Origin of the sequence: Butyrivibrio sp. AE2005, assembly GCF_000686965.1 — a bacterium.
Taxonomy (GTDB): domain Bacteria; phylum Bacillota; class Clostridia; order Lachnospirales; family Lachnospiraceae; genus Butyrivibrio; species Butyrivibrio hungatei_A.
This window is the reverse complement of the sequence record NZ_KK366042.1, coordinates 91,458-181,764: the sequence shown is the minus strand read 5'-3', so window position 1 is coordinate 181,764 and position 90,307 is coordinate 91,458. Positions and strand designations below refer to the sequence as shown.

General features: G+C 41.3%; 95 protein-coding genes (1 of these 95 running past the window's edge). 9 read left to right on the top strand and 86 right to left on the bottom strand.

All coding sequences use genetic code 11. The features are described from left to right. From tsaA to DL92_RS19705, 35 genes are all read right to left on the bottom strand, one after another. Positions 1–386, bottom strand: a 386-nt coding sequence (gene tsaA / locus DL92_RS0115780; protein WP_026668264.1) for a tRNA (N6-threonylcarbamoyladenosine(37)-N6)-methyltransferase TrmO, incomplete at its 3' end; no start/stop codon positions are given. A gap of 83 nt (positions 387–469) precedes the next feature. Further along, positions 470–661, bottom strand: coding sequence for a GNAT family N-acetyltransferase (locus DL92_RS19725; RefSeq protein ID WP_051594034.1), 192 nt, complete (start codon positions 659–661; stop codon positions 470–472). Positions 662–799: 138 nt separating this feature from the next. Next, positions 800–1,279, bottom strand: coding sequence for an AAA family ATPase (locus tag DL92_RS0115770; RefSeq protein ID WP_026668263.1), 480 nt, complete (start codon positions 1,277–1,279; stop codon positions 800–802). Positions 1,280–1,533: 254 nt separating this feature from the next. Beyond that, positions 1,534–1,911, bottom strand: a complete 378-nt coding sequence (locus tag DL92_RS0115765; RefSeq protein ID WP_026654252.1) for an SdpI family protein — start codon at positions 1,909–1,911, stop codon at positions 1,534–1,536. A 46-nt stretch (positions 1,912–1,957) separates the two neighbouring features. Further along, positions 1,958–2,401 (bottom strand): GNAT family N-acetyltransferase, encoded by a 444-nt coding sequence (locus DL92_RS0115760; protein ID WP_026668262.1) that lies wholly within the window; start codon positions 2,399–2,401, stop codon positions 1,958–1,960. Positions 2,402–2,455: 54 nt separating this feature from the next. Continuing rightward, complete coding sequence (locus DL92_RS0115755; RefSeq protein ID WP_026668261.1) at positions 2,456–3,277, bottom strand: alpha/beta fold hydrolase; 822 nt, start codon at positions 3,275–3,277, stop codon at positions 2,456–2,458. Between the two features lie 39 nt (positions 3,278–3,316). Continuing rightward, positions 3,317–3,433 (bottom strand): hypothetical protein, encoded by a 117-nt coding sequence (locus tag DL92_RS21885; protein WP_242845876.1) that lies wholly within the window; start codon positions 3,431–3,433, stop codon positions 3,317–3,319. Then, entirely contained in the window at positions 3,433–3,588 is a 156-nt protein-coding gene (locus DL92_RS21325; protein ID WP_196803725.1) for a hypothetical protein, read from the bottom strand. Before DL92_RS21325 ends, DL92_RS21885 begins: the two co-directional genes overlap by 1 nt. A 36-nt stretch (positions 3,589–3,624) precedes the next feature. Then, on the bottom strand, positions 3,625–4,449 hold the full coding sequence (locus DL92_RS0115745; protein WP_026668260.1) for a Cof-type HAD-IIB family hydrolase: 825 nt from the start codon (positions 4,447–4,449) through the stop codon (positions 3,625–3,627). Positions 4,450–4,452: 3 nt separating this feature from the next. Then, positions 4,453–5,052 carry a 5' nucleotidase, NT5C type gene (locus tag DL92_RS0115740; RefSeq protein WP_026668259.1) on the bottom strand — a complete coding sequence of 200 codons (600 nt, stop codon included), beginning with the start codon at positions 5,050–5,052 and terminating at the stop codon, positions 4,453–4,455. 137 nt (positions 5,053–5,189) lie between these two features. Next, the gene (locus DL92_RS0115735; RefSeq protein ID WP_026668258.1) at positions 5,190–5,855 is read right to left on the bottom strand and encodes a zinc dependent phospholipase C family protein; all 666 of its coding nucleotides are present in this window, start codon (positions 5,853–5,855) and stop codon (positions 5,190–5,192) included. Between the two features lie 130 nt (positions 5,856–5,985). After that, complete coding sequence (locus DL92_RS0115730) at positions 5,986–6,624, bottom strand: methyltransferase type 11 (RefSeq protein ID WP_026668257.1); 639 nt, start codon at positions 6,622–6,624, stop codon at positions 5,986–5,988. A gap of 90 nt (positions 6,625–6,714) precedes the next feature. Then, complete coding sequence (locus DL92_RS0115725) at positions 6,715–7,191, bottom strand: pyridoxamine 5'-phosphate oxidase family protein (RefSeq protein ID WP_026668256.1); 477 nt, start codon at positions 7,189–7,191, stop codon at positions 6,715–6,717. Between the two features lie 17 nt (positions 7,192–7,208). Next, complete coding sequence (locus DL92_RS0115720) at positions 7,209–7,781, bottom strand: rhomboid family intramembrane serine protease (protein WP_197027272.1); 573 nt, start codon at positions 7,779–7,781, stop codon at positions 7,209–7,211. Positions 7,782–7,834: 53 nt separating this feature from the next. Further along, on the bottom strand, positions 7,835–8,218 hold the full coding sequence (locus tag DL92_RS0115715; protein ID WP_026668254.1) for a VOC family protein: 384 nt from the start codon (positions 8,216–8,218) through the stop codon (positions 7,835–7,837). Positions 8,219–8,562: 344 nt separating this feature from the next. After that, positions 8,563–9,003: a DUF5680 domain-containing protein gene (locus tag DL92_RS0115710; RefSeq protein ID WP_026668253.1), complete on the bottom strand. Its 441-nt coding sequence runs from the start codon at positions 9,001–9,003 to the stop codon at positions 8,563–8,565. A 70-nt stretch (positions 9,004–9,073) separates the two neighbouring features. Beyond that, on the bottom strand, positions 9,074–9,844 hold the full coding sequence (locus tag DL92_RS0115705; protein WP_026668252.1) for a class I SAM-dependent DNA methyltransferase: 771 nt from the start codon (positions 9,842–9,844) through the stop codon (positions 9,074–9,076). A 28-nt stretch (positions 9,845–9,872) separates the two neighbouring features. Next, positions 9,873–10,445 (bottom strand): HD domain-containing protein, encoded by a 573-nt coding sequence (locus DL92_RS0115700; protein WP_026668251.1) that lies wholly within the window; start codon positions 10,443–10,445, stop codon positions 9,873–9,875. Positions 10,446–10,986: 541 nt separating this feature from the next. Beyond that, complete coding sequence (locus DL92_RS0115695) at positions 10,987–11,340, bottom strand: VOC family protein (protein WP_026668250.1); 354 nt, start codon at positions 11,338–11,340, stop codon at positions 10,987–10,989. Between the two features lie 68 nt (positions 11,341–11,408). Then, on the bottom strand, positions 11,409–12,104 hold the full coding sequence (locus tag DL92_RS20865; protein ID WP_081816932.1) for an NUDIX hydrolase: 696 nt from the start codon (positions 12,102–12,104) through the stop codon (positions 11,409–11,411). A gap of 52 nt (positions 12,105–12,156) precedes the next feature. After that, entirely contained in the window at positions 12,157–12,777 is a 621-nt protein-coding gene (locus DL92_RS0115685) for a class I SAM-dependent methyltransferase (RefSeq protein WP_026668248.1), read from the bottom strand. A gap of 44 nt (positions 12,778–12,821) precedes the next feature. Next, entirely contained in the window at positions 12,822–13,517 is a 696-nt protein-coding gene (locus DL92_RS0115680) for a hypothetical protein (protein ID WP_034469471.1), read from the bottom strand. A gap of 112 nt (positions 13,518–13,629) precedes the next feature. Then, a complete protein-coding gene (locus tag DL92_RS19720; protein ID WP_242845875.1) occupies positions 13,630–14,715 on the bottom strand; it encodes a carbon-nitrogen hydrolase family protein in 1,086 nt (361 codons plus the stop codon). A gap of 70 nt (positions 14,716–14,785) precedes the next feature. Beyond that, entirely contained in the window at positions 14,786–15,061 is a 276-nt protein-coding gene (locus tag DL92_RS21615) for a Rossmann-fold NAD(P)-binding domain-containing protein (protein WP_026668246.1), read from the bottom strand. A gap of 34 nt (positions 15,062–15,095) precedes the next feature. Further along, complete coding sequence (locus tag DL92_RS21610) at positions 15,096–15,299, bottom strand: hypothetical protein (protein WP_026668245.1); 204 nt, start codon at positions 15,297–15,299, stop codon at positions 15,096–15,098. Between the two features lie 48 nt (positions 15,300–15,347). Then, positions 15,348–15,746 carry a GNAT family N-acetyltransferase gene (locus DL92_RS0115660; RefSeq protein WP_026668244.1) on the bottom strand — a complete coding sequence of 133 codons (399 nt, stop codon included), beginning with the start codon at positions 15,744–15,746 and terminating at the stop codon, positions 15,348–15,350. Positions 15,747–15,767: 21 nt separating this feature from the next. Continuing rightward, positions 15,768–16,250 (bottom strand): MazG nucleotide pyrophosphohydrolase domain-containing protein, encoded by a 483-nt coding sequence (locus DL92_RS0115655; protein WP_026668243.1) that lies wholly within the window; start codon positions 16,248–16,250, stop codon positions 15,768–15,770. Positions 16,251–17,311: 1,061 nt separating this feature from the next. Continuing rightward, complete coding sequence (locus tag DL92_RS0115640) at positions 17,312–18,238, bottom strand: aldo/keto reductase (protein ID WP_026668242.1); 927 nt, start codon at positions 18,236–18,238, stop codon at positions 17,312–17,314. A 116-nt stretch (positions 18,239–18,354) separates the two neighbouring features. After that, a complete protein-coding gene (locus DL92_RS0115635; RefSeq protein WP_026668241.1) occupies positions 18,355–19,218 on the bottom strand; it encodes an aldo/keto reductase in 864 nt (287 codons plus the stop codon). Between the two features lie 180 nt (positions 19,219–19,398). Then, positions 19,399–20,211, bottom strand: a complete 813-nt coding sequence (locus DL92_RS0115630; RefSeq protein WP_026668240.1) for a hypothetical protein — start codon at positions 20,209–20,211, stop codon at positions 19,399–19,401. Then, the gene (locus tag DL92_RS19710; protein ID WP_034469466.1) at positions 20,204–20,707 is read right to left on the bottom strand and encodes an RNA polymerase sigma factor; all 504 of its coding nucleotides are present in this window, start codon (positions 20,705–20,707) and stop codon (positions 20,204–20,206) included. Before DL92_RS19710 ends, DL92_RS0115630 begins: the two co-directional genes overlap by 8 nt. Positions 20,708–20,963: 256 nt before the next feature. Beyond that, entirely contained in the window at positions 20,964–21,653 is a 690-nt protein-coding gene (locus DL92_RS0115620) for an HAD family hydrolase (protein WP_026668239.1), read from the bottom strand. A gap of 173 nt (positions 21,654–21,826) precedes the next feature. Beyond that, positions 21,827–22,276 (bottom strand): GNAT family N-acetyltransferase, encoded by a 450-nt coding sequence (locus DL92_RS0115615; RefSeq protein ID WP_026654228.1) that lies wholly within the window; start codon positions 22,274–22,276, stop codon positions 21,827–21,829. After that, on the bottom strand, positions 22,273–22,794 hold the full coding sequence (locus DL92_RS0115610) for a GNAT family N-acetyltransferase (protein WP_026668238.1): 522 nt from the start codon (positions 22,792–22,794) through the stop codon (positions 22,273–22,275). The genes DL92_RS0115615 and DL92_RS0115610 overlap by 4 nt, the downstream gene beginning before the upstream one ends. 86 nt (positions 22,795–22,880) lie before the next feature. Next, positions 22,881–23,555: a helix-turn-helix domain-containing protein gene (locus DL92_RS19705; RefSeq protein WP_081670579.1), complete on the bottom strand. Its 675-nt coding sequence runs from the start codon at positions 23,553–23,555 to the stop codon at positions 22,881–22,883. A gap of 515 nt (positions 23,556–24,070) precedes the next feature. Between DL92_RS19705 and DL92_RS0115600 the strand changes: the two genes are divergently transcribed. Then, the gene (locus DL92_RS0115600; protein WP_026654226.1) at positions 24,071–25,129 is read left to right on the top strand and encodes a transglutaminase domain-containing protein; all 1,059 of its coding nucleotides are present in this window, start codon (positions 24,071–24,073) and stop codon (positions 25,127–25,129) included. A gap of 66 nt (positions 25,130–25,195) precedes the next feature. Here DL92_RS0115600 and rsgA read toward each other — a convergent pair whose 3' ends face one another. From rsgA to DL92_RS19695, 12 genes are all read right to left on the bottom strand, one after another. Then, positions 25,196–26,176, bottom strand: a complete 981-nt coding sequence (gene rsgA / locus DL92_RS0115595) for a ribosome small subunit-dependent GTPase A (protein WP_051625390.1) — start codon at positions 26,174–26,176, stop codon at positions 25,196–25,198. A gap of 442 nt (positions 26,177–26,618) precedes the next feature. Then, the gene (locus DL92_RS0115590) at positions 26,619–27,593 is read right to left on the bottom strand and encodes a Gfo/Idh/MocA family protein (protein ID WP_026668236.1); all 975 of its coding nucleotides are present in this window, start codon (positions 27,591–27,593) and stop codon (positions 26,619–26,621) included. A gap of 209 nt (positions 27,594–27,802) precedes the next feature. Further along, positions 27,803–28,288, bottom strand: a complete 486-nt coding sequence (locus DL92_RS0115585) for a GNAT family N-acetyltransferase (protein ID WP_026668235.1) — start codon at positions 28,286–28,288, stop codon at positions 27,803–27,805. A 70-nt stretch (positions 28,289–28,358) separates the two neighbouring features. Further along, a complete protein-coding gene (locus DL92_RS0115580) occupies positions 28,359–29,342 on the bottom strand; it encodes a PLP-dependent cysteine synthase family protein (RefSeq protein ID WP_026668234.1) in 984 nt (327 codons plus the stop codon). Between the two features lie 417 nt (positions 29,343–29,759). After that, complete coding sequence (locus tag DL92_RS0115575; RefSeq protein WP_026668233.1) at positions 29,760–30,470, bottom strand: hypothetical protein; 711 nt, start codon at positions 30,468–30,470, stop codon at positions 29,760–29,762. After that, on the bottom strand, positions 30,460–30,942 hold the full coding sequence (locus tag DL92_RS0115570; RefSeq protein ID WP_026668232.1) for an RNA polymerase sigma factor: 483 nt from the start codon (positions 30,940–30,942) through the stop codon (positions 30,460–30,462). The genes DL92_RS0115575 and DL92_RS0115570 overlap by 11 nt, the downstream gene beginning before the upstream one ends. A gap of 246 nt (positions 30,943–31,188) precedes the next feature. Beyond that, positions 31,189–31,926, bottom strand: a complete 738-nt coding sequence (locus DL92_RS0115565) for an AlkZ-related protein (RefSeq protein ID WP_026668231.1) — start codon at positions 31,924–31,926, stop codon at positions 31,189–31,191. A gap of 403 nt (positions 31,927–32,329) precedes the next feature. Further along, positions 32,330–32,749, bottom strand: coding sequence for a GNAT family N-acetyltransferase (locus DL92_RS0115560; RefSeq protein ID WP_420314843.1), 420 nt, complete (start codon positions 32,747–32,749; stop codon positions 32,330–32,332). A 92-nt stretch (positions 32,750–32,841) separates the two neighbouring features. After that, positions 32,842–33,531, bottom strand: a complete 690-nt coding sequence (locus DL92_RS0115555) for an aspartate/glutamate racemase family protein (protein ID WP_026654217.1) — start codon at positions 33,529–33,531, stop codon at positions 32,842–32,844. A gap of 23 nt (positions 33,532–33,554) precedes the next feature. After that, positions 33,555–34,406 carry a damage-control phosphatase ARMT1 family protein gene (locus DL92_RS0115550; protein ID WP_026668229.1) on the bottom strand — a complete coding sequence of 284 codons (852 nt, stop codon included), beginning with the start codon at positions 34,404–34,406 and terminating at the stop codon, positions 33,555–33,557. Between the two features lie 72 nt (positions 34,407–34,478). Beyond that, positions 34,479–35,039, bottom strand: coding sequence for a GNAT family N-acetyltransferase (locus DL92_RS20510; protein WP_051199054.1), 561 nt, complete (start codon positions 35,037–35,039; stop codon positions 34,479–34,481). Positions 35,040–35,077: 38 nt separating this feature from the next. After that, positions 35,078–36,244: an SLC13 family permease gene (locus DL92_RS19695; RefSeq protein WP_081670578.1), complete on the bottom strand. Its 1,167-nt coding sequence runs from the start codon at positions 36,242–36,244 to the stop codon at positions 35,078–35,080. A 182-nt stretch (positions 36,245–36,426) separates the two neighbouring features. On the opposite strand from DL92_RS19695, the gene DL92_RS0115535 reads away from it, so the two are divergent. Both DL92_RS0115535 and DL92_RS0115530 read left to right on the top strand, forming a co-directional pair. After that, a complete protein-coding gene (locus DL92_RS0115535; protein WP_026654215.1) occupies positions 36,427–37,062 on the top strand; it encodes a hypothetical protein in 636 nt (211 codons plus the stop codon). A gap of 155 nt (positions 37,063–37,217) precedes the next feature. Beyond that, a complete protein-coding gene (locus tag DL92_RS0115530; RefSeq protein ID WP_026668228.1) occupies positions 37,218–37,823 on the top strand; it encodes a hypothetical protein in 606 nt (201 codons plus the stop codon). Between the two features lie 241 nt (positions 37,824–38,064). Here the strand turns inward: DL92_RS0115530 and DL92_RS0115525 are convergent, their stop codons facing one another. The 21 genes from DL92_RS0115525 to DL92_RS19680 all read right to left on the bottom strand — a co-directional run bounded on the left by DL92_RS0115525 (position 38,065) and on the right by DL92_RS19680 (position 63,043). After that, a complete protein-coding gene (locus DL92_RS0115525) occupies positions 38,065–39,144 on the bottom strand; it encodes a hypothetical protein (protein WP_155841200.1) in 1,080 nt (359 codons plus the stop codon). A 5-nt stretch (positions 39,145–39,149) separates the two neighbouring features. Beyond that, positions 39,150–39,659 (bottom strand): hypothetical protein, encoded by a 510-nt coding sequence (locus DL92_RS0115520; RefSeq protein WP_026654212.1) that lies wholly within the window; start codon positions 39,657–39,659, stop codon positions 39,150–39,152. 218 nt (positions 39,660–39,877) lie between these two features. Next, positions 39,878–41,368, bottom strand: coding sequence for a glutamate synthase subunit beta (locus DL92_RS0115515; RefSeq protein WP_026668226.1), 1,491 nt, complete (start codon positions 41,366–41,368; stop codon positions 39,878–39,880). Positions 41,369–41,453: 85 nt separating this feature from the next. Next, positions 41,454–46,004 carry a glutamate synthase large subunit gene (gene gltB, locus DL92_RS0115510; RefSeq protein WP_034469461.1) on the bottom strand — a complete coding sequence of 1,517 codons (4,551 nt, stop codon included), beginning with the start codon at positions 46,002–46,004 and terminating at the stop codon, positions 41,454–41,456. Between the two features lie 22 nt (positions 46,005–46,026). After that, positions 46,027–48,135: a glutamine synthetase III family protein gene (locus DL92_RS0115505; RefSeq protein ID WP_034469457.1), complete on the bottom strand. Its 2,109-nt coding sequence runs from the start codon at positions 48,133–48,135 to the stop codon at positions 46,027–46,029. A 24-nt stretch (positions 48,136–48,159) separates the two neighbouring features. Further along, a complete protein-coding gene (gene asnB, locus DL92_RS0115500) occupies positions 48,160–49,743 on the bottom strand; it encodes an asparagine synthase B (RefSeq protein WP_026668223.1) in 1,584 nt (527 codons plus the stop codon). A 357-nt stretch (positions 49,744–50,100) separates the two neighbouring features. Then, positions 50,101–51,870 carry an ammonium transporter gene (locus DL92_RS0115495; protein ID WP_026668222.1) on the bottom strand — a complete coding sequence of 590 codons (1,770 nt, stop codon included), beginning with the start codon at positions 51,868–51,870 and terminating at the stop codon, positions 50,101–50,103. 438 nt (positions 51,871–52,308) lie between these two features. Beyond that, positions 52,309–52,626 (bottom strand): nucleoside triphosphate pyrophosphohydrolase, encoded by a 318-nt coding sequence (locus tag DL92_RS0115490; protein WP_026668221.1) that lies wholly within the window; start codon positions 52,624–52,626, stop codon positions 52,309–52,311. Further along, complete coding sequence (locus DL92_RS20505) at positions 52,604–53,740, bottom strand: HNH endonuclease domain-containing protein (protein WP_026668220.1); 1,137 nt, start codon at positions 53,738–53,740, stop codon at positions 52,604–52,606. Before DL92_RS20505 ends, DL92_RS0115490 begins: the two co-directional genes overlap by 23 nt. A gap of 86 nt (positions 53,741–53,826) precedes the next feature. Next, positions 53,827–53,970, bottom strand: coding sequence for a hypothetical protein (locus DL92_RS21155; RefSeq protein ID WP_155841198.1), 144 nt, complete (start codon positions 53,968–53,970; stop codon positions 53,827–53,829). Between the two features lie 17 nt (positions 53,971–53,987). Further along, the gene (locus tag DL92_RS0115480; RefSeq protein ID WP_026668219.1) at positions 53,988–54,575 is read right to left on the bottom strand and encodes a DUF2971 domain-containing protein; all 588 of its coding nucleotides are present in this window, start codon (positions 54,573–54,575) and stop codon (positions 53,988–53,990) included. A gap of 56 nt (positions 54,576–54,631) precedes the next feature. Continuing rightward, complete coding sequence (locus DL92_RS0115475; protein ID WP_026668218.1) at positions 54,632–55,777, bottom strand: YcjF family protein; 1,146 nt, start codon at positions 55,775–55,777, stop codon at positions 54,632–54,634. 118 nt (positions 55,778–55,895) lie between these two features. Next, positions 55,896–56,546, bottom strand: a complete 651-nt coding sequence (locus tag DL92_RS0115470) for a hypothetical protein (protein ID WP_026668217.1) — start codon at positions 56,544–56,546, stop codon at positions 55,896–55,898. Then, positions 56,539–57,714 (bottom strand): AAA family ATPase, encoded by a 1,176-nt coding sequence (locus DL92_RS0115465; protein ID WP_026668216.1) that lies wholly within the window; start codon positions 57,712–57,714, stop codon positions 56,539–56,541. The genes DL92_RS0115470 and DL92_RS0115465 overlap by 8 nt, the downstream gene beginning before the upstream one ends. Positions 57,715–57,858: 144 nt before the next feature. Next, on the bottom strand, positions 57,859–58,692 hold the full coding sequence (locus DL92_RS0115460) for an AIM24 family protein (protein ID WP_026668215.1): 834 nt from the start codon (positions 58,690–58,692) through the stop codon (positions 57,859–57,861). A 15-nt stretch (positions 58,693–58,707) separates the two neighbouring features. Continuing rightward, positions 58,708–59,001, bottom strand: coding sequence for a hypothetical protein (locus DL92_RS0115455; RefSeq protein ID WP_026654204.1), 294 nt, complete (start codon positions 58,999–59,001; stop codon positions 58,708–58,710). Positions 59,002–59,019: 18 nt separating this feature from the next. Further along, positions 59,020–59,691 (bottom strand): HAD family hydrolase, encoded by a 672-nt coding sequence (locus tag DL92_RS0115450; protein WP_026668214.1) that lies wholly within the window; start codon positions 59,689–59,691, stop codon positions 59,020–59,022. A gap of 23 nt (positions 59,692–59,714) precedes the next feature. After that, positions 59,715–60,392, bottom strand: a complete 678-nt coding sequence (locus DL92_RS0115445) for a hypothetical protein (protein ID WP_051625389.1) — start codon at positions 60,390–60,392, stop codon at positions 59,715–59,717. Positions 60,393–60,714: 322 nt separating this feature from the next. Continuing rightward, positions 60,715–61,485: a hypothetical protein gene (locus tag DL92_RS19685; RefSeq protein WP_051625388.1), complete on the bottom strand. Its 771-nt coding sequence runs from the start codon at positions 61,483–61,485 to the stop codon at positions 60,715–60,717. Between the two features lie 156 nt (positions 61,486–61,641). Continuing rightward, positions 61,642–62,139: a GIY-YIG nuclease family protein gene (locus DL92_RS0115435; RefSeq protein WP_026654201.1), complete on the bottom strand. Its 498-nt coding sequence runs from the start codon at positions 62,137–62,139 to the stop codon at positions 61,642–61,644. A 73-nt stretch (positions 62,140–62,212) separates the two neighbouring features. After that, the gene (locus DL92_RS19680) at positions 62,213–63,043 is read right to left on the bottom strand and encodes an Rpn family recombination-promoting nuclease/putative transposase (protein WP_051594027.1); all 831 of its coding nucleotides are present in this window, start codon (positions 63,041–63,043) and stop codon (positions 62,213–62,215) included. Positions 63,044–63,279: 236 nt separating this feature from the next. Between DL92_RS19680 and DL92_RS0115425 the strand changes: the two genes are divergently transcribed. Beyond that, complete coding sequence (locus DL92_RS0115425; protein ID WP_026654200.1) at positions 63,280–64,191, top strand: hypothetical protein; 912 nt, start codon at positions 63,280–63,282, stop codon at positions 64,189–64,191. Positions 64,192–64,358: 167 nt separating this feature from the next. Here DL92_RS0115425 and DL92_RS19675 read toward each other — a convergent pair whose 3' ends face one another. The 6 genes from DL92_RS19675 to DL92_RS0115390 all read right to left on the bottom strand — a co-directional run bounded on the left by DL92_RS19675 (position 64,359) and on the right by DL92_RS0115390 (position 69,323). Further along, complete coding sequence (locus DL92_RS19675; protein ID WP_242845873.1) at positions 64,359–65,417, bottom strand: YcjF family protein; 1,059 nt, start codon at positions 65,415–65,417, stop codon at positions 64,359–64,361. Positions 65,418–65,494: 77 nt separating this feature from the next. Then, positions 65,495–65,725, bottom strand: a complete 231-nt coding sequence (locus DL92_RS0115415) for a hypothetical protein (protein ID WP_026654198.1) — start codon at positions 65,723–65,725, stop codon at positions 65,495–65,497. 93 nt (positions 65,726–65,818) lie between these two features. Beyond that, complete coding sequence (prfH, locus tag DL92_RS0115410) at positions 65,819–66,415, bottom strand: peptide chain release factor H (RefSeq protein WP_026654197.1); 597 nt, start codon at positions 66,413–66,415, stop codon at positions 65,819–65,821. Continuing rightward, entirely contained in the window at positions 66,416–67,510 is a 1,095-nt protein-coding gene (locus DL92_RS0115405; protein WP_034462217.1) for an RtcB family protein, read from the bottom strand. 258 nt (positions 67,511–67,768) lie between these two features. After that, positions 67,769–68,089, bottom strand: coding sequence for a GIY-YIG nuclease family protein (locus DL92_RS0115395; protein WP_026654195.1), 321 nt, complete (start codon positions 68,087–68,089; stop codon positions 67,769–67,771). A 181-nt stretch (positions 68,090–68,270) separates the two neighbouring features. Then, the gene (locus DL92_RS0115390; RefSeq protein WP_026654194.1) at positions 68,271–69,323 is read right to left on the bottom strand and encodes a leucine-rich repeat domain-containing protein; all 1,053 of its coding nucleotides are present in this window, start codon (positions 69,321–69,323) and stop codon (positions 68,271–68,273) included. Positions 69,324–70,203: 880 nt separating this feature from the next. On the opposite strand from DL92_RS0115390, the gene DL92_RS0115380 reads away from it, so the two are divergent. From DL92_RS0115380 to DL92_RS0115370, 3 genes are read left to right on the top strand one after another with little or no spacing between them, the layout of a single operon-like run. Next, positions 70,204–71,352, top strand: coding sequence for a GGDEF domain-containing protein (locus DL92_RS0115380; RefSeq protein ID WP_026668212.1), 1,149 nt, complete (start codon positions 70,204–70,206; stop codon positions 71,350–71,352). Positions 71,353–71,384: 32 nt separating this feature from the next. Further along, the gene (locus DL92_RS20500) at positions 71,385–72,317 is read left to right on the top strand and encodes an HD-GYP domain-containing protein (protein ID WP_051625386.1); all 933 of its coding nucleotides are present in this window, start codon (positions 71,385–71,387) and stop codon (positions 72,315–72,317) included. A 12-nt stretch (positions 72,318–72,329) separates the two neighbouring features. Then, positions 72,330–73,592: a substrate-binding domain-containing protein gene (locus tag DL92_RS0115370; protein WP_026668211.1), complete on the top strand. Its 1,263-nt coding sequence runs from the start codon at positions 72,330–72,332 to the stop codon at positions 73,590–73,592. Here the strand turns inward: DL92_RS0115370 and DL92_RS0115365 are convergent. Together DL92_RS0115365 and DL92_RS19665 are read right to left on the bottom strand one after the other, a co-directional pair. Beyond that, positions 73,568–74,428 (bottom strand): patatin-like phospholipase family protein, encoded by an 861-nt coding sequence (locus tag DL92_RS0115365; RefSeq protein ID WP_242845872.1) that lies wholly within the window; start codon positions 74,426–74,428, stop codon positions 73,568–73,570. The genes DL92_RS0115370 and DL92_RS0115365 overlap by 25 nt on opposite strands. Then, complete coding sequence (locus tag DL92_RS19665) at positions 74,401–75,243, bottom strand: DUF3737 family protein (protein WP_034461891.1); 843 nt, start codon at positions 75,241–75,243, stop codon at positions 74,401–74,403. The genes DL92_RS0115365 and DL92_RS19665 overlap by 28 nt, the downstream gene beginning before the upstream one ends. Positions 75,244–75,589: 346 nt before the next feature. Between DL92_RS19665 and DL92_RS0115355 the strand changes: the two genes are divergently transcribed. Beyond that, positions 75,590–75,835, top strand: a complete 246-nt coding sequence (locus tag DL92_RS0115355; protein WP_026654189.1) for a hypothetical protein — start codon at positions 75,590–75,592, stop codon at positions 75,833–75,835. Positions 75,836–75,895: 60 nt separating this feature from the next. Here DL92_RS0115355 and DL92_RS0115350 read toward each other — a convergent pair whose 3' ends face one another. The 9 genes from DL92_RS0115350 to DL92_RS0115310 form a co-directional block, all read right to left on the bottom strand. Further along, positions 75,896–76,633, bottom strand: a complete 738-nt coding sequence (locus tag DL92_RS0115350) for a hypothetical protein (protein WP_026668209.1) — start codon at positions 76,631–76,633, stop codon at positions 75,896–75,898. A gap of 44 nt (positions 76,634–76,677) precedes the next feature. Further along, on the bottom strand, positions 76,678–78,321 hold the full coding sequence (locus tag DL92_RS0115345) for a sensor domain-containing phosphodiesterase (protein ID WP_026654187.1): 1,644 nt from the start codon (positions 78,319–78,321) through the stop codon (positions 76,678–76,680). 220 nt (positions 78,322–78,541) lie between these two features. Beyond that, the gene (gene leuS / locus DL92_RS0115340; RefSeq protein WP_026668208.1) at positions 78,542–80,962 is read right to left on the bottom strand and encodes a leucine--tRNA ligase; all 2,421 of its coding nucleotides are present in this window, start codon (positions 80,960–80,962) and stop codon (positions 78,542–78,544) included. Positions 80,963–81,334: 372 nt separating this feature from the next. Beyond that, positions 81,335–82,495 carry a hypothetical protein gene (locus tag DL92_RS0115335; protein ID WP_026668207.1) on the bottom strand — a complete coding sequence of 387 codons (1,161 nt, stop codon included), beginning with the start codon at positions 82,493–82,495 and terminating at the stop codon, positions 81,335–81,337. A 146-nt stretch (positions 82,496–82,641) separates the two neighbouring features. Beyond that, positions 82,642–83,124, bottom strand: a complete 483-nt coding sequence (locus DL92_RS0115330; RefSeq protein ID WP_026654183.1) for a flavodoxin — start codon at positions 83,122–83,124, stop codon at positions 82,642–82,644. Between the two features lie 17 nt (positions 83,125–83,141). Further along, on the bottom strand, positions 83,142–83,441 hold the full coding sequence (locus tag DL92_RS0115325; protein WP_026654182.1) for a hypothetical protein: 300 nt from the start codon (positions 83,439–83,441) through the stop codon (positions 83,142–83,144). A gap of 209 nt (positions 83,442–83,650) precedes the next feature. Next, positions 83,651–83,848 carry a hypothetical protein gene (locus tag DL92_RS0115320; protein ID WP_185750358.1) on the bottom strand — a complete coding sequence of 66 codons (198 nt, stop codon included), beginning with the start codon at positions 83,846–83,848 and terminating at the stop codon, positions 83,651–83,653. Between the two features lie 135 nt (positions 83,849–83,983). Continuing rightward, positions 83,984–85,939 (bottom strand): fructose-bisphosphatase class III, encoded by a 1,956-nt coding sequence (locus DL92_RS0115315; RefSeq protein WP_026668206.1) that lies wholly within the window; start codon positions 85,937–85,939, stop codon positions 83,984–83,986. Between the two features lie 157 nt (positions 85,940–86,096). Beyond that, positions 86,097–86,735, bottom strand: coding sequence for an endonuclease III domain-containing protein (locus DL92_RS0115310; protein ID WP_026654179.1), 639 nt, complete (start codon positions 86,733–86,735; stop codon positions 86,097–86,099). 276 nt (positions 86,736–87,011) lie between these two features. Between DL92_RS0115310 and DL92_RS0115305 the strand changes: the two genes are divergently transcribed. Beyond that, positions 87,012–88,526, top strand: a complete 1,515-nt coding sequence (locus DL92_RS0115305) for a DHH family phosphoesterase (RefSeq protein WP_197027271.1) — start codon at positions 87,012–87,014, stop codon at positions 88,524–88,526. A 697-nt stretch (positions 88,527–89,223) separates the two neighbouring features. Here the strand turns inward: DL92_RS0115305 and DL92_RS19660 are convergent. Further along, positions 89,224–90,307 carry the end of a DEAD/DEAH box helicase gene (locus tag DL92_RS19660; protein ID WP_051625385.1) on the bottom strand. It continues 1,994 nt past the right edge of the window, so the window shows 1,084 of its 3,078 coding nt (coding positions 1,995–3,078); its start codon lies beyond the right edge, outside the window; it ends in the stop codon at positions 89,224–89,226.

The following is a 90,307-nucleotide window of genomic DNA, read 5'->3' as shown; positions in this document are numbered from 1 at the left end:
GGATAGTATGGCTTGATATCCAGGATCGGTGTGCCATCAATCGCATCAAGCCCCTTGACAACGAGTCTGTCTTCCGAAACAGATACAATTTCAACCGAAGTCATGCCAATCCTGTTAGGTCTGTCTTTTCCACGCTGGGAAAAAATACCCACCAGAGGCATATCTTCTCTATTCTGAGGCCTTCTTTGAAGATGTTTTTCTTTTTCATACTTTGCCTTATCAAGATGATATAAAATGATCACATGCGAAAAATCTTCAAGCCCCTTCAAGCCTGAAATATACTCTGCATTCAACACTATAGAAGAAGTATCTTCTCCCCAGGAAACATCTTTTCTGTCCTTAACTTCATTTCTAACATAGCCAATTGGTTCCATTTCAATTTGCATAATTTTCTCCTTAGCAACCTTTTTACATCCCAATCATTCTCATTGATGCAACTCTGCAAGCATGAATTTACTGCAACACAAACCTATATCTCTATCATTTTTCTTATGCCATTAGGGATTACTTCAAATCCAAGTTTCTGATAAAAGCCTTCTTTCCCTTTGGCAGAAACACCACCAATAGTTGTAAATTTCCCTGTAGAAGAATTCTTCACGGCATAGTCTACAAGATGATTAACTATCATGGTTCCTATGCCCATGCCTTGATATGCCGGCAAAACAACTATTTCCTGCCGGCTACTTCAATGACACTCCACGTGTTCTTAATAACGCTCTCGTAGTTATAAAACCTGTTATCTGTAATACCTTTTTAAATATCAATTACTTAAAAGAAGCATCTTAAAAAGACTTTCTACCTAAATCATGTCAGCAACCTGCTCAACAGACAACTCGCCTGTATCTATAACATCTTTCATTGAAGCAAAGTACGGTAATGACGCCAAACTAACCTCAAGCCACTTATCCGTTCTCCATTCGCAATTGTGATCATTCTTCCAGCGCTTGATCAGCGTATCTTTGTCACAGATCAATGTAATGCTCTTTACTTCTGCCTTTAGGGCAGTAAGTCCATCAACAATGCTTTGAAATACTTCTCTGTCATCCATCAGCCATACTAGAACGACCATTTTGCACTCACTACATTTCTGATAATTCCCAATCATATGAAGAATGTTATCAACTGCCATTGCTCTTGTTTCACGATTCCCGACAAAAGGATGTATATCCATACACCAATCGCCATCAATGAAAGCTGTTCCGGGATTTTTTTCAGCAATGCGCTTTCCTGTAACCGTCTTCCCAACACCCATTGGGCCGTTGATGATGTATACTTTCATATTCTATAACTCCTATCATGTCCGCTCCACTAAGCGCTTACTTCCCTGCTTTCACAAATAAAAAATCCGGCCTGTGAAAAAAGATCTCTGGACTCCTTCAACAAACCACGTCGATTCATTTCTTTTTTCCACGCAATAATTTGCTAAATTCGCATAGATCTTGTTCCCGTTCTCATCGCGGGTCCACCTGTCACCGGTGCCTGAATGCTTTTTAAATATGAGTCACTTCCCCATTTGAATGCATCCGAATCTCTTTATCGAACTCTTCCAAGCTCATCAAATCTTTTCGAAAGTGCGTGCTCTGTCGGAATCATCGCGCCAACAAGCGGAAGTATTTGTGCAATAATAATTCCTGTACCAACAGTTCCGATCTGATCGTAATCTTTTCCCAACACGAATAACATGGGAATTATCGATAGAGGAATTGAAACCAGCCCGCAAATATACCATATCTTTCCAAAATAGTTGTGAGCAAAATTCCAAGTATCTTTATTCTGCATGGAACGTTTCGTTCGATAACCAAACACGCCGTTTATATTCTTTGGCGCTTTTCTCATAAACATTTTTCCAAAAAAGATCATAATACCGGGGCAAAGCAAATCAGTTATTGCCATAAAAAACCAGAATCCCATTTTTCTCCTCCGCATATTTGTTTTTTTCACAATAGTAGTGATTTTACTATACCGACATAGCAAGTTCTATTTCGTCTTCGTCCTCATTTCCCGTTGCCACAAATCCTTTATCTTCATACATTTTTCTCGCAACAGGATTGTTTTTATTACAGGTTAAAACAACTCTTTCCGAATCGCCGAACGGCTTTGTCTTAATAAATTCAAGCACGCGGGCAAGCGCCTCTTTTCCGTAACCATGCCCCTGACAATCTTTATCGATCATCATGTGCCAGATATCATACTCCGGAATATCATAATCATAAATCACCATGACATATCCGACCATCTTCCCTTCCGCATAGATTCCAAACGGCCGGCATTGGTTCCTGTACACATATGCCTGAGCAAGGCTCCGTATCGGATGCGACACAAACTCCTCCTGCCCCGGTGCAAGCTTAAGATTAAATGCATCAATAAAATTTTCTTCTGTTATTTCTTTTAGTTCTACCATAAAATCACTCCCCTATGGGTATCTCAGTTATCTCCCCGCACACCTTGTAAAATTCTAATCCTCATGCTCAACCTTCCGTCCCAAGGAGTCCAAAAACTCTGCAATCTCCTTATTTACTTGCTCCGCGTTGTCTCCGTTTGAAAAATGCGACGCATTCTCAATGATATGAAGCGGATAACCTGTATTCTCAGCCCAGGCTTTGCAATACTGCATAACTTTCCCTGTTCTGTCCTTATCTCCAAGCAAAATAAGTACAGGACACTTAAGCTCAATATCTCTGTTTTCCTGCGCAAACTTCCCATACGCAACGTCCATCTGCGCGATAATCTGCGCTTTTGTCATAGGCGCAAGAATTTCCAACATTTTATTATATGAATAATCCGTCAGCGATATCGATCTCGCCATGCTCTTTCGAAGCGCTTTATCAGTGAACAGCCCGGCCATCGGCTTAACCTTCGAAAGGCACCACATATCAAACTTAGAATAATATCTTTTTCCAAAAGGTGTAGTATCAAGTGCTACGAAACATTGCACTTTTTCAGGATACATATGAGCAAACATCTGCGACGGATATCCACCAAGCGACATGCCTACCAGAGCCGCGGATTCCACGGCCTCCTGCTCCAATATGTCATTAAGATCCTTTGCTGTATTTGTAAAAGAGAAATCTCTGTAATCTACGGACAGCCCATGAAGCGGCACATCCCACGTAATCACAGTATATTCCTTATCAAAAAACTCAACCTGCTTCTCAAACATTGTGTGATCCGCAGTAACTCCGTGAGTAAAAACTATAGCTCCCTTAGATGTCTCTTTGGGCCGCGAAATCCAGTAATGTACTACTCCGCCGGCTCCGTTAATTGTCTTATGCTCCATCAGTTCTCCTCAATCGTCCCAATATGGCATTTCAGCCCCTCATCTCACTCCACTCTCCAAAACAGAAAATGTCTTCTTTTCGCAATCAATCTCCGCCCGCGCCCCGTAAGGTAAAATGAACATCGGTGAAGAATGACCAAAGTTAAGTCCATACATTATAGGAATTTGGCAAAAATACTTTCCGGAAACGATCTGCCGTATGACTCGGATTTCCATTTTATGCCTTCATCTCCGGCCCAACCGTTGCAAGGGCTGATCGTTGCTATCGTATCCCCCGGCTTCAATCGGCGCGGCTTTACCAGTTGTCTCATAGTCTCTCCCAAATATAGATTCTCTAAAATGGACCACTAACCCCGTCCCCAAGAGTCCACTTCATTCTCAAGCCACTTCGCCACTCCGTCCTCATTGTTGGAAAGAATGACGCCCGTAGCAACTTTCTTCAAATCCTCATGCGCATTGCTGACCGCATAGCCTTCGTCGGCGGCTTGAAAAAGGCTTATGTCATTTTTGCCGTCGCCAAAAGCCACAACTTTATCGCAGCCGATCATCTCACGCAGCTGCCTGACGGCATTTGCCTTTGACGCAGCCTTGGGCAAAATCTCAAGCCACTGATCGCCCGTATAAATATCTTTTTGAAAAACGCAGTGATAATCCCGCTTGTACGCCTCATACATCGGCGCAAGCTTCTCCGTCTCATCGATGCATGAAATGTAAAAGATATTTCCTTTTTTCAAGTCTCTATAATCATCGATCGGATTAGTCCTAATGTCACCTTTGCGGGAATTTATGAATGTGTTCATGCCCTTCGTACATAACCTGGGGACAAAAGAAAACTTCTCTTTTCCATCAACAATCCCATACACGATCGGATATATATCATGTGAAAAAAGATTCTCCAAAACATCATTCACACTCTCATCAAAGTAATTTGCCCGAAGCACTTCCTCTGTGACGTTATCAATGATAAAAGCACCGTTATAAACAATCAGCGGTATCTTTGCGTTAAGCCCTTTAGTGACTTTTTTGGCCGTTATCAGGGAACGTGCCGTTGCATAGGAAAAGAGCATTCCCTTGCTCACAAGCGTATTTATCGTATTGTTCGTATATTCTGACATCTGCTCATTGCTCTGCAGCAAAGTTCCGTCAAGATCTGAAACGTATAATGTTCTCAATAATTATCCTCCAATCTCACGCCTTATCTGCTCCCAGTCAAAACATCTTGTGTAGTTCTCGCCCAGTAGCTCACACTCGTGATTCCACGGCCTGTCGATGACAAGAACCTTAAGCTCAGGCATATGGTCAAAAAACCTGAATGCCATCGGCGAGTCCTCAATCGCATAGTCAAAGCTCATCTTATAGTAATCCTCAAGCTCCAGATTGAAATTGCTGTTCTTGATAAAAGAGTCCCTGCCGTATTTGTTCAGGCAATAAAGCGTCGCACGCTCCAGACCATGCTCATCAAGCCATCTCCTTGACGCCTCATAGGAACTCGACGGACGCCCCGTTATAACAAAGACCTCATGCCCCTTGTCGATAAGTTCATTAAGCACTTTAGAAGCCCCCGGAGTTTCATCATAGGAAAGAAGCTCCTCCGTGCGATGCCCCTCAAGCATCAGCTTTTCGTACTCATCATCGGTAAGTTCAAAAGACTGTTGCAGGTTAAAAAAACGTACCTTCTCATACGGAACATCTTTTCCGAAAAACCTTTTTGCGATCACTGTAAACGCCTTTGCCGTCTCGCACAGACAGTCATCAAAATCTACATAAAATTTCATTTTGCAAACCCCATTATCAATTATGCTTTATCACAACATCTATGAAAACAATGATCTAATCGGCGTTTTCCAATCTTTAAACGCATTCAATATATTCACTGTTTCAAATTATCACATGAAAAATATCGCAGTTCGCTTTAATAATTTCGTATCTGCTCACATATCTTCTCTGTCGCTTCATCAATGAAGCTGCTCAACATACTAACCGCAAACATTTCATTCGAAGACACATCGACAATTTCTTCAATATTGAACTGCTTCTCAATAAGATGCCTCTTCATCGCAACCTGATTATCAGCCGTAACGAAGTCTTCAAAGTCTGTTTCCTTCGACTCCCGAAGCAGCTTCAAAATCTCTTTTGACCCGTAAAAATTCTTAAAGAGCCATTTATCCAAACACTGCGCCTCAGGATAATACTTTTCCTTAAACTCATCTAATGTCATCGGCGGAATCATCTTTCTTTTAAGCGCACTCCAGACCATAAGGTCGTACCAATAGTCAGTCAGATTGTGCACGCACATTCCGGTCAAAAAAGCTCTCGTCTGCGCGTTCTTCTCACTTACAACGTACTTTTTCCAAAAGGCTTCTATGTTCAGGAGCCAGTTATCATAATCCTGCGTATCGCCCCATGGTCCGCAGTTTTCAAAACTGTGGGAATGAATTTTTTTCTCAAGATATGCATCCGAAAACCAGACAGAATCAGGCGCAACGGATCCAAGAATATATTCCGCCCTGTTATCCTCTATTTCCAAAATCTCTGCAACCTTGAAGGCAACCGCTAAGTGAGTCATTTGTAAAGCCATTGAATTTTACCTTTTTATTTACTAAACATTTTGATTACAACTTATACTGCATGAAATTGCGCTCGTTCCTACGGTCTTTTTCCGTTAATCCTCTGTAGGTAATACTGTTCATGTACACCTCCTTGGCATGTCAGTTAAGCACTTCATTCTCAAAGTCTATTCGTACAAGTGCCTTTCCGTTCGGAAGGCGTTCCTTCATCTTCGCTTTCTCAGAATATCCAACCGCATTCATTGTAGCAACAAGCTCATTCTCCTCCATCTGATGATGAACCTCTTCAAGCTTGTCAAAAGAATGAATGTAAGGCGAATCGGAAACCCAGTTGCAGACATCATCATTGATCTGGATAACGCAAGATACAAAGCAAGGATTCACCGAGGAAACCACCTTTGCAAAAGCATCATAGCCGATGTACTCAATCAGCAGATTTGCTATCAAGAGCTCTGCCTGCGGCAACTTCTCAGGTTCAGAAATAAGATCAGCCTTAAGTAGCTTAAGCACTCCCGAATCCGTCATTCCTGCAAATCTTGCCGCCACAGCATCAAGATATTTCTCATTTATATCAACGCCGTAAACAGTGCTGTACTTGCCACCATACACATGCTCCAGACCGTTTCCGCCCGCAACGCCAAGAACCATCGCTGTAGTCACGGGATACTCGTCAAACTGCGCCTTCATCATCGAATTAAGCGTCTGAAGCTGCTTTACGGAATCAAGCTTCATATGATTCTCGTAGTCGTCCAGCCCAATCTCTTCCCATGGATTTTTCATCTTCACTCCTTTTGGACCATGGGGACGGGGTTTGTGGACCATTTTCTTTTAGCTTTTCCAAAATGGTCCACTACCCCCGTTCCCTGTGGATCATTCTTCTTTGACCTTCTTTCCCGTCATGTGCTCAGGTGTAAATTCAAAGCACTGCACTCGCGGGAAAAAGAACTTGAGCTCTTTTGCAAGAAACTCCTCGTCGTCCGTGAATTTTTTTACCATGGCAATGCAGATTTTCTTCGCCTTCTCTTCATCTTCCACAAAAGATATTCTTCCGAATGTGATCACGCTCTTAAAATTCAGCGCCCACTCGCCCTCTTCGCGGTATCCCTCATCATAAACGGTATAGCAGGCTTTATCGCAAGACTTAATCGCATCGTTCTTGTGTCCGTCTTTTGCCCCGTGAAAATAAATCTTACCGTCCTCTTCGCAATACCAGTGCACAAGCGGCACTCCGTAAGGATATCCGTCGTCGCCTATAAGCGAAAGCACACCTCTCTTGGTATTCTTGAGAACTTCTATGCACTCTTCATCAGTTATCTGCTGATTAAATCTTCTCATTTTTCTAAACATATGCGTCCCTCCTCTTTTTATGCAATCACATGAAGTGCGTAATAGATCAAACTCATAACAATTCCCATTGCAAAAGAAATACTGTGTATCTTGATATTTGAAAAATCAAAGCACCTCATCTGACCATTGATGATATTACCTATGACTACTGCACCAATCGTCCAATCCGCATAAATCGTGCCAAGCTTAAACGGCTCATAGCTCTTGCAGATAATCTGCATCATCAGCATCAAACCAATAATCGCAAAAATAATAACCGAGCCACCAACAGACTTTTCAGCATTTTTCGAAGAAAAAGAAAAAATCACATTTGTAGCAGTTCCTGCAATAATCCCCAGCAAAGCTATGGCAACACCGTTCAACTTTCCATCAAGATAGATAGTGATAAAATACAAAATCGCGCTGTTTGCCACCACATGAAACAAGCTTGCATGCAGGAAAGAAGCTGTAAAATAGCGATAGTACTGACCTCTTATATTGTTAATGCCCTTTCCGCACAAGTACTTATCAATATCCGTAAACCTTCCTATTAAGTATAAAAGAATCCACAAACCGATAATAATTTTGACTGACAAAATGTTGTTTTTCACTTTCGTATCATCCTCGCTATTTGTATATTTACTGATATTTTTCGCAAGTAAAATCAAACTGTAATTTCAATCTGATTTCCTTCAATCCCCACGATGCAACTCTCATAGTAGCCATCACCAGTAGTGCGAGGGCCACTGACAACATCGTAGCCGGCAGCTTTAAGCATTTCAGTCAGCTCATCGACCTTTTCTTTACTACCCACAGAAAAGGCAATGTGAATGAAGCCCGTACGATTAAGCGGTTTTTCCATATCGTACATATCAGGCTTATTCATCAGCTCAATCCTCGCCCCATCATCAAAAGAAATAAAATATGATCTAAAATCTGTTTTCTCATTATGATAACCGTCGTTGGATGTTCCGCCAAGATATTTCACAAAGAAATCTCTTGCCACCTCCAGCTCATTAACGTACATCGCTACATGCTCTATCTTCATCCGCTGCCTCCTTAACTATGGTCAGCCCATCACATAATCCAAATAGACTCTCTTGTCCTCACCTACGTCACTTATGTTCAATTACAAACTTTATGTCCGTAAAATCTTTCTCACATTCACTTATTCCTACGTGTAAAAATCGATTTTCAAGATTCTATGTCCGTAAAGCCATTCCCTCATTCGCTTACTTCTACGTGTAAAAATCGATTTTCAAGATTCTATGTCCGTAAAACCATTCCTTCATTCGCTTACTTCTACGTGTAAAAATCGATTTTAAGGATTCTATGTCCGTAAAACCATTCTCTCACCTCATACTTCTACGTGTAGAAGTCGATATCATCCCTTCACTCAATCGCTCCGCCATGAAATACGCATTCGTAAACACTCTTACCTTTATAGCTTATGATTTCTTTTCCGCTGAACCACTCAAAATCGCCGTCTACGCTGCACTTGTAATTATAGTCACCGTTGCTGTAATCAGCAGGGCCTCTGAAAGGCTTATCCTCGGGAACGTGCAAAAGAGCTTCCTTCAGAAAATCTCCACTAAAACCATCTCCGATAACTCTTCCTACATAGTTCATGCTCCAGAACGGCTCGCCATCACTCCAAAGCGCCTCCTCGCCTGCAAACTTATTGCCGCCAAGGTACGTATCGTAGTACATATAATTTCCATCTTTATAGATCAGATCATGCGATTTTTCCCTGGACGGTGTAGTCTCCGCACCTTTTCCCGCATAAGTTGCCTGCTTCGCTTTTATCAAAAAATCAATTATTTTCTTGTCCATTTTTCTTATGTCTCCTAATATAAGCTGATGTCAGCTCCGCCTTTCATCAGCTATTCCGGCCCCTTATGTTTTACGCCTTCTTCATCTTGATGATCATATACACCGGATTTTCAACAAAGCTCTCGTATCTGTAAGCCTGCGTTTCCTTCCATTCTTCGGGCGCCATCGGCTCACACACCTTCTCAATCTTTAGTCCCGAACCAACTATGGCATTTACATAGTCCGAAAAAGTATGATGATAACTTTTGCTGAGATGATTCTCGTAGTCATCGTTGTACTCAAGCCACGGCTGGATGTAAGCTCTCATCGCTTTGTCCATGTATCTGACATTCCACTCTTCGTCCTCAGGAAAAGAACCATCTTCATGCTCAACAGGATACATCGCCGAATATACAGGATTGATCGCGGAAAAGATACATTCCCCGCCTTCTTTAAGGCTTTTTGCCACATTCTCAAACAGCTGCTTCAAATTCTCAATGTAATGACTTGTTGTCGATGAAAAAATAAAGTCGACAGGCTCATCTATCACCTCTTTGCAAGTAGCTGCATCATGCTGCACAAATTCAGCCTTTGAACCGCTTGCGCCGGCTTTTTCTCCCGCAATCTTAAGCATTTCTTCCGAAAGGTCGATTCCTACAATCTTCGCCGGCTCACTCTTTTCCAAAAGAAAAGTAAATATCCCCGTACCACAGCCTAAATCCACTACTGTCTTTCCCTTCAAATCAGGAAGCATTTCCTTAATGCACGGCCACTCAATGCAGTAGCTATAAGAATCCTCTGCATTATTAAACTCCTCATATGCCTTTGCCATGCTGTTCCAATCTATTTTTATCTCGTTCATTTCTAATTTCTCCGTTTCAATTATGTATTTATTTAGTTTCTGTATTAAACTCCTCAATAAACCCTTCGATGTACTCATGACGATGAAGAGCCATTTTCTTTGCTTCTTCGGTATTCATCTCATCCTTTAACAGCAAGAGCTTGTCATAAAAGTGCTGAATTGAATCATCCAAAGATCTTCCGACTTTTCCGCCGTACGCAAATGTTCTTGCAATTCCCACTGCTCCAATCGCATCAAGCCTATCCGCATCTTGCACTATCTGCCCTTCAATGCTCTCCGGCCTTTGGCCCCTGTTCATGCTAAAAGAAACTCCGTTGATAATCGCACAGATCTGCTCAATCTCTTTTTCTTCAAGATCATTACTTGTCAAAAAAGCTCTCGCATTAGCATTGTCCTTCGTATCAAACAACTTATGATCATCAACATCATGTAATAAAGCCGCAAGCGCCACGACCTCGCTATCACACCCGGGATAACGCTCCGCCAGTCTCATAGCATTTGCATAAACCCGCATCGAATGCGCCGCGTCATGTCCATCCGCGTTATTACTGAAAATTTCCTCTATGTAACTTTTTGCATTTTCAATTATTGAAGCATTCATCTTAGTTTCTCTGCTATTTCCTTTAGTTTGCCATAAATAGGCAGTCGCTATCAGGCTATAAAAAGCCACTTTACCTGCACCGGTTCTGCCTAGAACATCATTTAAGATATTTTAGGCAGAGAATTTTGAGCTATTTTTCCACGTGAGCCTTCACTCGGACTGCTCATATCTCATCCTTTAATAATATAGGCAGGCACTCCATTCTGCTTATTTTATCATTTCGCTACATATAAGCAGTGATTTTCCTGCATTTTTAAACTATTTCACCTCAAAATGCACTGCCTATTTTCTTACTTCATGAGAAATGAGCAGGCCATCTCACCCATTTCACAATTTTATTCTTGTTTTTTGCACTGCCTCTATCTTCGCTCTTCGAAATATAGGCAGATAAATTGATATACCATTTTTCAACTTTTTCGATTATGAGCAGATAATTGTAGTAAAAAGTGCAAAAATCTCACCGCCAGCTTCATCGATACGACAATATATCTGTGATTTTCACCATTTCTTAACCGATGCAATAACATCTCTGCACTTTTCCTCAATCCTTCACCGGCGCAGTCACTTCCACATGATTTCCTTCGGAATCAACGAACTCCGCAACCCAATTATTCTTTATCCTAGTCAAAGGAAAACAAATTTCTTTCCCAACAAGCTTAGCTTTAAGCTCATCCACACTTTCAAAACTTACACTTGGCAAGCAATTGCTACCGAATTCATGCTCTTCGTGCATCTTCTGATATGCAAACAAGCCATACCTGAATCCGCCGATGTCGAAAACGCTGTATATCTCGTCGCGTTCAGTGACAGGGCAGGCAAAAAAAACTTCGTAGAACTTTACGGCCCGCTCCATGTCTTTTACGCAAATATATAATGAAGTAATCTTGCAATTCATGTCATTCTCCGTGAAAAAAATCATATATAGGCACTTGTCTCTTCCAAAATATCTTTTTCAATTATGTCTCAAGCCCTGCTCGCCCATTCCAATATGGCTGCCTTATCGAACCCATTCAAGTTCTCAGGAATCTCCGATTTTTTGAAGAATCTGTGCTCAATAACCTCTTTGGGGTCTCCAGCTATTTCGCCATTGTATTCTTTGGTCAAAAAAATAATTCCCGGGCCAAAAGTCACATCTCCGTTCGGGTACTCAATAATGCAATCTCGTCCTGAGCAAAGCTTAAAGATTTCGAGTTTTCCGAGCGAAAGCCCCGACTCCTCCTTAACTTCTCTTTTTGCAGCTTCTTCAAAAGTCTCGCCCATCTCCATCGCACCGCCGATCAGTGCCCAGCAGCCGTTGTCACGTCTTTTCTGTAAAAGAATCTCTCCTGCAGCATTTTCAATTATCACTCCGCACGAGCATGACATAATCGGTGCATGTCCGACGTACTTGCGCATCTCCATGATATAGCCGCGCTCTTTGTACAGCTTGATATAGTCAGCGATTGAAAGTTTTCTTTCTGTTTTGGAAAAATTAGCTGTATTTTTTTCATCAATGTATTTCTCAGCTTTATCAATGAATTTGATGATTTTCTTGATATAACGTATCCCTTTGATTACACCCATAACAATCACTGCTAAAAGGAGTATCCTGAGTATCAAATTGACTATTGTCATAAATGTAAAAAACCACTCTGTTGTAACCAACTCTGTTGTGGCCATACCTTTCCTCCCTCCGAACGACAAAACTCATTCCTTACAGCCCACACCATCTTCAGTTCTTACTTATACTTATAATCCCCGAGCAATACGACTTTTGCTCGAACTCAAGCTCAGGAAACGCCTTGCGAAGTTCATCTATCACAAAATAGATTTCATCCTCATCCCAGGCACTGCCGGCCTCTTCTTTGCACTTCTCAAGTTTACTTCTCGTCTCAAACACCACATCTCCGATTAGGAGCTTTCCGCCCTCATCAAGAAGATCCAGTAATTCTTTGAAGAAAAAGACCTTCTTCTCATCCGTCAAATGGTGCAACGAATATGTTCCCAAGATAAAATCATACTTGCGCGCACTAAGCTCCGTAACAAGCCCCTTTGAAAAATCGCCTTGATACAAATTCGCATCGGGCATTTTTTCTTTTGCAAGCTCGATCATCCTCTGAGAAAAGTCCTGTCCGTACACATCACACCCATTCTCATAAAGCTTGGTCGTAAGCGTTCCCGTCCCAAATCCAATGTCCAGAACAGCAGCCTTTTCTTTGTGCATAATCTCATCAAAAATGCCACCAAGAACGCTCTTATATCCCGCAAACGGATAGGTATTTGCCTCCTCTGAAATACCTACCGCCTTGTCATAGCCGTCAGCCCATAAGTTAAATCCCTTGTTGTCTAGCATTTGTTTCCTCCTGTCATTCTCTATAATGTCTTTTTAATTAAGTTTCAGTCCAACTCCGCACAGTCTCTGATCGCCTGCACCACCTCTCGCGGCAGGCACGTAGTCTCCTCTTCCACGTTTTCTTTTACATGCAACCATTCATCATCGGGGAGACTAAAGTCGAACGCGGTCAAAAAATCTTCTTTCGGAAGTTTACCTGTAATCACTTTGGTAAGAACTGTAGCAACCAGATAATCACCGACGGCAGATGCATGAGCACCGTCACGGTAATAAAGGTCTGCCTCGGGTATATCAGAAAGCATATTCAGCACACGCTCCCATACTTCTCCGATTGGCGCCAATGTCACTCCCTGCTGCTCTGCAATTGCCCTATATCTTTTATTCATCTTTGCCTGATTTTCAGGCTTCGCCTTCTCCGCCCAGGTTTCAAAAATAATCGGCTCGGTACCTACTTTTTTACACAACTTGATTATCCTGTCCGCGCACTCTACCGTATCCTTCTCGGGAGGCATAGGATGCGCCTGCTCCTGAATAACACAGTAGTCATACCCGCCATGCAGGATATTGAATCGCACCGCAAAATACTCCTCTTCCAAGTGCCACTTAAGCGGTCTTGCGGAATAAGTCAACGCGAATACCTCGCACGCTTCTCCCGTCGCATCCTCAATCATGCGCCTTGCAAGCTCCGGCATATCATTCATATATGTGTGGCTGTTTCCGATAAATAAAATCTTCTTCATTGTTCTTTGCTCCATTATTTCAAGCATAATCTTTTACGTAACTTCTTTTCCGATTAAAAAATATACTTTAAAAAACACATTAAATACTGATACTGCACTCTCAACAAATTCTCTACTGTAAATCCTCTTTCGAAGCCTCGATAGACGGGTAATGTTCAAGTTCAGTCAGATTAGCATCAAACGGCGTTGTGTATTCCATATAGAACTTATCCGGATTAGACTTTTGCAATTCATCGAGTTTCTCCTTTATCTTAAGCTCATCAGAAGAAACATAGACAACCGAGACAACACCGACCTTCTCTGCATCTGCGTCATCTTTTTCCACAACTTCGCCGCAGAGAATCATATTAACTTTCTCATTCTTTGAACCGACATCTGCCAGAATCCCATACTTATCGGGCCTTCTGTACTTATCGCCCATGATGTCATTTCTTCTGTGCGCACGCAGACTATCAAGGTCAAGCTCAGCGACATACACGCCTGATTCGCCCGAAGCCTCGAATACGCACATATCCCTGACTCCGTCTTCATTCCACGGAACTCCGTCAAAGAGCGTCGAGTGTCCGTTACAGTCAGGATGCCCCTCAGGATAGTTGCAGGTCGCCACAGCAACCATGTTCTCGTAAGCTCTTGTCCTAATCGCCGACAATCTGTTGATTTCCATCGGACAGGCGTTCGGCGCCAAAATAAGCTCTGCGCCCTTAATCATCAGAATCCTGGCACTCTCGGGAAACTCCCTGTCAAAGCAGATCATCGAGCCGATCTTCACGGTTCCTCTCCCAAAATCAAGCTCGGCCGTGTAATAGTCATCTCCGCCCGAAAGCACTTTTTCAAGATCAAACGCACAGGTGTGAACCTTGGAATAATGCAGGATTTCTTTTCCATCTTTATCAAAAATAATCACGGAATTAAGAGGCTTTGGATCATTTGCCTCAAGAAAAGTAATTCCTATTGCCATCTGCAGTTCTGCCGCAAGCGCACGGAATTCTTCTAAAAAAAAGCTATTCTTCGAGATTGCAAGCTTCTTGAGCTCCGCCTTGTCCTGAGGCAAGCGATACCCATCACTCCACATCTCGGGGAAAAGAGCTATATCCGCGCCTTTTTCTTTTGCCTCGGCGCACGCCTTTTTCCCAAGCGCAAGGTTTTCTTCGATGTCTGTCCCTGGATGTATTTGCAAAAAACCTATTCTGATATTCATTTCCCCCTCCATCATTTCTAACCAAAGAAACGCTTTTAATCTGTTAAAACCATATATTAATTCAAAAACATTATCGGACACTTCTTTCCATGCAAAAGAAAATAATCGCCTGCTGCACTCTGAGCAGGTTCTTTTTGAATTCATACCCCACAAAATACTCAGAATCAATCACATCATACGAAACCTCTTCGCCTCTGTAAAACGGCGGGCAAGGATTCAGCACTGCTCCGGCATTTGCAAGATTCATTATTTCTTTCGTAACCTGATATTTATTATCGCCGTTAAGCATCTCCGAAGGAAAAGAATCCGTACACACAATATCTTTTCCCACGATTGCATCTCTCAAATTCTCAATGCAGTCTGTCTCCGGAATCCGGAACTCATCGGGGCAACTCTGCGTCAAAGAAAATCCAAAAGCTTTCGACGCTTCTTTCCACGCGCGTCCTGATGCTGTTTGCAGGAAAAAACATGACAACCGTCTTTCCGGTCAAAAAGCCCTCGTAACGATTGATGTTATCGGCTATGTTAAAGATTTCCCGCAATTCTTCTTTTTTATAATCAGTAAGTCTTAAAAAAGATCTCATTTATTCTCCTGCTGCCGATGCTATCGGTTATGCTTAAATCGCCGCCTCTTACGGATTTCTCAGCATCACTCTGCCATCCACAACTTCAAATCCATACTGCGAATAAAGCTTCTGCGCATCCTTTGTGACCAATATCCCTCGAAGCCCCTGAAGTTCCGGCGATGAAACTATGTGTGACACAAGCACCTTTCCAAGCCCTTTGTTCCTATATTTTTCATCGATTATAACATCGCTCAGATAATAGTTTGTCGCATAATCGGTGATAATCCTCGCAAATCCTACGAGATTCTCTGCCTCCTCAAGGTACAAGCCATAGCACTTGGAATTCTGCACAGACTTCTCAATCTTTTCCACAGGGCGCTTATCTGCCCAATACGTCGTCCGAAGAAGTCGCACGATATCATCAAGTTTCATTTCGTTTATATCTTCAACTATTCTGTACTCCATGCGCTGCCCTCCTTGCGAAGATTACTTGAAACCTTTTCTCTCCTGCGCTTTATCTATAAGATCATGCGCTTCTTCAAATGCGCCGAAAAGATAATCTGCATGCCATTCTTTTCCCACTTTTTCCTGCTTCTTTATCTCTGCCCAGGCGGCGTGAAGTTCTTCCTCAGTCTCAAACTTTACATCGGTGAAAACATGCGGATGCCTGCGTTCCATCTTATCTGCAACCGTTTTTGCCACATCTTCGAATGTAAAAAACCCCTCTTCCTCAGCAATCACCGAATGAAACATTACCTGAAGCAAAAGATCTCCAAGCTCTTCCTTGAGGTTCTCCGCATCACCGGTCTCATCAAGTATATTGATTCCACCGATAACCTCTGCAGCCTCTTCTATACAACCTGCTTTAAGACTTGTATGCGTCTGTACCTTGTCCCACGGGCAACCGTTCTCGCTTCGAAGTGTTTCTACTATTTTCTTTAGTCTTTCTATTTGTGATGTATTCTTCATATCCTTAGGATGTTCTCGCTTTCTCTGTTGCCGCCATTATCATGTCTGCTATGATTCCATAATGCTACTATACTGTCATTGCCAGTGCTGTCATGCAATCCTAGTGCTGCTGTCATCAAATAACTCGACTTTTTACGCAGAATAAATTGTTATTTTGTGAGACGAAGGAATGAGTCGTACCGGGCGGTACGACGATTGACGACAACGAAACAAATAACAATTTAGGCAAGTAATAAAGTCGACTTATTTGGTGACAGTAGCACTAGCCGATACTACAATGGCATCATATTCAATGATATTATGCCACTATCATAGCGTGCTATATACATACTCACCATTATAACAGCAATGTGCTGTAGCGCACCTTCATTTTCACAAATTTTCCTCATCACAGATAAGATTTTCATTGTCACCGTACACTTCCATCGCGAACCACCCGTACGGTGCGTTTTTCGTCTTTCGCACCGTACATTTCTTCCACAGCTTTTCTGTGCGGTGCCTATTTGCTTTCCCGCACCGCACACATTCTCCGCAGCTTTTCTGTGCGGTGCCTGTTTGCTTTTCCGCACCGCACACATTCTCCACATCTTTTCTGTGCGGTGCCTGTTCGCATTTTCGCACCACACATATCATCCACAGCTTTTATGTACGGTGCATTTCTCAACTTCCGCACCGTACACTTCCTTCATATATCATCCATACGGTACCTCTTTTCTTTTCCGCACCGTACACTTCCGGAGAAATCTCCTCATATTCAATTGAAAAAGCATTTCGCTCGCGAAATGCTAGCGCGCGAGCGGTATTGCAAAGCAATTATCTACCATTCCGCGAGCTGCGCATCCCTGCGGAGCTTTTTTATATCATAGGAAAACACTTTCCTATGATATAAAAAAAGCTCCTCGCAAAAGATTTCTCTTTCCGAGGAGCCATACACATCCATATTTCATTAACAAAACAAATGGCATAAGCACTCAACATAGCCGCATAACAGCAAGAACTCTCCTGCTGCCAAATGCAGCCGCACCACAGAAGAACCTTCCCCTTCTACCAGATGCGCTACATCACGGCAGGAACTTCCCTGCTGCCAGATACAGCGCATACCAGTCATGATGAGAAAGCTCAACTTTTATGGCATCGCACGCATCATTGATGTGATTGACATTCATTGTCCCGATGATTGCCTGCATCTTGGCGGGATGGCGAAGAATCCATGCAATCGCAATTGCTGTTTTGGATACATGCTCGCGATCCGCAAGTTCTGCAAGTACCTTATTAAGCTCGGGATAATCGGGATTGTCGATAAATGTTCCGCCAAACATACCGATCTGAAGCGGCGACCATGCCTGAATCGTAATGTCATTAAGCCTGCAATAATCAAGCGCACTTCCGTCTCTGTTTATAGACATATCCGTTGTCTTGTTATTCATGTAAAGCGACTGGTCGATCAGTTGCGACTGCTCAAGTGAAAGCTGCACCTGATTGATGACAAGCGGCTGCTTTACATATTTTTTCAAAAGTTCAATCTGCATAGGCATCAGATTACTTACACCGAAACGGCACACTTTACCTGCTTCCTCAAGTTCATCAAAAGCCTCCGCAACTTCTTCAGGGTCAAACAAAAGGTCCGGCCTGTGCAAAAGAAGTGTATCGATATATTCGCATTTAAGTCTGCCAAGAATGCCGTCAACGCTCGCTATAATATTCTCTTTTGTCCAGTCAAACACAGATCTCTCGGGGCAGATGCCGCACTTACTCTGAATGAATATCTTTTCCCTCTTAATTCCTGTGAGCGGAAAAGCCTCTGCAAAGCGCGTTTCAGCCTCTCCCATTCCATAGCATGTCGCATGATCAAAATAATTGATTCCGCGCTCGTGGGCAGTTTTTATAACCTTTGCGGCTTCCTCTTTCGAAAGAGAAGGCATTCTCATGCAACCCTGAATAATAGCAGATGCGTTCTGTGGTCCGTTCATTATGTCAATGTATTTCATCGGTGATCCTTTCTGTCTCTGTGCAGATTTCCTCTATGAATCTTCAAATATCATCACAAAAATCCGCCAAAGCGTTTCACATACAAAAAGCTTTTCCGGATTTTTTTCAAATTTTCTTAGAATGGCGCTGTATCAGGGTCTGTCTCATATCCTACGCAGCCCTTAAGGTCGGCGATGCGCTTAACATCAGCTTCCTCTAGTTCAAAATCAAACACCTTGAAGTTCTCTTCGATTCTTTCGGGTGTAACCGATTTCGGAAGAGGAAGATATCCCATCTGTATGCTAAAGCGAATGCAGATCTGCGCAATGCTCTTTCCGTATTTTTCCGCAAGCTCTTTCATCTCGGGAACATCAAAAATCTTGCCTGTTCCAAGCGGGCTGTATGCTTCAAGGATCATTCCCTTTTCCCTGCAGTATGCGACAAGCTCATCCTGCGTAGCTCCCGGACAAAGCCTGATCTGATTCACCATCGGCTTGATCCTTGCAGTCTTCATGAGCGCATCGATGTGGTGTTGCTTGAAATTACTGATACCGATCGCACGCACTTTTCCCGCTTCATAAAATTTCTCCATCGCTCTCCAGGTCTCGGCATTTGCCTCCTCCCAGCGGTCTCTGAACATAGCCGGATTGGGCCAGTGGATCAAAAGCAGATCGACATAATCAAGCCCCAGCTTTTTTAATGATTCGTCAAAAGAGCTGACGGTAAGCTCATAGCTATGCTTATCATTCCAGATCTTGGTCGTAACAAAGATATCCTCTCTCTGTAATTTATTGTCGATGATTCCTCTTCTGATGCCCTTGCCGACACCTTCTTCATTTCCATATACCTGCGCCGTATCAATATGACGATACCCCGCATCTATAGCACATTTCACGCTTTCAACAGCTACATCACCCTCAGGTGTCTGCCAGGTTCCGAATCCTATGCAAGGAATTCCCACGCCGTTTAAAAGCTTGTATACTTCGTTTTGCTTCTTCATATCTCGCCCTCCGTAAAAAGAATAGCCTTCATTTTCCACATAACTTTTATATTGTAGCATTTCTACGATACCGCCACTTATCATATTCTGCGATATTATCTGTCATTTTTTGATGTAAAAAAAGCAGATATCCAACAGATACCTGCTTCCTTCGCCATCATTTATATTTTTTTCTGACACTCACCTTGCTTTTATTATTTCCTCTGCCATTCCAAACAGCTCATCGGACGTAATATTTTCATCAAATGTCATTATACAATAATGCACATCACCCATTTCAAAAACTACGCTTGATACATAATATGTCTCACGCTGATCACTGCCGATGCTGATAAAAAAGTGATCGTCAGTTTCTTCACGCTTAAGCTCTTCTTCGGTTGGTGAGATATCTTTTGACGCGGGAAGTCCCAAATACTCATCATAGTTGTAGTAGACATTTATGCCGTCAACAGTCCGCATCTCATTGGCTCTTAAAGCAACGCCCGGATCATCATCAATGTGACCGTTTACCAAAGCAGATTCCATATTTACACTGATCTGAGGTTTATTATCGCACACATACTCAATTCTTAACTCTTTAAATCGCCCGACTGTTCTGTCTTCATCATCCACCGTACGGAAATCCTCAACATCCATCGAATCAAACTTATACCCGTTACTGAATGTTTCCACAGCAGTGACGCCTATTCCTACTTTTTTCTCAAGTTTGTCCAGACGACTAAAATCAGATGTTTTGGAGAAAAAAGTGTCAGGGCTAAATGAAGTGACAACTCCTGTAGCCTTCCCCACTGCAACTCCGCAGCCTCCAAGAACAGCCAGACATGCCGCAGTTAAAGCAACAATCTTCTTTACACTCAGCTTTTTCTTTTTTTGCACAACATTCTTGAAACTCCCTACCTCAGTGAGTCTACCGATCATATCCTCCTTTTGATCTTTTGAAAAACAAAGTTCATTCATAGATTTTTTATAAGATACAATAATATTTTCATTCATAGATTTCACCTGCCTTTGCACCATAGTCACCACCTGTCTCCAGCTTTTTTCTAAGCTCACGCCGTCCTCGCGAAAGATATTGTGAAACAGCAAACTGCGACTTTCCCATGATTTTCGCAATTTCTTTTACCGAGTATCCTTCGTAGTAATGAAGATAAATGCTCATGCGATAGCCTAGGGGCAACTTTTTTATCTCCTCCAAAAGATCTGAATCAGGCGCCTTCGGAGCTTCTTTTTCCGTGATAGCATCAAGCCCTACCATTTTCCTTGAATAAGCGCTCTTTCGAAGGTCGTGGCATGCATTTATCGTAGTGCGTATCAGCCATGCTTTTTCATGTTCATTTGTGTCAAAAGATAAATCGCAGGAAATCAACTTAAGCAGCACAGTCTGACAAATATCTTCCGCATCAAACGTATGCTGCAAGTAATTGTAGCTGATTCGGAGAATCATATCGGAGTACGTCTCCACCACCCGCCTTACTTCTTTTTCATCCATGTAAAATGCTCCTTTTTTCAATATTTTGCCTTTCACTTATAAAACGATTTAAAAAGGCAAAAGCTGACAGCTATATTATATCTTTTTCAAACGTCTCATTTCTTTATCCATCTTAGAACAAAGAGTTGCTCTGCAACTCTTTGCGCGCCGATGCGCGCAAGCTTTAGCTTGCATAATTCATCTGCGCATCGGTCGCATCCATAGCGGAGCGCTTTTTATTTGATAGGAATTCCCTATCAAATAAAATAGCACAGCCTCAATCCTGAAGCTGTGCTCTTACTTTTTTAGAGCTTAACTGAGTAAGAATTTCCAATATATTATCGGGCTCTTCCGCAAAAATACTTGCTCCTATCTCTTCCAGATAAGCCTTATCTCTAAAGCCCCACAACACCGATATGCACGGAAGATTCGAATTCTTTGCCGTAGCAAAATCAACCTCGGAATCACCGATGTATACCGCTTCTTCAGCAGAGCTTCCAAGTTCATCCATTGCTTTTACGACCATATCCGGCGCAGGCTTTCTCTTTATCCCGTCCTGCTCTCCGATTGCAACTTCAACCACTTCGGAAAAGAACTTCTGATTCAGCTCTTTTACCGCAGAATCAATCTTGTTGGAAACAATGGCCATCTTGTAACCGCGCTTTTTAAGTTCTCTCATAAGCTCGATTATGCCGGCGTAAGGTCCCGTCTTATCTAGACAGTGCACATCATAATACTCCTTAAATACCGGCACCATCTCGTCTATCACATCCTGCGAAGTTCCTTCCGGTACCGTAAGCTCAATTGTCTTCCTAATGCCGCTTCCGAATGCTCTTCTGTACTCATCGAGCGTCCTCTGTGGAAATCCGAATTTCTCCATTGTATAATTCACGGACGTCGTCAGATCATCAAGTGTGTTCAACACCGTTCCGTCCATATCAAAAATTACTGTGTTAATCTTGCTCATAAAACTTGTTCCTTTTTCAGTTGTAAACATTCATCATTCTGTATCTTATGATGTGATTCTGTTTCTTAAATTGCAACCTAGCATTCTTTTTTGTATTGTTGGTTGACTCAATTTGACACTTTCTGCTTTTGCAGTCAATTCATCTTAAAATGTCAGCTTCCGCTTACCTTAAATCAGCACTTTTCCATATATACAAAAGTCAGCTCATCCGTTACTTCTTTTTGCCCGAATATCTTATAACCGCATTTCTCGTATAACCTGATATTATCGACACTTCTGGTAGATGTAAAAAGCTCAAATCTTTTATTCGGATGTAATTCTTCAATTGCCTTCAAAAGAGCTGTTCCATTCCCAAGGCATCTGTACTTAGGATGAACCATGAGCTTGCCAATATATACTGTGCCATTTTCTACATAGGCACGGACTGAACCGATGATGGTACCATCTTCCGCCACCATCTTCAAAATTCCCCCCGTGTTGTATTCATGCTCAACCTCCTCAAGCGTCTGCTTAAGAGGAGGAATATCCTGTGTTTTAAAAAGTTTTGCCTCACTCTGATACGCGAGATACTGAAGTTTTAATATCTCATCCAAGTCTTCTTTAAAAGCTTTACATATTTTCATCCTACCACCTTTTTCCATTCATCACGTGTTATCGCATATGCATATGAGATTTCATTGTGCGGATCGGGGTATTCTTTTATCTTCTTCATACCGTTCGCAAGCGCTGTAGAATATGAGCCGACGTTGGTATACTTCATATAAGAATACAAAATATCATAGTCAGTATTATTAAACGCCCAGTCCCTGCAGGCGCGGGCGGCCTCTTTGGCATACCCTTTGCGCCAGTATTTCTTGTTTATGTGATATCCGATCTCGGGAAGCTGCTCTCCATCTATATTCTGAATAGTTATCCCGCAGTCACCGATAAATTCTCCTGTCTCTTTCAGCTCAATAGCCCATAGGCCAAAACCGTATTTTTCATAGTTATCCAGATTCCATGTGATCCACTTCTTTGTCCACTCTTCATTATACGGCGCAGGATAATGCTGCATAGTCTCAGGATCTGACAAAATCTCATAAAGAGCATCGAAATCCTCCATGGTGTAGTTTCTAAGTCGTAGTCTGTCTGTTTCAATCATCTTGTCAGTCCTTTCCTTTTGGTCCCAAGGGACGGGGTTTGTGGCTCATTATTTCAAAAATGAACCACTACCCCCGTCCCCCAGGTTCATTTCCCAAATAGCATATCTGCTGCCTTCTCAAGTGCTCTTCGCTCCTCAACGTCGTCGTAACCGCTTTCCTTATCATCAATGCCTTTTACAATATCAACGGAATACAGCCCGTCGCGGTTACAGTAGAAAAAAAGCTTCTTAACTCCGCGAATCTTGAATCTCGCTTCAGCCCTGCCTTCCGGATAGAGCTTTAATAGCTGCATGTCATCTGACGATACCGCTGCCGCAAAAGAAATATAATGCTCCTTCGTCATTTCATGGTCAAACCGCACGTAATACTCATCCTCAACTCGTTCGATAAAGACCATATGCTGCTCATCCGAAGTCTCTGCTTCAAGCGGCGTAAGCTGAATCCCATGGCACTGAATCACCGACTCTCCCATACTATGGATCACATTCCCGCAAACGGGGCACACATAAAACTTGGACCTCATCATATTTGCAGAAACATTCTCATTATGAATGGTGTTTCCGGAAATAAGTTCCGTGATTGACACTCCAAATGCATCCGCAATCGGCTCAAGTAACGTGATATCAGGATATCCCTTTCCTGTCTCCCACTTAGAGATTGTCTTGTCGCTAACTCCCAGCTTATCAGAAAGCTGAAGCTGTGTCATTTTATTTTTTTCGCGCAGTTCCTTGATGACTGCACCTGTAACATATTGATTCATTTTCTTTTACCTCCATGTACCGATTGTAAATCTGCACATAAAGCTACCACCACCTACGTATCGTAGAGTTCCGGAAATGCGCCACGAAAACTTATCAATAAATCGTTTAGCCGGCATATATCGTAATTTCGTATACAACAGAAGCTTTTTCGCTCCTTTTTCAAACTATTATAGCGAAAAGACATCTATCTTCGGAAATAATTTCACCTTCACGAAATAATATTCCCACTGAAATATTATTAATTTTTGCATGGATTATTACCCAAAATTCCTTTGGCGAAATTGTACACATTCTACAAAGTTACATAGTATCGGTACATCTATCTAACCATTTTTCACATGTTTTAGATACTATTTTTGTGCAATATGCAATACAGCATTGCATACATTGCAAAAATTGCTGTAACATTTTTTCATAATTCGAGTCATAATTAACGATAAAATCGGCAATTTCCACCTATACTATTTCCCCAAAACATGGTATCTTTATATCAATTTGTATGAGGAAAATGAAAATGAGAAAAAGCTATTTATCTATTGTGCTGATTGCTACACTTGCACTCACCGCATGCGGTACAAATGCAAGTAATGCCACGAATGTCACTTCCATATCAGTCGAAGATATGCCGCTTAGTGCAGAGCCAGCAGACGATACAACTTCACAGAATAACACAATAGCTGCAAACACATTTAAATTTAACGAAAATGTTTTCTCAAAAAAAGCCGCTACAATTTATGGCGAAAAAACAAAGGCTTCATTTTTCAATTTATGTAAAGCATTGAAATCCGGGGAAGATACCTTCGAATGCCCTGATGAAGCTACATACATAGAATGTATTGAAGGAGATCTTTTAAGCCACTTCTTCCCGGCTGCGGTATCATGTATTTCAGCCGATCAGACAACCGGATTCGAAGACGGAGTTGGAAAGATTAAATACAATATCACAAAGGATGAATTTCATTCCCGAGAGAAAGCATTTGAAGATAAAGTTATTGATACGTTAAATGCAAACGTTGATCCAAGCTATTCCGAATTTGAAAAAGCTTTGAACTTATATGTGTACATCTCACAGAACTTCGTATATGACTACGAGATGTATGAAGACTACTTAGCCGGAAAAGCTGACAACATTGGAGCTTACAGAGCTTTAATGGATAACAAAGGCATAAGCCAGGAGTTAAGCGACCTTTACTCCTATCTTCTTTTACAGTGTGGCGTCGAAGCCGACGTCATCAGTGGATATAATATTAACGGTGACCATCAGTGGAGTTTTGTTTCCATAGGTGGAAAAGATTATCATGTCGATCCTACACAGGGACTCAGTAGTCCTGATTTATTTGATGATAACACACCTTTGGACTATTTCTTAATGACAGACAATACCCGTGCTGAGAGAGACGGTTTTTCAGATTATTATCTTTGTGGTAGCAATTCTCTCAATGTTCAGGCAACAGACGATAAGTACTCTACCCTTACAGGCGGATACTTCCTTAAGCTTGATTGTAACCGCAACGTTTTAACTTACGGCGGATACGACGGCGGCGGAGTTCAGGAATTCCGTTATGATGACTGACAAAATAACAATGTACTTTAAAAGCTGACAGGTTTTAATTCCTGCCAGCTTTTTTGTTACTTAGAATCAGCCCCAATTATTCTTATCTTTGAAGTTCTTCATCTTCTTTGCCCACTTTGATATTTCTTTTTTCTTGGCGTAATTTCGCACATTCTCTCGTCCCAGATTCCTATACAGTTCCAATCTTTCTTCAGACAGCTCTCCTCTTTCAATCGCTGCCCTCACCGCACATCCCGGCTCAGATTCATGTTTGCAATCGCTGAACTTGCACATGCATGAAAGCTCAAGAATATCTGAAAAAGTATTATCAATACCCTCCTCAGTCTTAGCCATTCCAATCTCTCGCATACCCGGAGTGTCGATTATCGAAACTCCGCTCGCAAGCTGAATAAGCTGTCTGTGCGTCGTTGTATGTCTTCCCTTTGAATCGGACTCTCTGATTTTTCCGGTCTTCATCACGTCATCACCAACTAAAGCATTTAGAAGCGTTGATTTTCCCGCTCCCGAGGAACCCAGAAGACATATTGTCTTTCCGGGGATGAGATATTCATTAAGCTCATCCAGCCCTATGTCATAAATCGCAGAAATAGCATGTACTCTGACTTTGTCGGATATGGATTTCACCTCTCGCACATACCTTCCAACATTACCGCACAGATCTGACTTGGTAAGCACTACAACAGGCACCGAGCCACCCTGCAGCACAACGCTGACATATCTCGCTATTCTGTTGTAGCTATAATCGTCATTTAACGATGTCACAATAAACGCATAATCTGCATTTGCAACCATATACTGCATAACACCTGTCTTTGCCTGATCGGGTCTTTGCAAAAAACTCGTTCTCTCACAGACAGATGTGATCACGGAATCACCTATCGGGTTGTAATTAAATGTGACATAATCTCCGACTACAGGGAGCTTTTCAGGATCCTCCCCGCGCAAATTACCTTTAAGCCTTGCAGTAACATCTTTTCCTTCAAAAATTATCGTATAATTGCTTCTTTCAACTTCCGAAATTCTTCCAGTAAATATATTATTATTCAATGTTTTGGTCTCCTTAATTCTTCTTAACTTATATTTTTTAAAAAGCCTGCACCTCCGTCCTAAAACGGCAAGCTCCTAACTTTCACACCTCCGTTCCCAGAGACTGCGTTCGTTACAGATATGAAGACCTTGTGCAAATTGAATATGCGCCTTGAATCAGGCAAAGATAGTATTTAGGAATAAAAAAGCCGCGACTCAAACAAGCCACGGTCGTAAACTCAAATATAAAAGATTCAATAAAAATCAAAAAGCACATACCGAGGTCATCATACTGTATTTAATTACAATCTCTGTTTTCATAACACGCATCAAATGTACCTCGCTTTCTTTAAGATTTTTTATTTCAATACAAAGTGTAGCAAAATACCTCTTTAAATGCAACGATATTTTTGCAAACCACCATTCTCATACAAAACGGATTGTAAAGCATTTTATTTTATCTTCAATATCCAATCTCTTTAAGCACCATATCCATCAGCTTTGCGTTAGACATCGAGAACTCCGGCGTTATAAATGGTACCGCCTCTCCGGCAACGCATTTGCTCATCTGCTGGATTTCCAGGAAATAGTTCTGCGGAATGCTGACTTTCCGCTCAATCTCTTTTCCCTGCGTAAATATCTTGTAGCTCACATCACCCTGCTGATTGTATTCAACATCAGAGATTATATGACCGTTGCTTCCGTGAATATACAATCTGTCGAGTCTTGCAGGCTTTTCTTTTCCCAGGATCATTCCCACGTTAAAAGAAGCTCTTGCTCCGTTGGCAAATCGAACTATCGCCGATGTCGAGATGTCCGCGCCATGCTCGTTATATTCCGCAACCGCTTTGACATATTCCGGATTTGAATCAATAAGCGAAAGGATCATAGTCGTACAGTAACATCCAAGGTCATACATCGCACCGCCGCCCATCTCCTTGTAGATTCTTATGTCATCTTCATAACCTTGTGTCAAAAAAGCTGTCTCGATATAATCAACATCGCCTATGACGCCGCTGAAGACATCTTTTTTAAGACTCTGAATATAAGGGCTGTGAAGATATGCATACGCTTCCATGAGATGCACGCCGTTTTCATTGGCGGTTTCAAACATCTCTTTTTCCTGCTCCTCATCGAGAGCAAGCGGTTTCTCGCAAAGAACATGCTTCCCGGCCTTCAGCGCCTTGATAACCCATTCACGATGTAGATGGTTTGGCAAAGGAACGTATACCGCCTGCACATCCTTATCGGCAAGCAGCTCCTCATAGCTTCCGTAAGCCTTCCGGAAACCAAATTTTTCCATGAATGACTCAGCCTTTTCTTTATCCCTTCCCGCAATCGCGTAAAGCTCACAGCTGTCTGCAAGCTGCATTCCGGGAATCGTGCATCCCCTTGCTATATTCGCAGTTCCAAGTACACCCCATTTGATATTTGCCATATAAATACCTCATCTTACTGTGCGTTTCGGATTCTTTTTCCACAAAATCCTCAGTAAATGCGGGATTCTGCGTTTTTTCCAAAAGAATGTTTTCCTGTTTACATGTGACGATCACACATATTATTTTAGCATATAAGAAGCACGTTTCCACGAAATATCATTGCATCGCTATAGAGTTATCGAGATCGGCGGTCATTCTTTTTCACTTATCAAAATGTCAGCCTCATCTGATTCCAGACTGCACCGCCGTGCGTAGACTTTTCACTTACACCCTCGTCTTTAAAACCAAATTTTGCATAGTAATGCACAAGTCTGTCTTTGCATGTAAGAACAAGTCCCTTCCTGCCCTGCTTTTTTGCATCTTCGATAGCTCTTTTTATAAGTTCTCCGGCGTATCCGTTTTTCCTATACTCAGGAATGGTATTAACTCCGAATATCATCTGCCAATCACCGTTTTCATCATGCAACGCGGCATTTTCATACATATCATCCGTAAGATCTTTTTGATTTGTGACAAATCCGTCCACAAAAGCTATAAGCAAATCCCCGTTAAACATAAGCCAGAAATGATCCGCGTAATGTTCAAGCCTTTCTTTAAACTCTGCCGCAGTCGCGGCTTCTGCCGGTGGAAAACACTCCGCTTCCACCTGAGCGATTGCATCAAGATCTTCTATTGTTGCTGTTCTTATGTACATGTTATGTTTTTTCTCCTTAGTATTTTTTGAACCATATGGTCTCTTGGGGATGAGGTTTGTGGTCCATTTTTTACCCAAAAAGATTAGTTGACAGATATCGCAATCCCGTGTCAGGAAAAATAGCAACTATTGTCTTATCTTTATTCTCTTCTCTTTTCGCAACCTGAGTAGCCGCATACAGAATTGCTCCGCTCGAAGCTCCGATCAATATACCGTCAGTCCTTGCTACTTCTCTTGCAGCTTCATAGGCCTGGCTTGTTTCAACAGGAAAACACTCATCATAATATCTATCATCAAGATTTGACGGCACAAATTCAGCAGGAATTCCTACAAAAGGATGTACTCCCGCAATTTCTTCCGGATTGGGATTATCTTTCGAAGGAATAGAATTTTCTCCGGGTTGAACAGCTATTACTTTTATATCAGGTCGCTTTTCTTTAAGATATTTACCAACTCCGGTAACTGTTCCCCCTGTTCCGACAGCAGCAACCACAATATCAACTGTTCCTTCACTGTCTTCCCATATCTCCGGCCCTGTTGTCTTATAGTGTATCTCAGGATTAGCCGGATTTGCATCTTGATTTACAAGAAAAACACTATCATCTTTTCCCAAAAATTTCTCATAAAAAGCTGCATATCCGGCAACATAATCATTATTATTTTCTTTAAGAGCCTTATCAACTTCCGAAACGTCACTCATGTTAGACACCTCGGTTCCGAACGCCCTCATTACCTTAAAACGTTCTTCACTCACTGTATCTTGCACGTAGATGTGCGTTTTATAACCTTTCACTGCCGCAATTGCCGAAAGTCCTATACCGGTATTCCCACTGGTTGCTTCCAATATAGTTCCGCCTTTTTTCAAACTGCCGTTTTTCTCAGCTTCCTCTATCATGCTGAGCGCAATCCTGTCTTTTATGCTCTGATTAGGGTTAAAAAACTCTATTTTTCCCAAAATATCCGCATCCAAACCATTCTTTTTTATATATCCGTTTAATCTAAGCAGTGGTGTATGCCCGATAAGTTCTGTTATAGATTCATAAATTTTTCCCATGATGTCCTCCTAAAACTGCACTTGGGATATATACTATACTCGACATAACCTCGTTAAGTATATCCCCATGGCTCGCACTAAGCTCGAAAATACCTCGCTAAGTGCTCTACACAAAAAGACCGAAGGTTATCCTATACAAATAACCTCCGGTCTTCCGGTCGCGCTAAGGAAATATTGATCAAAGCGTTCGTTCCCCGATGGCACACGGGATACGATATAGGCAAAAGCTTTCTGTAAGAGGATTTCTTTTATGATTTTATACACACAAACCGCCTTGATCAACGTTTCAACATATAACAATTGTTTTGTATGTAAATATGCTATCACAGTATTTCCGGGATGCATAATCAGTATAATTTATCGGTTGGTATAAGCTTTTCTTGTCACAGCTTAAACATAATCTATATTGGGAGTTTTTTACTCTTCAGCTTCAATAAATTTATGAAAACATCTTTTATAAGCTTCTTTAGTAGATTCACTAAGATTGCCGTTTTCATCAAGCTTAACATCTTCATAATGATGAACACCTTTTTTATCCACATAATCTACAAAAGGCTTAGGACCGTCAATCATTTCTCTATAATCATCACCATTTTCAGTAAGTTTAATTCCTATATATTTTTCACCTTTTTCACCCACAACATGTATATAACACGTTCCGTCTGTGAATTTATCGGTGATATCAACTGCCTTGTTCTGGTAATAAATCATAAACCTTCCGTCATCCGTTTTCTCATAAGAAACATTATCACTTTCATACTCTATCAATTCATCTTCTTCCAACGGCGTATTATCCCCATGCCTTACAGAGACATCTTCCTGCACTTCTTCGCCATTCTCATTAACATATGTTTTTACATAATTATTCTTTTCTTCATCGAACTCATATGAAACATCAGTCTTATTACCGTGAACCCACATTTGAACCGTCTTCTTGATTCCGCCTAAATCAGCTGCATACGCAGTACCCGAACCTACCAAAACCACAAGCATAGCTACTGCCGCCACCAAAAGATTTCTATGTGTATTTTCTCTCTTAATTCTGTTCATTCTTTTTTCCTCCAAAGTAAAGTCGCAGGAGGACTTAAGTACCGAAAAAGCCTTTTTATAATTTTCTTTATTGCTCATCTTCCCATCCCTCCTTAAGTGAATCTTTTAATTTGGCACGTCCGCGCGATAGCCTTACTTTAACGCTGCTCTCTGTCAGCTTAAGTATCTTTGCTATCTCTTTTATGCTGTAATCCTCATAGTAGAAAAGATGGATCACAACACGATATTTCTCAGGCAATTTCATAACTTCCGCAAAAAGATCTCTACTTTCAGGTGTTTCAAATGTAAGCGTTTCTATATATTCTTCCAACGTGGTTTCATTTTTTCTTCTGAATGAAAGCTGAATATTTTTTGCTTTATTGATTGCCACCCTTAGTATCCAGTATCGGATGTGCTTTTCGTCATCAAATTCTTTTTTTGTCATGTAATATTGTAAAAATGTATCCTGAACCACATCTTCTGCATCTGCTGCACTCTTGCATATGTTAAACGCCGCGGCGTATATGTTGTCCTTGTACATTTCTACCAATTCCTGTACAGGTATTCTCATTAACTACTCCTTTATAAAGCCTTATATAAATAATACAATCGGGTGGCATAAAAGGTTACAAAAAAACTGCAGAAATTTTTTTAATCATAAATTTCCGCAGTATATCCGCCAAAACAAGTCCCCGTGGTCTCTTGGGGACGGGGATTGAGGACCATTTTTTGTCTTTTGAGTTTTTCTGTCGTAGTCGGCATATGCATTTCAATCCAATAATCCTCTTGTTTTTCTATTCAGTTGCAATTGGCATATTCATTTTAATCCTATTATCTTCTTAATCTGTTTTTCTGTCGCAATAGGATAGGTTTCGTTCATATATTTCATGATTCTATCTGCAGATTCCTGCGGCGTTTCGCCGTACGCCTTAGTCACATGCTTATATCCCCACAAATGCTCAGGCGTGCAGTATATCGCGATTGGCCAACCATACTCTTCGCCAAGTTTGTTCTTGCGCTGCCTGAAGTCACGAACGCAAAGATAAGTCTGCATCTGAAGTCCTGTTATCGTGCCGTCGAAATTCTTTTCTCCGCCCTTGCCAAAGCCGGCTTGCGCCTTAAGTTCATTGGAATAATATTCTGCATCTTCATTTTCTTCAGCAAAAAGATTCATAATCTTGCGCTGCTTCGCCGATGCCTTGCCATCTTCCCAGAGCGCATCAAAGTCATAGCCGTCCCTGCGGACATTCACAAAATACGGAAGCCATTTCTCAGAGATAAATCCCGCCTTTTTATCAAAGAACTTCCCATAGGCAACCTTACCGCTCCGCGCTATAAGCTCTCTCCATTCCCACGGATCGACCTTCAGATCGCCGCACCACCAATACTTCGGCACAGTCCTTTCTTCAATCGAAAAGCCCGGAATCTCATTTTTAAACAAAGGCAAAAAACCTACCTCATTTATGTAATCAATCGCCTCTTCCACGCTGTGAAGGCACTCAGGATCATTCCATGATACGCCGTACATTATCCATGTTCCGTTTTCGTTTGGCATAGATTGTCCTCCTTTTGCTCCACTATGCTTCGCATATTAGCTAACTTTTCACATAAATTTACAGCTACTTTTGTGTCCACATGTCGAATTCGTTGTTTGAAATCCTGCCAAAATGCTTTTTGGCAATGTCCACTTCTTGGGGGCCATTTTATTTTTTCACCGCACATCTCCTTCACGGGTTATCCATACGGTGCACTTCTTCATTTTTGCACCACACAGTCCCTTCTCAGGTTATCCGTACGGTGCACTTCTTCATTTTTGCACCGCACAGTTCCTTCACAAACTATCTATACTTACTCTGCGCATATATCATGTTACTCTCAGCCCCGTCTCTCATGCAATTCTTACCTGTGATTCCCTCAATCATCCATCGGTCAGCTACTTCATATACGCGCCTCGTCTATCACAATTCCTTAGTATAGTAATATCTCGCTCCCGTTATCGGGTACTCCTTTAACGCAAAGACTTCCTTATATCCATGCTTCACATAAAACGCAGGCGCCTGAAAAGAAAATGTATCAACGAAAGAATACTTGCAGCCGCGCTTCTTAGCCTCTTCCTCAGCAGCCTTAAGCAGCTTGCTCCCGATGCCTTGCCCTCTTAAGCTCTCATCCACAACCAGGTACTTGATACATAGCCAGTTTCCAAAAGTCTCGCCTGTAAGTCCCGCAAGTTTCCTACCGCTCTCATCATCATAGTAAACGCCGACCGGATCTACATCCGAGGTTTCAAGCTTACTTAAATTATACGCCTTAAGCATCTCAAAGACATCCGCAATATCCTGCTCGTTTCCATCATTTGTTATTCTTATCTTCATCTTTATCCCTTCTATTCTATTATAATAGGTCAAAAAAGACGAAGTCATGATCTATTTTTATCAAAATAGGCCACTAACCCCGTCCCCAAGAGACCACTTCACGCAAGTGCCAACCTTGCAGCCTCGGTTGCATGAATGATTGTCGTATCATATGTCGGAAGAACACTGTCCTCCTCTTTGATCAGCATACCGATCTCGGTGCAGCCAAGGATAACGCCCTCTGCGCCGCGATCCTTCATATATGAAATAATCCTCTGATATTCCTTACGCGAAGAATCAAGCACTTTTCCAAGACAAAGTTCATCAAAAATAACACTGTTTACAAGCTCGATATCTTCTTCATCGGGAATCATTATCTCAAGTCCCGCTTTAACAAGTCTGTCCTTAATAAAATCCTGCGTCATTGTAAACTTAGTTCCAAGAAGCGCAATCTTCTTGTGCCCGTCGCGCTTTATCGCATCGGCGGTGGCATCGGAAATATGAAGAATCGGAACATTTATCTTTTCCTCAATCTGCGGAACAAGCTTGTGCATTGTATTGGTAGCGATCACGATAAAATCAGCCCCCGCCTTCTCAAGCCTCACTGCCGCATCGGTAAGAATCTGCGCATTGCCGTCCCAGTTGCCCTTACTCATATTTTCCTCAAGCTCGGCAAAATCAACGTTGTACATCATGATCTTGGAACTGTGGAATCCGCCAAGTTTCGCCACCGTTTCCTTATTAAGAATCTCATAATAAGTAATCGTGCTCTCCCAGCTCATTCCTCCGATAAGTCCGATAGTCTTCATAATTTCTTCCTCCTCCATAACCTTTAATCCGCTATTCTCTCCTCAACAAACACCCCTGTTAGTCTCGGCACATTGAATCTGCTTGTGAAAAGCTCGCATTTGCACAGGAATGAGAAAAAGATATGTCTCCCCTGTTTACACATTGATTCATAGTTTCCAAGCCCTTTTGCAAGAATGATCTCCGCGCTGTCTATAGCCTTTTTCGCCTCATCAGACAGCATATGATAAATTGTTCCCGCCGCAGAATTGCCGTTTGGGATAATCCTGTATTTTTTGCTGAGTCCGACATATTCGGCATCTTCAAGTGTTACGTCGTTAAGCACATCAGCGCCTCTTACCATAACTGCCACTTCAAGCTGCGGATACTTTTTTACAAGCTGCTCAAGAAACAGCTTATCCAGCACGATCTCTCCACAATTATCAGCAACCAAAAGGAACTTCTTTGCAGTCTCACACTGTGCAAAAAGTGACTTGATATCAGCCTCATCCTCGCTTCTCATCTTCGGATCATCGAACAAAGCAAAAAATGTATTCTCATCAACATTGTTCATCGCACCAAAGTCTATATAATTTCCGATTCTCGCAAAAACGAGCGCCTTAAAAAGCGGATCTTCCGAGCTCTCTATCTTCTTTCTAAGGTCATCTTCCATGGACATCACAAGGTCGTTGTACTTTCTCTTCACATCCTTATAGGAAGCCTTTTTACCAAAGCGTCCCTCATAAACACTGTTAATTCTATATACAAGATACGGCGCCGTATCATCTTCATCTCTTCCGTCTATTATCGCCTTTATCTCAGCAAGATAATCCTTATCATCCGTAAGATTCTTTTGCTGGTTAAAAAGACATTCCGCACAACTTTCACTTACTCGCATTCAACTCTCCTTTATCGCATGTAAAATAGACCACTAACCCCGTCCCCAAAGGGCCATCGGTAGCCATACCTCTTAGAGCTTCTTATACATTGTTATCTCGTCAACACTCTTGCCGCAATCAAGCCTGAACGCATCGGGAAGGCATCCCCACTCGGTAAAGCCCATCTTCTTATATAAAGAGTGCGCCGGTTCATTGTCAGAAAACACTCCGAGCTCCATGAGCTCATAGCCCGATTCCTTGGCGAATTCGATCGCACGGTTCACAAGTATATTTCCAAGTCCCATTCCGCGGTACTCTTTTCTGATAGCGATTCCCATGCTGCAACGGTGAGCCACTTTCCTGTGAATCGCTCCGCTACTGTAAACCGCAACATTTCCTATTATCTTCTCCCCGTCAAAAACAGAGATCATAGCCTGACGATCGTCATCCGCAAGTTTTTTAAGTCTGGCTTTCTCAGCCTCCACTCCCGCTTCATCCCGCTTAACTTCATCGCCGTACCTGGTCATATAATGTGTATCACTTGAAACCTGATACATTAAATCCAAGTATTCCACTACGTTGTCAGGTCCTATTGATGTCATCTTGTATTCTTTGCCATTCTTGCAAGTAATTTTCTCAGGTTCCATGTACATATTTATACCTCTTTTCTATATGAATCTATTTACGCCCTTTATTTTATAAACGAAAGGCTGTTCATTACCGTCCTGCCGGCTCCGGAAGAAAGTCCCATTCTGGCAAAAGAAAGAGCCGCCAGAAACAGCAGATTATATCCCGTAAACACAAGAATGTACTTATTCTTGTTCGCATCTTTGGTATTGCAATAGAGCTTAAAAGAGATAAGGCTCGCCATTGACGCGATAAGTGTTCCAAGTCCGCCGAAATTCGTTCCTACTATCAGCTTTTCATAGTTTCCCGTAAATCCGGATAAAAGAATCGCCGCAGGGACATTACTTATAACCTGACTGAGCGCAACGGAAAGCACTACTTCATTTCCGTTAACGGCGGATAAAAGAGCATTTGAAAAAGCCGGAATCCTCTTCATATTTCCGATAAAGACAAAAAGAAAAACAAACGTAAATAGCAAGGAATAATCAGGCTTTGAAAGCGTCTTTGCATCAAATATAAGTACAAGTGCAAGTACTGAGGCAAGTGCTATTTCATAAGGAACAACTCTTACGACAACCAGAATCGCAAATACGAAAGTAAGCGCGTACAATGCGATCAATCTCTTTTCCTTACCGGTTCTCATATAACTGTTTTTCCCGCTCTTCTCTATACCCGACCTGTCAGCCTTAAAATAGATGACCGCAGCAAGGAGTGCAAACGCGAACACCGAATAAGGAAGCATACATCCCAAAAACTCTTTAAGAGACATTCCCGCCTTTGAATAAAGATAGAGATTCTGCGGATTTCCTATCGGCAAAAGCATGCTTCCAAGGTTAGCCGCAATTGTCTCAAGAACTACCGTAATAATAAGCATATCGGTACGTCCCGCGATCTCAAGGGATATTATCGTAAACGGCACGAAAGTTATAAGCGCCACATCATTTGTAATTACCATTGCGGAGAAAAAAGAAAGTGCAACAAGAATCGCTATCATCTCTCTTGTATCCTTCGCCTTGCAGACAAGATACTCTCCCGCCTGCTTGAAAACTCCGAACTTCCGGAGCCCTGCCATCGTAAGCATTAGCATAAGAAGAATACTCAGCGTCCTAAAATCTATATACCCTATATATTCCGCATCGGGACGGATAAAACAACTTGAAACAACCGCCAGTACAAAAGAAATTGTGAGTACAGCTTCTTTTTTTATAAACTTACAAATCTTACTAAACATCTCAGATCTCCAAAAACAAAAAATTTAAAGTACATTATAGGTCAGTGTCCTCTTATATGCAAGATAAAACCTGATTTAGCAGGTCATGTATTATTATTTATTTTTCAACGATAAATGCTTGATAAAATAAAATGTTGTGGTAAAATTAAGAAAGAATTAATGTTTTGAGGAGAGAGTTTTTTATGAAGAAAAGAATAATTGGCGTGCTACTTAGCATGTGCATTGGAGTTATGGCAATGGGTTGTTCGCTTGACGATCTTAAAGAGCTCCAGAATTTGGAAGATGTTAACGATCTTGAGATAGAAACAGTTGATGATTCTGAGGTAAAAGCACCAAGTGATATTCAGACAGAGGACGGCGAGTCTGTATCTGTTGCACAGGAAAGCAACGGAGAAGATCCTTTCAAGAACAGCGATCTTGTAAAGAACGGAAGTGCAACTCCCGTAACCGAGGACGGTTTCTATACCGCTACTCTTCAATCATCGGGTCAGAACCGTGCCGGAAATCCTAACGAAGACGGAAATGTTTCATGTATAGCCTATGATACAGCACTTACAAACAGTGAGTTACTTATTAAAGGTGTATATGGCTACAGCAGTGTTGAGGGCGGCGAGATGGAATCAAACTCAGATGATGATTCATTCTCATTCAAGGTTGATGCTAACACAAAGTTCACTATGCTCGGCGGAGTGGACGGTCCCGAAGAGGTTCCTTTGGATAGTTTCAAACAGGTCCTTTCAAGCTGTGCCGATTCAGAGCTCATACTTATGGTAACTGTTGAAGGTGGCGTTGCTAAGTCAGTTTCAATCAGCTCATAATAATATCGTTTTTCAGAATCCTTATGGACATTTAGTTGTCCATGAGGATTTTTTTTACATATTATTCCTTAAAAATGTCCTCCCCTTCATCTGTTGATTTTTAAAAAACTAGTGATAAAATTAAGAAAGATTTAATATTTGAGGAGAAATAAGTTATGAAGAGAAAAGTACTGATTATGCTCTTTTGCATGTGCATTGGAGCATTTTCAATGGGCTGTTCGTCAGACGTTTTCGATCAGGTTAGCGAGGAAGTTACAGGACTTATAGATGGATCAAATTCTGATGACGAGGATGTTGAAGACCTTGATGTAGAGGAAGAAGCTGCGGACACTTCCAAGGAATCTTCTCCAAAAGCCGAAGGAAAACTTAAGAAGGATGCAGTTGAGACAATTACCGACGGAATTTATTCCTCATATCTCATCGCATCAAAGAAAGATGAGGCCGGTGTTCCTGATGAGACAGGCGCTCAGCAAAAAATAGTTTACGCATCAGAACTTTCAGATGATGTATTCTGTATCGCAGGTAGCTACGGTTACCGCCAAAATGCATCACAGGATGTTATTTCCGTTTCAGAAGACGGTATATTTTCTTTCGCTGTCGATAAAAATACAAACTACGAGCTCCAAGGCGGAGATGGCGGACCGAAAGTACAGACGGCCGATGAATTCAAGAAGCAACTCGCCGATCTTGCAGATTCAGAACTTTACTTAGAGATCACGGTTGAGAACGGCGTTGCAACAAATATAGCAATTAGCACTTAACCCTAAAATAAAAATGTACAATTAAAACCCTACAAGTGATCAGCTTGTAGGGTTTAATCTTTATTCAATAGGAAATCCGGAGAAATTTCCTATTAAATAAATTTGTTTTAAATTAGGGTAAGTAAGATAAATATTTGTCTTCGCTGTATTCGCAAAGACAAATATATACAATTTAGGATTTAACGTACAAATTGTACATATCTGTCCTCACGATTACAGTGCTATCTATGTAATTATGTCATTATTTTTTTATTCTATAAACCGTTATGTCGCTTGTAAGATCTGACGGATCGTAAGGAACAGTTCCGTTTTCATCAAGAAACAGATTTTCCTTCGATGTCTCAAAAATTACATTAGTTCCCTTCTTGACTTTATAGTCGCATTCCTTCTTTACAGGATTTCCGTTTCCATATACAAAATGTATATTTCTGGAATCCTCATCCGAAGCTGCGAGATCTTCATCAAGAACATTCTTCAAAGCTGTAAACATTTCCGGCATACCGGTTCCAAGTTTCACTTCATAATAACGAGTATCAATAACTCCTCCCAAAACATTTGCGGAAGTGATCGCAGCTCTTTTTAATACCTTAGTCTCCTCGTCAAAGACCATTCCCCATTTTGTGGTCTTCTCCTTAAGTTCCTTATTATCGAGCGCCTCCTCATTTGAATAATCTATTATTCTCTCTATCTCAAAATACACTTCTCCATTTCCCTTAAGGCAACGCCCGATCGGCATTTCATCATTCTTCGCATAAACATTTTCTGCAACGTTCGCCATTCTGCAATCCGGCGAAGAATAAAGCTCGATCATTATTCCGGTCTCTTCCTTATTATCTGAGTTCATATAGCTCGGACGACTTACCGCCCTGACATTATCTTTGACAATAAAGGAATCTCCCGGCTCATTTTTGTTCGCACTGTACTCCTTTGAATACCAATAATTGTTGGTGTAAAGAGGTTGTGAAGCTCCATCCTCATAGCTGGAGCTCACTATCTCAATACTTTCATACTCCTCAATAAGCTTTGCGACATCATTAGCGCTCCAAAACTCTTCAGCATTATAATCCGCAGGAGTCATCCCCTCGACTCCCAGGAAGCTTTCGAAATCTACTGCGCTTAAAGCATTATCATATGTGCTACTATCATTCCCCTCCTTTGAATAATCGCCTGCACTGCTTACATCAACAATTTTGTTATCTATAGCCTCATCTGTCCCCCCGGGCATATTACCATCTAATGAGCAACCTACAAAAAGTACGGCAGGTATCATTAGTAAAAAAAATAAATTACCGGCTATGGCTTCCGTATTACTAAATTTCATAGAAGTCATCCCTCACTTTTCTCGTTGCAGATAAGTACCGAATCTGCTGCGTTCTGTGTGTCACCACACGCCATCTCGATGCTCTTAACGTCATCCCCAAAAGACAATTTATAATAGTAATCCCCATCAGAATTCTTTTTACAAAAAGAAATAGTACTTTGGGTATAATCAACAACATCTTTATCTGTCATTATGTCGCCACCTGAAATAGCTACCACCCATGATGCTCCCGGTAAAACATAATCTGTTTCATTTGCTCTTTCGATCATGACCGCTGCCCCCCGTCTTGAATCAAATATCCATGAGCCCTCAAATTTCTCAAAAACTGTTTCAAGATCGTCAGCAATCTTATCGCTCTTAATAGCCTTACCGTTTTCATCTACTACTACAGGTTTATCTTCAACTATAGGATTAATTTCAACATCGTTAACGCTTAACTCTTTTTCTGATCCGCATCCCATACACCCTGATGCAACGACCAGACACATTACCATAACTATTAGGCTTTTTCTCATAATTAACTCCTCTTTTTATAAAAACTAGCTTAACATTTTCTTACAAGTATTCAGCCTTGGTAGTTATTATTATAGAGCACTCGCCCTACTTTTGCAACATAAAAGTTAAATTTGTTGTAATTATTTGTTATAAATGAGTTTACATAGCAAAAACTCCTCTACCCATCACCCCCGTCAGAGAGTTGATGGATAAAGGAGTTTTCCCTAATATTCTTTCTTTATAAATTTGTATAGCCCATCAAATATTCGTCCACTTCTTTAGCACAGCTTCGTCCTTCATAGACCGCCCAAACAACGAGCGACTGTCCACGGTGCATATCACCTGCGCAAAAGAGCTTTGTATTCGGTACATGATAGCTGTCAGCCTCTGTAACAACCGTTCCGCGCTGACTCTTCTTAAGCCCGAATTCATCTGCCGAATAGTCTTCACAACCGATGAATCCTGCAGCTATAAGAAGGATATCACACTTAAGGGTTTTCTCGGATCCCGGAACTTCTGTTAACTTACCGTCCTTGAAAGTAACCTTAACAGTTTCGATCTTCTTGATATTTCCCTTGCTGTCGGTTGTAACATTCTTTACCGTTGTCTCATAGACTCTCGGATCCTCACCGAAAACATGGATTGCTTCCTCGTGACCGTAATCAGTCTTAAGAACCTTGGGCCATTCGGGCCATGGATTGGAAGCAGCTCTGTTAACAGGAGGCTTAGGCATCATCTCAAGAGCGGTAACACTCTTTGCTCCGTGTCTTATAACCGTTCCGATACAGTCGTTACCTGTATCGCCACCACCTACGATAACAACATTCTTGCCCTTTGCATCTATAAATCCGCCGTGCTTTGAAAGAGTCTGTGCACTCTTATCAGAGCACTGCATAAGTGCCTTTGTTGTCTGTGTAAGGAAATCAACGGCATTGTAAACACCCTTGATCTTCTCGGGGTCTGCTACATTAAGAGGTCTTGGTTTCTTTGAACCGCAGCAAAGAACCACCGCATCGAATTTCTCATTAAGGCTTGCCGCACTCACATTTTTCCCAACGTCTGAATTTGTATGGAATACAACGCCCTCTTCCTCCATGAGCTTTCTACGTCTCTTTATAATGCTCTTATCAAGTTTCATGTTAGGGATACCATACATGAGAAGTCCGCCGATCTCATCTTCTCTCTCGAAGACCTCAACATTATGTCCTCTGTGGTTAAGCTCATCGGCAACGGCAAGTCCCGAAGGGCCGCTTCCGATTACAGCAACTTTCTTGCCGCTCCTTATTTCAGGAACAACGGGCTTGATATAGCCCTTTTCAAAAGCTGTTTCTATTAAGTACAGCTCATTGTCGTGAACCGTTACGGCATCACCGTTCTGGCCGCACATACATGCCTTCTCGCAAAGTGCGGGACAAACTCTTCCCGTAAACTCAGGGAAGTTACTTGTCTTATGAAGTCTTGCAAAAGCATGTCCGTCGTGTCCTCTGTAAATCTCATCATTCCACTCCGGGATGAGGTTGTGGAGGGGACATCCCGTTACCATTCCTCCAAGATTCATTGCCGACTGACAGAAAGGAACTCCGCAGTTCATGCATCTTGCTGCCTGCTCTCTTCTCTCCTTAACATCCAGAGGAGCATGAAACTCCTCGAAGTTAAGAATTCTGTCTTCAGGCAGGATATCTTTATTATTTGTTCTTGTATATTCAAGAAAGCCTGTTTCTTTTCCCATTTTACATCTCCTATATCATATTATGAAGTGAAGTAACCCATTAGCTCAAGAGTCACTTGTGACTCTTGTCGCGCCGATGCGCTGTTCATGCCAGTTCTTTAAACGCCTCTAACACAGCGTGGTCGTGGTCTATTCCCTGTTCCTCAAACTTGCTTATAGCCGTAAGCATCTTCTGATAATCGTTCGGAACTATCTTCTTAAAGTCGGGAATATAGCTCTTAAAGTTTTTAAGGATTTCTTTTCCGTATTCAGAGCCCGTCTCTTTTACATAATCTTCAAGGATAAGCTTAAGCTCTGCAATATCGTACTTCTCGGTCACTTCATAAAGAGATGCCATATCTTTGTTCATTCTAAGATAAAGAGTATGCTCCTTATCAAGAACGTATGCGATTCCGCCGCTCATGCCGGCTGCGAAGTTCTTACCTGTCATTCCAAGGATAACTGCTTTTCCGCCTGTCATGTATTCAAGACCGTGATCGCCGCAGCCCTCAGAAACAGCTATTGCTCCTGAGTTTCTTACACAGAATCTCTCGCCTGCAACACCGCATACATAGGCTTTTCCTGCTGTTGCACCGTAGAGAGCAACGTTACCTATTATGATATTCTCATGTGCCTTATATGTAGCTTTATCGGAAGGCCTTACGATAACCTTTCCGCCTGAAAGTCCCTTACCAAATCCGTCGTTGGCATCACCGTAAAGCTTCAAAGTAACGCCCTTAGGAAGGAACGCACCAAATGACTGTCCGCCACCGCCGTATGCTTCAACGAATACGGAATCCTCGGGAAGAGTATTCTTAAAGTCATCGGTAACCCTGCTTCCAAGAAGTGTACCAAAGCTTCTGTCGGTACTTGAGATATCGACTTTCATCTTTACTCTCTCAGATTCGGATGCTCTTCTTTCCTCATCTTCATTTGCCTTTACAGCATAAGCCTTAAGTGCATTCTTTCCTTTTTCATACTCAGGAATAAGAACCTTTGAATCCAAAGTATTAACAAGTCCGAAATCATATACATCCTTAGGATCGAAGTGATTCTTTTCAATTCCGGCATACTTGCTGTCAAGAATTCTGCTAAGATCTGCAGCGTCCTTGCATCTGGCCCCACGAACACTTCTCATCTTAAGGCAATCTGTTCTTCCTACCATATCGGTAAGCTTTCTGAATCCGAGTTCACTCATGATCTCACGAAGCTGTCTTGCGACAAAGAGCATGAAATTCATGACATACTCAGGCTTACCTGTAAATCTCTTTCTGAGCTCTTCGTTCTGAGTTGCGATTCCGACAGGGCATGTATCTTTTGAACATACACGCATCATCATGCAGCCCATACATACAAGGGGAGCTGTTGCAAAACCAAACTCCTCTGCGCCGAGAAGTGCTGCGATGGCAACATCTCTACCTGTCATGAGCTTACCGTCTGCCTCAAGAACTACTCTGCTTCTAAGTCCGTTATCTACAAGTGACTGGTGTGCTTCACTTACTCCCAGCTCCCACGGAAGTCCCGCATGGTGAACCGAAGATGAAGGTGCGGCACCTGTTCCTCCGTCATATCCGGATACAAGGATTACCTGTGCTCCTGCTTTTGCAACACCTGAAGCTATTGTTCCAACGCCTGCTTCAGAAACAAGCTTAACAGAGATTCTTGCTCTGTCGTTTGCATTCTTAAGGTCATAAATAAGCTGCGCAAGATCTTCTATTGAATAGATGTCATGGTGCGGCGGAGGTGAAATGAGTGCAACACCGGGTGTTGAGAAACGTGTGCTTGCAACCCAAGGGTATACCTTCTTTCCGGGAAGGTGTCCGCCCTCTCCGGGCTTTGCTCCCTGCGCCATCTTGATCTGAATTTCCTGTGCACTCTGAAGATATCTGCTTGTAACGCCGAATCTTCCCGATGCAACCTGCTTAACGGCACTGTTTCTCTCAGTTCCGAAACGTGCAACGTCTTCACCGCCCTCACCGGTATTAGACTTTCCGCCGAGTCTGTTCATTGCTACGGCAAGTGTCTCGTGTGCCTCTTTTGAAAGAGAACCGTATGACATAGCACCTGTCTGGAAGCGCTTAACAATCTCTTCTTCGCTCTCAACCTCTTCGATCGGAACAGGCTTTTTAGCAGGTACGAAGGACAAAAGAGCTCTCAATGTATGAGGTCTGTCCTCGTCATCAACCATCTGTGTGTATTCCTTGAATCTCTCATAGTCCCCCTCTCTTACCGCTCTCTGCAAAGTAACGATAGTCTTAGGGTTATACATATGGTCTTCCTTGTCATCACCGCTTCTGAGCGCATGGAAGCCGATAGAATCAAGTGTTGAATCGGTTGAAAGTCCGAGAGGATCGAATGCCTTATCGTGACGAAGCTCAATATCCTCACCAATCTCCTCTATGCCGATTCCGCCAACTCTGCTGGTTGTTCCTGTAAAGTATTTATCAACAAGCTCTTTTGACAGACCAATAGCCTCGAAAATTCTCGCAGACTGATAGGACTGCAAAGTAGAGATACCCATCTTTGCAGCGATCTTTACTACGCCGCCCAGAAGTGCCTTGTTGTAGTCCGCAATAGCGGTATGATAATCTTTGTCCAAAATTCCTATATCTATGAGCTCGGCAATGCACTCCTGAGCAAGATAAGGATGAATCGCTCTTGCACCAAAACCAAGAAGTGTAGCGATCTGGTGAACATCTCTTGGCTCACCGCTCTCAAGGATGAGTGATACGGCTGTGCGTCTCTTTGTCCTTACAAGATGCTGCTCAACAGATGAAACCGCAAGCAATGAAGGAATCGGCATGTGGTTCTCGTCAACTCCTCTGTCTGAAAGGATAATGATGTTTACTCCGTCTGCAACGGCTCTGTCTACAGATATGTTAAGCTGCTCCAAAGCTCTCTCGACGGGGGTATTCTTGTAATACAAAAGTGAGATCTTTCTCACCGAAAAGCCCTGCTGATCGAGAGCTTCTATCTTCATCAGGTCAACGCCTGTAAGTATCGGATTATTAACTTCCAAAACTCTGCAGTTGTCGCTCTTTTCTTTTAACAGATTTCCGTCGGAACCGATATAAACGGTTGTATCTGTAACAACTTTCTCACGAAGAGAGTCGATCGGCGGGTTTGTAACCTGCGCAAAGAGCTGCTTGAAATAGCAAAAAAGCGGCTGGTGATGAGTTGAAAGCATAGCAAGAGGTACATCTGTACCCATGGAAACTGTAGGTTCTATTCCGTTCATCGCCATTGGAAGAATCTGCTGTTTAACATCTTCATATGAATATCCGAACACCTTGTAGAGCTTATCCCTCATCTCCTGTGTATGTGTAGGAATCTTCTTGTTGGGAATGCTGAGCTTATTAAGGTGTAAAAGATATCTGTCAAGCCACTCACCGTAAGGCTTAGCCTGTGAGTACTTGTTCTTACACTCTTCATCAGAGATTATGCGTCCCTCTTTTGTATCAACAAGGAGCATATGTCCCGGTGAAAGACGTGATTTCTTTACGATATTCTCTTCAGGAATATCAAGGACACCGACTTCCGATGAAAGGATAAGTCTTCCGTCCTTTGTAACATAATATCTGGACGGTCTGAGACCGTTTCTGTCAAGTGTTGCGCCAAATACTTCGCCGTCTGTGAAAAGAACTGCCGCAGGGCCGTCCCATGGCTCCATCATTGTCGCATAGTAGTGATAGAAATCTTTTCTGTCCTTATCCATGAAGTCGTTATGCTTCCAAGGCTCGGGAATTGCGAGCATCATTGCAAGCGGAAGATCCATTCCGTTCATGTAAAGGAACTCAAGTGTATTGTCGAGCATTGCGGAATCAGATCCCGAAGATGAGATAACGGGATAAACCTTTGAAAGATCGTCACCGAAAACGTCCGAAGACATAGTCTCTTCTCTGGCAAGCATTCTGTCGCTGTTTCCGCGAATAGTATTGATCTCTCCGTTGTGGGCGATCATCCTGTACGGATGAGCTCGCTGCCACGAAGGAGTTGTGTTAGTTGAAAAGCGGCTGTGCACAAGCGCAATCGCTGTTCTGTAATCAGGAGAAAGGAGGTCCTCGTAGAACTTACGCAGCTGTCCTACAAGGAACATTCCCTTATAAACAATGGTTCTGGATGAAAATGAACAGATGTAAGTATCTTCAGAAGATTTCTCATACTCTCTTCTAAGGCAGTAAAGACGTCTGTCAAATTCAATTCCTCTTGCCGCATCCGAAGGTCTCTCAATAAAGCACTGAGAAATATGAGGCATACAGTTTCTTGCAACCTCTCCCAGAATTTCGGGATGAGTCTCAACATCTCTCCAACCGAGTACCTTAAGGTTTTCTTTTTCTGCAATGACTTCAAGCATGCGCTTTGCAAACATACGCTTCATAGGGTCCTGAGGAAAAAAGAACATCCCTATTCCGTAATCGCCTGCTTCTTTAAGAGAAATACCGATTTTTCTTGCTTCAAGAGAAAAGAATCTGTGAGAAATCTGTACAAGTATTCCTACACCGTCACCGACTTTTCCTGTTGCATCTTTTCCTGCTCTGTGCTCAAGTTTTTCTACTACCTTGAGCGCATCATCAAGAACTTTGTTGTCTGCACTTCCGTCTATATTGATGACTGCACCTATACCGCAGGCATCATGTTCATTCATCCAAGTTTCCATTTTTATCCTTCCTTTTTCCTTTTTATCTTAATGAGAAAAGCATCTGTCCGTATGTCGGATATCCGAGATAGCTGTCAGGAACAAGCGCTTCTGCAGCATCTGCATACTTTCTCACTTCATCCATGTCTGCAAGAATTGTCTTCTGGTAGTAAGAAGCCTGTTCGAGAACTTCAGTCTTACCCTCAGCAACTGTTGTATCAGCTGCAAGTTTCTTAAGAGCTTCGCTCATCTTACCCTGAGCTTCGTCAATTGCTTTGAGTGTCTCAATCTCGAATGTTGCACTCTTTTCTCCAAGAAGGCTCTTCTTCCCTGCTGCCTCTTCAAGAAGATCGCTCTGATATGCGATAAGTCCTTCCATGAGATCTTTCTTTGCCATCTCCTGCAAAGTCAAAGACTCGATGTGGATTGACTTTGAGTAGTTCTCAAGAAGAATCTCATATCTTGAATCAATCTCTTCCTTTGTGAAGATGCCGTGCTTTGTAAAGAGATCAACAGACTCTTTTTCCTTGAAGTAAGGAAGTGCATCGGGAAGTGACTTAAGGTTGGGAAGTCCTCTCTTTGCAGCCTCTTCTACCCACTCGTCTGTATATCCGTTTCCGTTAAAGAGAACTCTCTTATGAGCTACAAGTGTCTCTTTAAGTACTTCTGCGATCTTTTCATTAAGCTTATCTTTCTCAACGCCCTCAAGCTTTGCATAGATCTTTGCGATCTCTTCTGCAACCGCTGTGTTAAGAACGATATTTGCATTTGCTACAGAAACTGCAGAACCGGGCATACGGAACTCGAACTTGTTACCTGTAAATGCGAAAGGTGATGTTCTGTTTCTGTCTGTGTTGTCCTTTGTGAAGTGAGGAAGAACTTCTGCTCCCATTCCCATCTGAACTTTGCCCTTGCTGTGGTATGCGTTTCCTTCTTCAACACCTTTAAGTACTTCGCTAAGCTCGTCACCAACGAAAATTGAAATGATTGCCGGAGGTGCCTCGTTTCCGCCAAGTCTGTGATCGTTTCCTGCAGATGCAACGGAAAGTCTAAGAAGTGGTGCATACTCATCAACAGCTGCGATAACTGCCATAAGGACTACAAGGAAAGGAGTGTTCTCACCGGGGTTCTTACCGGGATCTAAGAGGTTCATTCCCGTATCTGTGCAAACAGACCAGTTGTTGTGCTTACCTGAACCGTTGATTCCCTCGAATGGCTTCTCATGTAAGAGGCATGCGAAGTTGTGCTTGTCAGCAACTTTCTTCATAACTTCCATTGTGAGCTGGTTGTGATCTACAGCGATGTTTGCTGTCTCAAATACAGGTGCAAGCTCGTGCTGTGAAGGAGCAACCTCGTTGTGCTTTGTCTTTGCGGGAATTCCGAGTTTCCAGAGTTCCTCGTCAAGATCGTGCATATATGCTGAAACCTTAGGCTTAATTACACCGAAGTAGTGATCTTCCATCTCCTGACCTTTTGTTGCAGGCGCACCAAGAAGTGTTCTACCTGTGAAAAGAAGGTCTTTTCTGAGTTTGTAATCTTCTTTATCGATAAGGAAATATTCCTGCTCTGAACCGATTGTTGTGCTTACTCTGTTAACGTCCTCATATCCAAGGAGCTTGAGCATCTTAACAGCTTCTCTTGAAAGAGCCTCCATTGATCTTAAGAGAGGTGTCTTTTTATCAAGAGCTTCTCCGCCGTATGAGCAGAATGCTGTAGGAATGTAAAGAGATCCGTCTTTAATAAATGCCGGTGATGAAGGATCCCAAGCTGTATATCCTCTTGCTTCGAATGTTGCACGAAGTCCTCCTGAAGGGAAACTTGAAGCATCAGGCTCACCCTTTACGAGCTCTTTTCCTGAGAACTCCATGATAACCTTGCCGTCTTCTGTAGGTGAAATGAAGCTGTCATGCTTCTCGGCTGTAAGACCTGTCATAGGCTGGAACCAGTGTGTAAAGTGTGTTGCACCGTGCTCTACTGCCCACTCTTTCATTACTGCAGCAACGCAATTTGCTACATCAAGCTCAAGATGTGTTCCTTTCTCAATTGTCTTGTGAACTGCCTTGTATATGTCCTTAGGAAGCCTGTCTTTCATAACCTTGTCATTAAAAACAAGACATCCAAATTCTTCTGTTAATTTCTCTGCATCGATCATTTTAATTTCCTCCGTTTTTAATATTTATTTTCCTGATGCTCCGTAGTTTGAAAGAACTCTTGCGGAAGGATCGTCAACATTACAGCCTTCCCAGCTCTTATTGGGCATCCAAAAATCTACTACCATATCTGACTGACCGGGATAGTACTTCTCAAACAGTTCTCTGTACAGGAGAGACTCCCTTGTAAATGGAGTTGCATGAGTGTACTTCTTTTTCATTGTTTCAAGATCTGCAAAAGAGTATTTCCCTTCAGCATATTCAATAAGGTCGTCCCTGAGCGAATGTCCTACGGCATCTGAGAAAGCTGCCTTTTCTCTCATAAGGATCGATCTTGGAATAACTTCATCTTTTTCAAAAGCCTTTCTTAATAAGAACTTTCCGATTCCGTATGTGTTGAGCTTCTTTTCGGGATCTATGCTCATTACATAACTTACAAAATCAAGATCTCCGAAAGGAACTCTTGCTTCGAGTGAGTTTACGCTGATACATCTGTCTGCCCTGAGGACATCGTACATGTGAAGCTCTCTCACTCTCTTTTTTGCCTCTTCCTGGAAGGCTTCGGCGCTCGGAGCAAAGTCCGTATATTTATAACCAAAGAGCTCATCTGAGATCTCACCTGTAAGAACTACTTTGATATCGGTGTTTTCATGTATCCATTTGCACAAAAGATACATTCCGATGGAAGCTCTTATTGTTGTGATGTCGTAAGTTCCAAGTGCCTCAACAACAGGCTCGAGTGCGTTAAGCACATCTTCTTTGGTGATTATGACTTCGTGGTGATTGCTGTGAATGTACTCCGCAACTTCCCTTGCATATTTAAGGTCGATCGCATCGATATCCATTCCAATCGCAAATGTCTCAATCGGCTTGTCCGAAAGTCTTGCGGCAACACCGCAAACAAGTGATGAATCAAGTCCTCCGGAAAGAAGGAATCCTACGGGCGCATCAGCGTCGAGTCTTTTTTCTATTCCGTTTACGAGCTTGTCGTGTATCTTTGTTGTTATGACTTCAAGGCTGTCTGTCGAAATTTCTTTTACGTCAGTCATATCCTTATAACATACAAATTCCCCGTCCTCGTAGTAATGTCCGGGCGGGAAAGGCATAACTTTCCGACATGTACCTGTGATATTCTTTGGTTCCGATGAAAAAAGGATGTGTCCTTCATCGTCGTATCCGTAATAAAGAGGTCTGATACCGATTGGATCTCTTGCGGCTATGAACTTTCTCTTTGCCGCGTCATAGATCACACATGCAAATTCGGCATCCAAAAATCCAAACATCTTGGTTCCGAGCCTCTCATAAAGAGGAAGCAGTATCTCGCAATCACTTTCGCTCTTAAAGCTGTAGCCCAGGGAAATGAGATAATTTTTGATATTCTCAAATCCGTATAATTCTCCGTTACATATAACTACGTTTCCATTTAATGAAAAGGGCTGCATACCCGCTTCATTTAATCCCATGATGGAGAGTCTGTTAAATCCCATCCATCCTTCGTCGACCTTCAGAGTTCTCGACATGTCGGGGCCTCTGGAATGAGTCTTATATAACATTTCTTCAAAAAATTCCTGAGCAACATCTGCTCTAGCGTATGTAAGAATTGCGCACATACTTTATCCTTCCTCCCGGTGTTTCATTTATTCAAACGGTCTGTGTAATAGCCTGGGCGGCAATATATACAATATTTTGCTCCGATTGTGCCAAACACTACGATGAGCCTGTCAGTCTCATCGTAGTGGCACAAAATCGCAAACTATTGTATATATTGCCTTAATGGCTATTGCGCAAACGCCTTTGTTGCTTGAATTTATTTACCTTTATATCGGGGACTAAACTCAGTTGAACTTACATCTCACTTCGATCGATGTAAGACGTTCGAACTAGCTTCGTAAATACCTCAGCAAGTTCTCACAGCAAGTACATCCCCATGGTTCGCACTAGGCTCGTATGAAACCTCGCCAAGTGCTCTACTCAACGTCAGCCAACGCTGCTGCTCCTTCTTCGCCGGTACGAATCTTTACGACGTTTTCAAGGCTGTAAACGAAGATCTTTCCATCTCCGATGTGGCCGGTATAAAGAGTCTTTTTAGCAGCTTCAATTACATCTTCAACAGGAATCTTGCTGATAACCACTTCCAACTTGATCTTAGGAAGGAGGGTTGCGTCCATCTCAACTCCGCGATACATATCGCCTGAGCCTTTCTGGATGCCGCAACCCATGACTTGAGTAACAGTCATCCCGGTTACGCCGAGTTCGTTCATCGCACGTCTCAGTTTGTCATAGCGGGACAACTTAGCGATAATAACAACTTTATGAATTCCTGATTCTGTATGTACAGGTGCTGTAACAACAGGCACCGAAGCTTTCTTCTGTATTTCTGAAGCCTCTTCGTAAGAACTTACTCCGAGGTCTGTATTTTCGTTAACTGACATATTCAAGGTGTTTGAAACATCCATGATGGCAAATCCTGAATATGCTGATGCAAGTCCATGCTCTGTAGAGTCAAGTCCGAGGATTTCTTCTTCCTCTGTAACTCTGAGTCCCATAATCTTCTTAATAGCAAGGAAAGTAATTGTAATAGTTACTGCTGTCCAAGCTGCTGTGCAGATCATACCGATGAACTGTAATCCAAGGAGCTTGAATCCGCCGCCGTAGAAAAGACCTACAAGCTCATTTCCTGCTGAGTCGGCGATTGAATAACCGGGTGCTGTATTTGTTGCAAAAAGACCTACAGCAAGTGTTCCCCAGATACCGTTTAAGCAATGTACTGCAACTGCTCCGACGGGATCGTCTACGTGAAGCTTATAATCAAGGAACCAAACACCGAAGCAAACAAGAAGTCCGGCAACGATTCCGATGATGATCGAACCAAAAGCATCTGTTACATCACAAGGAGCTGTGATAGCTACAAGACCTGCAAGTGATGCGTTGAGACACATTGAAACATCAGGCTTGCCATACTTTACCCATGTGAAGATCATGCATGTTACTGTTGCAAGTGCAGGTGCGATTGTTGTTGTTACAAATACCGATCCGAGCTGATCGATTGAAGTACAAGCTGCTCCGTTGAATCCGTACCATCCAAGCCAAAGGATGAATACACCAAGTGATGCAGCTACAAGGTTGTGACCGGGGAAAGCATTTACTTTTGTAACTTTTCCGTTCTTGTCTTTTTCAAACTTACCGATTCGGGGTCCAAGGATTGCTGCACCGATAAGTGCTGAAATACCACCTACCATGTGAATGCAGTTGGAACCTGCGAAATCGTGGAAGCCCATCTGCGAAAGGAAGCCGCCGCCCCATGTCCAGTGTGCTTCAATAGGATAGATAACTGCTGAAATGACTGCCGAGTACACACAATATGATAAGAACTTAGTTCTCTCAGCCATCGATCCTGAAACGATTGTTGCTGTAGTAGCACAGAAAACAAGGTTAAATACAAAGTTGGACCAATCAAAGTTTGCATAGTTTGTAAAAATGTCAAATCCGGGTTTTCCGATGATTCCGACCATATCCTCACCGAGGAAAAGTCCAAATCCGATTAAGATGAAAACTACGGTTCCTATACAAAAGTCCATAAGGTTCTTCATTATGATGTTTCCGGTATTCTTGGCTCTTGTAAAACCGGCCTCGCACATTGCAAATCCGGCCTGCATCCAGAATACTAATGCTGCTCCAATGAGGAACCAGACACCGAAGACACTACTGTCTATTGCACTTAAGATTTCTTCACTCATACAATTTCTCCTCTCCCTTTTTGTTCAATATCTATTTCGTTTTTGAACAAAAAACAACAGGACATCAGCCATCTACTAATACCGTAGAAGGTTGATGCCCCATTGCATCAGAATTGATATTATTTTTTATTTATAAATCGCTTCTGTGAAAAACCGCCTCATTCCTCGATTTTTCAACGATTTCACAAATATTCTTTAATCCACGAATACTTGTATACAACCGAGATTATAATACTCCGGAAATATTATACCGATTGCATCAGGGCATAAACACACAGTTACAGCCCGAAAAACAGAAAAAGCGCCTTAGAGTTATTCTCTAAGACGCCCTTGTCTTTATGTTTTATGATTCTACTCTCACATATATGAGTTGTCAAGCATAAAATTTTCTAAATTCGAATGGTCTCTTGGGGACGGAGTTTGTGGACCATTTTGCCACTACTCATAAACGGTTTTAAGAAAAATCTTTTCCTTAAACGCTCCTCTTTTTTCCGCCTTCTCTTTTCGCACAGATTCCAATTGCTCAAGCGTGTAGCCCCTGGCTTCGGCAACGGCGTAGATTACTTCCATTAAGTCCGCAAGTTCTTCTATGTTCTGATCTTTGTGATATTCATTTAGCTCTTCGTCCAATTTCGCATCAAGCATCGCCAAATAATCATCATCCGGCAAAATCTCCGTCTTGCATATTCTGCCGTCATTCTTTATAATCTCGGGAATCTTATCCCTGACAAGTTTATTGTGTGTTACTACAGCCATTGTAAATCCACTCCTTAAATCCCAGTGTCTGCGCCGACTCGTATACAGGCTTTATGATATGTTCAAGGCGCTCGATAAAAGCATTCCTGTTAAGTCCATCCGAATATAACTGATTCCGTATCTCCTGATTATTAAGATGATACAGCGCTATCTTATTAAACTCACGCGCCACGATATCATTCTTTGCTTTCAGCTCATAAGCACGATACTCAATGTCGCCAAGTGATCTAAAATACATATCCCAAGAAGGCAAAGAATTACTCTTACTACTATTGATTGACTTTGTTGTCGGATGAAGATTCCAAAGCTCATCATGTGCAACATACTGCCACGGCACAAAATGATCTACAGATATAATCTCGTCTGCCAAAAAAACATCACCATAAATATCTCTGAGCGAAGAATCTATCTGCACAATAATCTTCCAATACTTCCTTACTCGCTCTATATCTCTTGAAGCAGGCGCCTCAATCTTATCCGCAATTCCCGGAACACTCGGATTCTTATTCTGCAAATACTGTATCAGCTTAAGCTGCGCCCAGCCGCGCAATATCTCTTTATGTTTAAAAAGATATTCCGACCACAAGCTGTTTATTTCAATTCGGGTATCAAGTCCGCCTATCAGATCAAAATAGTATATCAATCTGCGCTGACGATTGATTTCATCCGTCAGGTTCTTCTTTGAACCGTTCCACATAGTTCTTTCTATTTTTATCTCATCATAGAAAGGAACCTGCAAACGGTAAGGAACATTCAAAGTCAGATCCGCTTTGTATTTTGCAATGCTCTTATCATCCGTAGTCTGCAAAAATGCTATTATCTTCTCTCTTTTCTCCGAAGACATAAAACCATATCCATTATGAATATACTTAACTACTTCCTCAAGATTATCCGTTATGCCAAGCGGCCCGAGACGCAGATGATATTCAGTCACCATATACCATGCATCCGCGATCATCTCATTAATAAGCTCATCAAAAGAAAACCTGTTATTCTTTCCATCCAATTTCCGCAGTATCGCCTGAAACCAAAAGAATTTGTAACAGTTCGTAGTATTGTCAAAAAGCCTGCTCAAATGCCCAATATTCAATTCATCAGAATGTGGTAACTGCATAGATCGCCCCTATGAAATCACTGCCGGAATAAATTGTGATTGCAAGTGATGGAATATATGTATCAAACACTAACTTATCAGATTTATCATTTTTCTAAAAATATATATCTACCTTTTCGTAGGGATTTTTCAACATCTAAAATCTTTATTGGCACTCCATTGTAATCATATTCATAATTCAAAGGAAGAGCATTTATATTATAAGACCTGTAACCTACTTTTGTTTTCATTAAAAGCAATTTACTATTTATATTTTTTTTATAAAATCAGAAACTTCGTTTGTTAAGCCATGTCCCAAAATAACTCCACACAAATCACCATCTTTAAATTGTAAATACTTCTTTGATGATTTCGTGATCATTCTCCACTCCTTTTCGTAGCTCCATCCTATCTCTTTCTTATAAAAACTATTTCTAATAAGTTTTGTTAACGCCCTATCTGATTTAACATATTCCTCTTCTCGTTCTTGACAATACTCAACTTCCCCAATTTCTCCAAATACCCCTTTTGTAGAAAAGCACAGGCATACACCTTTATATCCATTTGCATAATGTGCCCAAAGTTGAGGATTATTCCACTGTTCTGATAATGATAAAACTTTAAATTTCTCTTTTTTATCCTTGATAAACATATCTTCCTCATCTGCAGCCAAGGACATCGAATATCCTGCATATGCATCAGTAGAAATACTAATTATCTGCCCTTCTAACGGATCATTAAGCTGATTATATGTTGGAAGAAAAATTCTATTATTATTTATTATATCCAATAGTCTTATAAGGTCAGTAATTGAGCTTACTCCCTTATATTTGTATATAAAACTGGGTTTCTCCATTTCATTATCCTCTATAAGCATTGCGCATGTTATTTTGCAAATGCAATATCAATTATTTATTGTTTTCTGAACGCATTCTTTATTGCCTCTACAATCTGCTTCTTATCAGCTCCATCAGAGATTTCTTCCAAAACTTTTGTAAGTTTTGTAATAAAACTTTTGGCAAATTTAGATTCAATAAACTTTGTAATCCAATCAATATCATCAAGCGTTTTGTTTCCTAAATATACTTGTTCAAAAGCATAAATTGTCCCTTCTCCTATTGCCGCAACAAAACCTCCTGCTATAACTGCATTAACAACGCTTGCCGCAAGATTTAAGCCCGGAATTGCTTTCAAAGCAATTATTGCGTTTCTTGCAACTGCACTCACCGTGCCAACTTCAATGATAATACTGATAAACTTCTTACTTCTCTCATCCTTCTTTATTCCATAAATCGAAGCTATTGCATTTACTTCTGCAATTTCAGTTGGTGATAAAATCATTGCGTCTGGGAACGGAATAGGAACTGCTCCGACAACTACTCCCGCAGTAGTCGCTACTCCAACAACAGACTGCGCCATCAATCTCCTGCGCTGTAATTTATATGAATTGACATCATTAATTGCTGCCTTTTTTCCATCAGGTAACAATGCAACTGTCTTCTCTATAAGTTCCGGTATTCCATACGGTGCAGCAAAAGCGTCATCATTAAGCACATATGTTGCTGCAACAACCGGAATGATCTCACGAAGATTTGCTCCTGCTTTTTTCTGCCTGTAAAATACCTTTTTAACCAATTCAATATTCTGATCACGTTCTGGAACAGAATATGATTTTGTAATAACAACAATAATCGGAACAGATTTCCAAATACTCGTTGCTCTCATAAGATTTTTAATAGTATCATCAAATAGTTTACTGGAAGTTCCATCTATACAGAACCAGATTACATTAATGCTATGATCTTCATCAGTCACACTCTGCTTAGACCATTTTTGCACTTCCTGAATAACCTTCATTTTCTTAATAAAAGCCGGTTCGAATCCGGCAGTATCTACAAGCCGCAAACCAATCTCTTCGTTCAAATATATATTTATATTCTTCGTAGTCCCCTCATATCCTATTCCGGTTTCTGCATCTTCGGTTCCGATAACCGCATTTATCAGTGTCGACTTGCCAACACCTGAATTGCCTATAACCAGAACATTTCCCATCTCCATAAGTGAACCTCCAAATATGACAATGTAAAGACTGTTTTATACTAATGTAAAAAACCAAGACTTAATACTCCTAGTGAACAGGGTTTGTTGACCATTTTGCCGCTACTCACAAACGCTTTTACCAATCAATAACCTCAAAAAACTCTTCAATATTGCTATTCCTTTTATTCACCGCTTCCTTATCATAATCTGTCTTCTTAATTTTTATATCAAAAATCTTTTTCTTGATCTCATATTTATTGGAAATCATTTTTTCCTGCTTCTTAATTGACTCAAGCAAGTTCATGTAAGACTTCTTCCCTGTATTAAGAAACTCATATACATCTTCATTTCGTTTAAAAGCAGAAATATCTTTAAACTTCCAAGCATTGACAATATAATTCTTAGTATCCTGCCCCTTATATTCCGCATCATGTAAACAAGCTACATACTCAAAATCAGGGTTATCTGCGATCAAAAAATGCGGTGTATTTCCCTTCTTATTTTGTATCACGCAATACTCCAGCAGCTTCAAGAAGTTTTCCTGCTCACCGGGTATAGTTTTAATCCTGTCAGCATCAACAATAATAAACTTAGCAAGATAATTGGTCTGCGCCTCTTTTCTAATCTGCTTCAAAAAATTAGAATATCCACCACCGTGCATATTAATAGGCTTTAGAACAAGTTCGACACCCTGCTTCTTACGCATCTTGTCAATGTAATTATACTCCGTATCACCTTCGCAAAAAATGGCATACCTTTTCTTTAGTATCCTCTCTTTTCTACTCAAAAGCCGTACCTCCCAATATTCCTTTCATATAAAACTCATATACCTTAGCAGTCTCATACCGCACTTCAGGAAAATCCGAAAGTGAATACAGCTCAGAAGTAAGACTATCCTTACTCTTGGTAACAAAATAAATCTGTTCCTTCATATAAGTCTTGAGATTCAAATGCAGTACATTATGCGTAGAAAAGATAAATTGCCCCTTGTGTTCCTCTCCATTAACAAAAGCAATCACTCTGTCTGAGAGTATAGGATTCAGTACCCTGTCCATCTCATCGGCAAATACAACCCTGTTCTCATAAACCACTCTGAAAATCTGAACAGCCCATGCAAAAAACTCCCTGACACCTGTAGAATCCTGCTGCAGTTCCCTACGAATTTCATTACCATCAGAATCTTTTCTGATAATCAGCGATTTACCGTAAGGTTTATCATTATCAACTTCAACCCCTGAAATACTGTAATCAACCATGCGGAAAATATCTATAAAACGCGGATCGCGCATGACTTTGATATCTTCATCTTTATTAAAAGGATTTCCGTCATGATCTTCAGGAACAGCTCCCGGAAGCAAAACATTCTTGAACCAGCTTGTTGTCTCGCTCGCGTCTTCATTGCCAAGTAGCGCAAGCTTGCTTATGAAAAGTCCGTAACTGTTATTGCTGTTTTTCAAAGCAACATCCAGTTCCGAAACCTTCCCCTCTTTCTTCTCATATTTTCCGTCCTTATCTCTGCACACAGAAAAAAGACAAGAAAAAGCTCCTTTACGCTTGCTCTGCTTATATAGTGCTTCACTTGTAATTCCAATCGAATCAATTCCAAGGGAATACTTGTAGCATTTTCCCTGTTCTGATATAAAGCATATTTCAAATCTCTGCTCAGGATTCTTATCAGTAAGATAACTGGAGACATTAACAAATGCACCAACCGACTGAACCTGCAAATTGTAATCTATCAGCGATTTCAAAAATTTAAGACTACCAATAAAATTAGACTTACCACCCGCATTTTCACCTACTATCACTGCAGTTTTCAAAAGATCGTAGCCCACATCCGAAGAAGTGTAATTGTCCGGATATCTAGTCTTCACCTTACTGTTAGGCGCTTCCATACTGAATTCACTCTCAACATTAAAAGAACAAAAATTATTGAACTTAAAACTTATCAGCATCCTTTAATCTCCTTTTCGATGCCTCTATTATAGCACAAAAGTTTTTACCTAAACCAGATTTTTGATTTAGGTAAAAACTTTTTAAGTTTTTTCATTATGAAGGCACCTACCAAAACCAAAATATCGTTTAGCAAAAACCATCTTTTATTTTCCTAATGTATTGCTTGTTATAGCTGCTGCCTTTGCTGCGATAGAATTTGTGGCCGCATATAATGAGCTTGTAGGTGCAACAGGACTCATCAAAACCTTTCCGGTACCTCTATATACATTCACAAGTCCTTCTCCACTGGCTGCAGAGCCAATCAATGTCTTTGTCGTTCTCTCTACAGTAAATTCAAGATTTGAAGACCAGCACACAGCAAGATTTCCATCAATCTTCAATGTGTCATTGTTGAGATCAACTTCGATAAGCTCGTTATATGGAACATTACTTTCAAGCGCAGCAACACCTGAACCAGACAAGCTTAGATTAAAAAGACCTTCTCCTCCAAGCGCAGCCGAAGAAAGATTCTTTCTTGCAACAACACTTGTCTTTACGGTTCCCGAGCATGCGTAGAACATTCCGTCTTCAATAGTCATTCCTGCGCCCCACTGCGCAACATCAACAAGAATAATGTATTTATATGTGGGTTCCAAAACAAGCCAGCCGTTTCCTACATATTCAGGCTTTATTGCTGACTCACCCGTAACAGCACCTTTCACGATTTTACCAAGCAGATCTCCCACTCCCTTAACTCCTGTGGTCGCATTTACATTTCCAGCCATCCACTGCATAGCACCAGCCTGAATAATCGCTGAATGATTATCATCAAGCTCAATCGCAACCTGCCTTCTGTGCACTCCCATCTTACTCATAAAGTACTCAGTCGAAGCATTTGCCGGAGATACGCTACTGTCCAGCATATACTCAAGCACATGAAAATTTCCGTTGTTCTCAACAAACTTCCTTGTTTCGTTTTCAAAATTCTTAATGTTCATATTGTGTCCTCCGGTTTATGATTCTGAAATTACTTTATCCCTTAGTTTTTGCTGTTCTTTTGTATTTTCTTCACTCTTATCAGAGAAAAGAAAACGAGGCGAGCCACTACCTTGATTGCACAGCTTATTAGCAAGCTCATCTAAACTCTCTGTTCCAAATAAATTGTACTCCTCTTCGGTTATTTCAAAATACTCGTCATACCATGCAACCCACGTAACAACGCATGCCATAACATATTTGTCGATACTTGGTATATATCCGACACGATATAGCTTTTCATTGCGAATCTTCTCGTTTTCCAGCTTCATAGTGTCCTCATTTTATTATCAATCATTTATAATCCCACACAGCTCTGTAAGCGATTTAATCCTCTTAGCTCCTTCCGGCACAGAAGCATATTGTTTTTTTCTGTCAATTAGTACTACTGCCATCCCTTCTTTCATAGGTCCGATTACATCATCATCCAAGGAATCTCCGACAAAAAGACATTCTTCCGCTTTCCATTTTGTTCTGTGCAAAATCTCCGAATAGAATTTGACATTCGGTTTATAGCACCTTAGTATCTCAGACGTAAATATCGGATTTATGCGTTCCAGTGATGTACCTTCTATATTATGTAGCAAAGGAGCTGTGTCTGTTGTTGAACCTATAGCAATAATGTAATTTTCGCTCAATTTATCAATAACACTCTCAGTTTCCTCAAAGAGCTTTCTATCAACAAGTGAATCAAGCATAGGTTTTATCGCAGTTTTCGGATCACCTGTTATGCCGTACAGTTCAAACATCTTTTCAAGATCTTTAACGAATATCTCTTCCTCCGTTATAAATTCTTCAAGTGAAAAGATATTTTCCCTATGTATCTTTTTCCATTTCTTATAGATTTCATCCGCATCTTCTGCAAGATCGTATTTACTGAAGATTGCTTTGGTCGCATCAACAGAACCGGTGCCTGTTGAAATTAGTGTGCCGTATGCGTCAAATATTATGTTTTTAATCATTGGGAGCCTCTTACCTTAAATATTCACCTACTCAATTCGATAACCAGGTCTTTATATCGCTCAGTCTTATTCTGAATGTCCTCTTCTGACACGCCATAGTATTTATATATATCCTTGTAAACACTATTAAACATCTTCATAAATTTCTTGCTTCCCTGTGCTCCTGCAGCAAGATAATCATTATTCTTCTCAATTATAATATGCATAGAATCATCATTATCTTTCCCTTTTTTTACATACTTATGGAAATCTATATCAAAAACTTCCTGCGGAATTGAATCAGCAATCTCTTTTTCCTTTTTTATCTTCTCATTCAATCGAATAAGCATTTCTTCTGCATCATCCGTTATATCAAAATCCAGATCGATATCCCGCCCTTGAGCCAGATCGGATCTATACTTAAAAAGAAATGCCGTACGTGTTTCCTCATATTCAAACTCGAACTCAGTTCGATCTACTTCCACAAAACCATACCTGCTTTTAATATATTCCTCAACTTCATCTAAGCTATGCACACCGGGTCTAATACTTTTTTCAATAAACCACCTTTTTATCCTATATGAAAAAGACATTATTCTCTGCGGTAGTGTCTGTTTCTTTGACTTATCACAAATAAATATAGATGTAGGGCCATCAGCACCGCCTATAATTTCAAAATGCTCATCTTCCATAATTCCTTTCATCTCCTCTTTACCCTGCATGCTTTCAGTGCTTCTTTCCAAATAGTCCTAGGGGACGGGGTTTGTGGACTATTTTATCACTACTCATGAACGTTTCTACCAATCAATTGGAAGCTTGTCCTATTACAATCGCCAAGGCTGTTGACGGAGCATTGAACTTATAGTCGTGCTACCCCATATCAACTATCGTTCCATCACTTTCCAGTTGCTGTCGCAATCTAAAATAAGATTTACCTCTTGTCTCAAATGATGGTACTGTTCCGCCAGATACTCTGGCTCCTTTAAAGACTGTAACTCCACTAGGGCTTATAATTGATTTACCACACATAACAATACTACCTTCCTAATCCCTAAACGCCGAACGCAACTTATCGGCTGAAATATCATAATTCTTCATATAATACTTATATTGTTCTGATTCCAAGAATTCTCTTTTTACCCCCACGCGCGCTATAGGCTCTAAACAGCATCCGTAATTCTTAACGAGTGGCATATAATCGCTAGTGTCCGCGCAAACAATCGTTTGCGAATTCTTGGCACTTCTATTTCCAAGACGTAGTCTTAGTTGTCTCACCGCTAATTTCTTGAAACCTTTTTCAAGAAAAATATAGTTTTCTCCACCCTTGTACGCTCTTGAATCATAAACCAAACAATCTGGTTTCTGCTCCAAAATACATTTCATCATATTCTCTTCACTTAATGTAAGTGATATACCATTATCTATCTTGTCTATCAATTCCTGAACTCCACATTTTCTGCCATCAATAATAATCAACTGCTCATCATTATCAGTAATAGGAATCGTACTGGTTGCATCATCATAAGCCCAAAAAGTTATGATATTGTTACTCGCCCCATGTTTTTTTATTTCTGCCCGCGAAGTATCTGGTGAATCAGCCCAATATGAAATACGCTGGTTAGGAAAAAGCTTTGAATAGCGTCCTGTACATTCTCTTAAATTTCCTGCGTGAAGATCATAAACAGATTTACCATAAAAACTTTCATTGAATTCCACACATCTATAAAAATCAAACTCATCAGTTACATATACCGGTAAGTTCTTATGCTTATATATAGTTCTCAAATAATTGTTGCTTTTAAAAAATTCACCCATCTTGTGTTACTCAAATCCCCTCTACTTCTCCGTTTTCCATTTTATTAAGTATATCATTTAAGAAAAATCCCTCAAAGTCAAACTGTTGCTTTAGCAAAGAAACAGTCATTAATGTACGTAATATCTGAATCACTAATCGTTCGCTGATGAAGGGATCTATGGTTGATCTTTATTCAATTCTTTAAATGGAGAATATTTGTAGAACTCGCTGTTCTTGATCCACTCAAGGGAGTGGTCAGCGAGGCGATGACATATCAGCTCATTCCATAGCTGTTCAAAGGTATCGTCGTAATCAGCTTTTCTGAAATAATTCTTGTTGGCGATACCATCGTTCTTGTTGGTTATGATAAACTTGCCATCTGCGGAAACAAACTGGATCAGCTTAGATTCATAGTCAAATGTCGCCGACTGATTGAATCTTTCTGAATAGATAAAATGAACTTGTTTAAATTCTCTTTTCTCGTGATTGTTATAATGCTGCTTCATCCTCTCGGAAACATTAGTGGATTCACCAATATAGATCTTTTTCCCATTCTCAAGAATATAGAGCATAGGCCAGTTATTGAGAAAATCATCATTTCCATAATTGTCGCTCGGAAATTTATGATTTGAAATCACATAAAGAATTTCCTGTGTCTGATCTGATGTAGTCATGTAGCCGCTCCGCTTTTTTTGATTATTGTAAAGCTGTGGTGCACACTAAAACAATTTATTCACTGTATAAAAATCAGGTAATATCTTCTTTCTTCAAAAGTTCGACAGCTTTGTGATACTCCTCTACAGTTGCATCGCAACCGTCGCATGCATCTTCAAATGAAAAATGATACTTATCCATCATCTTCTGAACTGCACTTACAAGTCTTTTCGCATCACCATATCGACTTCCTTCTTTTATACCTTCTCTTCTTCCTTCTTCAATTTTCTCTCTATCTCGCATTAGAAGTGTCATATACTCCACCTCCCATCTTTCATTACGCTTAACTGAATTTACTTCGTCAAGTAACTCATCTGTGAACTTATCTGTTGGTTCTCCGGTACGAACAAATCTCAAGAAATTACCGAGTTCAGTATCCTGAAGTTCCGTACAGGATGCATTAAGTATAACTTTATATGTCTCATCTCCCAGTGAAATGCCATAATCCTTACAGTAATTTTCAAATCTGTACGTCGGCTTGTCTATCCCGTATATATCCTCCATGCAAATGAAAATCACATAGCTTTTGGCAAGCTTCGCATAGTCTTCGCCTTTTTCTATCAAGTTAAGGTCTATCATTCCCTGATAATACCTTGCCCGTTTCGGAATGTTGCCGGGATTGGTTGTCTGCATCTCAATGTTATAAACGGTCCCTTTTTCATCATCCACATACACATCAAGTCTTACACTCTTGCTATCGTATGACGGATCAATAACCTTTTGTTCTTCCGGATAAGACAAACTCTTGATTTTTACTTCAAGAATTATTTCAAGCAACTGCTTACAAAGCTTTTCATTAAGCATCACTTTTGCAAACATAAAATCATCCGCAAAAGTCAAATCTTTAAATTCTTTTTGATTCATGGATCATCTTCCTTTCAATGCATATTTTTTTGTTCTTTTAAATCACAGAAGATAACCCATTAGGAAATATTTAAATGATAAAAAAACAAATCATATTCATATACATTATATCAAATCTAGTGCTGCTGTCATCAAATACCTCGACCTTTTTGCGAATCGCATAAATTGTACTATTTTTGCAAGGGATGTATAATCAATCACACGGAAAGAAAGATGAATCAAGATAGGAGCATTTAATGAAAAAAAGAATTACTAACCCAATTTTAATATGCACATTATGTCTTATCGTAGCTACTTCAACAGGCTGCGTAAGCCAAACAGACGAAAACAACGAAAATGCAACGGCAGATTTATCGCACACGGGTTCTGAATTGTTAAATAAAGAAAATCAAGAACAGGTAAATAATTCTGAAAGCACTCAGGCCAATTCTCTTATTAGCAGAAAATATGTAAGAGAAGACAACGATGTAATCTTCGGTGAGGAAGTCAGCTTTGAAACGTCTTACACTTTCTTTGAAGAAAATAATGGCGTTTTTTGCGAAAACTACGATATCGGAGGGGTACGAAGTTTTACCTATGACGAAAAAAAGATCTATTATTGCGATGGAACTTCATATGATTACACTATCGAAGGTGATGTTCTAAATATTGAAGGTGAGGATGGTCTCGTATCCTTTGAAAAAAAGGTTGAAACAGGTCCGATATATGAAGGTGACTTCTCTGAGTTTGAAGGAACATACAAAACGACTTCCAATACCAATGATTCATTTGGCGGTGGAGACATCATACCGGATGTGATTCTCGACTCAGATGGCATTATTACAGGTGGTTATGATACTGATATTCTTGAAATGCACAAAGAAAATAATGTGAATACTTTTGAAAATCAAAAACCTATATACGTGACAAAATGGAATGACGGCAGCTATTACTGTGTAGTCAACTTTTTATCGGATTCCTTCTTAGATGCAGATGGAGAAAACTGCGGAGGCTTTGTTGAATTGGCATATCGCATATATCCAAAAAATTCCAATTCCGAATTTGCTTCCTATTCTGATTATTCTAATGATTACGTCTATATCCAACTATATGAATTTGATGGCGGTGTTTACAATCCTGTATTTTACAAATCCGATACCCCTCAGTAAGCAAGTGCGGATTTCGTGAGAAAGTGATACAAGAGTCAACCAAGCCTCATCGACGAAGTCGATTCTAATTGGCTTGGTTGATGCATTCTTGAACCACAGATTCAAGATGTCATTGTTTTCTGAACGCATTCTTTATTGCCTCTACAATCTGCTTCTTATCAGCTCCATCAGAGATTTCTTCTGTTTTTTGTTGCAAATTTAGATTCAATAAACTTTGTAATCCAATCAATATCATCAAGCGTTTTGTTTCCTAAATATATTTGTTCAAAAGCATAGATTGCCCCTTCTCCTATTGCCGCAACAAATCCTCCTGCTATAACTGCATTAACAACGCTTGCAGCAAGGTTTAATCCAGGAATAGCTTTCAAAGCAACTATTGCATTTCTTGCAACTGCACTTACCGTCCCCACTTCAATGATAATTTTAATAAACTTCTTGCTTCTATCATCCTTTTTTATTCCATAAATTGAGGCTATTGCATTTACTTCTGCTATCTCAGTTGGCGATAAAATCATTGCATCAGGAAATGGAATAGGTACTGCTCCGACAACTACTCCCGCAGTAGTCGCTACTCCAACAACAGACTGCGCCATCAATCTCCTGCGCTGTAATTTATATGAATTGACATCATTAATTGCTGCCTTTTTTCCATCAGGTAACAATGCAACTGTCTTCTCTATAAGTTCCGGTATTCCATACGGTGCAGCAAAAGCGTCATCATTAAGCACATATGTTGCTGCAACAACCGGAATAATCTCACGAAGATTTGCTCCTGCTTTTTTCTGTCTATAGAATACTTTTTTTACTAATTCAATATTCTGATCACGTTCCGGCACAGAATACGATTTTGTAATAACAACAATAATCGGAACTGATTTCCAAATACTTGTTGCTCTCATAAGATTTTTGATAGTATCATCAAATAGTTTACTGGAAGTTCCATCAATGCAGAACCAAATCACATTAATATTATGATCCTCATCCGTAACACTCTGCTTAGACCATTTCTGTACTTCCTGAATAACCTTCATTTTCTTGATAAAAGATGGTTCAAATCCCGCTGTATCTACAAGCCTCAAACCAATCTCTTCGTTCAAATATATATGTATATTCTTTGTAGTTCCCTCATACCCAATTCCGGTTTCTGCATCTTCTGTTCCAATAACCGCATTTATCAGTGTCGACTTGCCAACACCTGAATTGCCGATAACAAGAACATTTCCCATCTCCATAAGCGAACCTCCAAATATTACAATCTAAAGATCACAAACTCTCTTATCTAAATATGTAAGTGATAACAAAACTATATCTCCATCTGTACTATATGCCCATATTTCAGCTCATCCTGTAAGAGATCATAAACATATGCTGGACTTTCTCCATATAATCCTGTCTCTATATCCAAAAGTTTCTCGTATACTTCTGAATCATATATTATATGCATTGCTTTATCGTATTCTAGATTCTTGTCCTCGGTCAGCATTTCAACAAGATCTTGAAACATATACTCAATCATCTGTTGTTCTTTTGTCATATAACAAATTCCCGCCTAGTAACACTATTTAGTAATAGTTTGCTCCACATTATATATATTCAATGGCTTTTTCAAAATAGTCCACTAACCCCGTCACCGTAGCTCAAACTTCTCTCCTTCGTATACACGGATTGGGTTTCCGCGCACAATCTGCGCATGTTTGCTCCAGGCGTCGTTTTTCTGCAAATCCTTGCTTGTTTCATTAAGCTCTCTGAGAACTGCGGACAATTTCTTGAGAGCATCCTGCTTGTTGGCGAACTGTGAGCGTTCTCTTGTTGACGATACTGTAATACCGGTGGGAATATGGATGACTCTGACTCCCGTCTCGACTTTGTTGACGTTCTGACCGCCCGGACCACCGCTGTGAAACTTCTCGATTCTTACGGTATCAGCGGTAAGCTTTTCGCTTATCACTTCAGGCTCGGGAATAACACTTACATCAACAAACCAGTTTTTTCTCTTATGCCCCGGTCTGTACTTGCTCTTGCAGATCCACTGCATTGTTCCTTCAAGCCCTGAAAGATTCTGTACAGATGAAAAGACAATTGATGAAAATGCTCCTTCAATCTCCCCTTTCACTGATGTTATCATCTCAATATCCGAAAATTCTTTTTTCAAAGCTCTATATATTCCTCCGACAGCGACCCTGCATTCAACAGGGCCCTTTCCGGAACTTATCTGTAATATCATTTATGAATTGCCTCCCTTGTAGTTGTAGATTGGTTTTAGTATCTTATCGATCGACACCGTTTCCTCTATAGCTTCTTTAATATAGTCCACTCCTCTGTAAGCAAATGGAGCCTCATCCAGAGTATCTTTTCCGATGCATGTGGAATAAATCCCCTTCATTGATGCCTTAAACTCAGACACAGTGTGCGAACAGGTCACTTCTCCTCTTGATAAGATTCTTCCCGAACCATGTGGTGCAGAATTGTTCCACATGACATTTCCTTTTCCTTTTCCAAGTATCACGCCGTCTTTCATATTGATGGGTATGATAACATTCTCATTTTCCGCAGCGGAGATTGCACCTTTTCTAAGAACAGGTGCATCTCCGGCAAAGTCAACATAGTTATGAATGCATGAAACCTCTTCTATCCCCTTCCATTTCATACCTTTCATGATATCCATAGCAATAATTCTGCGGTTCAAGGCTGCATACTCCTGCACGACCGCAAGGTCATTCAGATAATCTTCCATAAGATTTCCCGAAAGATAGGTCATCTCGTAAGGAACATCTTCTTTTCCCTGTTCCTTTAGAAGCTTCTGTCCTGCTGCCATGTAATACTCAGCCACTTCTCTGCCCAGATTCCTGCTACCGCTATGAATGATCAGATATACTTCCTTTTTTTCATCAATATCCAGCTCAATAAAATGATTTCCACCACCAAGTGTGCCAATACTCAAAAGAGCCTTATCATTTCTGATGTGCTTATAGCAGCGAAGGCTCTCCAAATGAAATACCGCGCCATTATGAACTTTTTTTCTTATGTTTAATCCAACAGGTATGTTATCTCTGATTACCGCATCAAGCTTTTGAAAATCATTTCGAAACTTGCTCAGCTTTACGGCGAGCATTCCACATCCGATGTCAACACCCACAAGTGAAGGAAGAATCCTGTCAGTGACCGTCATGGTAAGCCCGATGGGTCCGACTTTCCCAGGATGAACATCCGGCATAACTCTTATTACCGAGCCTTCCGCCGCTCTGTTATCACAGATCATCTGAATCTGCGAAAGGGCATACTCATATACATTTGAACCATCAAACTCCTGTTTGCACATAATCTGTGCTTCTGCATATTTTCCATTTACAAGTATCAAAATAAAACCTCCGATACATCAGAGGCTACACTTGTCCTGCTCTGTTATTTATCCGTGAATAGTCTGATTGAATAATCAGGAAAAAGACGGCGGACAAACATGCCTCTGTCAATTACGTTATTAGTTCCAAAAATTGTCATGTATCTCATGATTGTCCTCCTTTCTGCTCATTGCGAGCAATTGAAAATTCTTAGTTACAACAAAAAGAAGTATAGCACATCATTTTGAAAAGTAAAACTTTTCAAAATGATCCACTAACCCCGTCCCCAAAAGGACCACATGAAATGTCGCAGACTGATTGAATCTTTCTGAATAGATAAAATGAACTTGTTTGAATTCTCTTTTCTCATGATTGTTATAATGCTGCTTCATCCTTTCGGAAACATTGGTAGATTCACCAATATAGATCTTTTTCCCATTCTCAAGAATATAGAGCATAGGCCAGTTATTGAGAAAATCATCATTTCCGTAATTTTCGCTTGGAAATTTGTGATTCGTGATTACATAAAGAATTTCTTGCGTCTGATCTGCAGTAGTCATGTAGTTGCTCCGCTTTTTTTGATGTTTTTAAAGCTGTGGTGCACTGAAATCTAAAATATAAAATTACTAAATCACTGAAAAAACAAGCTATAACTGCCTTCTATTATATCATATAAAAAGCTTTCCTCTACATATCAATGTAGCAGGAAAGCTTTTTGGTTTTCGCATAAAATTGTTACTCCTAAGATTCCTCTATAGTATATTCAATTCCATGATTCTTCGCGAACTGAACTGCGGCGCTATCTTCAGGTCCTACAATAATGCAATCCTCAATAAGAAAGTTTATATACTCATCATTTTCATTTGCATTAGGTTGAAAGAAAAGCTCATCGGTGTTGTCTTTATAATCTTCAAAAAAAGCCTCAGTATTTGCAAAATAAAGCTTTACCTTTCCATTCTTTTTTATCATATCCTTATTGAATTCAAGCAAAAAACGCTTTGTTGTAAAACCTTTTGGAAAATGAATACCGGATACGTCATAATAATCCAGATATCCAAAACATCTATAACTTATAAATCTGATACCTTCCGGTATATATATATCCTTTTCATTTCCTGTGTAACCCAGCAGAAAATTTGAAAAATATGTAAATCCATTCTCCCGCTTCACCGTAAATTCCAGTCCTGAATGAAAGAAAGAACCAATATCCGCACGCATATTATCCGCACCAACTATCTCTAAAAGCCTTAAGCAACTAGCGAAAGCATACCACTCTAAAGTAATCGGAGCGTTATTTACATTAACCGTTTTAAGATTGGAACAACTTTCAAATGCCCAAGGAAAAACCTGGGTTTTTGAATTGGGGAAGAACTCTAATTCAGTTAATTTTTCGCAGCCTCCGAATGCTCTGTATCTTATTTCATCCAAACAACCGTTAAACTTTATTTTTTCAAGATTGGAACACTGATCAAAGGCATGGTTATCTATAATTCGCATAGTTGATGGAAATTCAACTTCTCTGATATTGAGGTTTCTGCTAAATGCATTATAGAAAATCTCTGTAACAGGTTTTTCTGCTATCTTCTTTGGTATCTTTACTATCTCAGAAGTACCGGTGTACTCTTTTAGCACTGCATGATCTTTTTCAATCTTAAACAGATAATCACCGTTCAAATACATCTTTCCTACAAGTGAAAGACAAAATAACTTATATCCTAATATGGCTATCAGAACTACAATGATAGAGAATATGATTTTTTTCCTGTTTAATATCGTATTCTTAATCTTTTCCATCAGTTCTTTTCACTTTCGCGTTCCATTAAAATAATCAGTATCCGGTAATTCTTTAATACTATTCTGCTCCTCATTTCTAATATATTCAACGACTACGGTGCATTTATCTACACTCACTTAATGAGAATGGTCCACTACCCCCGTCCCCAAGGGACCACATATAAAAAGCTTTCCTCTACAAACTAATGTAGTAAGAAAGCTTTCCCATTCGCCGGCATCTCGGCGGTATATTAAATAGTAGGAACCTCACATAGTAAAATAACACATGTAATAATATCACATAACCGCCTTGAAAAAGGGCACTGAATGTGATTTTTATGTGATGTATGGTCCTATTAATAAAAAACACTCTCTGGGGTCATGCTTTTTCGGGCGCAAACCGCTTACAGAGCCCGTGATTTTGCATGATACATGGTCCTATCGCCAAATACTTCTCTCTAGGGTCATGCTCTCGGCTCCAAAATTCTCTCATAATCCCTGTGAAATCATGAAACGCATGGTCCTATCGCCCCAATACATTCTCTAGGACCATACCCTCAGCCACAAAACTCTCTCATACCCACTTCAAATTCATGAAACGCATGGTCCTACAGCCCCAATACACTCTCTAAGACCATACAACGTGTTCAAATTCTCCTTCTCCGCAACATCTTAACCACAAAATCTTAAGCTTAAATATTTTGATAGCAACATCTTGGCCGTAAAACATCCATTCCTCCCAAAAGCAATTCATCTCCTACAGCTAAAGCTAAAGCTATAACCGATATGCTCCACCTTCCCGCCCCCTCATTCTTTTCCCTGTTTCGCATTTTCTGTAAATAGCGTATAATTATACTGTAAATAGTTAATTTGATGGCAATACCGGCTATGAGGTCTGACTATGTATTGGCAAAAGATAAACTACTACGGATTCGAAAAGCATCGCTATGATGATTGTAAAAAACTCATACATGACACAAATTACACGCACCTGTTAATTATTAACAGCTGGCTTCTTTTGATGACCCTCACCTTTATGATCCTGTGTCTTTTGAACGAGTTTGGGCTGACAAGAAGAAATTTCAACATGTATTACTCGTTTATGATCCTGTCTCTGGTTTTTGAGGTCGTTTTTATTGTGCTCAAAAAATTCTGTGCTAGGTACTCAACATTCTTTGTTCATGCAAGCTCAATTATCCTGATTGTTTTCGGAATATTCTCATCGGTCTCGCAGCCCTATCTTGCTGCAACTATGTATCTTGTCATAGTTGTCCTTCTTTCCGTTACATATATCGATACCATGATAAGATTTACTGTACTTCTTATCTTCTATTGCAGTGTCTTTTTGTACACTTCATTCAAGTTCAAACCTCATTCACTCGCAGAACTTGATATGTACAATATAATTGTTTTCCTTGCTCTTTCGCTTATTCTGCATTACTTCTTCCAGCACAATAAAATGACACAGTTCTATACGCTTCAAAAAAATATTCAGATTCAGCGCGACCTCGAGATACGCTCAAGTTTTGATACTTTGACGGATCTTCTTAACAGAGCTCGTTTTTTTGCGATAGCCGATCAGATCATAAAAGATCCGATAAGGCGCGATGAATTCCTCGCCGTATGTCTGCTGGATCTTGATAAGTTCAAAGAGATAAACGACAAACTCGGACATCAGATGGGCGACAAGGCAATCCAGACGACATCACACACCATAGTGGAAGCCTTGAATATTGATATGTTTGAGAAATGGTCTTTTACAGAAAGAGCCGTGCGCGACAAATTCAGCATCGCAGGAAGACTCGGCGGCGATGAGTATATAATGCTCATACGCGGTCAGAAAAACATGGAAAATGTAATATCTCTTTTGCAATATATTCTTACAAATCTAAATGCAGTGCAGATTGGCGAACTAAGCGGCATTAACGCTTCTTTGGGTGTTACCGCCGTCACGGGCAATGACAAAGACATGGATGCAATCTATAAGCGTGCCGACGAAGCTCTCTACCAATCCAAAAAACAGGGAAGAAACCGCATCACGGTAGGCTGAAGTTTTTCCTCTTTTCCATAAGGAGTGCAGATATGATCATTGTTGTAAAAGCCCTTATTTTATGTGGAATCATAATAGCGGTCTACACCACTCTGGAGTGTATCTCTTTTTTCACCATTCACAGAGATGTCATTACTACATTTGACGGGAAGAAAAAAGTGATCCTCTATGCTTCCTATTGTCTCTACATAGCCACATGCTTCTTCTTTGTAGCTGCAATGTTCATTAGCCGCGACCATATCCTAAGCGGGATCGTAGTGGTCATTCTGTCCCTGATAATGTTTCTTTTCACCAATTGGATATTCATAGTCATAACAAATGTGAAGTCCAAGACAAAGGAGATCGCAGAGAGCCTGATCGGAATGATCGAAGCGCGCGACACCAACCTCGACGGCCACTCCATCCACGTTATGGAGATTGCCATGCTCATATATGACTACCTTCCGTACAAATATAAAAAGACAATTCAATGTGAGAATCTGCGCTATGCGGCTCTTTTCCTCGATGTCGGAAAACTCGGAATCCCGAGCAAGATCCTGAACAAACCGGGAAAACTTGAAAGCGGCGAATGGGATCTTATAAAAAAGCACACAAACATCGGTGTGCAGGTACTTAAGCAGATTCACTCTTTTGACAATATATCCGACTGGATCTTGTACCATCACGAGCGAATTGACGGAAACGGCTACTACGGACTTAAAGGCAACGAAATTCCTCTCGCATCGAGGATAATAGCAGTTGCCGACACGTATTCCGCGATAGTCATGGTAAGGTCCTACAAGCCCTCGAGATCCTACGACGACGCTATCGGTTCTTTGAAGATTGCTGCAGGTTCGCAGCTTGATAAGGAAATCGTCAAGATATTCTGCTCGATCCCGCGCGAAAAAGTCGAGGGTTGCACCAGAAGTGTAAAAGATAAGATGGCTCTTTTCCTCGCAAACGATTTCAGGGAAGACAATCTGTAAGGAGATGATCGTATGAATTTTGGAAAAAAAATTATTATCCCGCTTCTCTTAGCCGGCATGGTAACTTCTTCCGCTTGCGCCGAAACGGCAAGCAATTCGATGACCGGTGCGAATATCTCAAATAAGGACAAGCCTGTTGTCTGGTTTAACAGACAGCCTTCAAACAGCGAGACCGGCGAAATTGATTACGACGCCATAACTTTTAACAATAATACATACTACGTCGGTGTTGATATGGAGCAGGGTGCAACGCTGCAAGGCGAGATGATCATCAAATACATAATGGGCCGCGATGCTTCGCTTGACAGAAACGGTGACGGAATCATCGGCTATGTCCTTGCCATAGGCGATACGGGGCACAATATATCCGCCGCAAGAACGCGCGGAGCAAGAAAAGCTTGCGGAACTGCCGTAAAAAAAGATGATGTGATAATTCCCGATGCCGTCGGACTAAACCTCGATGGAAGTTCTAAGATCGTAACAGACGGAAGCATCACAATAGCGGGAAAAGACTATATCATAAGAGAGCTTGCGTCAAAAGAGATGGCATCTCCTGATGGCGCAACCTGGAATGCGGAAGCTGCGGGCGTTGCCATTGATGAATGGGTAAGCCTGTTTGGCGACAGCATAGATGTTATTATTTCCAACAACGACGGAATGGGACTTAAGATGTTTGATAAATGGGCTCACAGTAACGGTGTTCCCGTATTTGGATATGATGCAAACGGAGACTGCGTAGCTGCCATAAAGGACGGCTTTTGCGGAAGTATCAGCCAAAGAGCCGAAATTCAGGCATACCTTACGCTGCGCATTCTAAGAAATTGTCTTGACGGAGTTGATGTAAACACCGGAATCGGTGTGATAGACGATGCCGGAAACGTTCTTCGCGATGCTGACTATTACTATGCCGACAGGGAGCGCGCCTTCCTGGCACTAAACCTTGCCGTTACAAGTGAAAACTATATATCGCACCTCGATCCGAGAGCGCCGTATGAAGAAGTAACGCACCAGCTTAATGAAGATGAGCATCCAAGAAAAAAGGTGTGGCTAAACATCTACAGTACCGAAGATGATTTCCTTAGCCAGACGTACCAGCCGCTGCTGCAGCTGTACGCCTACTCCCTCAATCTTGATCTTACCATCGTGATCGGCAACGGATATGACGAATCAAGCATTACTTCGCAGCTGGGCAATCCGTCAGAATATGACGCGTTTGCGATCAATATGATAAAGACAGATAATGCACATATTTACATGGATCTGCTTTCCAAGTAAGCTATAGCTTTGGCTCTGCCCAGGTCATAGACACGCTGGAGCTGTGCAGGGTCTTTTTCGACAGGACTGATATTTAAGGGCGCGTCGGGACGGATGACTTTAATCTCGCCGGCGAGCTCTTTTTCTCTGATATACTTCTTCTCCTCGTTATACATGATGTAGCGCTCTTCCATCGCTTTGATCATGTTGGGGTATTTGCGGAGCATAAAGCGGACAAGCGGCATATATGATTGCGGCTTCTTGATGTAGTCAACGGGCTGGGTTTCAATGACGAGGTTGTTATCGTAGCCTTGCTCTTCCATAAATTTAAGCGGGATGGAATCTGATATTCCGCCGTCTAAGTATTTGCCACCGGCTATGTCTACAGGTCTTGATACAAGCGGCATTGAAGCGGATGCCTGTATCCAGATTATATCGTCTTTTTCCCCGGTAAGGCACTTATGATATACGGGCTTGCCGGTTGTTATGTCCGTTGCAACGCAGTAGAACTCCATCGGTGAATTCTTAAATGTCCCAATGTCCCATTTATCAAGCTTGTAAGGAAGTTCGTCGTAGCAAAACTTTACGTTATAGATGTCGCCTGTTGTCAAAAGAGATGAGATGCTGTGATATCTTTTGTCCGCGCAGTATTTCTTATTATATCTGAGCGCTCTTCCGTGCTGCTTTGACTTGATATTACAGCCAAACGTAGCTCCCGCGGAAACTCCCACGGCTCCGTCAAATTCAATCCCCTCTTCCAGAAAAACATCAAGCACGCCGCAAGTGAACATGCCTCTCATTGCTCCGCCTTCCAAAACAAGCCCTTTTTTCATCTTATGATAACCTCTCCGCTGCATTCTATTACAGGTGCCTCCGTGATGATCTCACCGACGGCATCTGCTGTTATTTTGCCCGATCTCGGGTTCTTGACTGAATCTATGCTACCTATTATACTCGCTTCTACATCCGAATATTCAAAAGAAAGATCGCAGCCTTCCATCGTACAATCGATAAGCTTAAGGTCCTTGCAGTAGCAAAGCGGCTGCGTTCCTATTATCTTGCAGTTAATAAGTGTAAGCCCTTCCGAATACCATGCAAGGTACTCACCCTTAACGATGCTGTCTCTTACCGTAACGTTCTTAGTGTGCCAAAAAGCATCCTTGGTATCAAAGTTGCAATTTGATATTTCCATGTTTTCAACATATTGAAAAGAGTATTTGCCCTTCATCTCGACATTATCAAGTTTCAGGTTCTTACTGTCAAGGAACAGATACATTGATTCAACTTTCGTATCTTTAAGCGTGATGTTGTCACACTTCCATCCAAACTCCTCAGACACAATATCGCTGTTCTCGATGATTATATCCTTGCACTCTCTAAGAGCCTTAATACCGCCAAGCTTGGAATCCTTTATCTTTCCGTTTTTATCGTACCAGAGAGCTGCCCTCGTAAATTCATTCATAGAAGACTTATCAATCTCAAAGTTCGTCACGTGCCAAAGTGGATACCTTAGGGAAAAACTGCACTCTTCCACCTTTATATCCCTTGCCTCTTTAAGCGCAGACTCGCCGTCTGCAGGTCCTTCGAATCTACAATTCCTAACCTCTGCATCAGTGAGATTATAAAGAGCTCTCTCCTCATCAAACTGCTTGTTCTCTACAATATTCTTCATATAAACCTCATAATCAACCAAAAAATAAAACAACTTCGAATCATATTATATTGTACACAATTTAAAATTAAATGCAAGCAGGTGCAAAAACACTCTAATTTGTGTAAGCGTCGTTTTCCTTATGTGAAAAAGAAAGATAATTTCATAAAATTTTTATATTTTAACGGGTTAAAGTGGCTAAATATCACTATTATTTCTATGATAAATAGTATATAATGTATTCATTGAATGAAATCTTGTATCAAAACCACAATAGGTTGAGGGGCCTATTAATTTACAAGCAAATCATTTAGTAATTTTATTTCTTATGAATTGAATATTTCTTATGAGACGAGGAGGAAAAAAAATGAGACGTTCAGCTAAGGCCAAGAATAACATCAGCCAAAGTTGCATCGAGATCATGGCAGATGCAATTAAGGCAAAAGAGCAGAACCTTTCCTACGGCAAATTCAAAGCACTCGATATGATGGGAGCCGGAAATGTATCGGATGAAGAATACACTTCAGAGTACACCGTACATACAACGGAGCTTATCCACAGGAAGGAGAACAATACAGAGAAAAAAGCATTAGCGTTCGTTAAAATCAGGTGATTAGTTCAGTTCCAAATAAAGAAAGCATCAATCTTTTTTTCATTATGAAAGGTTGGTGCTTTATTTTTGTACTTTTATTCTCTCATCTCCCGCAAGATAAAATAACAGCGCCTGTCTTGCGTGTTCTTTGTCCGTGGCTTCGACACTTACCGTAAACTGATAAGTGTGCTTTTTGACTTCTTCTGATTGAACCCTGTTTTCAGCCTCCGCGATCGACTTATCCTTAGTATCTTCGCTCGTCATCTCCATAATGTCTTCAATTGCGAATTTCCTGAACATATCGCGATGTCCGGCGTCCGGCATATACTTTTCTATAAGCATCAGCGTATTTCCGAGGTTCAGATAATCACCGTGGAGAAAAGCCTCGATATCAAGCACGTCGTTCTTGGTCTTATCGACATAATCCTCCCAGGTAATCTCCGCTTTCAGTATCTCGCCATCCTTATCGATATTCTCTTCCTGCCAGTCAAGGACATACCATTTCCAGATCTGGAGTCTTTTTCTGTCCACTTCTTCATCGCTAAGCTCAGCCATCTTCTGGCAAGCATGCCTCGTCCCTCTGGAAACAAGCGCATCTGTAGTTTTATCTACATCGTAAGTCCTGCTGAAAACTTTCTTTTTCTTTTCCGTATTAACAATAGTAAGCTTAAGTGAATTGTCGGAAACTCTCGTCATAGTAAGGCTGTAGTCTCCGTGACGCGCAATAACCACCGGTCTTTCAATCAGAATGGTATCCCTAAACTTTATGAAAGACTTAAGAACATCATCATTTTGAATATAACGAAAGGTTCTGCTCATCGTAATCCTTTCTCAATTCCGTAATTCACTATACTTCGCCTGTGTCAAAGGTACTCTCTCTTAAACTCCTCTATCCTGCACGGATGCCCGAAATAATATCCCATCATATCAGAAATGGGATATTGCTTGGCAATCTTAAGCGTCTCCTCATCCTCTATGCCTGTGAAACACGTCCTTATATTAAGTCTGTGGGCAAAAGAAGTAACGGCTTCCACCATGTACTTAGTAGTAATGTTATTCTCCATTCCCCCCGTCATTGAAGGAACGAGATTGATAAGATCTATCGGCAGATGCCTTACAAGGTCCATTGCCGCAAAGTCTGATGCATCAAGCCCTATCTTAAGTCCGCATGACTTAAGGAATTCAATCTGGCTCTTTAGATGTTCCATTCCAAGCTGACTGCTGCTGTTTGTAAGTTCAAGGCACAGGCCTGTTGCCGGATATCCCGTTCTTCGCAGGATTTCCAAAAGAACTGTTCTGAACTCGGATCTTTCAAGCTGCATAAATGCAAGGTTTACGCTGAGGTAAAAATCTTTTTGACTTCTCTTTATCTCAAGCGCCTCTCCGAGCGCCGTCTCAAGGATCCAGTTTCCAAGCGCATAGAAAACAGGGTCCTGTTCAAGCCACGGGATGAACTCCGATGGAGAAACCGAGCCGAAAGGTTCTTTTTCCCATCTTACGAACACTTCCATTCCCACAAGCTGATTGTCGGTAACCGAAAAGATCGGCTGATACTCAAGATAGAAGCCGTGATATCCGTTTATGACGCTGTTTCTTACTTCATTTACAAGAGCCATGTTACTCTTATTGCTTTCCGCCGTATCGTTCTGGAAAACCATAAGATTTCCGTGCTTCTGCGTCTTGGAATAATTAAGCGCATACTTCGCGCTCGTATAAATCGAATGCTCGTCTATATCAAAATCGGTCGCGATTATTATGCCGCCGCCAAGTTCATTGACAACACGCTTTCCTTCGACCATTATACCTTCTCTTGAATAAGTCTTAAGCCTCATAAAGAGTCTTTTAAGCGGCTCAAGATCTATGTTCTCGCTGATGAGCGCAAGGATCGTTCCCTCGCCTCTGTATGCCTTTCCTATCGGTGCACCGTCCGTCGCAAGCTTAGTCGCAAGCGCCCTGAGCACACTGTTACCGGTCATATATCCGTAACGCCTGTTTACATCACCAAAGTCGATGAAATTGATCATAAGAACGGCATAGGTCTTTTTATTATTCTTAAGACTTCTCATGTCATTCAGCATTTCATACTGGTTGGGCAAAAGAGTTATCGGATCGTTGTTGTTTATTATTCCTTTGTTTGTTATTGAACATGCGTAAAAAGAGGGCTTTCCGACATAGTCTTTTATTACGACACCCCTGCATGAGCACGCAACATACTCGCCGTTTTTGTTTCTTGCCCTGTATTCAAAATTGGGATCAAGCTTAACACCGACAAAAACCTGCTTGAGATACTCGTTATACTTTTCTCTGTCATCAGGGTGGATCTTGCTTTCCCATACAGCCGATGCATTATAAATATACTCGCTTGTAAGTCCGAAGTAATCAACTGCGTTAAGTGACCACCTCGAGATATTTTTTGCCATGTCATAGACATATACATATCGGCTTCTCGACGTTACCGCAAAGGTATCGAAAATCCTATTGATTGTATCGTACACTCCTCCTGACATCCCGCATTCTACCTCTTTCCAATAATCTTATGCCAATTGGTGTAATGTTTTTTGGCACATCTATTAACATTATATCATCTAAGAGATTTTTTCGCTTGCATAAAAAAAGAAGCAACAGTTCATTTTGTACCGACCCCCAAAAGTTAGACCAAAAATCTAACTTTTGGGGGTCACCTCAATTACTGCTTCTTCTTTATTCTTAATTATTCAGTTACGGAAGTTACTTCACAACGATATTTACAATTCTTCCCGGAACATAAATCTCTTTTACTATTGTCTTGCCCTCAAGCTTGTCAGCAATGAGCTCTTTACCCTTTGCGATAACTTCGTCCTTAGGGTCATCTTTGCTGATATTGAGAGTTGCCTTTACTTTGCCGTTGATCTGAACTGCGATCTCAACAGTGTTAGTAACTGTCTTAGCCTCGTCAAATTCAGGCCAGCTCTGCTGATACAGACGGCCCTCACATCCGATTGCCTGCCAGATTTCCTCAGTGATGTGAGGAGCAACAGGGTTAAGGAGTGTGATAAGAGTCTTATACTCACCCTTTGTTACGGCATTCTTCTTGTAGAAGTCATTTATAAGTGCCATCATTGCTGCGATAGCTGTATTGTACTTAAGGTTCTCAAAGTCAAATGAAACCTTTTGGATTGTCTGGTGCATCTTTGTCTCAAGATCTTTTGAATAACCCTCTTCCTCAGTCATGATATCCTGAAGCTTCCATACTCTGTCAAGGAATCTGCGGCATCCCTTAACTCCGTCCTCTGACCAACTTGCTGCAAGGTCGAATGCTCCGATGAACATCTCATATGTACGAAGTGTATCTGCACCGTAATCTCTTACGATATCGTCAGGGTTAACAACGTTTCCTCTTGACTTACTCATCTTCTCGCCGTTCTCACCAAGGATCATTCCGTGAGAAGTTCTCTTCTGATAAGGCTCGGGAGTGTTAACAACGCCCTGATCGTAGAGGAATTTGTGCCAGAATCTTGAATAAAGAAGGTGAAGTGTTGTATGCTCCATTCCTCCGTTATACCAGTCTACAGGCATCCAGTATTTAAGAGCTTCTTTGCTTGCAAGCTCGTTGTCGTTTGTAGGATCGCAGTATCTTAAGAAGTACCATGAAGATCCTGCCCACTGAGGCATTGTATCTGTCTCTCTCTTAGCGGGGCCGCCGCAGCAAGGACATGTTGTATTTACCCAGTCTGTCATAGCTGCAAGAGGTGACTCACCGTTATCTGTAGGCTCGTAGCTCTCTACTTCGGGAAGAAGAAGAGGAAGCTCAGATTCAGGTATAGATACATATCCGCACTTCTCACAGTGAACTACAGGGATAGGCTCACCCCAATATCTCTGACGTGAAAATACCCAGTCACGAAGCTTATAATTAACCTTGGCATGACCGATCTTCTTTTCCTCAAGGAACTCGATCATCTTAGCCTTGGCATCTGCTACAGAAAGGCCGTTGAGGAATCCTGAATTAACAAGTACTCCTGTTGCAACGTCTGTAAATGCAGCAGCGTTAACATCAACTTCCTCGCCATCCTTTGCAACAACCTGAATGATAGGAAGATCATATTTCTTTGCAAATTCCCAGTCTCTGTCATCATGTGCAGGAACCGCCATGATAGCACCTGTTCCGTAGCTCATGAGTACGTAATCTGAAACCCAGATAGGAATCTCTTTTCCATTAACGGGATTAACGGCAACGATACCTTCAACCTGCACACCTGTCTTATCCTTGGCAAGCTCAGAACGCTCGAAGTCAGACTTCTTTGCAGCTTCCTCACGGTAAGCAAGGATTGCGTCGAAGTTTGCGATCTTGTCCTTGTACTTATCAAGATAAGGATGCTCGGGTGAAACTACCATATAAGTAGCTCCGAAGAGTGTATCGCATCTTGTTGTATATACTGTAAGCTTGTCCTCGGTATCTTTTATCGCAAAATCAACCTCGGCACCTGTTGAACGTCCGATCCAGTTCTTCTGTGAAACCTTAACTCTCTCGATATAATCAACAGTATCAAGTCCGTCGATGAGCTTATCTGCATATTCAGTGATTTTGAGCATCCACTCGCTCTTTACCTTACGAACAACGGGTGATCCGCAACGCTCGCAGACACCGTTAACAACTTCTTCGTTTGCAAGACCAACCTTACATGAAGTACACCAGTTGATAGGCATCTCCTTCTTGTAAGCAAGTCCTTCTTCGAAAAGCTTTCTGAAGATCCACTGTGTCCAATGATAGTACTTAGGATCTGTTGTATTTATCTCTCTGTCCCAGTCAAAAGAGTATCCGAGTGAATGAAGCTGCTCTTTGAATCTCTTTACGTTATTCTCTGTAACGATCTTGGGATGAATATGATTCTTAATGGCATAATTCTCTGTAGGAAGTCCGAACGCATCCCAGCCCATAGGATATAGTACGTTATATCCCTGCATTCTGCGCTTTCTCGCTACAATGTCAAGCGCTGTATAAGGACGCGGATGTCCTACGTGAAGTCCCTGTCCCGAAGGATAAGGAAATTCTACAAGCGCATAGTACTTAGGCTTTGTGAAGTCATTTGTTGCAGCGAAAGCCTTCTCGTCGTCCCAGACCTGCTGCCACTTCTTTTCAACTACATGATGATTGTATACTTCTGACATGAGATATTACTCCTCCAATATAACTATTCAAACTATGCAATTAATATGAATAAAAAGCATAGACTATCTACAAAATTTTACCACAAGCAAAACGGATGTCAAATAAACGGGGAAAAAATCATGTACCGATTGCTACGGCGTATATATGCAATTTTTGCTCATGTTGTGCCTGACACTCCAATGAGCCCAAAGCAGTAATCGATCGTGCAAAGGCACTCACGATTACTTGGTCTCATTTCCGTGGCACAAAAAGTCGCAAAATATTGCATATATACGCCTCCGCAACCGGTACATGATTTTTCCTTTCTTAACGGAGAAATATTTTTTCACAGGTGATTGGCGTTCGTAAATAGCAACGTTGCAAAAGCAAGCTTAATTCTCTTCTTTGACAAAGTCCGACCACTCGCCCTCTTCATCTTTAAACTTGAGCGTATTTCCTTCAATCTTGTATTCATATTCTATTCCGTCTATCTTGTCACCGACCCCTGCATCGGGATTATTAATCCAACCGGTAACATGGATTTTATTATCGTCATATGTAAATTTGTAATATCCGCCTTCGCCGTTGTATTTCAAATCCAGCTCACCGGTATTGTCATCATAAAATTTAATATATGCCTTATACCGATCCACCCAACAATTCAGCTCAGAATACCTAAAGCCATCACTCATAGTCCGAGTGTACACCGTAGCTTTCTTTGCAGGCTCCGCAGGATCAACAAACTTTGTGAATTCTACAAATTCATTGCATCTCTTATCAATGATCTCATCAATCTTTTCAAAGGAAACCTCGTTTGAACTGTCTTTGTACGGATCTTGTGTCGAATAATAAAATATATCCTCTTCGGTTTCTTTATCAAATTCACATCTGATGCCGTCAACAATATCAAGTTTATCTCCTGCAAATTTGTAAAAGGTTCCGACAACGCATATAGGGAAAGTTACATTTTCTCCTCCCTGTTCTTTGAAGATTTCTCCGTCTGCGGCAAAAAAGTACCTTTCATCTTTATTAGCTTTTAGCACATGAACCAAATTTCCGTCTTTAAGCGTAAATATGTCATAGATGACCGAATCATAGCTTCCAAGCGGAACCTTTGTTCCAGCTATATATGAATTTGCTCCGAGAATGAGCTCTTTTGTACCGTCACCATCCAGATCTTTTGTAAGATAGCCATAAACATCGTTATCTTCATTATCCTTATAATCTTCACTTGTTTCAGGCACATAAGGTAAAACTGTTTTTTCTGAAAGATCAAACTCACTCAGCTTTAAATCTCCCTTTTCAAGACCTTCTTTAATCTTGGAGATCAGATCTTCGTACACTCCGTAATCTTCATCACTTGCCGCAGAATTGCTCTGTCCGGCACCGTTTTCATCACTTGTGCCCGCATCGGTAGCAGCCTCTGCAGCATCATCTGCTTCCACAGTCTCTTCTTTATCCAATACATCCCCAATTATCGAGCTTACATCCGCCGGCTGACACCCTGTCAGGACCGCACTTACAAGCAGTAACAATAAACCTCTTTTCTTCATACCTTTTCCTTCTTTCTCCTATATCTCCCTGTTAAATCTTTTCATTATGAATGATAGCATATGAAAATATTCTTATCTGTGAAAAATTTTTGTATAAAAGCGCAAAAAAAGATGTAGCCGGAACGATGACTACATCCTTCAATATTTCACGATACGTATTTTCCTGCCCAAGCTTTAAGCTCGTCTGCGGGAGTTCCGACGCTTATCTTTTTACCTCCGTCGAAGCGGATTCGAGTGTAGGTATTCTGGAGGTCTTTTACACTCTTCTCTATGTCGGTTCCACCCGATGTTGCGAAGAGAACTACATGTTTACCTGCAAAATCATAGGATTCAAGGAAACTGTTTATGATGTGTGGTGCTGTATACCACCAGATGGGAAATCCGATGAAAATTACATCTGCCGTGTCCACATTTGCAGAATTATCCGCAATCTCGGGACGCGACGCGACATCTTTCATTTCTATACTGCTTCGCGATTTTTCATCCTGCCAATTAAGATCTTCCGATGTATATTTCTCTTTCGGAACAATCTCGTAAATGTCAGCTCCTATAGAAGAAGCAAGCTCTTTTGCAACTTTCGCAGTAACTCCGCTGGCAGAAAAATAAGCCACCAATACTTTTTTATCCATTGTATTCCTCCTCGTTGTCATATCTGCACTATCACCAGCTTTTGTGGTTCAACGTGTCTTGATTCCCCTTTTCTTCCGCGGCAAACAATGCCTTGCTCAATGTTTATAATATCCGCATGGTTCTTAAGCGCGTCCATTATCTGCTTTACAGCGTTCTCATAATCTTTTGCTTCCATCGGGATAACATAGTCATGATTGATATGTTCCGTGGAAATGACCGCCGATTTATACCTGGTGTCATATCTTATTCCGCAGAAGGTACAAACTTCCGTATTTAGTGTCCCGTTGCTGTCACTGCACTGCATCGCAATATACATGTTATTCCCCTCCAGACATTTAGGCTATCCGATAAGAAACAAAGGCCTCGTGAATTTAATGCTCTGATAAACAATTAATTATTCACAATATAATGATAATATATTTTCTGCGATTCTTAAACCCATTAAGCGCAAAAAAACGCCGACACATATGTGTCGACGCAAAAAAAACAAATAAAAACCCTCTATAAATTACTCTCTTCGTATCCTCACTTACCCATTGATGCAATCAGGGCGTCTATTTCTGCCTGACTGAGCATCTTGCCATTATCCGCAGGTAACGGTGCCGCTCCTCCCGCCGATGCCGGCGTCGAAGGATTAAATCCGCCTCCTCCTGCCTGTGAGGATTTACCCATTATACTGGCCAATAAAGCCTGCTGTTCAGCACTAAGTCCGTTAGTATCCATATCAGACCCTTTTCCCTTCGTATTCTGTAATCCCACATTAAATTAGCACATACTTCCTAGGTTATAGTTATTTTAATCAAAGTGACAAAAAACGTCAAATAACTTTTTTATAAACTACATAATGTACTGTCTTACTTATCTGTTTTCCCTTATCAGTCCGCTTTCATATGCCGCAAGCAGATCTTTAAGATCCTCTATCTGTCTTATCAAAGTTTTCCCGATATCCGTATCTTTTACAAGAATGCGCTTTTTGGTTGTTTCCGTTATCTGAATTGAAGGCGTATTCTCCTGCCCTCTTACAAAAGGCTTATGCGCCGCAAGTGCAAGATGATTGGAGTTGTATATAAGCGTATATCCGGCTATCCCCGTCTGTTCGTGATATGCTTTGGAAAGTCCTCCGTCAATAATATAGAGCTTTCCGTTCGCTTTGACGGGCCTCTCTCCCTTCATGGTCTTAACAGGAACATGACCGTTTATTATGTGCGCCCCCTCGGGATTTAACCCGAATTCCTTAAGGATTTTGTCCGCGTAGAGCTCCTCCGCTGAGAATTTGTAATACGGATTATATTTCTCAACGCACAATTCCTTGTTATCTTTGAGGAAAAGATGTTCAAACGTAGTTATCTTGTCCTTTCCAAAAAGAGGCGAGTTCGGCCCGCACCACAGATACCACATCAGATCGACCGCATCCTGTTTTTTCTCCCTGTCATCTCTTATATCAAGGAAAAAAGCGTCATGGATCTTGGTATTAAGGTAGTCCATAAGCTCCTTGCCGCAAAAGCTTCCGTCGGATGTCGTCATGCAGGCAAAGTTCCCCTCTTCGTCCATCGGAATACAACCGTGATAGAGAAGGTTATTGTTTATCGACCTGTACATCGCGCCGTGAGAATAAAGAAACTGCACATGTTTCCTAAGAAGCTTCGAGTGCATAAAACTAAGTTTCAATGTATGCATCAGCTCCTCTTCTTCGGGCGAAAGCTTGAAAGGTGCCTTTGTGTCAACCGTGGGAAAATTCGTATCGCTCAATTTATATTTTTTTCCCCGAATATCCACTTCTCCGTTTTCAAAATCGATCCTGTCAAGAAGAAGCCTGTCTTCAAGTCCATATTCAGGATGGCGCTTTATAAGACTGCCTTCAAGCTTTAACTGGATGATGCTTATTGCCTTGCACATCTTCGCGGCAAGATCGGGATTCACGGAATCATACTCCGTCTTATCAAGCAGATGCGGCCTAAAATTTTCACACGGATCGTCTCCGTAAACTTCGGCAGCAAACATGGAAAGCGGTCTTAAGTTTATTCCGTAGCCGTCTTCAAGGGCATCAAAAGAGTTATAGCTTGTTCCTATTCGCAAGACATTTGCGATACACGCCGTATTTCCGCATGCAGCGCCCATCCAGTCGATATCATGATTTCCCCACTGAATGTCGACGTCGTGGAAATTCATGATCTCTTCCATTACAAGGTCAGGCCTTGGACCACGGTCAAAAATATCTCCTATTATATGAAGCGAATCGATCGTGAGGTTCTGAATCAGCTCGCAGAGTGCGATGATGAATTCATCCGCCGACTCGATCTCGATTATTCCGTTTATGATCTCGTTGTAGTAGGCCTTTTTATTGAAATCGTTCATATCAAGATGCATCAGCTCATCAATGGCATATGCGTAATCGGGCGGCATCTTTTTTCTCACCTTGGATCTTGTGTATTTGGAGCTTACGACTTTGCATATTGCAACAAGTCTGTTTATCGTAATCTTCTGTCCGTCGTGAAGCTGCTTTATTGTGGCATTTTCATCATGTCTCTTTTTTTCAATTGTTTCATTCGGGTAGTAGATCAGATTTGCAAGCTCAAGCTGATCCTCTTCGGACATCATATTTCCGAAAGTCTCTTCTATCTTGGCTCTTATAATACCTGATGAACTTCGTAAAAGATGCGAGAAACTCTCATACTCCCCATGAATATCCGAAAAGAAATATTCAGTCCCCTTTGGGAGTGCGCAGATTGCCCGCAAATTGATAATCTCAGCACCGGCTTTCCTTGAAGTGGGAAACTCCTTGCTGAGAAGCTTAAGATATTCGATATCTCTCATTCTCTCTCCTTTGGATTCATGTGTATAACGTTCCAATCCACCAATAATTTATCATATTGTATAAAAAGAGAACTTGAGTAGAATCAAGTTTATACTTCTGTCACGTAAGTGCGCTTCTTTATTAGCGTACTCTTATTTCTTAGAATACTCTTATTTATCAGATTGCCTTTTTTCCCGTTTTGCATATATCTTTCAGGCAACATCTGTCACATTCGGGTCTTCTGGCGATGCAGACTGCTCTGCCGTGAAGTACAAAGCGATGGCAAAGATCGTTGCCTTCTTCGGGTGGAATAATCTTCCAAAGTTCTTTTTCGACTTTGGCGGGTTCTTTTATGTTGTCGACAAGACCGATGAGGTTAGAAAGCCTGATGCAATGTGTGTCTGTGACGATAGCGGGCTGACCGAAAACATCTCCCATTATAAGGTTTGCGCTCTTTCTGCCGACACCGGGAAGCGCCAGGAGTTCTTTCATGTTATCGGGAACATTGCCGCCATACTTTTCGTTAATGACTTTCATGCATGCAGAAATGTCTCTTGCTTTGGAATTACCGAGTCCGCACGGTCGGATTATCTTTTCAATCTCCTCCACGGGAGCCTCGGCAAGAGCCTTGACCGTCGGATATTTTTCATATAAAAGAGGCGTGATCATGTCTACTCTTGCATCCGTGCACTGCGCAGCAAGCCTCACACTTATCAGAAGCTGCCAGGCCTTATCGTAGGCAAGAGTACATTTTGCCTCGGGATATTCTTTTTTCAACCTCTCGATTACCTCGAGAGCAAGCTTTTTCTTTGTCATAGTTTACTCATTATCACGCTTTTGACATATTTTTTCAATGTCAAAATTTTACTTTTGACACCCGCATCAAATATATTATATACTACCATATAAGAATAATTTTATTTTTTTACAATTAATATTTTATATTAAAATTAATTAAAGCACTGCTCTTTACATAATGAAAAAATTGATTATCATAGAAATGGTGACCTTTTAATACAGGTATCCATTCAAATGTTACAGTTCGCTCCCACGCAAAGCACAAGGGCCGAACTTGCTTGGATTTATATAGTTATGAGATTGAATGAATTACTGAAATACAATGATATTGTCATACAGTGTCACGATAATCCGGATGCTGACGCACTTGCATCGGGATACGCTTTATGGTGGTATTTTAAAAATAATGGAAAAAATGCACGACTCATCTACCGCGGCAAAAATGTGATCACGAAGAGTAATATTACCATCATGCTCGACAAACTCAAGATACCGGTAAGCTATGAGCCGGATTTTGCCGACACTCCGGAGCTTTTGATAACTGTCGACTGTCAATACGGACAAAGGAATATTACCAAAACTCCCGCAAAACATATTGCGATAATAGATCATCATCAGGCAATCGATGACCTTCCCGAGTATTCGGAAATAAAGAATGCAGTCGGAAGCGCCTCCACAGTTGTCTGGGATTTACTCAAAAAAGAAGGCGTAGACGTAAACGATAATCCGCTCCTTGCAACAGCTCTTTACTACGGTCTTTACACCGACACATACAAACTCTCCGAAATCTCCCACCCTCTTGATAAGGATATGCAAGACGAGCTTGTTATTAACAGAAGTATAATCGTGGAAATGAGTAATTCAAACATTTCCCTTGATGAGCTCAAGGTTACAGGAAATGCAATACTGAACTACGAGTATTTTGAAAAAAACAAGTATATGATAATAAAGTCAGAGCCCTGCGATCCGAACATTCTCGGAGTTATGAGTGATTTTGCACTTGAGACCGCAGGCGTAAACGTATGTCTCAGTTACTACATAGGACAGAGTGAAGTAAAATTTTCTGTCAGAAGTTGCATAAAAGAAGTGCATGCCGACGAGCTTGCTGCATTTCTTGCAAAAGGTCTGGGCGGAGGCGGCGGTCATATGTACAAAGCCGGCGGAAAGCTTCGTCCCGAGAAACTTATGCATCTTTTCCCGATGCAAACCGATGAGCAATACGCAGAATTTTCTGCCAAGATTCTTCACGAGCGCATGGAACAATACTTTGATTCCTACGAGATAATATATGCCAAGGAAATGACGCTTAATACGTCTGAAATGAAAAAATATGCAAAAACCACTCAGGAACTTGGTTACGTAAAGCTTGATGACATCTTCCCCGACAATACCGAGATAACAGTCAGAACGTTAAAAGGAGATATGGATGTTATCATAGATACCACCACTTACCTGATGATAGGTCTTTTTGGCGAAGTTTACCCAATATCGGAAAAAAAGCTCAGAAGTTCCTATAAAACTTTGAATAAGCCATTCAATAAAGTATTTGAATATGATCCCAAGATCAGGAATACCGCCACAGGCAAAAAGAAAACCGTAATGTCATTCGCCAGAACAGCCATTAGTCTGGACGAAGTGAACATCTACGCTAAACCTCTCACCAAAAAAGTAAAGCTTTTCACCGTATCAAACGAGGATCGCTACTACTCCGGCGAGATTGGCGACTACATCGCCTTTAGGGAAGACAACCCTCACGACATCTTCATAATCCGTGCCGACCTCTTCCCGGTCCTCTACCACGAGATCTGAGGCCCGGCCACTTACAGCTATGGCGCAGCCAGACCCCTTAGGGGCAGCCACGGGCAGTGCGGATATATTTTTTTGAGTTGCTCCATCACTTGGATTCACGGGGCTCCGAAAACAGCCATGAAATTCTATCGGCTCAAAACTCCATTCGGTCCGCCTTACAGCGGGGAGCCATGGGCTTATGTTTTTGAGCATTTCACGAGAGGCCACATTTTTATAGGGTTCCGACTGTTTTTCCTGCGCATGTGGAGACGTTGTTTGAGCATCCGGACGCATTTATCAGAATTGTAATATACTGCTTTGCAGTTATAAAAATAAAGAAAGCCACTCTCGCAAACTTCTAAGCTTGCAGAGATGGCTTTCTTTATTTTTATACGCCCGCCTTCGCGGGCTATTACAATTCTGATAAATGCGTCCGGATGCGAGTTTAGTCGAGACATGCGCCATAAAAGAAAAACAGTCGGAACCCTATAAAAATGTGAGCCGGAGTGATTGCGAAAAAACATAAGCCCGTGGCCCCCGCTATAAGGCGGACCGAATGTCAAACAGTGAGCCTCAAAGCAGAATTTCATGGCTGTTCTCGGAGCCCCCTGAATCCAACGTTCCCTCGCAAAACTCAAAAAAATATATCCGCACTGCCCGTGGCCGGCCCTAAAGGGGTCTGACTGCGCCATAGCTGTAAGCGGCCGGGTCTGCAATATCACCCGAGGAGCTCGAGGAGCTCTTCCTTGGTGAGGGTCGGATTGCTCATGGTGCCGGTGTTGAGGAGCTTGTCGGCCAGCTCTTTTTTGCGATTCTGAAGGGTGATGATGCGCTCTTCGATGGTATTCTCCATGATCAGGCGATATACGGTGACGACATTCTTTTGGCCGATTCGGTGGGCTCTGTCGGTTGCCTGGTTCTCGACCGCGATGTTCCACCAGTGGTCGAAGTGGATGACGATGTCCGCGCTTGTAAGGTTAAGACCTGTGCCGCCGGCTTTAAGGGATATGCAAAATACCGAAGTGTCATCTTCCTGGAAGGCATCGACTAGCTTTATTCGGTCTTCCTTCTTTGTGGAACCGGTAAGAAGGTAGTGCGATATTCCCGCATTTTCAAGTTCCCTTGTTATTCTGTCGAGCATTGATGTGAACTGCGAGAATAAAAGAATCTTGTGGCCGCTTTCGGAGGCACTCTTTATCATCTCGATAAGAAGATCTGTTTTGGCACTTCCGCCTGTATAGTTTTCATACACAAGCCCCGGATCGCAGCAAAGCTGGCGAAGCCTTGTAAGTTCCGAAAGGATTACTATCCTGTCTTTTCCAAAAGATTCCTCATCCGTTCCCTCGACCATAAGCTTAACTCTCTGAAGGTGTGCATCATAAAGTTCTCTCTGAGAACTGTTCATAGGCGCATAGATATTCTCTTCAAGCTTGTCTGGAAGATCCTTTAAGACATCACTCTTAAGCCTTCTGATCACAAAAGGCGCTATCATCTTCCTGAGCATCTCGGTCGAAGACTCATCCCCGTTCGAAACAACGGGGACCTCAATATTGTCACGGAACTGCTTATATCCAAAAAGATATCCCGGCATGCAGAAATCAAATATGCTCCAGAGTTCGCTCAGTCTGTTCTCGATGGGCGTTCCCGTAAGAGCCACTTTAAATGCCGCATTTATGCTCTTTACAGCCTTCGCAATAAGCGTACCCGGGTTCTTTATAAACTGCGCTTCATCAATAACGCAGCAGTCAAAATTCAAATACTTATACAGCTCGATATCTCTTCTTAAAAGATCATATGACGTG

Bases quoted from the DNA above. Each gene is read 5' to 3' on its own strand.
- DL92_RS0115770 (WP_026668263.1), bottom strand. From the start codon at position 1,279: ATGAAAGTATACATCATCAACGGCCCAATGGGTGTTGGGAAGACGGTT.
- DL92_RS0115765 (WP_026654252.1), bottom strand. From the start codon at position 1,911: ATGGGATTCTGGTTTTTTATGGCAATAACTGATTTGCTTTGCCCCGGT.
- DL92_RS0115760 (WP_026668262.1), bottom strand. From the start codon at position 2,401: ATGGTAGAACTAAAAGAAATAACAGAAGAAAATTTTATTGATGCATTT.
- DL92_RS0115755 (WP_026668261.1), bottom strand. From the start codon at position 3,277: ATGGAGCATAAGACAATTAACGGAGCCGGCGGAGTAGTACATTACTGG.
- DL92_RS21885 (WP_242845876.1), bottom strand. From the start codon at position 3,433: ATGTATGGACTTAACTTTGGTCATTCTTCACCGATGTTCATTTTACCT.
- DL92_RS21325 (WP_196803725.1), bottom strand. From the start codon at position 3,588: ATGAGACAACTGGTAAAGCCGCGCCGATTGAAGCCGGGGGATACGATA.
- DL92_RS0115740 (WP_026668259.1), bottom strand. From the start codon at position 5,052: ATGAAATTTTATGTAGATTTTGATGACTGTCTGTGCGAGACGGCAAAG.
- DL92_RS0115735 (WP_026668258.1), bottom strand. From the start codon at position 5,855: ATGGCTTTACAAATGACTCACTTAGCGGTTGCCTTCAAGGTTGCAGAG.
- DL92_RS0115730 (WP_026668257.1), bottom strand. From the start codon at position 6,624: ATGAAAAATCCATGGGAAGAGATTGGGCTGGACGACTACGAGAATCAT.
- DL92_RS0115725 (WP_026668256.1), bottom strand. From the start codon at position 7,191: ATGTTTAGAAAAATGAGAAGATTTAATCAGCAGATAACTGATGAAGAG.
- DL92_RS0115715 (WP_026668254.1), bottom strand. From the start codon at position 8,218: ATGAAGATAGAGCATGTAGCGATGTACGTTAATGAGCTGGAGGTGGCA.
- DL92_RS0115710 (WP_026668253.1), bottom strand. From the start codon at position 9,003: ATGGACAAGAAAATAATTGATTTTTTGATAAAAGCGAAGCAGGCAACT.
- DL92_RS0115705 (WP_026668252.1), bottom strand. From the start codon at position 9,844: ATGAACGAGATAAAAATAGATTGGAACAGCATGGCAAAGGCATATGAG.
- DL92_RS0115700 (WP_026668251.1), bottom strand. From the start codon at position 10,445: ATGAATGCTTCAATAATTGAAAATGCAAAAAGTTACATAGAGGAAATT.
- DL92_RS0115695 (WP_026668250.1), bottom strand. From the start codon at position 11,340: ATGAATTGCAAGATTACTTCATTATATATTTGCGTAAAAGACATGGAG.
- DL92_RS20865 (WP_081816932.1), bottom strand. From the start codon at position 12,104: ATGGCCACAACAGAGTTGGTTACAACAGAGTGGTTTTTTACATTTATG.
- DL92_RS0115685 (WP_026668248.1), bottom strand. From the start codon at position 12,777: ATGCTAGACAACAAGGGATTTAACTTATGGGCTGACGGCTATGACAAG.
- DL92_RS0115680 (WP_034469471.1), bottom strand. From the start codon at position 13,517: ATGAAGAAGATTTTATTTATCGGAAACAGCCACACATATATGAATGAT.
- DL92_RS19720 (WP_242845875.1), bottom strand. From the start codon at position 14,715: ATGAATATCAGAATAGGTTTTTTGCAAATACATCCAGGGACAGACATC.
- DL92_RS21610 (WP_026668245.1), bottom strand. From the start codon at position 15,299: ATGAGATCTTTTTTAAGACTTACTGATTATAAAAAAGAAGAATTGCGG.
- DL92_RS0115660 (WP_026668244.1), bottom strand. From the start codon at position 15,746: ATGGAGTACAGAATAGTTGAAGATATAAACGAAATGAAACTTGATGAT.
- DL92_RS0115655 (WP_026668243.1), bottom strand. From the start codon at position 16,250: ATGAAGAATACATCACAAATAGAAAGACTAAAGAAAATAGTAGAAACA.
- DL92_RS0115640 (WP_026668242.1), bottom strand. From the start codon at position 18,238: ATGAAATACATTGACATAATGAACGGACCACAGAACGCATCTGCTATT.
- DL92_RS0115635 (WP_026668241.1), bottom strand. From the start codon at position 19,218: ATGAAGAAGCAAAACGAAGTATACAAGCTTTTAAACGGCGTGGGAATT.
- DL92_RS0115630 (WP_026668240.1), bottom strand. From the start codon at position 20,211: ATGAATGAAAATATTATTGTATCTTATAAAAAATCTATGAATGAACTT.
- DL92_RS19710 (WP_034469466.1), bottom strand. From the start codon at position 20,707: ATGGATGAAAAAGAAGTAAGGCGGGTGGTGGAGACGTACTCCGATATG.
- DL92_RS0115620 (WP_026668239.1), bottom strand. From the start codon at position 21,653: ATGAGCAAGATTAACACAGTAATTTTTGATATGGACGGAACGGTGTTG.
- DL92_RS0115615 (WP_026654228.1), bottom strand. From the start codon at position 22,276: ATGAAAATATGTAAAGCTTTTAAAGAAGACTTGGATGAGATATTAAAA.
- DL92_RS0115610 (WP_026668238.1), bottom strand. From the start codon at position 22,794: ATGATTGAAACAGACAGACTACGACTTAGAAACTACACCATGGAGGAT.
- DL92_RS19705 (WP_081670579.1), bottom strand. From the start codon at position 23,555: ATGAATCAATATGTTACAGGTGCAGTCATCAAGGAACTGCGCGAAAAA.
- DL92_RS0115600 (WP_026654226.1), top strand. From the start codon at position 24,071: ATGAGAAAAAGCTATTTATCTATTGTGCTGATTGCTACACTTGCACTC.
- DL92_RS0115590 (WP_026668236.1), bottom strand. From the start codon at position 27,593: ATGGCAAATATCAAATGGGGTGTACTTGGAACTGCGAATATAGCAAGG.
- DL92_RS0115585 (WP_026668235.1), bottom strand. From the start codon at position 28,288: ATGTACATAAGAACAGCAACAATAGAAGATCTTGATGCAATCGCTCAG.
- DL92_RS0115580 (WP_026668234.1), bottom strand. From the start codon at position 29,342: ATGGGAAAAATTTATGAATCTATAACAGAACTTATCGGGCATACACCA.
- DL92_RS0115575 (WP_026668233.1), bottom strand. From the start codon at position 30,470: ATGAGCAATAAAGAAAATTATAAAAAGGCTTTTTCGGTACTTAAGTCC.
- DL92_RS0115570 (WP_026668232.1), bottom strand. From the start codon at position 30,942: ATGAGAATACCTGTACAGGAATTGGTAGAAATGTACAAGGACAACATA.
- DL92_RS0115565 (WP_026668231.1), bottom strand. From the start codon at position 31,926: ATGCCAAACGAAAACGGAACATGGATAATGTACGGCGTATCATGGAAT.
- DL92_RS0115555 (WP_026654217.1), bottom strand. From the start codon at position 33,531: ATGAAGACTATCGGACTTATCGGAGGAATGAGCTGGGAGAGCACGATT.
- DL92_RS0115550 (WP_026668229.1), bottom strand. From the start codon at position 34,406: ATGCGAGTAAGTGAAAGTTGTGCGGAATGTCTTTTTAACCAGCAAAAG.
- DL92_RS20510 (WP_051199054.1), bottom strand. From the start codon at position 35,039: ATGTACATGGAACCTGAGAAAATTACTTGCAAGAATGGCAAAGAATAC.
- DL92_RS19695 (WP_081670578.1), bottom strand. From the start codon at position 36,244: ATGTTTAGTAAGATTTGTAAGTTTATAAAAAAAGAAGCTGTACTCACA.
- DL92_RS0115535 (WP_026654215.1), top strand. From the start codon at position 36,427: ATGAAGAAAAGAATAATTGGCGTGCTACTTAGCATGTGCATTGGAGTT.
- DL92_RS0115530 (WP_026668228.1), top strand. From the start codon at position 37,218: ATGAAGAGAAAAGTACTGATTATGCTCTTTTGCATGTGCATTGGAGCA.
- DL92_RS0115525 (WP_155841200.1), bottom strand. From the start codon at position 39,144: ATGAAATTTAGTAATACGGAAGCCATAGCCGGTAATTTATTTTTTTTA.
- DL92_RS0115520 (WP_026654212.1), bottom strand. From the start codon at position 39,659: ATGAGAAAAAGCCTAATAGTTATGGTAATGTGTCTGGTCGTTGCATCA.
- DL92_RS0115515 (WP_026668226.1), bottom strand. From the start codon at position 41,368: ATGGGAAAAGAAACAGGCTTTCTTGAATATACAAGAACAAATAATAAA.
- gltB (WP_034469461.1), bottom strand. From the start codon at position 46,004: ATGGAAACTTGGATGAATGAACATGATGCCTGCGGTATAGGTGCAGTC.
- DL92_RS0115505 (WP_034469457.1), bottom strand. From the start codon at position 48,135: ATGATCGATGCAGAGAAATTAACAGAAGAATTTGGATGTCTTGTTTTT.
- asnB (WP_026668223.1), bottom strand. From the start codon at position 49,743: ATGTGCGCAATTCTTACATACGCTAGAGCAGATGTTGCTCAGGAATTT.
- DL92_RS0115495 (WP_026668222.1), bottom strand. From the start codon at position 51,870: ATGAGTGAAGAAATCTTAAGTGCAATAGACAGTAGTGTCTTCGGTGTC.
- DL92_RS0115490 (WP_026668221.1), bottom strand. From the start codon at position 52,626: ATGGCTGTAGTAACACACAATAAACTTGTCAGGGATAAGATTCCCGAG.
- DL92_RS20505 (WP_026668220.1), bottom strand. From the start codon at position 53,740: ATGCAGTTACCACATTCTGATGAATTGAATATTGGGCATTTGAGCAGG.
- DL92_RS21155 (WP_155841198.1), bottom strand. From the start codon at position 53,970: ATGAAAACAAAAGTAGGTTACAGGTCTTATAATATAAATGCTCTTCCT.
- DL92_RS0115480 (WP_026668219.1), bottom strand. From the start codon at position 54,575: ATGGAGAAACCCAGTTTTATATACAAATATAAGGGAGTAAGCTCAATT.
- DL92_RS0115475 (WP_026668218.1), bottom strand. From the start codon at position 55,777: ATGGAGATGGGAAATGTTCTGGTTATAGGCAATTCAGGTGTTGGCAAG.
- DL92_RS0115465 (WP_026668216.1), bottom strand. From the start codon at position 57,714: ATGCTGATAAGTTTTAAGTTCAATAATTTTTGTTCTTTTAATGTTGAG.
- DL92_RS0115460 (WP_026668215.1), bottom strand. From the start codon at position 58,692: ATGAACATTAAGAATTTTGAAAACGAAACAAGGAAGTTTGTTGAGAAC.
- DL92_RS0115455 (WP_026654204.1), bottom strand. From the start codon at position 59,001: ATGAAGCTGGAAAACGAGAAGATTCGCAATGAAAAGCTATATCGTGTC.
- DL92_RS0115450 (WP_026668214.1), bottom strand. From the start codon at position 59,691: ATGATTAAAAACATAATATTTGACGCATACGGCACACTAATTTCAACA.
- DL92_RS0115445 (WP_051625389.1), bottom strand. From the start codon at position 60,392: ATGCAGGGTAAAGAGGAGATGAAAGGAATTATGGAAGATGAGCATTTT.
- DL92_RS19685 (WP_051625388.1), bottom strand. From the start codon at position 61,485: ATGGGTGAATTTTTTAAAAGCAACAATTATTTGAGAACTATATATAAG.
- DL92_RS0115435 (WP_026654201.1), bottom strand. From the start codon at position 62,139: ATGACTACATCAGATCAGACACAGGAAATTCTTTATGTGATTTCAAAT.
- DL92_RS19680 (WP_051594027.1), bottom strand. From the start codon at position 63,043: ATGAATCAAAAAGAATTTAAAGATTTGACTTTTGCGGATGATTTTATG.
- DL92_RS0115425 (WP_026654200.1), top strand. From the start codon at position 63,280: ATGAAAAAAAGAATTACTAACCCAATTTTAATATGCACATTATGTCTT.
- DL92_RS19675 (WP_242845873.1), bottom strand. From the start codon at position 65,417: ATGGGAAATGTTCTTGTTATCGGCAATTCAGGTGTTGGCAAGTCGACA.
- DL92_RS0115415 (WP_026654198.1), bottom strand. From the start codon at position 65,725: ATGACAAAAGAACAACAGATGATTGAGTATATGTTTCAAGATCTTGTT.
- prfH (WP_026654197.1), bottom strand. From the start codon at position 66,415: ATGATATTACAGATAAGTTCCGGAAAGGGCCCTGTTGAATGCAGGGTC.
- DL92_RS0115405 (WP_034462217.1), bottom strand. From the start codon at position 67,510: ATGTGCAAACAGGAGTTTGATGGTTCAAATGTATATGAGTATGCCCTT.
- DL92_RS0115395 (WP_026654195.1), bottom strand. From the start codon at position 68,089: ATGACTACTGCAGATCAGACGCAAGAAATTCTTTATGTAATCACGAAT.
- DL92_RS0115390 (WP_026654194.1), bottom strand. From the start codon at position 69,323: ATGGAAAAGATTAAGAATACGATATTAAACAGGAAAAAAATCATATTC.
- DL92_RS0115380 (WP_026668212.1), top strand. From the start codon at position 70,204: ATGTATTGGCAAAAGATAAACTACTACGGATTCGAAAAGCATCGCTAT.
- DL92_RS20500 (WP_051625386.1), top strand. From the start codon at position 71,385: ATGATCATTGTTGTAAAAGCCCTTATTTTATGTGGAATCATAATAGCG.
- DL92_RS0115370 (WP_026668211.1), top strand. From the start codon at position 72,330: ATGAATTTTGGAAAAAAAATTATTATCCCGCTTCTCTTAGCCGGCATG.
- DL92_RS0115365 (WP_242845872.1), bottom strand. From the start codon at position 74,428: ATGCAGCGGAGAGGTTATCATAAGATGAAAAAAGGGCTTGTTTTGGAA.
- DL92_RS19665 (WP_034461891.1), bottom strand. From the start codon at position 75,243: ATGAAGAATATTGTAGAGAACAAGCAGTTTGATGAGGAGAGAGCTCTT.
- DL92_RS0115355 (WP_026654189.1), top strand. From the start codon at position 75,590: ATGAGACGTTCAGCTAAGGCCAAGAATAACATCAGCCAAAGTTGCATC.
- DL92_RS0115350 (WP_026668209.1), bottom strand. From the start codon at position 76,633: ATGAGCAGAACCTTTCGTTATATTCAAAATGATGATGTTCTTAAGTCT.
- DL92_RS0115345 (WP_026654187.1), bottom strand. From the start codon at position 78,321: ATGTCAGGAGGAGTGTACGATACAATCAATAGGATTTTCGATACCTTT.
- leuS (WP_026668208.1), bottom strand. From the start codon at position 80,962: ATGTCAGAAGTATACAATCATCATGTAGTTGAAAAGAAGTGGCAGCAG.
- DL92_RS0115335 (WP_026668207.1), bottom strand. From the start codon at position 82,495: ATGAAGAAAAGAGGTTTATTGTTACTGCTTGTAAGTGCGGTCCTGACA.
- DL92_RS0115330 (WP_026654183.1), bottom strand. From the start codon at position 83,124: ATGGATAAAAAAGTATTGGTGGCTTATTTTTCTGCCAGCGGAGTTACT.
- DL92_RS0115325 (WP_026654182.1), bottom strand. From the start codon at position 83,441: ATGTATATTGCGATGCAGTGCAGTGACAGCAACGGGACACTAAATACG.
- DL92_RS0115320 (WP_185750358.1), bottom strand. From the start codon at position 83,848: ATGGATACTAACGGACTTAGTGCTGAACAGCAGGCTTTATTGGCCAGT.
- DL92_RS0115315 (WP_026668206.1), bottom strand. From the start codon at position 85,939: ATGAGAGATATCGAATATCTTAAGCTTCTCAGCAAGGAGTTTCCCACT.
- DL92_RS0115310 (WP_026654179.1), bottom strand. From the start codon at position 86,735: ATGACAAAGAAAAAGCTTGCTCTCGAGGTAATCGAGAGGTTGAAAAAA.
- DL92_RS0115305 (WP_197027271.1), top strand. From the start codon at position 87,012: ATGAGATTGAATGAATTACTGAAATACAATGATATTGTCATACAGTGT.